Annotated in this window: 85 protein-coding genes, 1 tRNA gene, 2 pseudogenes and 1 CRISPR repeat array (1 of these 89 running past the window's edge); of the genes and pseudogenes, 53 read left to right on the forward strand and 35 right to left on the reverse strand. The window is 68.4% G+C overall.

Features of this window, described 5'->3' with window-relative positions:
• The 11 genes from OZ671_RS09295 to OZ671_RS09345 form a co-directional block, all read left to right on the forward strand.
• On the forward strand, window positions 1-810 hold an 810-nt coding region (locus OZ671_RS09295; protein WP_442957064.1), incomplete at its 5' end, for an MmgE/PrpD family protein.
• Window positions 807-1,559: an amino acid ABC transporter permease gene (locus OZ671_RS09300; RefSeq protein ID WP_268860498.1), complete on the forward strand. Its 753-nt coding sequence runs from the start codon at window positions 807-809 to the stop codon at window positions 1,557-1,559. The genes OZ671_RS09295 and OZ671_RS09300, both read left to right, overlap by 4 nt.
• Complete coding sequence (locus OZ671_RS09305) at window positions 1,556-2,377, forward strand: amino acid ABC transporter permease (protein WP_268860499.1); 822 nt, start codon at window positions 1,556-1,558, stop codon at window positions 2,375-2,377. Before OZ671_RS09300 ends, OZ671_RS09305 begins: the two co-directional genes overlap by 4 nt.
• A gap of 9 nt (window positions 2,378-2,386) precedes the next feature.
• Window positions 2,387-3,172, forward strand: coding sequence for an amino acid ABC transporter ATP-binding protein (locus OZ671_RS09310; protein ID WP_328286350.1), 786 nt, complete (start codon window positions 2,387-2,389; stop codon window positions 3,170-3,172).
• Between the two features lie 276 nt (window positions 3,173-3,448).
• Entirely contained in the window at window positions 3,449-5,815 is a 2,367-nt protein-coding gene (locus OZ671_RS09315; RefSeq protein WP_268860500.1) for an Orn/Lys/Arg decarboxylase N-terminal domain-containing protein, read from the forward strand.
• A gap of 24 nt (window positions 5,816-5,839) precedes the next feature.
• A complete protein-coding gene (locus OZ671_RS09320; protein WP_268860501.1) occupies window positions 5,840-6,418 on the forward strand; it encodes a GNAT family N-acetyltransferase in 579 nt (192 codons plus the stop codon).
• 138 nt (window positions 6,419-6,556) lie between these two features.
• On the forward strand, window positions 6,557-7,723 hold the full coding sequence (locus OZ671_RS09325; RefSeq protein WP_268860502.1) for an alpha-hydroxy acid oxidase: 1,167 nt from the start codon (window positions 6,557-6,559) through the stop codon (window positions 7,721-7,723).
• Between the two features lie 741 nt (window positions 7,724-8,464).
• Window positions 8,465-8,653, forward strand: coding sequence for a hypothetical protein (locus OZ671_RS09330; RefSeq protein WP_268860503.1), 189 nt, complete (start codon window positions 8,465-8,467; stop codon window positions 8,651-8,653).
• A gap of 144 nt (window positions 8,654-8,797) precedes the next feature.
• Window positions 8,798-9,892, forward strand: coding sequence for a methionine ABC transporter ATP-binding protein (locus OZ671_RS09335; RefSeq protein ID WP_268860504.1), 1,095 nt, complete (start codon window positions 8,798-8,800; stop codon window positions 9,890-9,892).
• On the forward strand, window positions 9,882-10,547 hold the full coding sequence (locus OZ671_RS09340) for a methionine ABC transporter permease (protein ID WP_268860505.1): 666 nt from the start codon (window positions 9,882-9,884) through the stop codon (window positions 10,545-10,547). The genes OZ671_RS09335 and OZ671_RS09340 overlap by 11 nt, the downstream gene beginning before the upstream one ends.
• 41 nt (window positions 10,548-10,588) lie before the next feature.
• Complete coding sequence (locus OZ671_RS09345; RefSeq protein WP_268860506.1) at window positions 10,589-11,404, forward strand: MetQ/NlpA family ABC transporter substrate-binding protein; 816 nt, start codon at window positions 10,589-10,591, stop codon at window positions 11,402-11,404.
• Between the two features lie 138 nt (window positions 11,405-11,542).
• Here the strand turns inward: OZ671_RS09345 and OZ671_RS09350 are convergent, their stop codons facing one another.
• The 3 genes from OZ671_RS09350 to OZ671_RS09360 all read right to left on the reverse strand — a co-directional run bounded on the left by OZ671_RS09350 (window position 11,543) and on the right by OZ671_RS09360 (window position 14,355).
• Window positions 11,543-12,046 (reverse strand): GNAT family N-acetyltransferase, encoded by a 504-nt coding sequence (locus OZ671_RS09350; RefSeq protein WP_268860507.1) that lies wholly within the window; start codon window positions 12,044-12,046, stop codon window positions 11,543-11,545.
• Window positions 12,047-12,098: 52 nt separating this feature from the next.
• Complete coding sequence (locus OZ671_RS09355) at window positions 12,099-13,073, reverse strand: diacylglycerol/lipid kinase family protein (RefSeq protein ID WP_268860508.1); 975 nt, start codon at window positions 13,071-13,073, stop codon at window positions 12,099-12,101.
• A gap of 103 nt (window positions 13,074-13,176) precedes the next feature.
• Window positions 13,177-14,355: an MFS transporter gene (locus OZ671_RS09360; protein WP_268860509.1), complete on the reverse strand. Its 1,179-nt coding sequence runs from the start codon at window positions 14,353-14,355 to the stop codon at window positions 13,177-13,179.
• Between the two features lie 47 nt (window positions 14,356-14,402).
• On the opposite strand from OZ671_RS09360, the gene OZ671_RS09365 reads away from it, so the two are divergent.
• Entirely contained in the window at window positions 14,403-15,191 is a 789-nt protein-coding gene (locus OZ671_RS09365) for a helix-turn-helix domain-containing protein (protein ID WP_268860510.1), read from the forward strand.
• A gap of 4 nt (window positions 15,192-15,195) precedes the next feature.
• Here OZ671_RS09365 and OZ671_RS09370 read toward each other — a convergent pair whose 3' ends face one another.
• Window positions 15,196-16,560 carry a globin-coupled sensor protein gene (locus OZ671_RS09370; RefSeq protein ID WP_268860511.1) on the reverse strand — a complete coding sequence of 455 codons (1,365 nt, stop codon included), beginning with the start codon at window positions 16,558-16,560 and terminating at the stop codon, window positions 15,196-15,198.
• A gap of 277 nt (window positions 16,561-16,837) precedes the next feature.
• On the reverse strand, window positions 16,838-17,506 hold the full coding sequence (locus OZ671_RS09375) for a GntR family transcriptional regulator (protein ID WP_268860512.1): 669 nt from the start codon (window positions 17,504-17,506) through the stop codon (window positions 16,838-16,840).
• A gap of 202 nt (window positions 17,507-17,708) precedes the next feature.
• Here OZ671_RS09375 and OZ671_RS09380 point away from each other — a divergent pair, with 202 nt between their 5' ends.
• From OZ671_RS09380 to OZ671_RS09405, 6 genes are all read left to right on the forward strand, one after another.
• Window positions 17,709-18,332 (forward strand): TRAP transporter small permease, encoded by a 624-nt coding sequence (locus OZ671_RS09380; RefSeq protein WP_268860513.1) that lies wholly within the window; start codon window positions 17,709-17,711, stop codon window positions 18,330-18,332.
• 1 nt (window position 18,333) lies between these two features.
• On the forward strand, window positions 18,334-19,599 hold the full coding sequence (locus tag OZ671_RS09385) for a TRAP transporter large permease (RefSeq protein ID WP_268860514.1): 1,266 nt from the start codon (window positions 18,334-18,336) through the stop codon (window positions 19,597-19,599).
• 62 nt (window positions 19,600-19,661) lie between these two features.
• The gene (locus tag OZ671_RS09390; RefSeq protein WP_268860515.1) at window positions 19,662-20,651 is read left to right on the forward strand and encodes a TRAP transporter substrate-binding protein; all 990 of its coding nucleotides are present in this window, start codon (window positions 19,662-19,664) and stop codon (window positions 20,649-20,651) included.
• Window positions 20,652-20,754: 103 nt separating this feature from the next.
• Window positions 20,755-21,684 carry a dihydrodipicolinate synthase family protein gene (locus tag OZ671_RS09395; protein WP_268860516.1) on the forward strand — a complete coding sequence of 310 codons (930 nt, stop codon included), beginning with the start codon at window positions 20,755-20,757 and terminating at the stop codon, window positions 21,682-21,684.
• Window positions 21,685-21,827: 143 nt separating this feature from the next.
• Entirely contained in the window at window positions 21,828-23,042 is a 1,215-nt protein-coding gene (locus OZ671_RS09400) for a GGDEF domain-containing protein (RefSeq protein ID WP_268860517.1), read from the forward strand.
• 33 nt (window positions 23,043-23,075) lie between these two features.
• Complete coding sequence (locus tag OZ671_RS09405) at window positions 23,076-24,083, forward strand: 4-hydroxyproline epimerase (protein ID WP_268860518.1); 1,008 nt, start codon at window positions 23,076-23,078, stop codon at window positions 24,081-24,083.
• Between the two features lie 133 nt (window positions 24,084-24,216).
• On the opposite strand, the gene OZ671_RS09410 is transcribed toward OZ671_RS09405, so the two are convergent.
• From OZ671_RS09410 to OZ671_RS09420, 3 genes are all read right to left on the reverse strand, one after another.
• Window positions 24,217-25,311: a helix-turn-helix transcriptional regulator gene (locus tag OZ671_RS09410; RefSeq protein WP_268860519.1), complete on the reverse strand. Its 1,095-nt coding sequence runs from the start codon at window positions 25,309-25,311 to the stop codon at window positions 24,217-24,219.
• Between the two features lie 97 nt (window positions 25,312-25,408).
• Window positions 25,409-29,365 (reverse strand): autotransporter domain-containing protein, encoded by a 3,957-nt coding sequence (locus tag OZ671_RS09415; protein WP_268860520.1) that lies wholly within the window; start codon window positions 29,363-29,365, stop codon window positions 25,409-25,411.
• A gap of 203 nt (window positions 29,366-29,568) precedes the next feature.
• Window positions 29,569-33,903: an autotransporter domain-containing protein gene (locus OZ671_RS09420; protein ID WP_268860521.1), complete on the reverse strand. Its 4,335-nt coding sequence runs from the start codon at window positions 33,901-33,903 to the stop codon at window positions 29,569-29,571.
• 429 nt (window positions 33,904-34,332) lie between these two features.
• On the opposite strand from OZ671_RS09420, the pseudogene OZ671_RS09425 reads away from it, so the two are divergent.
• Both OZ671_RS09425 and OZ671_RS09430 read left to right on the forward strand, forming a co-directional pair.
• Window positions 34,333-34,982: pseudogene (locus OZ671_RS09425) on the forward strand (LysE family translocator).
• A gap of 190 nt (window positions 34,983-35,172) precedes the next feature.
• Window positions 35,173-37,308 (forward strand): TonB-dependent receptor, encoded by a 2,136-nt coding sequence (locus OZ671_RS09430; protein WP_268860522.1) that lies wholly within the window; start codon window positions 35,173-35,175, stop codon window positions 37,306-37,308.
• Window positions 37,309-37,398: 90 nt separating this feature from the next.
• Here the strand turns inward: OZ671_RS09430 and OZ671_RS09435 are convergent, their stop codons facing one another.
• The 7 genes from OZ671_RS09435 to cyoA are packed head-to-tail and all read right to left on the reverse strand — an operon-like array spanning window position 37,399 to window position 44,337.
• On the reverse strand, window positions 37,399-37,932 hold the full coding sequence (locus OZ671_RS09435; protein ID WP_038307966.1) for a response regulator transcription factor: 534 nt from the start codon (window positions 37,930-37,932) through the stop codon (window positions 37,399-37,401).
• A complete protein-coding gene (locus tag OZ671_RS09440) occupies window positions 37,922-39,307 on the reverse strand; it encodes an ATP-binding protein (RefSeq protein WP_268860523.1) in 1,386 nt (461 codons plus the stop codon). The genes OZ671_RS09435 and OZ671_RS09440 overlap by 11 nt, the downstream gene beginning before the upstream one ends.
• On the reverse strand, window positions 39,283-40,089 hold the full coding sequence (locus tag OZ671_RS09445; RefSeq protein ID WP_442957066.1) for an SURF1 family protein: 807 nt from the start codon (window positions 40,087-40,089) through the stop codon (window positions 39,283-39,285). Before OZ671_RS09445 ends, OZ671_RS09440 begins: the two co-directional genes overlap by 25 nt.
• A gap of 14 nt (window positions 40,090-40,103) precedes the next feature.
• Window positions 40,104-40,478 carry a cytochrome o ubiquinol oxidase subunit IV gene (gene cyoD, locus OZ671_RS09450; protein ID WP_038307969.1) on the reverse strand — a complete coding sequence of 125 codons (375 nt, stop codon included), beginning with the start codon at window positions 40,476-40,478 and terminating at the stop codon, window positions 40,104-40,106.
• Window positions 40,475-41,113 (reverse strand): cytochrome o ubiquinol oxidase subunit III, encoded by a 639-nt coding sequence (cyoC, locus tag OZ671_RS09455; RefSeq protein ID WP_268860601.1) that lies wholly within the window; start codon window positions 41,111-41,113, stop codon window positions 40,475-40,477. The genes cyoD and cyoC overlap by 4 nt, the downstream gene beginning before the upstream one ends.
• Before the next feature lie 34 nt (window positions 41,114-41,147).
• Window positions 41,148-43,151: a cytochrome o ubiquinol oxidase subunit I gene (cyoB, locus tag OZ671_RS09460; RefSeq protein ID WP_268860524.1), complete on the reverse strand. Its 2,004-nt coding sequence runs from the start codon at window positions 43,149-43,151 to the stop codon at window positions 41,148-41,150.
• A gap of 22 nt (window positions 43,152-43,173) precedes the next feature.
• A complete protein-coding gene (gene cyoA / locus OZ671_RS09465; RefSeq protein WP_268860525.1) occupies window positions 43,174-44,337 on the reverse strand; it encodes a ubiquinol oxidase subunit II in 1,164 nt (387 codons plus the stop codon).
• Window positions 44,338-44,548: 211 nt separating this feature from the next.
• Between cyoA and OZ671_RS09470 the strand changes: the two genes are divergently transcribed.
• Window positions 44,549-45,841 carry an MFS transporter gene (locus tag OZ671_RS09470; RefSeq protein ID WP_268860602.1) on the forward strand — a complete coding sequence of 431 codons (1,293 nt, stop codon included), beginning with the start codon at window positions 44,549-44,551 and terminating at the stop codon, window positions 45,839-45,841.
• Window positions 45,842-45,986: 145 nt separating this feature from the next.
• On the forward strand, window positions 45,987-47,072 hold the full coding sequence (locus OZ671_RS09475) for a PLP-dependent cysteine synthase family protein (RefSeq protein ID WP_268860526.1): 1,086 nt from the start codon (window positions 45,987-45,989) through the stop codon (window positions 47,070-47,072).
• A 15-nt stretch (window positions 47,073-47,087) separates the two neighbouring features.
• On the opposite strand, the gene OZ671_RS09480 is transcribed toward OZ671_RS09475, so the two are convergent.
• From OZ671_RS09480 to OZ671_RS09500, 5 genes are all read right to left on the reverse strand, one after another.
• Window positions 47,088-47,789, reverse strand: a complete 702-nt coding sequence (locus OZ671_RS09480; RefSeq protein WP_268860527.1) for an ABC transporter ATP-binding protein — start codon at window positions 47,787-47,789, stop codon at window positions 47,088-47,090.
• Window positions 47,776-48,567, reverse strand: coding sequence for an ABC transporter ATP-binding protein (locus tag OZ671_RS09485; protein WP_268860603.1), 792 nt, complete (start codon window positions 48,565-48,567; stop codon window positions 47,776-47,778). The genes OZ671_RS09480 and OZ671_RS09485 overlap by 14 nt, the downstream gene beginning before the upstream one ends.
• Before the next feature lie 157 nt (window positions 48,568-48,724).
• Window positions 48,725-49,702 (reverse strand): branched-chain amino acid ABC transporter permease, encoded by a 978-nt coding sequence (locus OZ671_RS09490; protein WP_268860528.1) that lies wholly within the window; start codon window positions 49,700-49,702, stop codon window positions 48,725-48,727.
• Between the two features lie 3 nt (window positions 49,703-49,705).
• Window positions 49,706-50,578 carry a branched-chain amino acid ABC transporter permease gene (locus OZ671_RS09495; RefSeq protein WP_268860529.1) on the reverse strand — a complete coding sequence of 291 codons (873 nt, stop codon included), beginning with the start codon at window positions 50,576-50,578 and terminating at the stop codon, window positions 49,706-49,708.
• Window positions 50,579-50,828: 250 nt separating this feature from the next.
• Window positions 50,829-51,971, reverse strand: coding sequence for an ABC transporter substrate-binding protein (locus tag OZ671_RS09500; protein WP_268860530.1), 1,143 nt, complete (start codon window positions 51,969-51,971; stop codon window positions 50,829-50,831).
• Between the two features lie 264 nt (window positions 51,972-52,235).
• Here OZ671_RS09500 and paaG point away from each other — a divergent pair, with 264 nt between their 5' ends.
• From paaG to OZ671_RS09535, 7 genes are all read left to right on the forward strand, one after another.
• Window positions 52,236-53,033: a 2-(1,2-epoxy-1,2-dihydrophenyl)acetyl-CoA isomerase PaaG gene (gene paaG, locus OZ671_RS09505; RefSeq protein WP_268860531.1), complete on the forward strand. Its 798-nt coding sequence runs from the start codon at window positions 52,236-52,238 to the stop codon at window positions 53,031-53,033.
• Window positions 53,030-53,485, forward strand: a complete 456-nt coding sequence (gene paaI, locus OZ671_RS09510) for a hydroxyphenylacetyl-CoA thioesterase PaaI (RefSeq protein WP_268860532.1) — start codon at window positions 53,030-53,032, stop codon at window positions 53,483-53,485. The genes paaG and paaI overlap by 4 nt, the downstream gene beginning before the upstream one ends.
• Before the next feature lie 8 nt (window positions 53,486-53,493).
• A complete protein-coding gene (gene paaK / locus OZ671_RS09515) occupies window positions 53,494-54,804 on the forward strand; it encodes a phenylacetate--CoA ligase PaaK (RefSeq protein ID WP_268860533.1) in 1,311 nt (436 codons plus the stop codon).
• 12 nt (window positions 54,805-54,816) lie between these two features.
• Window positions 54,817-55,440, forward strand: coding sequence for a TetR/AcrR family transcriptional regulator (locus OZ671_RS09520; protein ID WP_268860534.1), 624 nt, complete (start codon window positions 54,817-54,819; stop codon window positions 55,438-55,440).
• A gap of 255 nt (window positions 55,441-55,695) precedes the next feature.
• Window positions 55,696-56,901 (forward strand): efflux RND transporter periplasmic adaptor subunit, encoded by a 1,206-nt coding sequence (locus OZ671_RS09525; RefSeq protein WP_268860535.1) that lies wholly within the window; start codon window positions 55,696-55,698, stop codon window positions 56,899-56,901.
• Window positions 56,902-56,912: 11 nt separating this feature from the next.
• The gene (locus tag OZ671_RS09530; RefSeq protein ID WP_268860536.1) at window positions 56,913-60,065 is read left to right on the forward strand and encodes an efflux RND transporter permease subunit; all 3,153 of its coding nucleotides are present in this window, start codon (window positions 56,913-56,915) and stop codon (window positions 60,063-60,065) included.
• 111 nt (window positions 60,066-60,176) lie between these two features.
• Entirely contained in the window at window positions 60,177-60,839 is a 663-nt protein-coding gene (locus OZ671_RS09535) for a response regulator (protein WP_268860537.1), read from the forward strand.
• Window positions 60,840-61,020: 181 nt separating this feature from the next.
• Here the strand turns inward: OZ671_RS09535 and OZ671_RS09540 are convergent, their stop codons facing one another.
• The 5 genes from OZ671_RS09540 to OZ671_RS09560 all read right to left on the reverse strand — a co-directional run bounded on the left by OZ671_RS09540 (window position 61,021) and on the right by OZ671_RS09560 (window position 68,828).
• On the reverse strand, window positions 61,021-61,974 hold the full coding sequence (locus tag OZ671_RS09540; protein ID WP_268860538.1) for an IS110 family transposase: 954 nt from the start codon (window positions 61,972-61,974) through the stop codon (window positions 61,021-61,023).
• A gap of 291 nt (window positions 61,975-62,265) precedes the next feature.
• Window positions 62,266-64,578 (reverse strand): hybrid sensor histidine kinase/response regulator, encoded by a 2,313-nt coding sequence (locus OZ671_RS09545; RefSeq protein ID WP_268860539.1) that lies wholly within the window; start codon window positions 64,576-64,578, stop codon window positions 62,266-62,268.
• Window positions 64,579-64,686: 108 nt separating this feature from the next.
• A complete protein-coding gene (locus OZ671_RS09550) occupies window positions 64,687-65,802 on the reverse strand; it encodes a DUF2855 family protein (RefSeq protein WP_268860540.1) in 1,116 nt (371 codons plus the stop codon).
• Window positions 65,803-65,848: 46 nt separating this feature from the next.
• On the reverse strand, window positions 65,849-67,498 hold the full coding sequence (locus OZ671_RS09555; RefSeq protein WP_268860541.1) for an acyl-CoA dehydrogenase family protein: 1,650 nt from the start codon (window positions 67,496-67,498) through the stop codon (window positions 65,849-65,851).
• A gap of 232 nt (window positions 67,499-67,730) precedes the next feature.
• Window positions 67,731-68,828, reverse strand: coding sequence for a TRAP transporter substrate-binding protein (locus tag OZ671_RS09560; protein WP_268860542.1), 1,098 nt, complete (start codon window positions 68,826-68,828; stop codon window positions 67,731-67,733).
• A 256-nt stretch (window positions 68,829-69,084) separates the two neighbouring features.
• Here OZ671_RS09560 and OZ671_RS09565 point away from each other — a divergent pair, with 256 nt between their 5' ends.
• From OZ671_RS09565 to hpxZ, 4 genes are all read left to right on the forward strand, one after another.
• Window positions 69,085-69,411, forward strand: coding sequence for a putative quinol monooxygenase (locus tag OZ671_RS09565; RefSeq protein WP_268860543.1), 327 nt, complete (start codon window positions 69,085-69,087; stop codon window positions 69,409-69,411).
• A gap of 141 nt (window positions 69,412-69,552) precedes the next feature.
• Window positions 69,553-72,165 (forward strand): sensor domain-containing diguanylate cyclase, encoded by a 2,613-nt coding sequence (locus OZ671_RS09570; RefSeq protein ID WP_268860544.1) that lies wholly within the window; start codon window positions 69,553-69,555, stop codon window positions 72,163-72,165.
• Between the two features lie 138 nt (window positions 72,166-72,303).
• Complete coding sequence (locus tag OZ671_RS09575; protein ID WP_268860545.1) at window positions 72,304-73,479, forward strand: amidase; 1,176 nt, start codon at window positions 72,304-72,306, stop codon at window positions 73,477-73,479.
• Complete coding sequence (gene hpxZ / locus OZ671_RS09580) at window positions 73,476-73,880, forward strand: oxalurate catabolism protein HpxZ (protein ID WP_268860546.1); 405 nt, start codon at window positions 73,476-73,478, stop codon at window positions 73,878-73,880. Before OZ671_RS09575 ends, hpxZ begins: the two co-directional genes overlap by 4 nt.
• 56 nt (window positions 73,881-73,936) lie before the next feature.
• On the opposite strand, the gene OZ671_RS09585 is transcribed toward hpxZ, so the two are convergent.
• The 3 genes from OZ671_RS09585 to OZ671_RS09595 all read right to left on the reverse strand — a co-directional run bounded on the left by OZ671_RS09585 (window position 73,937) and on the right by OZ671_RS09595 (window position 79,803).
• Window positions 73,937-74,728: an alpha/beta fold hydrolase gene (locus tag OZ671_RS09585; protein WP_268860547.1), complete on the reverse strand. Its 792-nt coding sequence runs from the start codon at window positions 74,726-74,728 to the stop codon at window positions 73,937-73,939.
• A 190-nt stretch (window positions 74,729-74,918) separates the two neighbouring features.
• Window positions 74,919-75,953: direct repeats of the CRISPR family, unit length 32 nt; unit sequence GTTTCGATCCACGCTCCCGCGAGGGGAGCGAC.
• Window positions 75,954-76,299: 346 nt separating this feature from the next.
• Window positions 76,300-78,999, reverse strand: a complete 2,700-nt coding sequence (locus OZ671_RS09590) for a bifunctional acetate--CoA ligase family protein/GNAT family N-acetyltransferase (protein WP_268860548.1) — start codon at window positions 78,997-78,999, stop codon at window positions 76,300-76,302.
• A 186-nt stretch (window positions 79,000-79,185) separates the two neighbouring features.
• Window positions 79,186-79,803: a chloramphenicol acetyltransferase gene (locus tag OZ671_RS09595; protein WP_268860549.1), complete on the reverse strand. Its 618-nt coding sequence runs from the start codon at window positions 79,801-79,803 to the stop codon at window positions 79,186-79,188.
• Between the two features lie 255 nt (window positions 79,804-80,058).
• On the opposite strand from OZ671_RS09595, the gene phnC reads away from it, so the two are divergent.
• From phnC to OZ671_RS09620, 5 genes are all read left to right on the forward strand, one after another.
• Window positions 80,059-80,856, forward strand: coding sequence for a phosphonate ABC transporter ATP-binding protein (gene phnC / locus OZ671_RS09600; RefSeq protein WP_268860550.1), 798 nt, complete (start codon window positions 80,059-80,061; stop codon window positions 80,854-80,856).
• Between the two features lie 30 nt (window positions 80,857-80,886).
• Window positions 80,887-81,807 carry a phosphonate ABC transporter substrate-binding protein gene (phnD, locus tag OZ671_RS09605; protein WP_268860551.1) on the forward strand — a complete coding sequence of 307 codons (921 nt, stop codon included), beginning with the start codon at window positions 80,887-80,889 and terminating at the stop codon, window positions 81,805-81,807.
• Between the two features lie 342 nt (window positions 81,808-82,149).
• Entirely contained in the window at window positions 82,150-83,046 is an 897-nt protein-coding gene (gene phnE / locus OZ671_RS09610; protein ID WP_268860552.1) for a phosphonate ABC transporter, permease protein PhnE, read from the forward strand.
• Entirely contained in the window at window positions 83,043-83,924 is an 882-nt protein-coding gene (gene phnE, locus OZ671_RS09615; RefSeq protein ID WP_268860553.1) for a phosphonate ABC transporter, permease protein PhnE, read from the forward strand. The genes phnE (OZ671_RS09610) and phnE (OZ671_RS09615) overlap by 4 nt, the downstream gene beginning before the upstream one ends.
• A gap of 114 nt (window positions 83,925-84,038) precedes the next feature.
• Window positions 84,039-91,772 (forward strand): MBG domain-containing protein, encoded by a 7,734-nt coding sequence (locus tag OZ671_RS09620; protein ID WP_268860554.1) that lies wholly within the window; start codon window positions 84,039-84,041, stop codon window positions 91,770-91,772.
• 45 nt (window positions 91,773-91,817) lie between these two features.
• Here OZ671_RS09620 and phnF read toward each other — a convergent pair whose 3' ends face one another.
• Window positions 91,818-92,537, reverse strand: a complete 720-nt coding sequence (gene phnF / locus OZ671_RS09625) for a phosphonate metabolism transcriptional regulator PhnF (protein ID WP_268860555.1) — start codon at window positions 92,535-92,537, stop codon at window positions 91,818-91,820.
• Between the two features lie 169 nt (window positions 92,538-92,706).
• On the opposite strand from phnF, the gene phnG reads away from it, so the two are divergent.
• The 9 genes from phnG (at window position 92,707) to OZ671_RS09670 (ending at window position 100,742) form a co-directional block, all read left to right on the forward strand.
• Complete coding sequence (gene phnG / locus OZ671_RS09630) at window positions 92,707-93,183, forward strand: phosphonate C-P lyase system protein PhnG (protein ID WP_268860556.1); 477 nt, start codon at window positions 92,707-92,709, stop codon at window positions 93,181-93,183.
• Window positions 93,183-93,770: a phosphonate C-P lyase system protein PhnH gene (gene phnH, locus OZ671_RS09635; RefSeq protein ID WP_268860557.1), complete on the forward strand. Its 588-nt coding sequence runs from the start codon at window positions 93,183-93,185 to the stop codon at window positions 93,768-93,770. The genes phnG and phnH overlap by 1 nt, the downstream gene beginning before the upstream one ends.
• Before the next feature lies 1 nt (window position 93,771).
• Window positions 93,772-94,902, forward strand: a complete 1,131-nt coding sequence (locus tag OZ671_RS09640; RefSeq protein WP_268860558.1) for a carbon-phosphorus lyase complex subunit PhnI — start codon at window positions 93,772-93,774, stop codon at window positions 94,900-94,902.
• The gene (locus tag OZ671_RS09645; RefSeq protein ID WP_268860559.1) at window positions 94,899-95,810 is read left to right on the forward strand and encodes an alpha-D-ribose 1-methylphosphonate 5-phosphate C-P-lyase PhnJ; all 912 of its coding nucleotides are present in this window, start codon (window positions 94,899-94,901) and stop codon (window positions 95,808-95,810) included. The genes OZ671_RS09640 and OZ671_RS09645 overlap by 4 nt, the downstream gene beginning before the upstream one ends.
• Entirely contained in the window at window positions 95,807-96,607 is an 801-nt protein-coding gene (phnK, locus tag OZ671_RS09650) for a phosphonate C-P lyase system protein PhnK (RefSeq protein ID WP_038308164.1), read from the forward strand. The genes OZ671_RS09645 and phnK overlap by 4 nt, the downstream gene beginning before the upstream one ends.
• Before the next feature lie 319 nt (window positions 96,608-96,926).
• Entirely contained in the window at window positions 96,927-97,658 is a 732-nt protein-coding gene (phnL, locus tag OZ671_RS09655; RefSeq protein WP_268860560.1) for a phosphonate C-P lyase system protein PhnL, read from the forward strand.
• Between the two features lie 195 nt (window positions 97,659-97,853).
• On the forward strand, window positions 97,854-99,011 hold the full coding sequence (locus tag OZ671_RS09660; protein ID WP_038308169.1) for an alpha-D-ribose 1-methylphosphonate 5-triphosphate diphosphatase: 1,158 nt from the start codon (window positions 97,854-97,856) through the stop codon (window positions 99,009-99,011).
• A 21-nt stretch (window positions 99,012-99,032) separates the two neighbouring features.
• Window positions 99,033-99,638 carry a phosphonate metabolism protein/1,5-bisphosphokinase (PRPP-forming) PhnN gene (phnN, locus tag OZ671_RS09665; protein WP_268860561.1) on the forward strand — a complete coding sequence of 202 codons (606 nt, stop codon included), beginning with the start codon at window positions 99,033-99,035 and terminating at the stop codon, window positions 99,636-99,638.
• Window positions 99,639-100,013: 375 nt separating this feature from the next.
• On the forward strand, window positions 100,014-100,742 hold the full coding sequence (locus tag OZ671_RS09670) for an FkbM family methyltransferase (protein ID WP_268860562.1): 729 nt from the start codon (window positions 100,014-100,016) through the stop codon (window positions 100,740-100,742).
• 66 nt (window positions 100,743-100,808) lie between these two features.
• Here OZ671_RS09670 and OZ671_RS09675 read toward each other — a convergent pair whose 3' ends face one another.
• The gene (locus OZ671_RS09675; RefSeq protein WP_268860563.1) at window positions 100,809-102,146 is read right to left on the reverse strand and encodes an esterase-like activity of phytase family protein; all 1,338 of its coding nucleotides are present in this window, start codon (window positions 102,144-102,146) and stop codon (window positions 100,809-100,811) included.
• Between the two features lie 332 nt (window positions 102,147-102,478).
• On the opposite strand from OZ671_RS09675, the gene OZ671_RS09680 reads away from it, so the two are divergent.
• Both OZ671_RS09680 and OZ671_RS09685 read left to right on the forward strand, forming a co-directional pair.
• Window positions 102,479-104,008: an ATP-binding protein gene (locus OZ671_RS09680; RefSeq protein ID WP_268860564.1), complete on the forward strand. Its 1,530-nt coding sequence runs from the start codon at window positions 102,479-102,481 to the stop codon at window positions 104,006-104,008.
• 188 nt (window positions 104,009-104,196) lie between these two features.
• A tRNA-Arg gene (locus tag OZ671_RS09685) sits at window positions 104,197-104,273 on the forward strand.
• Window positions 104,274-104,641: 368 nt separating this feature from the next.
• Here the strand turns inward: OZ671_RS09685 and OZ671_RS09690 are convergent.
• Entirely contained in the window at window positions 104,642-105,490 is an 849-nt protein-coding gene (locus OZ671_RS09690) for a WYL domain-containing protein (RefSeq protein ID WP_268860565.1), read from the reverse strand.
• Between the two features lie 182 nt (window positions 105,491-105,672).
• Here OZ671_RS09690 and OZ671_RS09695 point away from each other — a divergent pair, with 182 nt between their 5' ends.
• Both OZ671_RS09695 and OZ671_RS09700 read left to right on the forward strand, forming a co-directional pair.
• Window positions 105,673-108,798, forward strand: coding sequence for an Eco57I restriction-modification methylase domain-containing protein (locus tag OZ671_RS09695; RefSeq protein ID WP_268860566.1), 3,126 nt, complete (start codon window positions 105,673-105,675; stop codon window positions 108,796-108,798).
• The gene (locus tag OZ671_RS09700) at window positions 108,798-109,490 is read left to right on the forward strand and encodes a hypothetical protein (protein WP_268860567.1); all 693 of its coding nucleotides are present in this window, start codon (window positions 108,798-108,800) and stop codon (window positions 109,488-109,490) included. Before OZ671_RS09695 ends, OZ671_RS09700 begins: the two co-directional genes overlap by 1 nt.
• A gap of 258 nt (window positions 109,491-109,748) precedes the next feature.
• Here OZ671_RS09700 and OZ671_RS09705 read toward each other — a convergent pair whose 3' ends face one another.
• The 4 genes and pseudogenes from OZ671_RS09705 to OZ671_RS09720 form a co-directional block, all read right to left on the reverse strand.
• Window positions 109,749-110,207, reverse strand: coding sequence for a hypothetical protein (locus tag OZ671_RS09705; protein ID WP_268860568.1), 459 nt, complete (start codon window positions 110,205-110,207; stop codon window positions 109,749-109,751).
• 190 nt (window positions 110,208-110,397) lie between these two features.
• Window positions 110,398-111,696, reverse strand: coding sequence for a recombinase family protein (locus OZ671_RS09710; protein ID WP_268860569.1), 1,299 nt, complete (start codon window positions 111,694-111,696; stop codon window positions 110,398-110,400).
• A gap of 85 nt (window positions 111,697-111,781) precedes the next feature.
• Window positions 111,782-112,075, reverse strand: a pseudogene (locus OZ671_RS32055) (recombinase family protein); the annotation flags it as partial.
• Window positions 112,076-112,814: 739 nt separating this feature from the next.
• Window positions 112,815-113,465: a GntR family transcriptional regulator gene (locus OZ671_RS09720; RefSeq protein ID WP_268860571.1), complete on the reverse strand. Its 651-nt coding sequence runs from the start codon at window positions 113,463-113,465 to the stop codon at window positions 112,815-112,817.
• Window positions 113,466-113,611: 146 nt separating this feature from the next.
• On the opposite strand from OZ671_RS09720, the gene OZ671_RS09725 reads away from it, so the two are divergent.
• Window positions 113,612-114,274: a flavin reductase family protein gene (locus tag OZ671_RS09725; protein ID WP_038308222.1), complete on the forward strand. Its 663-nt coding sequence runs from the start codon at window positions 113,612-113,614 to the stop codon at window positions 114,272-114,274.
• Window positions 114,275-114,336: 62 nt separating this feature from the next.
• Window positions 114,337-115,343, forward strand: partial view of an MFS transporter gene (locus tag OZ671_RS09730; RefSeq protein ID WP_268860572.1) — the 5' portion only. The gene runs 313 nt beyond the window's last position; only the first 1,007 of its 1,320 coding nucleotides appear in the window; the start codon lies at window positions 114,337-114,339; its stop codon lies beyond the right edge, outside the window.

Consider the following 115,343-nt stretch of genomic DNA (forward strand, 5'->3'; position numbering starts at 1 on the left):
GGCGGCCAGCGTTCGGTGCTCGGCACCACGGCAAAACCGGCAGGCTGCGGCCTTGCCGCCCGCGCCGGCCTCGAAGCCGCCCTGCTCGCCCGGTCGGGGATCGACGCGCCGGCCGATGCGATCGAGGAGCCACGCGGCTTCGCCGCGCTCGCCAATGGCGGCCATTGCGATCCCGCCGGCCTCGACGGCCTCGGCAGCCGCTTCGCGCTGATCGCTCCGGGCTTCGCCTTCAAGGCCTATCCGGCCTGCTCCGCCGCGCAGGCCGCGGTCGAGGCGACGCTCATGCTGCGCGCCGCCCATGGCCTCCGGCCGGATGCCGTCGCGGCGGTCCGCTGCGAGGTCACGCCCTTGGTCGCCGCCTCGCTCACCTTCGACCGGCCGGAGACGCCGACCGAAGCCCAGTTCAGCCTGCCCTATGCGGTCGCCCGCGCGCTCGTCGACGGCCGCTTCGACATGGCCTCGCTGGCGCCGGACGCGCTTGCCGATGCGGCCGTACGGCGCCTGATGCCCGCCATCGGCATGGTCGCGAGCGACGCGCTCGCGCGGTGCCCGGCCGACCTCGTCCACCATCCCGAGGCCGCGGTCGTCACCATCGACACCCATGACGGCCGCCGCCTGACGCAGGCCGTGCCGGCGGCGACCGGCATGCCCGCCAACCCGATGCCCGACAAGATGCTCGACGCGAAGTTCCGCGCCAATGCCACGCCGGCCATCGGCCGGGCGGCGGCCGAAGCCCTGCTCGGGCGGCTGCGCGGCATCGACGGCCTCGCGCAGGCCGCCGGCCTGCTGACCGAGGGCGTGGCGGCATGATCGAGACCTGGCTCGCCGAGGCCGGACGGGCGCTGCAGCAGCGCTACGGCATCAATCTGTCGATCCTCTACGACGGCTATGACACGGGCCGCTTCGTCACCGGGCTCGTCACGACGGTCGAGCTCTCGCTGATCGCGATCGCCCTGTCGATGGCCATCGGACTTGCCGGCGCCTTTCTCGTCGGCTCGCGCCACGCCCCGCTGCGCGGCGCGGTGCGCGCCTATGTCCAGTTCTTCCGCAACACGCCGCCGCTGGTTCAGCTCTACTTCTTCTATTTCGCCGTCGGCAGCGTCCTGCCGTCCATATCGGACGGCCATGGCGGCCAGATGCCGCCGATTTCGAGCTTCGCCTGGGCGGTGATTTCGCTGTCGCTGTTCGCCGGCGCCTTCAATGTCGAGATCTTCCGCGCCGGCATCGAGGCCGTGCCGGAGACGACCGTCGAGGCGGCCGAGTCGCTCGGCTACGACCGGCTGCAGATCTATCGCCATGTGACGCTGCCGCTGGCGCTCAGGGTCTCGCTGCCGGCGCTCAGCAACAACCTCGTCAATCTCGTCAAGACCACCAGCCTCGCCTACGCCATTGGCGTGCCCGAACTGCTCTATGCGACCAGCCAGATCTTCTCCGAGGCGCTCAATGTGCGCGAGATGATGAACGTGCTGCTCGTCTCCTACTTCCTGCTGGTCGGGGTGCTCGTCTGGCTGATGGGCCGCTGGGAACGGGCGCTGCGCATTCCAGGCTATCACCCATGAAGCAAGCACCGCCCCCGACGCGCCTCGGCGAGCTCGGCCAGCCCTCGGCCTGGATGAGCGGCCGGCTGCTCCTGCTTCTCGCGCTCGCAAGCCTCGCCTTCGCGGCCTCCGCGCTCGCCCAGGCCGGGCCGCTGCGGCCGGGCGTGGTCGAGGTCATGCTGAAATGGGCACCGCTGATCCTGTCGGGTTTTGCCTTCAACCTGGTGGTGAGCATCGTCTCGATGGCCCTCGGCACGGCCGCCGGCGCGCTGCTCGGGTTGGCCCAGATCGCCCGCTCGCGCCTGATCCGCGGCCCGAGCTGGCTCGTCGTCCAGTTCTTCCGCAACGCGCCGTGGCTGGTGCTCCTGTTCTACGCGATCCTGCTCCTGCCCTATCAGGTCACGGTCTTCGGCCTCACCGTCCCGCTGCCGGCCTCGGTCAAGGCGATCATCGGCCTGGCCCTGCCGGTCATGGGCAATGTCGCCGAGATCGTGCGCGGCGGCGTGCGCTCGATCCCCTATGGCCAGTGGGAATCGGCCGAGTCGCTCGCCTTCAGCCGCTGGCAGACGCTCACCATGATCATCCTGCCGCAGGCGCTGAAACGCATGATTCCGCCCTGGATGAACCTCTATGCGGTGCTGACCATGGCGACGACGCTGATCTCCGTCGTCGGGGTCGAGGATGCGCTCGCCCGCACCCGCGCCGCGCTGATCGCCGAGGGACGCAGCGAGCTGCTCATGCCGATGTACGGCCTGCTGCTCATCCTGTTCTTCGCCTATTGCTATCCGATCGCGCGCTGGACGCGGGCGCTCGAACGGCGCTTCGCGGTCAAGACCTGAGGGGAAACGATGGCTGGAAACGCGGCCGGCGACAGCGGCGGGCGGGACATCGATCGGGCGGCCGGCGCGCCGATCGTCGTCATCGACAAGGTCACCAAGAGCTTCGGCGCCCTTCCCGTCCTGCGCGGCGTCAGCCTGGCGGTCCGACGCGGCGAAAGCGTCTGCATCATCGGCCCGTCCGGCTCGGGCAAGTCCACGCTGCTGCGCTGCATCAACGGCCTCGCCGGCATGTCCTCCGGCTCGATCCGCGTCGACGGCATCGAGGTCAACGATCCCGGGCTCGACAAGCGCCTGCTGCGCCGCAAGGTCGGCATCGTCTTCCAGCAGTACAATCTGTTTCCGCACAAGACGGTGCTCGAGAACATCGTGATGGCGCCGGTCCATGTCCTCGGCGAGGAGCGCCGCGCCGTCGAGGAGCGGGCCCGGTCCCTGCTCGCCCAGGTCCGCCTGACGGGCAAGGAAACAGCCTATCCCGGCGAGCTTTCCGGCGGCCAGCAGCAGCGCGTCGCCATTGCCCGCTCGCTCGCCATGAACCCGCTCGTCATGCTGTTCGACGAAGTCACCGCCGCGCTCGACCCGGAAACCAAGAAGGAGGTGCTCGCCACCATCCGCGCGCTCGCCGCCGACGGCATGACCTGCATCCTGGTGACCCATGAAATGGCCTTCGCCCGCGAGATGGCCGACCAGGTCTATTTCACCGATGGCGGCCTGATCGTCGAGCACGGCCCCCCGGCCGACCTGTTCGGCGCACCGCGCAACGAACGCACGCGCGCCTTCCTGAATCAGGTGCTCTAGCCGCGGCGCGCCGGCGCGGCCAGGACGGCGGTCGACCAACACGGCAGTGGAAAAACGCTGAAGCGGCGCTATTGTCGGGTGCGCCCGCCGGTGCTCCGCGCCGGCCATCCCGATCTGAGGGAGCGCCGCGACCGCCCGCAACCGGTCGAAACCGCTCGTCGGCACATTTTGCGCCCCGGCCGAGCCACCAGGGGCGCCGACCGTCACCTTAATGTCATCCTTTGCGCCGACAGCACGATGTCGGACGCGTTCCAGCCGGACAGGATCAGGGCAGACATGGACTATTTCAGGCGATTCACCTTCCTCTTCGCGACGCCCAATTTCGACGGCGACGATCTCGAGGGACAGCGCTTCAACCAGATCGTCGACGAGATCGAGCGGTCCGGCTTCGAGGTGGTCAAGGCGCGCAAGCTCGAGGACGCCGAAATCGCCGTGCAGACCGATGCCGCCATCGGCTGCATGGTGGTCGACTGGGGCAAGAAGGGACTGGAAGGCAAGACCGCCGCGCTGATCAACCTGATGCGCCGGCGCGGCCTCGATTTCCCGATCATCCTCCTGATCCGCCGCAAGCGGTTCGAGGACCTGCCGGTCGAGGTGCTCGACTTCATCGACGGCTACGTCTTCCTGTCGGAGGAAACGCCGGCCTTCATCGCCAAGAACCTGATCAGCCGGCTCAAGCAATATGCCGAGACGCTGAAGACGCCGTTCTTCGGCGCCCTCGTCGACTATGCCGAGGAGGGCAACCAGCTCTGGACCTGTCCGGGCCACAATGGCGGCGTGTTCTATTCGCGCAGTCCGATCGGCCGCGTGTTCATGGAGCATCTGGGCGAGGCGGTGTTCCGCGACGACCTCGACAATTCCGTGCTCGATCTCGGCGACCTCCTCACCCACGAGGGACCGGCGCTGGAGGCGCAGAAGGAAGCCGCCCGCATCTTCGGCGCGGAGAAGACCTATTTCGTGCTCAACGGCACCTCCACCTCCAACAAGGTGGCGCTGGCCGCGCTCGTCACCGACGGCGATCTCGTGCTGTTCGACCGCAACAACCACAAGGCCGCCCATCACGGCGCCCTGATGATCGGCGGCGGCATTCCGGTCTACCTGCCGACCGTGCGCAACGCCTGGGGCCTGATCGGCCCGATGGCCTGGGACGCCTTCGACGAGGAGGCGCTGCGCGAGCGCATCCGCCATCATCCGCTGGTCAAGGATCCCGAGGCCTGGAAGAAGCCGCGGCCGTTCCGCGTCGCCGTCGTCGAGCAGTGCACCTATGACGGCACGATCCACAGCGCCGAGATGATCCTGCAGCGCATCGGCCACCTCTGCGACTACATCCTGTTCGACGAGGCCTGGGCCGGCTTCATGAAGTTCCACCCGCTCTATGCGGGTCGCTTCGCCATGGGGCTCGCCGAGCTCGGGCCCGACGCCCCCGGCATCATCGCGACGCAGTCGACCCACAAGCAGCTCGCAAGCTTCTCGCAGGCCTCGCAGATCCACATCAAGGACCGGCATATCCGAGGCCAGAAGCGGCGCGTCGAGCATCGCCGCTTCAATGAAAGTTTCATGCAATACGCCTCGACCTCGCCGTTCTACCCGCTGTTCGCCTCGCTCGACGTCGGCGCGCAGATGATGAAGGGCCGTTCGGGCGAAGTGCTGTGGGACGATACGATCCGGCTCGGCATCGAGCTGCGCAAGAAGATCCGTGCCGTGCGCCGCGAATTCGAGGAGAAGGAAGCCCGGCCGGAACGGCGCTGGTTCTTCGAGGCCTTCGTCCCCGACCGCGTCGCCATTCCCGACGTCTCGCGCGACGGCGCGGTGCATGAGGTGACCTGGGAGAGCGTCGGCACCGATCAGCTCGCCTCCAACCCGGCCTATTGGCAGCTCGCCCCCGACGCCGCCTGGCACGGCTTTGCCGGCATGGAGCCGGGTTTCGCCATGACCGATCCGAACAAGCTGACGCTGCTCACCCCGGGCTTCGACCGCGCGACCGGCGCCTATGCCGAGCACGGCATTCCCGCTCCGGTCGTCGCGCAATATCTGCGCGAGAACCGCATCGTTCCGGAAAAGAACGACCTCAACTCGCTGCTCTTCCTGCTTACCCCGGGCGTCGAGGCCAGCAAGGCCGGCACGCTGGTCTCCGGCCTGGTCGCCTTCAAGAAGCTGCACGATGACAATGCCCTGCTCGAGGAAGCGATCCCGGAATTCTACCGCCGGCGGCCGACCCGCTATGCCGGTGTGCGCCTGCGCGACCTCTGCGCCGACATGCACGGCTTCTTCCGTGAGGCCAATGTCAGCGCCCTGCAGACCCGCCAGTTCCTCGCCGAGCACCTGCCCGAGATCGCCATGTCGCCGCACGATGCGGCGCGCGCCCTGGTGCGCAACGATGTCGACTATCTGCCGATCGACGCGATCGCCGGCCGCATCGCCACCACCCCTTTCGTCGTCTATCCGCCGGGCATTGCGACCATCGTGCCGGGCGAGCGGCTGACCCGGCGGGCCGAGCCGATGATCGACTATCTCCGGATGTTCGAGGCAAGCTTCAACCGCTTCCCCGGCTTCGAGGTGGAAATCCAGGGCGTCTATCGGGAATTTGATGCATCCGGCCGCGTCAGGCTGCATACCTATGTGGTTGCCGAACAGGCCGATTGAACGACAAGGAGATCACGGGAATCGATGCAGCCAGGATCCGTGCAGCCCGAGCCGACGCCACGCGGCGATGACGTGGTGATCCGGCCGTCGCGCGACAGCGACGTCGACGCCATGCTGGCCATCTATCGCCGGCATATCCGCCACGGCGTCGAGGACAGACTCGAGCCCGGCGACATGCCGGAGCCCGACGATCTCAAGGACCGGCGGAAGAACCTGAAGAGCCGCCGGTTCCCGCATCTCGTGGCGATCAGGAACGGCGAGGTGGTGGGTTATTGCTACGCGGTGCTGTTCCGCAAGCGGCCCGCCTACCGCTACACCGTCAAGCATTCCATCTACGTGCATCACGACCATCTCGGCCGCGGCATCGGCCGGCTGCTGATGCAGGGCCTGATCGATGCCTGTGCGGCGGCGGGCTTCCGCCAGCTGATCGGCTATATCGATGCCGACAATGCCGCTTCGCTGAAACTGCACGAGAGTTTCGGCTTCGCTCGCATCGGCCTGCTGCCGGCGGTCGCCTTCCGGCACGGCCGCTGGAGCGACACGGTGATGGTCCAGCGCTCGCTCGGCCTTGGCGCCACCGCTCCGCCGCCGCCGTCGCGCTGACCGCGGGACGGCCTGCCTCATGACGGAAGGCATAGGCGGGCCGCGCCCGCCGCGGTCGCCCGCGGCTGCGGGCTTGTGCTAGGGGTCGGAACAATGCCCTAGTGCAATATCCCCGAGTGCCGCGGAAAGAAGCCGTCGATGTCCCCGACCATCACCTGCATCGAAGATCTGCGCAAGCTGGCCCAGCGGCGCGTGCCGCGCATGTTCTACGACTATGCCGATTCCGGCGCCTGGACCGAGAGCACCTACCGGGCGAACGAGGCCGATTTCGGCAAGATCAAGCTGCGCCAGCGCGTCGCCGTCGACATGAGCAACCGCACGCTCGAAAGCACCATGGTCGGGCAGAAGGTGTCGATGCCGGTGGCGATCGCCCCCACCGGCCTCACCGGCATGCAGCATGCCGACGGCGAGATCCTTGCCGCGCGCGCCGCCGCCAAGGCGGGCATTCCCTTCACGCTCTCGACGATGAGCATCTGCTCGATCGAGGACGTTGCCGAGAACACCACGGCGCCGTTCTGGTTCCAGCTCTACGTGATGCGCGACCGCGACTTCATCAACGCGCTGATCGATCGCGCCAAGGCGGCCGGCTGTTCGGCCCTGGTGCTGACCCTCGACCTGCAGATCCTCGGCCAGCGCCACAAGGACATCAAGAACGGCCTTTCGACCCCGCCAAAGCCGACCATCGCCAATCTCATCAACCTGGCGACCAAGCCGCGCTGGTGCCTCAACATGCTCGGCACCAAGAGGCGCACCTTCCGGAACATCGCCGGCCACGCCAAGGGCGTCGACGACCTGAGCTCGCTGTCGGCCTGGACCAGCCAGCAGTTCGACCAGACGCTGAACTGGGACGACGTCAAGTGGATCAAGGACCGCTGGGGCGGCAAGCTGATCCTGAAGGGCATTCTCGATCCCGAAGATGCCGAGCTCGCGGCCCGCAGCGGTGCCGATGCCCTGATCGTCTCCAACCATGGCGGCCGCCAGCTCGACGGCGCGCTCTCCTCGATCGCCGCCCTGCCGGCCATCGTCGAGACCGTCGGCGACCGCATCGAGGTGCTGATGGACGGCGGCATCCGCTCCGGACAGGACGTGATCAAGGCCCTGGCGCTCGGCGCCAGGGGGGTGTTCATCGGCCGCGCCTTCCTCTATGGCCTCGGCGCCATGGGCGAGCAGGGCGTCACCGCCTGCCTGGACATCATCCGCAAGGAGCTCGACACCACCATGGCGCTGTGCGGCCTGCGCGACGTCAAGACCGTCGACCGCAACATCCTGGTGACGCCGGGCAAGAGCACCAATATGGCGTTCTGAGGCGCATGCGCGCTTGGTCATGTCGGGACCGGCATCGCGGTCGGTCGTGGTTCGAGGGTCGCTTCGCTCCCATCTCGCCATGAGGAACGGAAAGCCTGGCATCAGGCGCGGTCGCGACATGCCGCGCTCAGCGCTCCATGAGCAACCCGCTGCCATACTCCACCTCCCTCATGGCCAGGTGCCCGCGCCCTGGCGCGGGCCTCGAACCACGGTCGCTCCCAATGCAGCGCTTCCCGGTGCGGGAGCGCGGCTTGGGGGAGCACGACGCCACGGGTCCCCTTCACCCAAAGAGGACGATTTTATCGTTCGGCCGGTCGATTGCCTCGAAACGCATAAATTTGCTTTTTCGCGACGGCTTGTCGCGACAATAAGTTTCCAATTCTCCCATTCTTTTAAAAGAACAATCCGGTTGACATAACGACCGGAAGGCCTATTTTGGCCTCATCCGCCGGCGCCCCGCGTCGGCAGATCGCGGGATTTGATGGAGCAGCTTGCACCGCGTCACCAAGGGCTAAAGCGCCACGAAGCGCATTCGTGGGCTCCCGTGATGGAGAGTGTGCGATGAGCTTTGCGAGACTGCCCGATGCCTGGCCTTCGGGTGCTTCCTCCCAGACTGATCCCTGCCACCGGATGTCGTCGGTGATGGGTTCGTGTCGATGCTGTCAAGGCATCTGACCTGTTCGAACCCTCCCTATCCCCCCTCATCGAGAGGCGCCGGCGACGTCCGGTGGCAGATTTTTCATGTCCGACACCATCATCATCGAAATCGACGACGAGCCGATCGGCCTCGGCCAGCGCACCCGCGGCGGCGTGAGGTTCTTTGCCTCGGCGCGAGCGGTACGCTCGCTCGACCATCAGGTCTTCCGTTCGATCCACGGCATCGAGCGGGCCGCCCGCGCGCTGATGACCCAGGAGCGCAGAGCGGCCTGACCGTCTTGCCGCCATGGCGCGGCGTCGCTGCAGCGGCGGCGCGTCCCATCCGTTTTTGACGCCGACAGTTGAGATCATGACCCGCATTGCCCCCGTTCCACAGACGGCTGCCAAAGCCGGCAAGAGCCGGTGAAGGAGACCGCCATGAACGCCGTCACCGCCTTCAAGGATCCGGTCGCGCTCGCCGCCGCCGATCCCGCCATTCGTTTCGCCGCGGTCTCCAAGGTCTATTCGGCCCGCAACGGCGACCCGGCCGTCGCCGCGCTCGACAAGGTGAACCTTTCCGTCGCCAAGGGCTCGATCGCAGGCATTATCGGCCGTTCCGGCGCCGGCAAGTCGACCCTGCTCAGGGTCATCAACGGGCTGGAGCGACCCTCCGCCGGACAGGTCTTCGTCGACGACGTCGATGTCGGCGCGCTCGACGGCGCGGGCCTGCGGGCCTTGCGCCGCCGCATCGGCATGATCTTCCAGCACTTCAACCTTCTGTCCTCGCGCACCGTCTTCGACAATATCGCGCTGCCGCTGGAGCTCGCCGGAACGCCGAAGGCGACCATCCGGACGCGGGTCGACAATCTGATCGAGCTCGTCGGCCTTGCCGACAAGCGCGGCCGCTATCCCGCCGAGCTGTCGGGCGGCCAGAAGCAGCGCGTCGGCATTGCCCGGGCGCTCGCCACCGAGCCGAAAGTGCTGCTGTCGGACGAGGCGACCTCGGCGCTCGACCCGGAGACCACCCGCTCGATCCTCGCCCTGCTGAAGCGGGTCAACGAGATCACCGGCGTGACCATCGTGCTGATCACCCACGAAATGCAGGTGATCAAGGAGATCTGCGACCAGGTGGCGGTGATCGAGGCCGGCCGGATCATCGAGGAAGGACCGGTCTACCGGGTCTTCGCCGAGCCAGCGACGGCGACCACCCGCACCTTCGTCTCCTCGGTGACCGGCGGCGAGCTGCCGCGCGAGATCGCGGCGCGGCTCCGCCCCGAGGCGGGCGAGGCACGTCACGCCGTGCTGCGCATCGTCTTCACCGGCGAGAATGCCACCGCGCCGATCCTGTCGCGCCTGTCGCGCTCGCTCGACATCGACATCAACGTCCTCTCCGGCCAGGTCGACGAGATCGGCCGCCGGCCGTTCGGCAACATCACCGTCACCATCCCCGCCGCCGCCGAGACGGTCGGCGCGGTGACCGGCCTCATCGCAGCCCATGGCCTCAAGGCGGAGGTGCTCGGCTATGTCGCCTGAACTCGTCAAGCTGATCCTCGCGGCCACGGCCGAGACCCTCTACATGGTCGCCGCGGCCGGCCTCATCGGCACGCTCATCGGCCTGCCGCTCGGCATCTTCCTCGCCACCAGCGGCAAGGGCGAGCTCTACCAGGCGGTGCCGGTCAACCGCGTCCTCGGCATCGTGGTCAATGCCACGCGCTCGACGCCCTTCATCATCCTGGTCGTCGCGATCATTCCGTTCACCCGCCTCATCGCCGGCACCTCGATCGGCACGAGCGCGGCGATCGTGCCGCTCACGGTGGCGGCCGCCCCGTTCATCGCCCGGATCATCGAGGCGGCGATCCGCGAGGTCGACCAGGGCCTGATCGAGGCCTCCAAGGCGATGGGGGCTTCCTCCCTGCAGATCGTCCTCAAGGTGCTCCTGCCCGAGGCGCTGCCGGCCATCGTGCTCGGCCTCACCCTCACCGCCGTCAGCCTGATCGGCTACTCCGCCATGGTCGGCGCGGTCGGCGGCGGCGGGCTCGGCGATCTCGGCATCCGCTTCGGCTACCAGCGCTTCATGCCCGAGGTCATGGCCGCGGTGGTCGTCGTGCTGATCGTGCTGGTCCAGGCGGTCCAGACGATCGGCGAGGCCATCGCCCGCAAGGTCAACAAACGCATCCGCCGCGGCTGAGCGGCGTCCCCCCAAAGCGATTTCGAACCCGGAGACCTCCCATGTCCATCACCAAGCTTGACCGGCGCATCGTGCTCGGTGCCGGCGTGCTCGCCACCGCGAGCCTTGCCGCCCCCGGCCTCGTCCGTGCGCAGCAGCGCACCACCATCCGCATCGGCGGCACCGGCGGCCCGCATTCGCAGATCCTGGAAGCGGTGAAGCCGGTCGCCGCGACCCGTGGCATCGACCTCAAGATCACCGAGTTTTCCGACTACATCATACCGAACGCGGCTCTGGCGGCCGGCGAGCTCGATGCCAATTCCTACCAGCACAAGCCGTTCCTGGATCAGCAGAATGCCGACCGCAAATACAATCTCGTCAGTGTCGGCCTGACCGTGAATTTCCCGCTCGGCGTCTATTCGAAGCGCCACAAGACCTGGGACGAGGTGCCTGCCGGCTCGCAGATCGCGATCCCCAACGACCCGACCAATGGCGGCCGCAGCCTGCTGCTGCTGCAGGACAAGGGTGTGATCAAGCTGAAGGACGGCGTCGGCTACAGCCCGACCGTCATCGACATCGTCGACAATCCGCGTCGGCTGCGCTTCCTGGAGATCGAGGCGGCCCAGACGCCGCGGTCGCTCGACGACGTCGCCGCCGCCGCGGTCAACACCAACTTCGCCATCCCTGCCGGCCTCAACCCGACGCGCGACGCACTGCTGCGCGAGGATCCGAAGGGACCCTATGTCAACCTGATCGCGGTGCGCGCCGTCGACAAGGACAAGCCCTGGGTCAGGCCGCTTGTCGAGAGCTACCAGTCGGCCGAGGTCAAGGCCTTCATCGAGAAGACCTTCCAGGGCTCGGTCATCGCCTCCTGGTAAGGCCATGCGGACGCGGCCGGCGCGGTTCCGTCGAGGCGCGCCGGCCGGGCCCAAAGGCGAAATGCGCCCGCGTGATCGCACGCGCCGCGGAGTTCCGCGCCGATGTCGGCCTGCAGGGCGCATCGGCAAAACGCCGGCCTACCGGACGTGCCGGAACACCAGGTCGCCCGGGTCCTGCCGCGGCGCGTCCGGGTCGAGCACGGCGCCGAGCCGCTCGGCGACCGCGCAGGATCGTGCATTGGCCGGGTCGACATAGCTGACGAGGGTTGCGAGCCCGAGCGTGCCGAAGGCCCAGTCCTTCAGCGCCCGGGCAGCCTCCGTCATATAACCATGGCCTTCATGGCCGTCATAGAGCAGCCAACCGAGCTCCTTCTCCGGAAACAGCGGCCCGGCATTGATGCCGACCTGACCGATGCAGGTGTCGGTGGCCTTCAGGTCGACCATCAGCGCGCCGTGCCCGAACAGCGGCCAGAGCGCGACGTCATGGCAGAAGATGCCCCAGGTCGCGCGCCGGTCGAACGGCCCGCCCATTCCGCGCGAGCGGGGCGAGCCCATCAGCGCCGCATAGGCTTCGAAATCACCGATGACCGGAGCGCGCAGCCTCAGCCGCTCCGTCGTCAGGGTCGGAATGTCGCCGTTCATGGCATCCCCCGGATGTCCGCCGCCCGCGATCCGCGCCCGTCCCGCCGGCAGATCAGGCCGGATCCGGCACGACGCCGGCGGCGAGCGGCGGTGCGTCCGAGGACTCGGCCGGCGCGACGACGCGAAGCGCCCCCGCCTGTACCGCGAGCCGCAGGGGCGTCGCAAGCCGCCTGACCTCCCCGTCGTTGAGCACGATCAGGGAGCGCCTGCGCGCGTCGATCTGCAGTTCCCCGGCTTCGTGATAGCCGACATGGGGATGGGTGCGGGCGCGGCCGGCGAGGATCGCCGCGGCCATGCGGAACAGTGAGAAATAGCCCCGCTCGCGCGCCGCATAGACGGCCAGTGTGCCGCCATCCAGCCGCTCGCGCAGCGGCACGCGCGACACCGTCTCGGCGAGCGGATTGACCGACACGATCACCCCGCGCGTCTCCTCGACCCAGGCCTCGGCGCCATGATGGATCTTGAGCGTGGCCGGCCGCAGCGTCACCGCCTTGAGGCCGGTGACGAAGAACGATCCGAAGGTCGCCCACAGCCGCCCGCGCGCCTCCTCGCGGTAGCGCTGCAGCTTGGCCAGCGGCCCGACCACGGCGGTGCAGAGGAAGGCCCGGCCGTTGACCGTGCCGACATCGATGCGCCGGATCGTGCCGGCCGCGAGCTGGTCGACGGCTGCGACCGGGTCGAGCGACAGGCCGAGATCGCGGGCGAGCTGGTTGACGGTGCCGCCCGGCACGATGGCGAGCACGGTGCGACTGCCGAGAAAGGCCTCGGCGGCGCTCAGAATGGTGCCGTCGCCGCCGACCACGATCAGCAGGTCCGGCTCCTCCAGCCGGCAGGCGGTGAGCGCTTCGCCAAGCCGTCCGCGCCGCGCCAGGAACACGCGCGGATAGATGCCGTGCCGGGCCAGCGCCTCGGCCGCCGCGTCGACGGCTTCCGCCGTGCGGCGGCGCAGCCCCGAGCTCGCATTGGCGAGGACCGCCGCCTTCAGCCCCGGTCCGAGCCCGAAAATGCGGCTTTTGCCCTGATCCATCGTCTGCTGCACGTCCCGTCCCTATGGCCAAAGCCGGCGCCTCCACCAAGGGGCGGAGTTCAGCCTCAACGCCAGAACGGGCGATCACGGCTTCCGGTTCCGGTCATTCCGCAGGCAGTCCGGCCGGCTCCTCGCGGTCGCGCGGGAACAGCAGGGCGCCAATGGCGATCAGCACGCAGAGCGCGGCGAGCACCTGCAGGGTCAGCGCGAAACCGCCGATGCGGTGCAGCCAGGCGACCAGCCAGACGGCGCAGGCGCCAACCCCGAAGGTGATCGTGTAGCGCGCGGCGAAGGCCCGCGCGCGCCATTCGTCGCTGGTATATTTGCCGGTCATGGCATCGTTCAGCGTCACCTGGCTGTACATGATCGTGACGACGCCTGTGGCGGCGATCAGCATCGCCCAGTCATGGGCGACCGAGGCGATGAGCAGGAGCGGCGTCATGGCGAAGCCGATCGGCAGGAACAGCGTGCGCAGCGGATAGCGGTCGATCAGGTTGCCGACCGTATATTGCGAGATGGCGCCGCAGACATAGACGATGAAGCCGATCGCTCCGACCACCGCCGGCGCCGAGCCGAACAGGGTGATCCGTTCCTGGATCAGCTTCGGCAGCGCCACGGTCACGGCGTTGAAGGTGATGCCGAGCGAAAAGGCGACGCACATCAGGATGACGAAGACCCGCATCATCTCGTCGCGGCCGATCCGCGCCTGCCCGCCGGCCTTCGAGCCGAGCCGCTTCTCGTCGCGCACCTGGGACAGGAAGCCGATGCCGGCCGCGATGCTGACGGCGCCCGGAATGAAGAAGGCCGCGCGCCAGCCGAACCATTGCGTCAGCGCACCGGTGATGAGCGCGGAGAAGGCGACGCCGAGGTTGCCCCAGACGCCGTTGATGCCGATGTCCCGGCCGAGCTTTTCGGCATGCGAGACCAGCATGGCGGTGCCGACCGGATGATAGATCGCGCCGAAGGCGCCGATCGCAGTCAGGCCGATGGCGAGCTCGGTGGCGTTGCGCGCAAGGCCGGTCGCGGCCACGGCCAGGCCCCCGCCGATGAAGAAGATGGCCAGCATGTTGCGCCGGCTCCATCGGTCGCCGAGCCAGCCGGCCGGCAGCGACAATGCGCCGAAGGCGATGAAGCCGCCGAGCGACAGCGGCAGGAGATCGCCGAACGGCACGCCGAACTCGACCGCCATGGTCAGCACCGCCGTGGCGAAGATCAGCATCATCAGGTGATCGAGCGCATGCGCGACATTGATATAGGCGATGACGGTCTGCGGGCGGTTCATCGGCTGCGTCCATTGGCAGGGTCGGGCTCGCCAGCCTAGGATGGCTTATGAAGGATGTAACGCCAACTCCTGTCGATAAGACGCCAGACACGGCTTTCGAGGCCGGCATCGGCGTCCTGGCCCGCCGCTATGGCCAGGGCACGCATCTCGCCCTGCACCGGCACGAGACGGCGCAGCTCATTTTCGCCGCCAGCGGCACCATGCAGGTGACCACGCCGACCGGCCGCTGGCTGGTGCCCCCGGAGCGGGCGGTCTGGGTGCCGGCGCGCGTCGCCCACGCGATCGACATGCTGGGCGACGTCGAGATGCGCTCGACCTATGTCGCGACCGATGCCGCCGCGGCGGGCTGGGTGGCGGCCGCGCCGGCCGAGGACCGGGTGATCGCGACGTCGCCCTTGCTGCGCGCGCTGATCCTCGCCCAGTTCGAGGCGCCGCTCGCGCCGGGCCGGCGCCAGGCGATCACCTCGCTCCTGCTCGACGAGGTCGCGCGTGCCGAGCCGGCCCCGACCTTCATGCCGATGCCGCGGAGCCAGGCCATGATCCGGCTGGCCGAATGCGTGATCGCCGATCCCGCCGGCAAGGCCGATCTTGCCGCGCTCGCCGCCCGCGCCGGCACCTCGGTCCGGTCGGCCTCGCGGCTGTTTCCGGCGGAGACCGCGCTGACCTTCAAGGCCTGGCGCCAGCGCGCCCGGATCATGGCGGCGATCGGCCTCATCGGCCGCGGCGCCAGCGCCAAGGAGACCGCGCGCGAACTCGGATTTTCCTCGGCGGCCGCCTTCGGCGCGGCCTTCCGGAGCGTGACCGGCAAGAGCCCGGGAGGTTTCTTCAGCGGCTGATCGCTCAGCCGGCGCGCCTGAGCCCGCCCTCAGCGTCCGTGCTGGTCAGCGCCGCCAGGAACCGGCGCACGTCCTCGGCGAGCTGTGAGGACTGGTCGCCCAGCGCGCTGGAGGTGGCGAACACCTCCGCTGCGGCCTCCTTGGTCTGGTCGATGCCGGCATTCACCTGGCCGACATTGGTCGACAGGGTCTGGGTGGTGCGCGCGGCCATCTGGGCACTCGCCGCGATCTCGCGCGTCGCCGCGTCCTGCTCCTCGATCGCGCCGGCGATCGAGCTCGTCACCTGGTGGATCTCCGTCATGGTGCGCGCGACATCGCGGATGGTGCTGACGGCGCTTGCCGTCGAGGCCTGGATGCCGGCGATCTGCTGGGCGATCTCGTCGGTCGCCTTGGACGTCTGGGCGGCCAGCTGCTTGACCTCGCTCGCGACCACGGCGAAGCCGCGGCCGGCCTCGCCGGCCCGCGCCGCCTCGATCGTGGCGTTGAGCGCGAGCAGGTTGGTCTGCGAGGCGATCGCCTGGATGAGGCCGACCACGTCGCCGATCTTCTGGGCCGCGTCCGAAAGCCGCGCGACGTCGGCGGAGGAGGCTTCCGTCATGCCGGTCGCGGTGCTGACCACGGCGGTGGCATTGCCGACCTGGCGCGAGATCTCCTGGATCGAACGCGTCAGCTCCTCGGCCGCGGAGGCCACCGTCTGCACGTTCAGCGAGGTCTCTTCCGAGGCGGTCGCGGCGGACGCCGCCTCGCCCGCCGTCTCGACGGCTATGGTGCTCAGCGACTGCGAGGTCGCCTGCATGCGCCTGGCGCTGTCGTCGACGATGCGCAGCACGCCTTCGGTCGCCGCGCGGAACTGCGTCACCGCCTCCTCCATCTCGCGGTTGCGCTGCGCGCGCTCTTCCAACAGCACCTGCTGGTAGGTCGACAAGGCAAAGTCGAGATCGAACAGGACGGCCTTGTTGAGGGCCTCGATCAGCCGCCCGGCCCGGGCGGGCGCGAAGCGGTGCTTCCGCAGGATCAGCCGGCTGAGCTCGGACAGCATGAACTGGTAGCCGCCGATATACCAGCGCGGCTCCAGCCCGATCCGGTGGTGCGCCCGGCCGATGCGCTCGACGCTCGCGGCATAGTCGTCGTCGAACCTGCCGCTGAACAGGCGCGTCCAGTGCTTCACCTGCGCGCCTTCCAGCACGCCCTGGCGCTCGCCGATCAGCGCGGCCATGCGCGGCTCGGCCATGACATGCGCATAGAAGCGCTTCATCAGCCCTTCGAGCTCGGGCGCGATCTGCGTCCACAGCGCGCCGAGATCGGCAATGGCGGCGGCGTCGATCCTGGCGAAGGCCAACCGGGCGGCGAGATCCCTGTTGTCGGTCATGAAGAAAGTCCAATGCAGCAAACGGCGATGGCCGATAACTGCATCCGAATGCTTAACGGATCATTTATACGCTATAATAACTTGAAATTACTTCAAAGACGGCAAAAATTCAAGGCATTCGCTCGAAATCACGATATGCCGCCGCCAATATCGATCGGAAAAAGATGTATTCGCAGCACCTTGGCGACAGTCACCGCGAGCGGCCGTCGTTCCTTTGCTCGCTCCCGCTGGGCCGGGCCGCGCCCACTACTGCGGCGGCCGCTGCGGCGGACCGGCCTCAACGCAACCGTGGCGTGCGGCCGAGCACGCGCAGCAGATCCGCCTGAACCGACCGGATGTGGCTCTGCAGGAAGGCGCAGGCCGGACCGACCGCGCCAGCCCGGCAGAGCGCGATCAGTTCGCCGTGCTCCTTCTCGGCGATGCCCATGGCCTCCGTCCGGCTCAGCTGCAGCCTTGTATAGCGATCGCTGGTCTGCAGCAGCGCGGCGACGATCGCCTGGGTGCGCGGCTGCTGGGCCCGGGCATAGAGCGCCATGTGGAACTCGGCATTGAGCACGCCCCAATGGGCGACGTCATGCTCGGCGATGGCGCCGACGAACTGGCCCTGGATCGTGTCGAGCCGGGCGAAATCCTCCTCCGACAGGCGCGGCGCCGATCGCTCGAGCATGCGCGGCTCCAGGATGCAGCGCAGCTCGAACACATCGTTGATCTCGTCGAGCGACAGTTCCGAAACGATCGCGCCCTTGTGCGGCACGATCTTCACCAGCCCTTCCGCCTCGAGCTGGAACAGCGCCTCGCGCACCGGGATGCGGCTGACGCCGTAGGTCTCGGCCAGCGCGTCCTGGCGCAGCTGCGCGCCGGCGAGATGACTGCCGTCGAGAATGGCCTGGCGCAGCTGGTCGGCAATCGCCGCGGCAAGGGTCTTGTGCTTGAGAGGTGCGTTCATCGGACACCACCTTACATGATCCCGGCCGCCGTGCAGCTCGCGGAAAAGGCGAGAAAACAAGGGCTTGATGACCGACAGCCAGCCGGCTCGCGAGGCCGCCGGCCTCATCTGGAAAAATGCGGCGGCGGCCATTGACTCGTAGATTGTATAAAATCTACGATCCAGGAATTCCAGAGAAAATGCATCAGGGTCTCACGCAAGAATGATCGACCAAGCGATCACTGCCCCGGCCTCCAGCCTGCCCTGCCGCCTGATCATGGCGGCCTCGGCTCGCCTGCTCGCCGCCGAACGCCTCGCCATCATGGGACTCATGTTCCTTTTGACCGGGCTGATCCTGGTCAATGTCGCGACACGCTATACCGGCATGCCGATCTACTGGATCGACGAGTCCGCGGTTTATTCGGTCGTCTGGCTCACCTTCATCGGCGCCTCCGCCATGACGCGGCTGCGGCTCGATTTCGCGGTGACCATGCTGACCGAGCGCCTGTCGCCCGGCGCCATGAAGGCGGCGAAGGTGATCGCGACCGGCGCGGTCGTCGTCTTCGGCATCGCGCTCGCCGTCATGTGCTGGCTCTGGATGGACCCGGTCGGCATCGCCCGCGCCGGCTTCGATGCGCGCGACTTCGCGGCCGAGAGCTTCAACTTCCTCTACACGGAGCGGACCCAGACGCTGAACTGGCCGACCTGGGTGCTCTATCTGATCCTGCCGATCTTCGCAGCGTCGATGACGGTGCACGGCGCCGCCAATCTCCTCGAGGACCTCGAATGGGTGCCGAAGACCGAGCTTGCCGGCTTCAACCTCGCCGCCGTCGACGGGGTGAACTGACATGGTCACCAGTGCCGCCTTCCTCGTCATCATGCTCGTCGGCGTGCCGATCGGCCTGTGCCTGTGCATCGCCGGCATGGTCTACATCACCGCCTCGGGCAATCCGCTGCTGTTCCAGAGCTTTCCGCTGCAGCTCTTCGGCGGCGTCGACAGCTACGGCCTCATCGCCATTCCGCTGTTCATCCTGATCGGCGAGATCATGAACGGCGGCGGCATCACCCGGCGGATCGTCGACATGGCCATGGCCTTCGTCGGCCAGCTCCGCGGCGGGCTCGCCTATGTCAACGTGCTCGCCAACATGTTCGTCTCCTCCATCCTCGGCTCGGCGACCGCCCAGGTCGCGATCATGGCGCAGATCATGGTCCCGGAAATGGAGAAGAAGGGCTACGACAAGACCTTCGCGGCCGGCCTCACCGCCTACGGCGGCATGCTCGGGCCGATCATCCCGCCGTCCGTGATGTTCGTCGTCTACAGCGTGCTGGCCCAGGTCTCGGTCAGCGACATGCTGATCGCCGGCATCGTGCCCGGCGTCATCCTCACCGTGATGTTCTGCGTCGTCATCGCGCTGATGGGCTATGTCTACAACTATCCGCGCGCCGAGCCGATGACCCTGCGCGAGCGCTTCCGCATCATCCTCGGCGCCTGCCCGACCCTGCTCATCCCCATCGTCATCGTCGGCTCGATCCTCGGCGGCCTCGCCAATGCGACCGAGTCGGCGGCGGTCGGCACCATCGCGGCGGCCCTCGTCGGCCGCTACTGGACCAAGGAGTTCAGTTTCGCCCGGCTGCCGGAAATGATGCTGCGCGCCGGCATCTATTCCGCCGTCGTGCTGTTCCTGGTCGCCGCGGCGGCCGTATTCTCCTGGGTGCTGATCTTCGGCAAGGTGCCGCAGGAGGCCGCCGCCTGGATCCAGTCGGTCGCCCGCGATCCGGTCAGCTTCATGCTGCTGGTCAACGTCATCCTGCTCGTCATCGGCACCGTCATCGACGGCATACCCGGCCTGATCATGACCGTGCCGATCCTTCTGCCGATCGCGACCGAGGTCTATGCCATCGATCCCCGCCAGTTCGGCGTCGTGGTGGTGGTCAATCTGGTGCTCGGCCTGCTGTCGCCTCCGGTCGGTCTCTGCTTCTTCGTCGCCGCCGCCGTGACCGGCGCCAAGCCCGGCAAGATGTTCCTCGTCACCATGCCGTTCTTTGCGATCGCCTGCGTGCTGCTGGTGCTGCTCTCGCTCTATCCGTTCCTGTCGCTCGCCCTTTTGAAGTGAAGTCCCGCATTCCAAGACCCAAAGCCTGAACCACAAGAAACCAGGACCTCCGGAAGAGAACCATGACCCTGACCCGCCGCCATCTCGTCGCGGCCGCCGCCGGCAGCCTCCTGCCGCTCGGCGCGCCCAGCCTCGCCCTCGCCCAGGCCCGCGAATTCCGCCTCGGCATCCTCACGCCCAACGGCCATCCCTGGAACCGGGCGGCCCTGAAGGTCGGCGAGATCCTGAAGGCGGAAACCAACGGCCGCCTGTCGCTGACCGTGTTCCATTCCGGTCAGCTCGGCAACGAGGCGGCCATGCTGCAGCAGATGCAGTCGGGCGCCCTCGACATGGGCTGGATCATGGCCGCCGAGCTCGGCTCGCGCGTGCCGGCGATCGCCGCCATCACCGCGCCCTATGTCGTCGATTCGACGCCGAAGATCGCCAAGCTGGTGCGCCATCCCGTGGCGATGAAGCTGTTCGAGGTGCTGCCGCGCGAGACCGGCACGGTCGGCCTCGCCTGGGGCATTACCGGCATGCGCGCCATCTTCTCGGCACGCGACATCTCGACCCTCGCCGACATCCGCGGCATGAAGCTGCGCATCAACGCCACCCCGGTCTACCGCGACTTCTACCAGGCGCTCGGCGCCGCGCCGACGCCGATCCCGACGCCGGCCGTGTTCGACGCCATGACCAACGGCCAGGTCGACGGCCTGGAGGCCGATCTCGAATTTTCCTGGAACCAGCGTTTCGACAAGGTGTCGAAGGTCATCCTGCAGATGAACGCCGTGTTCATGCCGATGATCGCGCTCGTCTCGGGCCGCGTCTGGCAGACCGTGCCGGCGGCCGACCGCGAACTGATCACCAAGGCGGTCAGGAGCGCGCTCGACACCCAGATCGACGAGCTCGCCGCCAACGAGCCGAAGCTCGTCGAGCAGTTCCGCGCCGCGCCGATCACCATCCGCACCGCCAATGTCGCGGACGCCCAGGCGGTGATCCAGGAGTTCGACAAGATCTGGCTGCCCAAGGCCCCCGTCCTCGCCGAGCTGCGCCGGGCCGGCGCGAGCCTCTGATCCGCGACGGCGCCGCGGCGGCGACTGTCGCGGCGCCTCCTTTTTTCCACCCTGCGGCAGGACGGGACGACGAAGCCCGCCCTGCTCCCAACGGAGACACTCCATGCATCAGCGCATTTCCTGGGAAGGCGTCTTCCCGGCCGTCACCACCCAGTTCCGCGAGGATTTCTCGCTCGATATCGACGCCACCGCCCGCGTCATGGACGCGCTGATCCGCGACGGCGTCTCCGGCCTCATCGTCTGCGGCACGGTCGGCGAGAACTGCTCGCTGACGACCGCCGAAAAGATCCAGATCATGGAGGCGGGCAAGTCGGTCGCCGCCGGCCGGGTGCCGGTCATCTGCGGCATCGCCGAGTTCACCACCGCCTTTGCGGTCGAGACCGCGCGCGAAGCCGCGCGCATCGGCGTCGACGGCGTCATGGTCATGCCGGCCCTCGTCTATTCGGCCAAGCCTCACGAGACCGCCGCGCATTTCCGCGCCGTCTCCAAGGCGACCGACCTGCCGGTCATGGTCTACAACAACCCGCCCATCTACAAGAACGACGTCACCCCGGACATCCTGGCGACGCTGACCGACTGCGAGACCATCGTCTGCTTCAAGGAAAGCTCGGGCGACACGCGCCGCTTCATCGACCTGCGCAACAAGGTGGGCGATCGCTACGTGCTGTTCGCCGGCCTCGACGACGTGGTGGTCGAGAGCGTCGCCATGGGCGCGCAAGGCTGGGTGTCGGGCATGTCCAACGCCTTTCCGCGCGAGGGCGAGACGCTGTTCCGCCTGGCCAGGCAGGGCCGCTTCGCCGAGGCGATGCCGCTCTACGAATGGTTCATGCCGCTGCTGCACCTCGATGCCCGGCCCGACCTCGTCCAGTGCATCAAGCTGTGCGAGCACGTCATGGGCCGCGGCACCCACATCACCCGGCCGCCGCGTCTCGCGCTCCAGCCGCACGAAAAGGCCGAGGTCGAGGCGATGATGGCCGCGGCGCTCAAGACGCGCCCGGCACTGCCCGATGTCGGACTGAAGACCGCCGCCTGATGTCCCGATTGACGTTCCACGTCAATCGCGCGCCGCCGCCCGTTTGCCTCACGTTAAGGACGATGCGGCGGCGCTTCCCTCCGGTTAACGCCCTGTTGAGCGGCCCGCGTGCCTTTGGCTCGCGGGGAAAGAGGGGGCATGCGATGGAACGGACCGAGGGGACGTACAGCCTGCCGGTCTGGCGGGTCACCCGCTGGCTTGTCGAGCCCGGGCCCGACATCCCCGCCAATATCCGCCATGCCCTGATCACCGGTCTGTTCGGCTCGCTTCCGGTCTTCATCGGCGGCGTCATCAACACCATCCTGGTGGCGGCGGCGGTGACGCTGCGCCATCCGAGCGGGCCGTTCATCGCCTGGCTCGTCTTCGAGGTGGTGCTCTGCCTGTCGCGGCTCGCCGTGCTGGTCATGGGCAAGCGCGCCGCACGTGCCGGCCGGGGCACCCCGACCGACATTGCCATCGTCCTCGCCGTGCTCTGGGGCTTCAGCGTCGGCCTCGGCACCTTCCTCGGCCTGACCTCGGGCGACTTTGTCATCGCCACCCTCACCTGCCTCTCGGCCGCCGCCATGGTCGGCGGCATCTGCTTCCGCAATTTCGGCGCGCCGCGCATGGCCGGGTTGATGATCGCCCTCAGCCTCGGGCCGCTCTGCCTCGGCACGCTGTTTGCCGGCGAGCCGATGCTGCTGGTCGTCTTCCTGCAGATCCCCTTCTATCTCTACAGCATGACCGCTGCCTCGTTCCGGCTGAACCGCATGCTCGTCTCCACCATGATCGCCGAGCAGGAAAATGCCCACCGCGCCCGGCACGATGCGCTGACCGGCCTTGCCAACCGCGTCGGCTTCGCCGGCGCCCTCGACGACCGCCTCTCCGCTCCGGGCGGGACGGCGCGCTTCGCGCTCTTCTATCTCGACCTCGACGGCTTCAAGGCGGTCAACGACACGTTCGGCCATGCCGCCGGCGATCGCGTGCTGCAGCGCGTCGCCGAGAAGCTCCGCGGCCTCGTCGGGCCCGGCGACCTCGCCGCGCGGCTCGGCGGCGACGAATTCGTCGTGCTCGCGGCAACGGGCGATGCCGGCGCGGCGCAGCGTTTCGGCGAACGGCTGATCGCGGGCATAGCCGGCAGCTATGATATCGACGGCCGGACGGCGGCGATCGGCGTCAGCGTCGGCATTGCCTGCGCGCCCGAGCATGGAACCGATCTCCCGGCGCTGCTGGGCGCCGCCGACGGCGCGCTCTATGTTGCCAAATCCCTCGGCAAGAGCCGCTGCGCGCTCGCCGGCGGCGAAGCGGCCGTGCTGGCGCTGCGCACGATCCTGCCCGACCAGCCAGCCGCCTCCCCGCAGGCGCGCCCGGCCGCCTGACCGGCGGCGACCGACCGACGAAAGGGCCTGACGATGGCGCGAACGACCTTCTTCTGCATCGACGGCCACACCTGCGGCAATCCGGTGCGCGTGGTCGCCGGCGGCTCGATCCCGCAGCTCGCCGGCGCCACCATGTTCGAGCGGCGCCAGCATTTCCTCGCCGAATTCGACTGGATCCGCACCGGCCTGATGTTCGAGCCGCGCGGCCACGACATGATGTCCGGCTCCATTCTCTACCCGCCAACCCGCACCGATTGCGATATCGGCATCCTGTTCATCGAAACCTCGGGCTGCCTGCCCATGTGCGGCCACGGCACCATCGGCACGGTGACCACCATCATCGAGCACGGCCTCGTCACGCCGCGCGAACCGGGTCTCCTGAGGCTCGACACCCCGGCCGGACTCGTCGAGGCGCGCTACGTGCAGAACGGCCCCTTCGTCGACAGCGTGCGGCTGACCAACGTGCCCTCCTTCCTGCTCGGCCGTGGCTTCGAGGTCGACGTCGAGGGGTTCGGCCCGCTCAGCGTCGACGTCGCCTATGGCGGCAATTTCTATGCGATCGTCGAGCCGCAGGCGGGCTATGGCGATCTCGACGACCTGCAGCCCTCCGACATCCTGCGCCTCAGCCCGGCGCTGCGCCGGGCCTTCAACGCGCGCCATCGCATCGTCCACCCGGCCAATCCGGCGCTCGACACGCTGACCCACGTCCTCTGGACCGGCGCCGCGCGCCATGGCGGCAGCGCCCGCAACGCCGTCTTCTACGGCGACAAGGCCATCGACCGCTCGCCCTGCGGCACCGGCACCTCGGCGCGCATGGCGCAGCTCGCTGCGACCGGCCGGCTCGCCGAGGGCGAGGACTTCGTGCACGAATCCATCATCGGCTCGAAATTCACCGGCCGGATCGAAGGCCGCGCCAAGGTCGGCGACATCGACGCCATCATTCCCTCGATCGAAGGCTGGGCGCGGGTGACCGGCACCAGCACCATCACTGTCGACCGGCGCGATCCCTATTGGGCCGGCTTCCAGGTCGCCGATCGCTGAGCGCGAATGGTGCGAGGAGATGCAGCGGCGCCCGCCGATGATCGCCTCTGTTCGCCGCGTTCCGAACGAAGCCGGAAGATATGGGTATCGGCTCCGTCGCTGGGTTCTGCGGGGACGAGCCGCGCGCCTGGCCTCACACCTTCCGGCCCAGCGCATGGGCGCTGATCAGCAGCGCCACGAGCTGGCTCTGCTGGCTGACGCCGGTCTTGGCGAAGATGCTTTCGAGATAACGCCGCGCCGTGCCGTAGGTGATGCCGGCGCCCGCGGCCGCCGCCCGCAGCGTCCGGCCCTCGGTCAGCGCCGAGGCGAGCCGCACCTCGGCAGGCGACAGGTCGAAGAGGCCCGTCAGCACCGAGGCCGATGGCGCCGCCGCAGTGGGGCTCACCGTCGTCACTGCAACCAGCGTATCCGCGCCCTGGAAGATGTCATAGGCCGAGCGGCGCAGCGGCAGCACATGCAGGACGAGCGGCGGCTTGTCTTCGACGGCCGGCACGGGGATGGAGCGCACCAGCCTGTGGAAGCCGGCACGCGAAGCCCTCACCGCCTCCTGGAACAGCTTGTCGGCGCTGGGATGGGCCACCGCCATGCCGCCGAACGCGACCGGCAGCAGCCGGTCGGCCAGCCCTTCGAGCAACGGATTGCTCGCTCTGACCACCCCCGACGATCCGAGCACGGCGGCCGGCAGGCCGAGCGCGTCGAGGGTCGAGACCACCGTCTTCGCCTGTTCCAGCCGCAGCCGCGCCGACACCAGCGCGGCCCGCGACAGATGCGGATAGAAAGCGTTGAGGCGATCGACATCCTCGGGCCGGAACGGCCCGCTCGTGGTCGACCGGTCGATCGAAAACATGGCGGTTTCGCCACTCGGCAGAAAAATCAGCGAGACGGCGTCGTCACCCAGCCCCAGCCCGAGCTTCGTGCGCCTGAAGCCGTCGGCCGCGCGCAAGGGCTCGGGAAAGAACTCCGACCCGACGATGAACCCCGTCGGCCGGTTGACGTAGAGATATTCGAAGCAGCGCAGCGCCCCCGGATCGGGCTCCGCAGCCACGCTCTGGCCGATTTCCCGGATGATCTCGCTCTGCATCATGCCGAGCGGCTCGTTGCCGTTGAACAGAACCATGCACCCGCCGGCCGAGCGGGTCGCAGCGCCCAGCCCATCGAGGACGCCGATCCATTCGGGAGGGTTGAAGGCGGCCTCGTAGATATGTTCGGCGAGGCTGTCGTCCGACATCGCGGTCCTCCCTCAGCGCCCAGGTGACGAATGCTAGCGGGCCAACGAACCTGACGTCCAGGCGTCGATCGGCGACCGGGCGGCAACCGCGCCGCCGTCAGAACCGGACGGCCAGGCTGCCCTTGAAGCCGTGCTGCTGGGCGCTGCCGGCGATCTGGCCGGCATAGCTGACGCCGAGCGTCGCGGCCGGCGACAGGGCGAAGTCGAGCCCGGCCTCGATGACGGCGGCGTCGCGTGCGATCGGCACGCCGGCGACCGTGAAGCCCGCCCCGCCCGCGAAAGCGTTGGTGGCGAGCGGCAGCACCGCGCCGAAGGAATGACGCCAGCCGAGCGTGCCGCGCGCCGTGGTGCTGACGCTCCCCAGCATGAAGGACGTCGAGGCGCGCAGGCCGAGCGTCGTGAACGTCGTGGCGGTGGTCCGCCCTTCGCCGGTCAGTGCCGCCGCGCCGCCGGTTTCGCTGAAGGCATCGGTGGCAAGGCTGACATGGGCGAGACTGACGAAGGGCTCGAAGGCCGCGCCGAAGGCATCGATCCGGTAGCCGGCCTCGCCGAAAGCCTGGAAGGTGCGAGCACCGTAGCGCGCCCTCAGCAGGTCGCCGAAGCCGGCAAAGGACACCGTCCGCGTCGTCGCAAGCTCGTGCCAGGTGAAGGCGAGGCCCGAGCGCAGGCCGATCGGCCCCCATTGCGTGCCGGCAAAGGCGCCGAGATGGTAGTTGTCGCTCGTCCCGGACGAGGCCCGGTCGCGGACATTGAAGCTGGTGCGGCTGTAGCCGGCGAGGAGGCCGATGCGCCAGGTATCGAGCACCGGCCCGTCGAACCCTAAGAAGAAGCCCCCGGTGGAATGTTTTAAGCCGGCGGCATTGCCGTCGCCATTGGTCCTGCCCCAGGCGCCATAACCCTGGCCCCAGATGGCGAAGCGCTCGGTGGTCGGCGCGACCGTGACCAGCCGGCCGTTGATATCGGCCATGTTGACGGGTGCTGAGGCCGCAGCGACGGTCCCGAAGGCCGATCTGAGCCGGCCGATCGCGGCTTCGCGCAGGAAGCCGCTGTCCTCGATCAGCGCCGTCTTGGCCGAGGCATGGATCTCGCCGGAGAGCCGGTCGAAGGCGTCGCGCGCCGCGCTATCGGTCGGCAGTGCCATGATGGCGTCGTAGAGTGGTCCGCTCGGCGCGATCATGTCGAGCGCCCGGGCGGTCGCGACCTGATTGCGCGTCGCAGCCGCCTCGACGAAGGCGCGGCCGACCACGTCCAGATAGGCATTGTTGGCGTCATAGCTGTCGCGCAGCACACGGAAGGCGCTGCCGCCGGTCACCGATCCGAAGGTGCCGATGACGCCGCCATCGGCGGTGAGCACCGTGTAGCGGCTGCCGACCGACAGCAGCCCCGGCGCTTTTGCGGAAAGGGTCGACCCGGTGAGCGTGGCGGTTCCCGTGGTCACGAAACGATCGGACTGGCTGGTGCCGCTGACATCGATCGCCAGGACTGAGCCGGACTGCAGCACCGCATTGCCGCCGGTCTGCCTGAGGATGTCGCCGGTAACCCCATCGACCATGGTGATCAGCCCGCGATTGGTCAGGCTGCCGAGACCGTCGAGCACGGTGGTGACGGGCGCGCCGCCGCCCGAAGCGGCAATGAGCGTGCCGCCGACGCCGTTCACGAGCACGCCGCCGCCGAACTGGCTGGTGCCGCCGGCGCTGTTCCAGGCGCCGTTATTGGCCATGCTGTGCGCGCCGGCATCGAAGAGCACGGTGCCGACGAGCGTGCCGCCATTGGTCAACATCGCCGGCCCGCCGGAGACCTCGATGGCAAGGCTGGTCGAAAGCCCCGAGGCATTGCGTGTCAGGCCGTTGGCGTTGATCGTGATCGGCTGGCCGGCCGAGCTTGCCGCGATCGCGCTGGTGCCGCCCTCGATGAGGCCACTGGTGGTGATGCTGGTCGGCCCGGTACCCTGGTTGAAGGTGTTGATGCCGCTGATGCCGCCACTCGCCGCGGCGGCGTTCACCGTCAGCCGCCCGGCCGCGGCTCCGTTGGTGACGTTGATGCCGTAGAGCTGGTTGCCCGTCGCCGGGCCGGTCGCGGTCACGCTGGTATCACCCGTTCCGTCATTGACGGCGCCGATGCCCTCCTTGTCGCCGCTCGCGGCCGTGGCGTTCACCGTCAGCCCGTGCGCCGTCGGCTCGTTGCGCGCCACGATGCCGATGCTGAGCGTCCCGGTGACCTGCCCGGTGGCATTGATGAGCGTGTCGCCGGTCCCCTTGTTCACCACGTCGATGCCGAAGACCCGACCCGTCACCGCGGCCGCGTTCAGCGTCAGATTGCCGGCGGTCGCGCCGTTCTCGACGAAGATGCCCGTGCTGCCGATGCCGGTCACGAGGCCGGTAGCGGTGACGACGGTCGCGCCGGTTCCGTAGTTGCTGGCATAGATGCCGGTCACGCCGCCGCTGACCGGGGCTGTCGCCGTCACCTTCAGGTCCGTCGCCGACACAGGCGCCACGGAGGCGATGGTATTGTCGGGATTGGCGGTCGGCACGCCATTCATGGCGAGGATGCCGTAGTTCTGGCTGCCGACAACATCGCCCGTGGCGGCGACATCGGTCGCGCCTCGGCCCTGGTTGACGACAAAGAGCCCGATGACCCCGCCGGCGGCGGACGCCGCGCGCACGGTGATATTGCCGGCCGTCGTGGCATGCGCCGCGGCGATCGCGTAGCCGTCGCCGGTGACGTGGCCGGTCGTGGTGACAAAGGTATTGCCCGTGCCGTTATTGGCCGCGGTCAGGCCGCCGAGGACGCCGCTGACACCGGCGGCCTGAACGGTCAGATCGGTTGCGGCCCCGCTGTTGACGGCGAGAATACCGTAATTGCCGCTGCCGGTCACCTGTCCGCTCGCGGTCACCACGGTGGTACCGGTGCCGCCATTCAGGACCTGTAGGCCGTCCCGCCCACCGGTGACGGATGCCGCATTGACGGTGACGGCGCCGGCACCGGCGCCCGCGCTCACAAAAATGCCGGTTTCGGCGGTGCCGGTCACGAGGCCCGTCGCCGTGACAAGGGCCGCACCCGTTCCCTGGTTCGACGCATAGATGCCGGTGATGGCCCCTGTGACGGTCGCGGCATTGACGGTCAATCCGCTCGCCGCACCGGCCGCCACCGACGCCACCGTCCCGTCGGGATTGAAGGCGACGGTGCCGTTGGCGGCGAGAATCCCGTAGGTGCGTGCACCGACGACGTCGCCTGACGCCGTCACCAGAGTTGCGCCGGCCCCGCGGTTTTCCGCGGAAATGCCGGCAAGGCCGCCGCTGACACCGGTCGCGTTCACCGTCACCGAACTGCCGGTGGCCGTGTTGAAGATCCGGATGCCGTCGAGCAATGTGCCCGTCACCTGGCCGGTCGCCGCCGCGCTGACCGCTCCGGTGCCCTGCCCGTCGATATAGATGCCGTAGGTGCCGCCGGTCACGACGCCTGCCTTCACCGTGGTGCCGCCGCCGCCAAGAGCGAAGATGCCATAGGCGCCGCCCGTCACCTCCCCGGTCGCCGTCACATCGTTCGCGCCGCTGCCGGCATTGATCACCATCACGCCGCCGGCGCCGTTGGCGGCACTGATCGTCCCATTGGTCTGGATGACGACCGATCCCGCGGTCGGCCCGTCATCACCGGTGACCGTCACGACCAAACCGGCGCCACCCATCCCTGTGACGATGGAAGAACTGTTGCCGTCGATGTAGCTGAGCGCGCCGGCACCGCCGATCGTGAGCCCGTGGCCGCCGGAAACAGTCGTATCGACGCCGAAACCCGGAACCGTGGTGACGGCGGCATTGTTCGCAAGGATCGTCTGTGTCGTCGTATTGGCGCCGGAGCAGGAATAGGCCGAGCCGCCGGTCGATGCGCATTGTGCCGTCGCAGGCATCGTCGAGAGGCCAAGCGCCGTCAATGCGACAAAGGGCAAGCCGCAGGAGTGAAGCGCCGTCGTACCGCGCAGGAAGCCCGACAGCGACATCCGGACGGCCCGGATCGTCCCTGCCGCTTCCGCCGCTGCGGAATGGTTCGGGCTGTTCATGCCTGGCATCGTCATGGTGTGTCGTCTTCCCCTCGCAGGCCGAAGCGCGCCGGCCGATGTCGCGAACAAGGCCATGGCAAAGGGCGCTGCGCCGCTACTGGCATTTGCCAGGGATGTGGCCGCTCCGGCACGATCTGTGGCCCGACGGACACACCGGAAACTGCGGCTTTGACACCTGAGCAGCCACGCCCGGCGCGCCGCCGTCAGAACCGGACGGCCAGGCTGCCCTTGAAGCCGTGCTGCTGGGCGCTGCCGGCGATCTGGCCGGCATAGCCGACGCCGAGCGTAGCCGCCGGCGACAGGGCGAAGTCGAGCCCGGCCTCGATGACGGCGGCGTCGCGCGCGATCGGCACGCCGGCGACCGTGAAGCCCGCCCCGCCCGCGAAAGCGTTGGTGGCGAGCGGCAGCACAGCGCCGAAGGCATGACGCCAGCCGAGCGTGCCGCGCGCGGTCGCGCCGATGCCGCCGATCATGAAGCTCGCCGAGGCGCGCAGGCCCAGCGTCGTGAACGTCGTGGCGGTGGTCCGCCCCTCGCCCGTCAGCGCCGCCGCGCCGCCGGTTTCGCTGAAGGCATCGGTGGCAAGGCTGACATGGGCGAGATTGACAAAGGGCTCGAAGGCCGCGCCGAAGGCGTCGATCCGATAGCCGGCCTCGCTGAAGGCCTGGAAGGTGCGTGCGCCGTAGCGCGCCCTGAGCATGTCGCCGAAGCCGGCAAAGGCCACCGTCCGCGTCGTCGCAAGCTCGTGCCAGGTGAAGGCGAGGCCCGAGCGCAGGCCGATGGGTCCCCATTGCGTGCCGGCAAAGGCGCCGAGATGGTAGTTGTCGCTGGCGCCGGACGAGGCCCGGTCCCGGACATTGAAGCTGGTGCGGCTGTAGCCGGCGAGGAGGCCGATGCGCCAGGTGTCGAGCAGCGGCCCGTCGAAGCCTAAGAAGAAGCCCCCGGTGGAGTGACTAAGGCGCGCGGCATTGCCGTCGCCATTGGTCCTGCCCCAGGCGCCATAACCCTGGCCCCAGATGGCGAAGCGCTCGGTGGTCGGCGCGACCGCGACCAGCCGGCCGTTGATATCGGCCATGTTGACGGGTGCTGAGGCCGCAGCGACGGTCCCGAAGGCCGATCTGAGCCGGCCGATCGCGGCTTCGCGCAAGAAACCGCTGTCCTCGATCAGCGCCGCCTTGGCCGAGGCATGGATCTCGCCCGACACCAGGTCGAAGGCGGCCCGCGCCGCGACATCGCTGGTGAAGCCGGCAACGACCCCGACAAGCGGGCCAGGCCCGAGGCTGTCGAGCCCGCCGGCCGTGGCGATCTGATTGCGCGTCAGGCCGGCGCTGGCGAAGGTCCGGTACTTCTGAACCTCGAGATAGGCATTGTTGGCGTCATAGGTGTCGCGCATGGTCAGGAAGGCGGTATCGGCCGGCAGGCCGCTGACCGAGGCGAAGCGGCCGGTGAGGCCGCCATCGGCACTCACCACCGTATAGCGCGTGCCATAGGTAGCGATGCCGCCGGCGCCGTTCACGGCAAGCGTCGCGCCGGTGAGGGAGACGGCGCCCGCGCTGGCGAAGCGGTCGGCCCGGCCGGTCCGGTCGATGTCGACGGCGAGCAGCGACCCGGCTTCGAAGCGCGCGCCGCCGCCGGTCTGCCTGACGATGTCGCCGGCGACGCCATCGGCCATGACCAGCAGACCGCGATTGACGAAGCTTGCAAGGCCCTCGAACGTGGTGGTGACGGGCGCGCCGCTTCCCGACGCTGCGATGATCGCGACGCCTGCGGCATTGGTGAGCGCGCCGCCGCCGAACTGGCTGGTGCCGCCGGCCGTGTTCCAGGCGGCGTCGTTGGCCATGGTGTGGGCGCCCACACCGAACTTCACGGTGCCGATCAGGCCGCCGGCATTGGTATAGGTCACCAGTCCGCCCGAGGTCTCGATCGCAAGGCTCGCCGACAGGCCGGAGAGGTTGCGGACGAGGCCGTTGGTGGTGATCTCGATCGGCTGGCCCGCGGAACCTGCAAAGATGGCCCCCATGCCGCCTTCCACCAGCCCGCTCGTGGCGATGCGGGTCGGGCCGGTGCCGAAATTGCCGACCGAAACACCATAGCGAGCGCCCGAGACAGCCTCGGCCGTCACGGTCAGGCCAGTGGTCGCCGCTCCGTTGAGAACGAAGATGCCGCTCGCGCCGGTTCCGACGACCGGCCCCGTGGCGGTGACCTCGGTCGCGCCGGCCCCGCCACCGCTGGCATAGATGCCGTAATTGCCGCCGGTGACGGCCCTGGCATGGATGGTGAGAGCACCCGCGGTCGCCGCGTTGGTCGCCGCGATGCCGTCGCCACTCGTCCCGACCACCGGGCCGGATGCCGTCACCAGGGTCGAACCGGTGCCGCTGTTGCGAGCGAGAATGCCCGTGCCGCCGCCGCTGACGGCGGCCGCATCGATGCTGAGCTTGCCGGCGGCCGGGCCGTTGAGCGCGCTGATACCCTCGCCGCTGCCACCGTTCACCAGGCCGGTGGCGGTCACATAGGTCGCGCCGCTCCCGCCATTGGCGGCCAGGATGCCGGTGACGCCGCCGCTCACCGCAGCGGCCCTGACGCTCAGGTCGCCCGCGGGACCGGAACCGAGACCGTCGAAGGTGCCGTCGGGATTGGCCAGGAACTGGCCATTGGTCGCCGCGATACCATGGAGTTGCGCGCCGATCACCGAGCCGCTCGCGGTGACGAGGGTCGTGCCCGCACCGCGGTTCTCGACGAAGATGCCGTCGATCCCGCCCGTGACGGAGGCTGCATGGACGGTGAGACCACCCGCCGAACTGTTGTTGTAGACATCGAGACCGCGCCGCGCGGTGCCGACGACGTCGCCGGTCGCCGTCACACTGGTGTCGCCATGGCCGTTGTTGCGCGCGAGGATGCCGGTGAGGCCGCCGGTGACGGCCGCCGCCTCGATGGTCAGATGATTGGCACCAGGATTGTTGACGACATTGATGCCGGCATCATTGGCGCCGGCGACCAGGCCTGAGGCGACGACGAGGGTGTTGCCGGTGCCGCTGTTGAAGACGTCGATGCCCCTGAAACGGCCGCTGACGGCCGTAGCGCCGACGGCCAGATCGGTTGCTCCGGCGCCGTTCTGGACTTCGATGCCGGTCCCGCTCGTTCCCGTCACCGCGCCGGCGGCGGTCACCCGCGTGGCGCCGCTGCCCCGGTTCTCGGCGGTGATGCCGTTGATCGCGCCGTTGACCGCGGCCACCTCGGCGGTAAGGGACGTTGCGGTCGCGCCGTTGAGCGCGAACAGGCCGAAAGCGCCCCCCGTCCCGCTCACCGGCCCGGTGGCGGTAACCAGCGTGGCGCCCGTGCCCTGATTGTCGGCATAGATGCCGGCGAGCCCGCCCGTCGCCGATGCGGCCGTGACCGTCAGCGTCGTCGCGGCCGTATCGTTCTGGGCGAAAATGCCGTAGCCGGCAGTGCCCACCACCGACCCCGTCGCAGCCACGGAGGTCGCACCGCTGCCGCGGTTGGTCGCGAAGATCCCATCCGTTCCGCCAAGAACCGCGCCGGCATTGACCGTCAGGCTCGTCGCCCCCGCGCCGTTCAGCGCGAAGAGACCGGCCCCGTTCGTGCCGGTCACCTGTCCCGTCGCGGTCACCTCAGTCGCGCCGGTGCCGTTGTTGTAGGCGTAGATGCCGGTCATGCCGCCCGTGGCCGTTGCCGGGTTCGCCAGCGTGCCGACAGCGACGGTCAAGCCATTGGCCGTGCCCGGAGTGGCGGACTGAAGCGTGCCGTCGGTTCTCAAATTCGCCGTGCCGTTGACCGCGAGAATGCCGTAGTTCTGCGTGCCCTCGACATTGCCGGAAGCCGTCACCAGCGTCGCGCCGCTGCCCCGGTTCTCCGCGTAGATGCCGGATATACCGCCCGTCACCGCAGCGGCGTCGATGGTCAAGTCGCCCGCGCTGGCAGCATTGCTTGCGAAGATGCCGTAGCGGCCGGTCCCGGTCACCTGTCCCGACGCCATTACCAGTGTCGCGCCGGTGCCATTGTTGTAGGCCACGATGCCGGATGTGGCGCCGGTGACGGTCGCGGCGCGCACGGTGAGACCACTGGCGGCCGCGCCATTGATGACGGAAATGCCTTCGCCGGACAGGCCGGTAACCACTCCCCCCGCAGTCACGCTGGTGAGGCCGCCGCCGCTGTTCGAAACGGAGATGCCGTGGTAGCCGGTAATCGCTCCGCCGGTATCGACGGTCACGGACCCCAGCGTCGGACCGTTATTGCCTGTCGACCAGATGAGCAGCCCGGAGTCGCCGTAAGCGTTACCGCCGGTGATCGTGGCGGCGTTGGTATCGATGTAGCTGAGCTGGCCTGCACCGATGATCGCCAGCCCATTGCCGTTCGATGCGCCCAGGTCGACACCGAAGCCCGGCGTCGTCGTCACCGCCACGTCGGCAGCATTGATCGACTGCGTCGTCGTATTGGGGCCGGAGCAGACGTAGTTCGATCCGCCCGACGGTGCGCACTGTGCACGCGCCGGATCGGTCCCAAGCCCAAGCGCGGCGAGCACCAGCAGGGAAAGCCCGCAAGGCGACAGCGCGCTCGTCTCGCACAGCGTCAGGCGCGAACGCGCTCTCGGAGCCGACCGGCGCGGCCCATGATGCGAAAACCTTTTCCTGCTTCCCGGAATTTGCATGGCCGCGCGCGCGGCCCCCATGCAGCCGACATCCACACCCGATCTGGTCATAGCGTCCGAATTGTCCTCGCCGGCGGCACGAAACATGCCCTGCCGGAAGCAGCCAAGCCGAAAATCGCCTGAGCCGCTGCTGGCATTTGCCAGGGGGTAAGGCTGCGAAATCGGCGATCTGTGCCGGAATGCCTCACACCCATCAGGCGCTTCGTTGCGAACATTTGCGTCCAGCCGCGATTTTGGCTTCTCTCTCCCGCGTGGGATGGCCCATCGGCCGTTCGCGCAACACCTTATCTGGACCCATCCATCATGCCGGATCTCAGCCAGCTCGCCCTCTATGTCGCCGCGGCCTTCCTGCTTGCCGTCACGCCCGGGCCGGGCATCTTCTACGTCGCGGCGCGGACGCTTGCCGGCGGCCGCGCGGAAGGCATCGCCTCCAGCTTCGGCACGGGTCTCGGCGGCATGGTCCATGTCCTCGCCGGCAGCCTCGGCGTGTCCGCCATCGTGCTGGCGAGCGCGGAGCTGTTCACGGCGCTGAAGCTGATCGGCGCCGGCTATCTCGTCTGGCTCGGCCTGCGCACCCTCCTGGCCGCGCGCCGCGAGGCTGCCGTCGCCTGGCCGGAGGTCCGGCGGCGCCGCCGCTCGGCGCCCCGCGCGCCTTCCGCGAAGGCGTCCTGGTCGAGGCGCTCAACCCCAAGACCGCCGCCTTCTTCCTTGCCTTCATCCCGCAATTCGTCGACCCGTCGGCAGGGTCCGTCGCCCTGCAGTTCGTCGTCCTCGGCTTCGTGTCGGTCGTGCTCAACACCCTCGCGGACATCGTCGTCGCCTTCGCCGCCAGCGGCATCCGGGACAGTGCCGCCACACGGCCCAATCTGGTCCGCCGGCTGCGCGAAACATCGGGCGGCGCGATGATCGCGCTCGGCTTCGGCCTGGCCCTCGCCAGGCGCCCCGCCGGTTGACGGTCCCGGCGGCCGAGGCGCGGCGACCGGCCTCTGTGGCCGTCAAACGCCGGGCCTGACGTCCATCCGGCATCGCTCCGCCGCATGCCCGGTGCGAAACGCCGCGGCCATGCTTGACAGGCCCGCTTTCGTTGTATGTAACGTTATTACATAACTCGCACGAGACAGCGCCTGCCGGGAGAAGCCTCACATGCCCCTTTTGCCTGCTGCCGGGTCCTCCCCGCTCGGTCGCCTCGCCCTGTCCGTGCTCGCGCTGTCCGCCATCTCCGCACCGGCCGCCGCCCAGACCGCGTCGAGCCAGGTCGCCCTGCCGGAGATCCTGATCGAGGCGCCGCGCCGGCCGACGCCACCCGATGCGAGCGGCCTCACCGAGGGCCAGCTCACGGTCATCGACCGTGCCTTCGTGCCGGTCACCGTGCTCAACGAGCGCGACATCCAGCGCAATGGCGGGGCAACCCTCGGTGACCAGCTGTTCACGCTGCCGGGCATCACCGGCAGCGGCTTCGCGCCGGGCGCGGTCAGCCGGCCGATCATCCGCGGCCTCGACAATGCGCGCGTGCGCATCCAGGAAAACGGCATCGGCGCGCATGACGTCTCCGATCTCTCCGAGGATCACGCGGTGCCGATCGACCCGCTGGCGGCCGAGCGCATCGAGGTGATCCGCGGACCGGCGGCGCTGCGCTTCGGCTCGGCGGCGATCGGCGGCGTCGTCAACGTCACCAACGAGCGGATCCCGACCCGGCTCGGCCCGGAGGGCGTGTCGGGCATGATGCGCGGCGGCTTCGGCTCGGGCGACAACGGTTTCGACGGCGCCGCGCAGATCCGCGGCCGGTCGGGCAACTGGGCCTATTCGGCCGATGTCTACGGCCGCAATGCCGGCGACTATGCCGTGCCGGGCGGCCGCCAGGCCAACAGCTTCGCCAATACCCTCGGCGGCTCCTTCGGCGCCTCCTATTTCTTCGACAACGGCTATGTCGGCGCCGCCATCTCGCAGGTCCGCAGCCTCTACGGCCTGCCCGGCGTCGAACCGGCCGAGCACCGCACGCGCATCGACCTCATCCAGACACGCATCACCTCCAAGGGCGAATTCCGCTTCGACAGTCCGGTCATCGCGGCCCTGCGCTTCTGGGTCGGCGGCTCGCTCTACCGGCACAACGAGGACGGGCTGGACGACGGCCGCTTCCAGACCCACGCCACCTTCCGCCAGCGTGAGATCGAGGGCCGGGTCGAAACCCAGTTCCAGCCGCTCGCGACCCCGCTCGGACCTTTGAGCTCGGTGCTCGGCGTGCAGTTCGGCGCATCGACCCTCGGCACGGCGGGCGAAGCCGGCGGCCTGCTGGCGCCGACCAATACCCGCACCGCCGCCGCCTTCCTGTTCAACGAACTGGCGCTGACGTCCTCGACCCGCCTGCAGGCCGCGTTCCGGATCGAGAGCGTGCGTGTCGGCGGCACGGAGGCGCGCTTCCCCGGCGACTATGTCGGCGCGCCGGGCTGGCCGCTCGAACAGGCGCGGGTGCGCAACTTCGCGCCCATGAGCGTCAGCCTCGGCCTGCTGCAGGACCTGCCCTTCGGCTTCGTCGGCAGCCTGACCGGCCAATATGTCGAACGCGCGCCGCGCGCCCAGGAACTGTTCTCCAAGGGGCCGCACGAAGCCTCCGGCACCTTCGAGATCGGCGACCCGAACCTGCGCCGGGAGGCGGCCACCACCATCGAGGTCGGCCTTCGGCGGGCCCAGGGGCCGTTCCGCTTCGACGCCTCGGCCTATTACACGCGCTATTCCGGCTTCATCTACAAGCGCCTGACCGGCGCGCGCTGCGGCGAGGATTTCGCCTCCTGCGGCGCGGGCGAGGGCGAGTTCAACCAGGTGGTGTTCAGCCAGCAGGACGCGACCTTCTACGGCGCCGAGCTGCGCGGCCAGCTCGATATCGGCCCGCTCGGGTCCGGCACTTTCGGCGTCGAGGCACAGTACGACTTCGTCCGCGCCCGTTTCGCCGACAGCACCAACGTGCCGCGCATTCCCCCGCACCGGCTCGGCGGCGGCCTCTATTGGCGCAACGACAACTGGTTCGCGCGCGTCAGCCTGCTGCACGCCTTCGCGCAGAATGAGATCGCCTCGCACGAAACGCCGACCCCGGGCTACAACCTGCTGAACGCCGAGCTCAGCTACCGCATGGCGCTGAAGAACCAGGCGATCAAGGACGTCACCTTCGGGCTGGTCGGCACCAACCTGCTCGACGAGACGATCCGCAACGCCGTCTCCTTCCGCAAGGACGAGGTGGCCATGCCCGGCCGCTCGGTGCGGCTGTTCGCGACGGTGCGGTTCTGAGGCGCGGCTCCGGATCGGCGCATCGCGTCAAGGCCCGTGGTTCACGGTCCGCGCGGGGCGCGGAGCCCGGCCGCGAATGGTCCGGCGCCCCTACTTCACCTGCCGCTTCTCGAGCTTGCGGGCGAGCGTACGGCGATGCATGCCGAGCCGCCGGGCGGTTTCGGAAATGTTGAAGCCGGTTTCGGCCAGCGTCTCGTGGATGCGCTCCCATTCGAGCGTCTTGATCGAGGTCGGCCGTTCCGACAGCGCGACGCCGGCATCGCCGGTCGCCTTGCTGAAGGCCTCCTCGATGTCGTCGGTATTGGACGGCTTGGCGAGATAGTGGCAGGCGCCGAGCTTGATCGCCTCCACGGCGGTCGCGATGCTGGCATAGCCGGTCAGCACAACGATCAGCATGCCGGCGTCGTGCGCATGCAGCTTTTCCACGCAGGCAAGGCCCGAGGCGCCGGCAAGCTTCAGGTCGACCACCGCATAGCCCGGATCGTGTTCGCCGAGCAGGGCGGAGAGGTCGTCGAGGCCGGTCGCCAGCAGCACCTCGTAGCCGCGGCGTTCGAACGAACGTTTCAGCGTCCGGGCGAAGCCGGCATCATCCTCGACGATCACGAGCAGACGGTCAGCCGGCATCCTTGCGACCTCCCATGGTCAGCGTTGCGAGCGGCAGTTCGAGCGTCACCACGGCGCCGCCGTTCGGCCCGTTGCGTGCCGAGGCGACCCCGCCGAGCTTGCGCACGACATTGACCACCAGGAACAGGCCGAGCCCGCCGCCCGGGCGGCCCTTGGTGGAGTGATAGGGCTTGCCGAACCGGGCGAGCATCTCCGGCGCGAAGCCCGGCCCGGCATCGCTGACGCGCAGCACAAGGGTATCGCCATTGCGGCCGACGACAAAGCGCAGCCAGTCGGGCGAGGCCTCAAGCGCATTGTCGAGCACGCTGAACAGCACCTGCTTCAAGGCCGAATCCGAAACGACCGGCACGTCCTCGCCGAAGCCGTTCTGATAGCTGAGCGTGGTCACCGCGCGGGCACCGCGCCATTCGGCCACGAGCTCGTCCAGGAAACGGTTGACGGTCGTCACCCGCGGCGCCTCGCCGCGCGCATCGCCCGCCGACAGGAGAATGCCCGTGACGATCGATTTGCAGCGCTGGACGGCGGCCTCCATCTCGCCGATCTCCTGGGCGAGCTCCTCGTCCTGCATCAGGCGGGGCATGCGGCGCCAGTCACTGAGGATCACCGAAAGCGAGGACAGGGGCGTGCCGAGCTCGTGGGCGGCGCCCGAGGCGAGAAGGCCCATGCGCACGATATGGTCCTCCTCGACCGCATGCTGGCGGAGCGCCGCCAGACTCGCGTCGCGCTCGCGCAGGTTGCGGCTGACGCGCGTGACGAAGATGACCAGCAGGATCGCGTCGAGCACGAAACAGACGAACATGCCGGCAATGTGCAGGCCGACCGTGTCGGTGAAGGCATGTTGCGGCAGGGCGAGCGGCCGGTAGAACAGGGTGAGGCCGATGAAGCTCGCGCCAGTCGCCAGCACCAGCGCCCAGGTCGAGCGCGCATCGAGCAGCACGGCGCCGAGGATGACCTGCAGGAGATAGAGCCCGGTAAAGGGATTGCTGGCCCCGCCGCTCAGATAGAGCTGGGCGGTGAGCGCCAGCACGTCGAGCAGCAGAGTCATGAACAGCACGCTGTTGCCGACATCGGTCCGGCGCCTCAGCCAGGCGAGGCTCGCCAGGTTGTGCGCGACGAGGGCCGCCAGCACCAGCGCTATCGGCGCCAGCGGCAGCGCGATGCCGAGCGCCAGCGCGACGACCGCGATCGTCACCACCTGCCCGACTACCGCCATCCAGCGCAGCTGGATGAGCAGCAGCATGTTCTTGCGGTTGGCGGTGTGGTCGGCCGTATGGTCGACCGGCGCCGGGCCCGCGGCGCCAGCGGCCGGGCTCGCGGCGACGCCCGGCGGGGCGGCGCCGATCCATCGGTTCAGAATGTCGATCCCGTCGCGCATCGCGCCCCTTCGCCGCTGCCGGCCGGCCTTATCCTATGCGGGTCGGCGCGGCGCCGCCATTCGTCGCGCGCGACGAAGACGCCGGCCGCCAGAGCCATCAGCGCGAGGGTGAACCAGGTGAGCGCATAGATGAGATGATTGTTCGGGAAGGTGATCACGGTCAGGCCGCCGATCGGCCGATCGGCGCCGCCGGGCATCGGTTCGGCATCGATGAAATAGGGCGCGACCGTGCCGAGCCCGCGCGCCGCGGCGATGGCCGCGACATCGCGAGAGAACCAGCGCCCGGCGGCGGGATCGTTGCTGCGCAGGAAGGCGCCGTTCGGCTCGGTCATCCTGACGAGGCCGGTCACCGTGACCGGTCCCTCGGGCTGGCCCGAGGCGCGGCTCGCCGGCGCCCGCCGCTCGGCCGGCACGAAGCCGCGATTGACCAGCACGGTGAAGCCCTCCCCGGTCTCCAGGGGCGTCAGCACCCAGTAGCCGCGGCCATGGTCCGTCACCGCCTGCACCTGGCTCTCCTGCCCGTTGAGGAAACGGCCGGAAACGCGCACCCGCCGGTATTCGTCGGCGGCGGGCGAGACGCCCGCCCAGTCCGCGGGGCCGGGAGCGGCGACCGGAGCGGCATGGATGCGCTGGTCGACACGTTCGATCAGCTGAAGCTTCCAGGCGCGGCGCTCGATCTGCCAGACGCCGAGCCCGGCGAACAGGCCGGCCGCGAGCGCGCAGGCGAGCCCGATGCCGGCAAGGGCTGCGAGCGAACGCCGCTGGGGCTGGCCGGCTGACACGGTCACCTCCCGGCCTATCGCATCGTGCCCATGTCGTGGGTCGGCATCATGTTGGTGGTCAGGTGGAACATGACCCACAGCGAGCCGGCAAGCGTGATGCCGACGACGATCAGCGTGAAGATCAGGGCCATCATGGTCCAGCCGCCCTCGGCCCGGGTGTCCATGTGCAGGAAGAACACCATGTGCACGACGACCTGCACCGCCGCAAAGACGGTGATGGCGATGGCGGTCGCCTGGTTGCTGCCGAGCGCGCCGGTCATGACGAGCCAGAACGGAATGGCGGTGAGCACGACCGACAGGAGGAAGCCGGTCAGATAGCCCTTGAACGAGCCGTGGCCGGCGCCGTGGTCATGCTCGCCGCTCGCGTGGTGGTGCGCATCAGAGCTCATCTGAGCATCCCCATCAGGTAGACGAAGGTGAAGACGCCGATCCAGATGACGTCGAGAAAGTGCCAGAACATGCTGAGGCACATCAGCCGGCGGCGGTTGGCCTCGATCAGGCCGTGCTGGGCGACCTGGACCATCAGCGTCACCAGCCAGATGAGGCCGAAGGTGACGTGCAGGCCGTGGGTGCCGACCAGCGTGAAGAAGGCCGAGAGGAAGGCGCTGCGCTGGGGCGTCGCGCCTTCGTGGATCAGGTGGGCGAACTCGTAGAGCTCGATGCCGAGGAAGGCGAGGCCGAACAGGCCCGTCACCGCCAGCCAGAACTGGGTCTGGCCGACGCGCCCCTTGACCATGGTGAGCATGGCGAAGCCGTAGGTGATCGACGAGATGAGCAGCATGGCGGTGTTGAGCGCCACCAGCTTCAGGTCGAACAGGTCCTTCGGCGCCGGCCCCGCGGCATATTTGCCGCCCAGCACGCCATAGGTCGCGAACAGCACCGCGAAGATGAGGCAATCGCTCATCAGATACATCCAGAAGCCGAGCATGGTGCTGCCGCCCTCGGCGTGCTCGTGCTCGTCCTTCTGGAAGAAGACCGGGGTCTGCGGACCGCCCGGACCGGCGGCCGTGGCCGCCGGATGCATCGTCGTCGCTTCGATGGTGGTCGTGGTCATGGCGTCAGGCCCCTGCCGAGAGCAGCCGGGTCCGCTCGGCCTCCGCCCGTACGACCTCGTCGGCGGGGATGTGGAAGTCGCGGCGGTAGTTGAAGGTGTGGCCGATCGCGACCGCGACCAGGCTGACGAAGGACAGCGCCGCCAGCCACCAGATGTACCAGATCATGGCGAAGCCGAAGACGGTGCTGATACCCGCCAGGATGATGCCGGCGCCGGTGTTCTTCGGCATGTGGATGGCCTTGAAGCCTTCCAGCGGACGGACATAGCCGCGCCGCTTCATGTCCCACCAGGCGTCGTTGTCGTGCACGACCGGGGTGAAGGCGAAGTTGTAGTCGGGCGGCGGCGAGGACGTCGACCATTCCAGGGTCCGGCCGTTCCAGGGGTCGCCGGTGACGTCGCGCAGCGCCTCGCGCCGGCGGAAGCTGACATAGAGCTGGACCAGGAAGGCGAGGATGCCGAAGAGGATCAGCACCGCGCCGAAGGCCGCGACCACGAACCAGATCTGCAGGGCCGGATCGTCGAAATGGCGCAGCCGCCGCGTCACGCCCATCAGGCCGAGCACGTAGAGCGGCATGAAGGCGAAATAGAAGCCCGAGACCCAGCACCAGAACGACACCTTGCCCCAGAACGGATCGAGCTTGAAGCCGAAGGCCTTGGGGAACCAGTAGGCGATGCCGGCGAACAGGCCGAACAGCACGCCGCCGATGATCACGTTGTGGAAATGGGCGACCAGGAACAGGCTGTTGTGCAGCACGAAGTCGGCCGGCGGCACCGCCAGCAGCACGCCGGTCATGCCGCCGATGACGAAGGTGAGCATGAAGGCCACCGTCCACATCATCGGCACCTCGAAGCGGATGCGGCCGCGATACATCGTGAACAGCCAGTTGAAGATCTTCGCGCCCGTCGGGATCGAGATGATCATCGTCGTGATGCCGAAGAACGAGTTCACGCTGGCGCCCGAGCCCATCGTGAAGAAGTGATGCAGCCAGACGAGATAGGCGAGGATGGTGATGACGATGGTGGCGTAGACCATCGAGGTGTAGCCGAACAGGCGCTTGCCCGAGAAGGTCGAGGTCACCTCGGAGAAGATGCCGAAGGCCGGCAGGATCAGGATGTAGACCTCCGGATGGCCCCAGATCCAGATGAGGTTCACGTACATCATCGGATCGCCGCCGAAGTCGTTCGTGAAGAAGTTGGTGCCGAAATAGCGGTCGAGCGACAGCAGCGCGAGCACCGCGGTCAGCACCGGGAAGGATGCGACGATCAAGACGTTGGTGCAGAGCGAGGTCCAGGTGAACACCGGCAGGCGCATCATCGTCATGCCCGGCGCCCTGAGCTTGATGATGGTGGCGATGAGGTTGATGCCCGACAATGTCGTGCCGACGCCGGCGATCTGCAGCGACCAGATGTAGTAGTCGACCCCGACATCCGGGCTGTAGCCGATATTGGACAGCGGCGGATAGGCGAGCCAGCCGGTGCGGGCGAACTCGCCGACGAACAGCGACGCCATCACCAGCACGGCGCCGGCCGTGGTCATCCAGAAGCTGAAATTGTTGAGGAAGGGAAAGGACACGTCGCGCGCGCCGATCTGCAGCGGCACGACATAGTTCATCACGCCCGTGACCAGCGGCATGGCCACGAAGAAGATCATGATCACGCCGTGCGCGGTGAAGATCTGGTCGTAGTGATGGGCGTTGAGATAGCCCTCCGAACCGCCGAAGGCCATGGCCTGCTGCAGCCGCATCATGATGGCGTCGGCAAAGCCGCGCAGCAGCATGACGATGCCGAGCACCATGTACATGATGCCGATGCGCTTGTGGTCGACGGTGGTGAACCACTCGCGCCAGAGATAGCCCCACAGCTTGAAATAGGTCAGCACGCCGACCAGCGCGATGCCGCCGAGGGCGACCACCGCGAAGGTGCCGACGACGATCGGCTCGTGCAGCGGCAGGGACGAGAGCGTCAGGCGCCCGAAGATCAATTTGAGGAAGGAGGGATCGGCGAACATGGCGGCAGCGCCCTTTTGGAGATCAGGAATTGGGCGAACGCCTGATCTCCTCGAGCGAGGAGACCGTCGGCTGGCGGACCGGGGCGAAGGAGGGTCGCGGCAGGCCCGCCCCGCGCAGCGGCGAGGCATTGGCCGGACGTGACACCGGCGGCTCGAAGCTGAGCTGGGCGACGTCCTCCGGCGCGCAGAAGGCCGGCACGTAGGAGCGCTCCGCCCCGAACGCGCCGCGCCGGACATATTTGTCGTATTGCAGCGGCAGCACCGTGCGGGCAGCGGCAAGGCCGAGCCCGCCCTTGGCGTCGAGCGCCATCATCTCGCTCATGCACATCTTGCCGGGCTCGACGCACATGTTGAGGATGGCCCGGTAGAGCCCGGCCTCGACCGTGCCGTAGCGCCGGACCGGCTCGTTCTCGCTCGGCCGCTCGAGCTCCAGATAGCCCTGGCGGTTCAGCGCGCCGCCCGCCTTGACCTCGGCGACCCATCGGTCGAAATCGGCCGTGGTCATGCCGAGGAAAGCGAAGCGCATGCCGGAGAAGCCCGCGCCGCTATAGTTGGCCGAGAAGCCGCGATAGCTGCCGGGCGCGTTGATGACGGCGTGCAGCTTGGTTTCCATGCCCGGCATGGCATAGATCTGGCCGGCGAGCGCGGGGATGTAGAAGGAGTTCATCACCGAGGAGGAGGTGATGCGGAAATTGATCGGGCGATCGACGGGCGCCGCGAGCTCGTTGACGGTGGCGATGCCATATTCCGGATAGATGAACAGCCATTTCCAGTCGAGCGCGACGACGTTCACCTCGAGCGAGCGCGTCTCCGGCTTGACCGGCTGGCTCTGGGTGATGCGCCCGAGCGGGCGGAACGGATCGAGCAGATGCGTGCCCATCCAGGTGAGCGCGCCGAGGCAGATGATGATGAACAGCGGTGCGGCCCAGATCACCAGCTCGAGATGGGTCGAGTGGTCCCAGTCCGGCTCGTAGCGTGCCGTGGTGTTGGACTGGCGGTAGCGCCAGGCGAACAGGACGATCAGCGCCATGACGGGAATGATGATCAGCAGCATCAGCGCCGTCGAGATCAGCACCAGGTCGCGCTGCTGGGCGGCGATGTCGCCGGCCGGCTTCAGCACGACGAAGTTGCAGGCGCCGAGCATGGCGAACAGCGGCAGCAGGGCAAAGGCGCGAAAACGGCTCAAGACGGACCCCTGGGCGGAAGGCGGCACTGAGTTTCGCGTGTCGTTAGCTGCACTGCAGCATCGATGACATTGGACAATTTGCCCAATGCCCTTGACACCTGTTCCGGGCCTAGAGACGGCGCAGATCCCATTCGCCGGGCCCGGCCGCCCGGAATTTCGAGGAGCTGAAGGTCCCATGAGCGCTGATATCGCCGCATCGCCGTCACTCCCGATGCAGAGCGGGGCGACACCGTCGGGGGCCGCCCACGGCGCCAGGCCCGGCGAGATCGCGATTGGCGTGATCCTCGGGCGGACGTCGGAATTCTTCGACTTCTTCGTCTACGCCATCGCCTCCGTCGTGGTGTTCCCGAAGCTGGTCTTTCCCTATGTCGACGCGCTGACCAGCACGGTCTATTCCTTCGCGATCTTCGCGCTCGCCTTCGTGGCGAGACCGCTCGGTACCGCCATTTTCATGGCCGTCGACCGCGCCCACGGCAAGGGCGCGAAGCTGACCATCGCGCTGTTCCTGCTCGGCAGCGCGACCGTCGCCATCGCCTTCCTGCCCGGCTACGAACAGATCGGCCATGCCTCGGCCATGCTGCTCGCCCTGTTCCGCATCGGCCAGGGCATCGCGCTCGGCGGCACCTGGGACGGCCTCGCCTCGCTGCTGGCGCTCAACGCGCCGCAGGCCCGGCGCGGCTGGTATGCGATGATCCCGCAGCTCGGCGCGCCGCTCGGCCTCATCGTAGCGAGCGGCCTGTTCGCCTTCTTCGTCGGCAATCTCTCGGCCGAGGATTTCCTGAGCTGGGGCTGGCGCTACCCGTTCTTCGTCGCCTTCGCCATCAATGTGGTGGCGCTGTTTGCGCGCCTGCGCATCGTGGTGACGCCGGAATATGTCCACCTGTTCGACAGCGGCGAGCTGCAGCCGACCTCGATCCGCGCGACCGTCAAGGCCGAGGGCCGCAACGTGCTGATCGGCGCCTTCGCGCCGCTCGCGAGCTTCGCCCTGTTCCACATGGTCACGGTCTTCCCGCTGTCCTGGGTGTTCCTGTTCACCCAGCAGGGCCCGGCCCGCTTCCTGGTCATCGAGATGATCGCCGCGGCCATCGGCGTCGTCGCCATCGTCGCCTCGGGCCCGCTCGCCGATCGCGTCGGCCGGCGCAACCTGCTCGGCGCCTCGGCGGTCGCGATCGCGGCCTTCAGCGGCTTCGCGCCGCAGCTGCTCGACGGCGGCGATGTCGGCGAGCTCGTCTTCATGGTCGTCGGCTTCATCCTGCTCGGCCTCTCCTTCGGCCAGTCCTCGGGTGCCATCGCCTCCAGCTTCTCCAGGGCCTATCGCTATACGGGCTCGGCGCTGACCTCGGACCTCGCCTGGATGTTCGGCGCCGGCTTCGCGCCGCTGGTGGCGCTGCTGCTGTCGAGCCATTTCGGCCTGCTGATGTCCGGCGCCTATCTGCTCTCCGGCGCGCTCTGCACGCTGGCCGCCCTCGGCATCAACCGGCAGCTCGAACTCTACGACCGGTGAGCCGGAAGCGCTGACGCGCAAGGCAGCTCGAACTCTGCGACCGATGAACCGGACGCGCTGACGCGCAAGCCAGTTGGAACGCCACGACCGCGGCCATCGCGCCGGCGGCGCTTGCCAGGCGGCCGCGCTTCGCCGACAAGCTTTGATGGAGGTGCCGGCCCGCAGGCACCCTGCTTGGGGGAGAAGCGCCGTGTCCCGCGCCTGGCTCGATGCCGCCATTTCGAGGATCGAGGCGGATTTCGCCCGATCCGCCGATACCCATCTCGTCAGCCTGCCGATGGCAGGCGACGTCGACATCTTCTTCAAGGACGAGTCGACCCATCCGAGTGGCAGCCTGAAGCACCGGCTCGCCCGCTCGCTGTTCCTCTACGCGCTGTGCAACGGCTGGATCCGCGAGGGCACCACGGTCATCGAGGCCTCGTCCGGCTCCACCGCCATTTCCGAGGCCTACTTCGCCCGCCTGCTCGGCCTGCCCTTCGTCGCCGTGGTGCCGCGCACGACCTCGGCGGAAAAATGCGCGCAGATCGCCTTCTATGGCGGCCGGCTGCATCTCGTCGACGCCGCCGACGCGGTCTATGCCGCCTCGCATCGGCTGGCCGCGGAAACCGGCGGCCATTTCATGGACCAGTTCACCTTCGCGGAGCGGGCGACCGACTGGCGCGGCAACAACAATATCGCCGAATCCGTCTTCACCCAGATGGCCCACGAGCGGCACGGCATTCCCGCCTGGATCGTCGTCGGCGCCGGCACGGGCGGCACCTCGGCGACCTTCGGCCGCTTCGTGCGCTACCGCCGGCACCCGACCCGCATCGCCGTGGCCGACCCGGAAAATTCCGTGTTCACGGCCTATCATGCGAGCGGCGACCGCGGCCTCGCCGCGCCGGTCGGCAGCCGGATCGAGGGCATCGGTCGCCCGCGCGTCGAGCCGTCCTTCATCCGCGACGTGATCGACGAGATGCTGCCGGTCGAGGATATCGACTCCATCGCCGCCATGCGGGTTCTCTCGGGCCGTCTCGGCCGGCGCGTCGGCCCCTCCACCGGCACCAATTTCATCGGCGTGCTGCGCCTGCGCCGGCGCATGGCGGACGCGGGCGAGGCCGGCTCCATCGTCTCGCTCATCTGCGATTCCGGCGAGCGTTATGCCGAGCTGTTCGACGACGACTGCGTCGCGCGGCGCTTCGGCCCGGGTCTGGCCGAGCGCATCGCCGAGGTGGAGGCCGCGCTTGCCTGAACCGGTGCCGCCGCGTCAGAGGCCGAGATAGGCCTCGCGCACCCTGGGATCGTCCATCAGCGCCCGGCCGGCGCCGGAATGGGTGATCGTACCGGTCTCCAGCACATAGCCGCGATCGGCGATCGACAGGGCGAGATACGCGTTCTGCTCGACCAGCAGCACGGTGATGCCGCGGGCCTTGAGGCCGACGATCACCTCGAAGATCTGCTCGACCAGGATGGGCGCGAGGCCCATGGACGGTTCGTCGAGCAGGATCAGCGCCGGCCGCGCCATCAGCGCCCGGCCGATGGCGAGCATCTGCTGCTGGCCGCCGGACAGGCCTCCAGCGGCCAGCGCGCGCTTGTCGCGGAGCACCGGGAAGCTCTGGTAGACGCCGTCGAGATCGGCTGCGATATCGGCGTCGCGGCGCGACCAGGCGCCGAGCCGCAGATTGTCCTCGACCGACAGCGGCGCGAAGACCTGGCGTCCCTCCGGCACCTGGGCGATGCCGAGCCGGACGCGCTTGTGGGCGTCGACCCGGTCGATGGCCTCGCCCCGGAACCGGATCGAACCCGCGCTTACCGGCTGCACGCCGGAGATCGCCCGCATCAGCGTGGTCTTGCCGGCGCCGTTGCCGCCGACCAGCGTGACGATCTCCCCTTCCGCCACCTCCAGCGAGACGCCGTGCAGGGCCTCGATGCGGCCGTAACCGGACCTGACCGCGTCAACCGAGAGCATGCGCCGCCTCCCTTGCGCCGAGGCCGCCGAGATAGGCCTTGACCACCTCCGGATTGCTCCTGACCGCCTCGGGGCTGCCCTCGGCCAGCGCCTTGCCGTGGTCGAGCACCAGGATCCGGCTGGAGATCTTCATCACGAGCTTCATGTCGTGCTCGACGAGCACGACGCCCATGCCGCGCCGGGCGATCTCCTGGATCACCCGGTCGATGTCCTCGGTCTCGACCGGATTGCAGCCGGCCGCCGGCTCGTCGAGCAGGACCAGCTTCGGCCGCGTCGCGAGCGCGCGGGCGATTTCCAGCCGCTTCAGCGCGCCATAGGGCAGCGCCCCGGCGGACCGGTCGGCCTGGTCGGCAAGGCCGACGAGGTCGAGCAGTTCGAGCGCCCGCGCGCGGCTCTCGCGGTTCTGCCGGGTCACCGACGGCAGGGCGAAGAGATGGGCAAGAACGCTGCGCCGCTCACCCAGATGGCAGCCGACCATGACGTTTTCGACGGCGCTCATGCGGAAGAAGATCTGCAGGTTCTGGAAGGTGCGCGACAGGCCCCGGGCCGCCAGCAGATGCGGCTCGAAGCCGGTGACGTCGGCGCCTTCGATCAGCACCTGGCCGGCGCCGGGCAGGTAGACGCCCGAGATCATGTTGAACAGGGTGGTCTTGCCGGCGCCGTTCGGCCCGATAATGGCAAGGATCTCGCCGGCATGGGCCTTGAACGAGACCCCGTCCACGGCCTTCACGCCGCCGAAGGCTATGCCGAGGCCGTTCGCTTCGAGCAGCGCGCTCATGCCGGCACCGCCGAAGGCGGTGTCGAGGCCGCTCGCTTCGAGCGGCGTGCCCATGCCGGCACCGCCGAAGGCGGTGTCGAGGCCGCTCGCTTCGAGCGGCGTGCCCATGCCGGCACCGCCGAAGGCGGTGTCGAGGCCGCTCGGTGCAATGGATTGGTCATGCGGACCTCCTGAACAGCTTGTCCTTCAGGGTCGGCACGATGCCGGCGCGCAGGAAGATCATGAACAGCATGATGAAGGCGCCGATCATCAGGTGCTTGTAGTCGGACAGGAAGGTCAGCGTCTGCGGCAGCACGACGATGACGGCCGTGCCGATCACCGAACCGACGATCGAGCCCATGCCGCCGATGACCACCATGGTGACCAGCTCGACCGAGCGGAGGAAGCCGGCGGCGTCCGGCGTGATGTGGCCGTCGAACAGGGCGAGGTAGCTGCCGGCGATCGAGGCATAGACCGCCGAGATGACGAAGACGATCAGCTTGTAGCGCCCGACATCGACGCCCACCACCTTGGCCGCCACCTCCGAGTCGTGGATGGCGCGGAGCGCCCGGCCGGTCGGGCTGTCGACGAGGTTGAGCGCGAGCCATGCGGCAAGGATCATGGTGGCTCCGCCGATCCAGTACCAGGTGTCCGAGCCGCGCACCGGCCAGTCGAACAGCACGAGCCGCGGCACGCGCATGCCGTCGGGCCCGCCGGTCCAGGCCGCCTCGTTGGTGAAGACCATGGCGATCAGGATGCCGAAACCAAGCGTGGCGACCGCGAGATAATGGCCGCGCAGCCGCAGGATCGGCCGGCCCGCAAGGAAGGCGATCAGCGCCGAGACGGCGGCGCCGATCGCCATGGCGGCAAGGCCGTGAACGCCGAAATGCTGCGGCAGGATCGCCACCGCATAGGCACCGATGCCGACGAAGCCGGCATGGCCGAGGCTGACCTGGCCGGCATAGCCCATCAGGAGGTTGAGCCCGATGGCGGCGATCGCCAGGATCCAGACGATGGCGCCGACGCGGTAGTAGAAGGACGATGGGAAGACCAGCGGCGGCAGGGCCACGAGCAGCGCCAGGACGACGAGCGTCACCAGCTTGTCGTGGCGCGGCCGGAGCTTTTCGGCGGGGACCGGAGGACTGGCGGCGCTCATGGCTCAAACCCGTTCGACACGGCTGCGCCCGAACAGGCCGTTGGGCAGGACGAACAGCACGGCAAGAATGACGATGAAGGCGACCGCGTCCTTGTATTGCGAGGACAGGTAGCCGGCGCCGAAGGCTTCGAGGACGCCGACCAGGAGGCCGCCGACCACGGCGCCGAGCGGATTGCCCATGCCGCCGAGCATGGCCGCGGCGAAGCCCTTCAGCGCCATCAGCGTGCCGACATCGTAGCTGGTCAGCGTGACCGGCGTGACCAGCACGCCGGCGATCGCGCCGATCGCCGCCGACACGGCGAAGGAAAAGCCGATGACGAAGCCGGTGTCGATGCCCTGCAGCCTGGCGGCCAGCCGGTTGGCGGCGGTCGCCAGCACCGCCTTGCCGAACAGGCTGCGCTCGAAGAAGGCCCAGAGCGCCACCACGATGACGGCCGCCCCCGCCAGCACCACCAGGCTCTGCGGCAGCACCGAGGCGCCACCGACCCGGATCGGCTGGTCGCCGAACCAGTGCGGCAGCTGGTGGAAGCGCTTGTCGAAGACGATGGCCGCGGCGCCGCGCAGGAAGATCGAGGCGCCGATGGTGATGATGATCAGCGTCACCGGCGAGGCGCCGCGCGCCGGCTCGATGGCGAGCTTGTGCAGGCCGATGCCGACGAGGGTCGTGACGGCGATCGCCGCCAGCGCCGCGAGCGGCACCGGCACGCCGGCGAGATGCAGGAACACCGTGGTCATGCCGCCGAGCATGACGAATTCGCCCTGCGCGAAATTGACCACGTCGGAGGCATTGTAGATCAGCGTGAAGCCGAGCGCGACCAGCGCATAGACCGCGCCGACGGTGAGGCCGGAAAAGGCGAACTGCAGAAATTCGGCCATGGAGGGTCCGTATCGACGCTGATCACTTCGGGGTTGAGCTGCGCTGCATCGGGGGCAGCCGTGGTTCGAGGCCCGTGCACGGGCGCGGGCACCTCACCATGAGGGAGCGAGGCGAAACGCATGACGCGCATTCATGATGCCATGCGCATGACGCTTCACGAGCATCCCTGATGCCATCCCCATCCATCCTCATGGTGAGGTGCGAGCCGAAGGCGAGCCTCGAACCACGGCCACCCTCGATGCAGGGCGTTCAGCTGCCGCTGTCGGGCACCAGGACCCAGTCGCCGTTGCGGATCTCGAGCATGCGGAACGCCGTCAGGTCGAGCCCCATATGATCGGTCGGGCTCATGTTGACGACGCCGGCCGTGCCCATGAAGCCGCGGGTCTGCTCCAGTGCGTCACGGATCTTGCGCGGATCGGTGGAATTGGCCTTCTTGATCGCCTCGACCAGCAGCATCAGCCCGTCATAGGCATGGCCGCCGAAGGTGGAGACCGGCTGGCCGGTGCGCTGCTGGTAGGTGGTGCTGTAGCCGACCACCACCGGCTTCTGCGGGTCGCTGTCGGGCAGCTTGTCGGCGACCAGCAGGGCGGCGGCCGGCAGGCGCACGCCGTTGGCGGCCTCGCCGGCGAGCTCGATGAACTGCTTCGAGGCGACGCCGTGGCTCTGATAGAGCGGGAACGGCACGGCGAGCTGGCGGTAGTTGCGCGTCACGATGGCCGGTCCCTGGCCGAAACCGGCATTGACCACCGCCTGCACGCCCTGGCGGTTGCGGATATTGGCGAGCTGCGGCGTCATGTCGGAATCGCGCGGCCCGTAGCGCTCGACATGGGCGATGGTGATGTTGAAGCGCGGCGCGACCGCCACGCATTGGGCGTGCATGGACGCGCCGAAGCCGTCGGTTCCCGAGATCATGGCGATCGTGGTCAGGCTGCGCCGCTGCAGATCCTGGAAGATCTTCTCGCAGGCCATGCGGTCGGTATGCGGCGTCTTGAACACGAAGGAGCGCACGGGATCGATGATCTCGATGGCGCCGCCGAGCGAAATGAAGGGGATGCGGGCTTCCTCGAAGACCGGGATCATCGCCATGGTGGTGCCGGTGGTCGAGCCGCCGATCATCGCCACCACCTTGTCGTCCTCGACGAGGCGGGTGGCGAAGGTGCGCGCCTGGTTGGCATCGCCGCCGTCGTCATAGGTGATCAGCTGGACGCGCTGGCCGTTGATGCCGCCGGCGGCGTTCAGCCGCTCGACATAGAGCTCCAGCGTGCGCTTTTCGGGGTCGCCCAGGAAAGAGGCCGGGCCGGTCGCCGACAGCACCGCGCCGATCTTGATCTGGGCTTCGGCCGCACCGGCTCCGAGTGCCGCGAGCGCGACGCCGGCCAAGCCTGCAAACATGCGTCGGGTCCAACCCGCCATGACATATCCTCCCTCGTGTCGTTCCATCGGATGAGGTTGGCAGGTTCTTTTCGAACGACCTGCGTTGACACCTCGTCGCTTCTGGGCATTTAATTGTCCAACCGCCCGGTCAGTCAAGTGGCAAGTAGCAGCTTTCGCAGGTTTGCAGCGGCCGCGATCACCCCGGGGGCAACGAACAATCGACAGGCCCGGCTTTGACGCGACGGGGCGTGCGGCAGTGGAAACGCTCAGGGGAGTGACGCGATGGACGGCGCCACCGTGCTCGTCGACATCAGGCCGGGATATCGCGTGTTGACGCTGAATCGGCCGGACAAGCTCAATTCCTTCACCGGCGTGATGCACAGGGCGCTGAAGGCCGCCCTCGACGAGGCCGAGGCCGACAAGGCTTGCAAAGCGGTGCTGATCACCGGCGCCGGCCGCGGCTTCTGCGCCGGCCAGGACCTGGCCGACCCCGAAATCGCTCCGGAACCGGGCGATACGCCCGATCTCGGCGAGACGCTGGAGAAGAACTACAACCCGCTGATCCGCAAGCTCCGGTCCATGCCCCTGCCGGTGATCGCCGCTGTCAACGGCGTCGCGGCCGGCGCCGGCGTGAGCCTGGCGCTGGCGAGCGACATCGTGCTGGCGGCGCGCGCGGCGAGCTTCGGCCAGGCCTTCGTCAAGATCGGCCTCGTGCCTGATTCAGGCGCGACCTACCTCCTGCCGCGGCTCGTCGGCCCGGCCCGCGCCCGCGCCTGGGCGATGACCGGCGAGACCCTGAAGGCCGAGCAGGCCGAGGCCTGGGGCCTCGTCTATCGGGTCGTCGACGACGACAGGCTGATCGCCGAGGCCGAGGCGCTGTGCCAGCGCTTCGCGGCGGCTTCGCCCGCGAGCCTTGCCGCCATCAAGCGCGCCTTCGAGATCGCCGAGGACAACAGCCTCGACGCCCAGCTCGATCACGAGCGTGACGAGCAGCGCCGGCTCGGCCGCGGCCGTGACTATGCCGAAGGCGTCGCCGCCTTCATGGAAAAGCGCAAGCCGGTGTTCGGGGGACGCACATGAGCGCCGGGGAGACGATCGACCGGGCGGCCGTCGCCGAAGCCGCCGGCCGGGCCATGTGGGCCGACGATCAGGCCTCGCGCGGGCTCGGCATGGCGCTGATCGAGACCGGGCCGGGCACGGCGACGATGACCATGACGGTGACGCCGGCCATGACCAACGGCCACGGCATGTGCCATGGCGGCTATATCTTCACCCTCGCCGACAGCGCCTTCGCCTTCGCCTGCAACAGCCACAATACGCGTACCGTCGCCCAGCATTGCGCGGTGACCTTCATCGCCTCCGGCCAGCGCGGCGACGTGCTCACCGCCACGGCCCGCGAGATCTCGCGCACCGGCCGTTCCGGCATCTGCGACGTCACCGTCACCAATCAGGCCGGCACCGTCATTGCGGTGTTCCGCGGCCATTCCCGCAGCCTCGGCGGCGCCGTCGCCGCCGACCATCCCGCCCTGTGAGGCCCGTCATGCTGGACAAGTCCCGCTACCAGGCGCTCGTCGACCCGATCGAGCGCGCTTCCCGCGACGAGATCGCGGGCCTGCAGACTGAGCGGCTGAAATGGACGCTCAGGCACGCCTACGACAACGTGCCGGCCTATCGCGCCAAATTCGATGCCGCCGGCGTGCATCCCGACGACTTCCGCCGTCCCGAGGATCTCGCCAGGTTCCCGTTCACGACCAAGGCGGACCTGCGCGACAACTATCCCTTCGGCATGTTCGCCGTGCCCGAAGACAAGGTGGCACGCATCCACGCCTCCTCCGGCACGACCGGCAAGCCGACCGTGGTCGGCTATACGCTCAACGACATCGAGACCTGGTCGGGCCTCGTCGCGCGCTCGATCCGCGCCTCCGGCGGCCGGCCGGGCATGAAGATCCACGTCGCCTACGGCTACGGCCTGTTCACCGGCGGCCTTGGCGCGCATTACGGCGCGGAAAAGCTCGGCTGCACGGTGATCCCCATTTCCGGCGGCATGACCGAGCGCCAGGTGCAGCTCATCCGCGACTTCAAGCCCGACATCATCATGGTGACGCCGAGCTACATGCTGGCGATCCTCGACGAATTCCGCCGCATTGGCGCCGATCCACGCGACTGCTCGCTCGACATCGGCATTTTCGGCGCCGAGCCCTGGACCAATGCGATGCGCGCCGAGATCGAGGACGCCTTCGCCATGGACGCCGTCGACATCTACGGCCTGTCCGAGGTGATGGGGCCGGGCGTCGCCAACGAATGCGTCGAGACCAAGGACGGCCTGCACATCTGGGAGGATCATTTCTATCCGGAGGTGATCGATCCCGCGACCGGCGCGGTCCTGCCCGACGGCGAGAAGGGCGAGCTCGTCTTTACCTCCCTGACCAAGGAGGCTATGCCGATCATCCGCTATCGCACGCGCGACCTGACCCGCCTCCTGCCCGGCACGGCGCGCTCGATGCGGCGGATGGAAAAGATCACCGGCCGTTCCGACGACATGATGATCATCCGCGGCGTCAACGTGTTCCCGAGCCAGATCGAGGAGAAGATCCTGACCATTCCGGAACTGTCGGCCCACTATGTCGTGGTGCTGACCCGTGCCGACCGGCTGGACGAGATGACCGTCCAGGTCGAAGCGCGGGCCGACACGGTCGGCTCCGCGGAACGCGAACAGGCCGGCCGCCGCCTCTGCCAGGCCATCAAGGACACGATCGGTGTGTCCTCCACTGTCGCCGTCGTCGCCCCCGGCACGCTCGAGCGCTCGCTCGGCAAGGCCCAGCGCGTCCTCGACCAGCGGCCGAAAGCTTAAAAGAACAGCGCCATGGCCCGTCCCCGAGCCGCCGATTACGACGAGAAGCGCGCGCATATCCTGCACGCCTCCGCCGAGCTGTTTTCGGCCCACGGCTACGACCGCACATCGATCAACGACATTGCGGGCGCCTGCGGGGTCTCCAAGGCGCTCATCTATCACTACTATCCGAACAAGGAGCAGCTGCTGGTCGACATTATCGGCCGGCACCTGGCCCATCTCGTCGAGACGGTCGAACAGGCCGCCGAGGGCACGCAGCCGGGCGACCAGCGCCTGCGTGCCATCGTCGGGGCCCTGCTCGAGGCCTATCGCGACGCCGACACGCTGCACAAGATCCAGGTCAGCGAGCTGTCGCGCCTGCCGCAGGCGCACCAGGACGAATTGAAGGCCGTGGAGCGGGCCCTCGTCGGCAAGTTCTCCCAGGCGCTCGCCGAAGCGGTGCCGGAGCTCAGCCACAACAGCCGCCTCCTGAAGCCGGTGACGATGTCGCTCTTCGGCATGCTCAACTGGCACTATATGTGGTTCCGGCCCGACGGCCCGATGAGCCGCGAGGCCTATGCCGAGCTCGCGACCGGGCTCATCCTGGCGGGCGCCCGCGACGTTGCCGCGCGCAGCCGGCTGGCCGCGGCCGAATAGGGCTACTCCGCGCCATCAAGCCGCGTCCGGCCGTGCAAGCCGCGCCCTTCCCCTGTCCGCGGCCGATCGGTGGACAACCCCAGCCTGTGTCATCGACCGGCCAACACCCCGGCCTAGACCATCGGGCCGAATGTATCCCGGATCGGACAAGCCCTATGCTCCCGCATGGGAAGCTGGTCCGGGTTTGCGGGCCGGCTTGGGGGGACTGGCGCCCGCATCACGGGTGGCCTGGTTTTGATTTCGGGGATTGGGTGCATGCTCAGGGTCGTCATCGTTTTCGGATTGCTCGCCATTGCCGCCGGCATAGCGACCTGGCGTCCGGACCTGGCCGAACAGGCCTATGTCAAGGCGCAGGGCCTGATGAAGCGCGACACGCCGGCCGCCGAGGCCGCGACCCGGCGCAACGCCCCGCCGGCGGTGACGGTGACGCTCGCCCGCGCCGAGCGGCGGCCCATGCCGATCACCGTCGACGCCATCGGCACGGTACAGCCGATCGCCTCGATCCAGATCAAGCCGCGGCTCGACAGCCAGGTCGTCGCCGTCCACGTCGCCGAAGGCGCTCTCGTCAAGGAGGGCGACCTCCTGTTCAGCCTCGACGACCGCACCCTGAAGGCACAGATCGCCCAGGTCGAGGCCCAGATCGCGCGCGACAAGGCGCAGGTCGAGCAGGCGACCCGCGACCGCGACCGCGCGGCCGACCTCGCCAACCGCCGCGTCGGCTCGGAGGTCGCGCGCGACAATGCCATCACCGCGCTGAAGACAGCGCAGGCCCAGCTCGCCGCGGACGAAGCGAATCGCGACGCGCTCGTGACCCAGCTCAGCTACACCCGGATCACCGCGCCGGTCGCCGGCCGCATCGGCTCGATCGCCGCCAAGCCGGGCGCCTTCGTCCGCTCCGCCGATACCGCGCCGCTCGCCACCGTCAATCAGGTCGATCCGATCTACATTGCCTTCGCCGTGCCGCAGAACACCTTCTACGACATGCGCGCCGTGCTCAGCGGCGGCCCCGACGCGGTGAACCGCGTGACCGTCGAGGCGACCGCCGGCGGCAAGACCGCGCGCGGCGCCATCGCCTTCATCGAGAACACGATCGACCAGACCACCGGCACCGTGATCGCCAAGGCGCGCATGGAAAACGGTTCGGAGCAGCTCTGGCCGGGCGCCTTCGTGCCCGTGAAGGTCACGCTCGGCATGGAAGCCGATGCCGTGGTGATCCCGACCTCCGCCGTGCAGATCGGCCAGAACGGCCCCTACGTCTTCGCCGTCGTCGACGGCCGCGCGACGCTCGCCAACATCACCGTCGTCCGCTCGATGGGCGACATCGCGGTCGTTTCCAGCGGCCTGTCCGGCGGTGAGGAAGTGGTGACGTCGGGCCAGCTGCGCCTCGTCGCCGGCACGCCGGTCGTCGCCCGGCCGAGCGCCGCGGCGACCGAGACCGTCGTCCCTGGCCGGCAGAGCTGAGGGAGGCGCCGATGCTGTCCGAACTCTGCATCCGCCGCCCGGTCATGACCATCCTGCTGATGGTCTCCTTCGTCGCGGCCGGCCTCTTCGGCTACAAGCAGCTTCCCGTCGCGGCGCTGCCGCGCGTCGACTTCCCGACCATCCAGGTGACCGCGCAGCTGCCGGGCGCAAGTCCCGAGACCATGGCCTCGTCGGTGGCGCTGACGCTCGAGAAGCAGTTCTCGACCATTGCCGGCATCTCGTCGATGACCTCGACCTCCTCGCTCGGCAACACTTCGATCGTTCTGCAGTTCGACCTCAACCGCAATATCGACGGCGCCGCGCTCGACGTGCAGTCGCAGATCTCGGCGGTCATGCGCCGCCTGCCGGTCGACATGCCGACGCCGCCGAGCTTCAGGAAGGTCAACCCGGCCGACCAGCCGATCATCTTCCTGTCGATCGCCTCCGACGTCGCCAAGCTGTCCGACCTCGACCGCTTCTCCAATTCGGCGATCCTGCCGCGCATCTCGACCCTGCCGGGCGTCGCCCAGGTGATGGTCTGGGGCGGCCAGAAATATGCCGTGCGCATCCGCGCCGACCTCGACCAGCTGGCGGCGCGGGGGCTGAGCGTCGCCGATCTGCAGAACGCCATCGTCAACGCCAATTCCAACCGGCCGGTCGGCTCGATCAACGAAGGCAGCCGCTCCGCCATTCTCGACGCGACCGGCCCGGTCACCCGCGCCGACGACTACCGTCCGATCATCGTCGCCTGGCAGAGCGGCGCGCCGGTGCGCATTTCCGATGTCGCAACCCCGGTCGACAGCGTCGAGAACGATCGCGTCGCGGCCTGGCTCGACGGCAAGCGCTCGCTGATCATCGCGGTCCAGCGCCAGCCGGACGCCAATACGGTCGACGTGGTCGACCGGATCCGCGCACTGCTGCCGCAGATCCAGAGCGAGGCGCCCGCCACCTATCAGATCAAGGTGCTGAACGACCGCTCCGAAACCATCCGCGCCTCGATCGAGGACGTCGAGATCACCCTGATGATCGCCGGCTTCCTGGTGGTCATGGTGATCTGGCTGTTCCTGAAGAGCGCCCGCGCCACGGTCATCCCGGCCATCGCCCTGCCGATCTCGCTGATCGGCACCTTCGCCGGCATGTACATGCTCGGCCATTCCATCGACAACATCTCGCTGCTGGCGCTGACGCTGGCGGTCGGCTTCGTCGTCGACGATGCCATCGTCATGCTCGAAAACATCATGCGCCACATCGAGGAGGGCATGGAGCCGTTCCAGGCGGCGCTGGTCGGCTCGCGCGAGGTGGGCTTCACCATCGTCTCGATGACCATTTCGCTGGTCGCGGTGTTCATTCCCGTCCTGTTCATGGGCGGCGTCGTCGGCCGCATGTTCGCCGAGTTCGGCCTTGTCATCTCCATGGCGATCCTGATCTCGGGCGTCGTGTCGCTGACGCTGACCCCCATGCTCTGCTCGCGCATGCTCAAGCCGATCGACCACGATGCGCGCCCGGCCCTGCCGCTGCGCCTGTTCGAGCGCTTCTTCACCGGCCTCACGCGGAGCTATGCCTGGGCGGTCGGCAAGGTCGTCAACATGCCGATCATCATGGTCGGCGTGACGATCGCGACCTTCGTCGTCACCTTCATGCTGTTCCGCGACATTCCCAAGGGCTTCTTCCCGGTCGAGGACAATGGCCTGATCGTCGGGCGCACGCTCGGCCCCGACGATTCCTCCTTCGCCGCCATGGCGACACGCCAGCAGGAGCTCGCAGCCCTCCTGGCGCAGGACCCCGACGTCGTCTCGATCAATTCCTCGGTCGGCACCGGCGGCGCCAATACCACGCAGAACTCGGGCAGCCTGTTCATCACCCTGCGGGCCAAGCCGGAGCGCAAGGCGAGCGCCAATGACGTGATCCAGCGGCTGCGCCGGGTGTCCACGCAGGTGGCCGGCATCCAGGTCTTCTACCAGGCGATCCAGTCGATCACGGTCGGCGCCGTGCAGTCGCGCAGCCAGTACCAGTTCACGCTGCAGTCGCCGGATCTGGAGAGCCTGCGCCACTACGCCACGGTGCTCGAAGGCAAGATCCGCGGCCTGCCCGGCATTCTCGACGTCAATTCGGACCTGCAGATGAAGGCCCGCTCGGCGGTGATCGACGTCAACCGCGACGCGGCCGCGCGCCTCGGCCTGACCGCCGACCAGATCCGCTCGGCGCTCTACTCCTCGTTCGGCGTCCGCCAGGTCTCGACCATCTACGCGCCCGAGGACGCCTATCAGGTGATCCTGGAGGCCGACCCGAAATACAACGACACCGCCTCGATGCTGCGCCGGCTGACCGTGCGCACGCCGACAGGCACGGTGGTGCCGCTCGACGCGGTCGCGACGGTGCGCGAGCAGCCGACCGCGCTCACCGTCAGCCACCTCGCCCAGCTGCCGGCCGTCACCATCTCGTTCAACCTGCCGCCGGGCGTCGCCCTGTCGCAGGCGGTCGAGCGGATCGAGGCCGCGACCCGCGAGATCGACCTGCCGGCGACCATCTCCACCAGCTTCCAGGGCACCGCGCAGGTGTTCCAGCAGGCCGTCGCCAACCAGGGCCTGCTCCTGTTCGCCGCGGTGCTGGTCATCTACATCGTGCTCGGCATTCTCTACGAGAGCTTCATCCACCCGCTGACCATCCTGTCGGGCCTGCCTTCGGCCGGCATCGGCGCGCTCCTGACGCTGCAGATCTTCGGCTTCGACCTCTCGGTCATCGCCATGATCGGCGTCGTCATGCTGATCGGCATCGTCAAGAAGAACGCCATCATGATGGTCGACTTCGCCATCGAGCGGCGCCATCGCGGCGTTCCGGCGAAGGAGGCCATCGTCGAAGCCGCCGTGCTGCGCTTCCGGCCGATCATGATGACGACCCTCTGCGCCCTGCTCGGCGCCCTGCCGATCGCCATCGGCGCCGGCGCCGGCGCCGAGCTGCGCCAGCCGCTCGGCCTCGCCGTCGTCGGTGGCCTGATGATGTCGCAGCTGCTCACGCTGTTCATCACTCCGGTCATCTACATCCTGTTCGACGGGCTGAGCGATTGGTTCGGCCGGCGCGGCCGGGCCGGCGCCACGGCATCGGCCGGCCATGGACCTGCGGTGGAACAGCCGGTTTCGGCAGGCGGCGGCGGGGCCGGCGCCTGATGCGGCCGGGCGGCGCGCCGCCGCTCGGAAACGTATGGAAATAAAGGCTTGCCCGATCTCGCGGCGTCGTGCGTTGACACGGCGCCGCTGGCGGCCTTACCCCTGTCGGCCATGTCCGAGCGCCTTTCCCGCCGCATAGCGGTCATTGCCGACGACCACGGGCTCTACCGGATGGGCCTCGCCTTCACATTGAAGGACCGGCTCGGTTTCGACGATGTCGAGGAGGCCGCCTCGCTCGACGAGGCTCTGGAAAAGCTCGGCGAGACCGACGATGTCGCCCTTGCCCTGTTCGACCTGTCCATGCCCGGCATGGAGAGCGCCGCGAGCCTTGCCGCGGTGCGGGAATGTTATCCCGGACTGCCGATCGCCGTCGTCAGCGGCTCGGAAGACCGCAAGGACGTGCTCGACGCCCTGGCCGCCGGGGTCAACGGCTTCGTGCCGAAGCGGCTGGCCGAGGACGACCTCGTCGCGGCGCTGCAGGCGGTGATCGGCGGCACCATCTTCGTGCCCGCCTCGCTCGCCAGCGCCATGCCGCGTCCGGCGCAGCCCGCGCCGGCGGCCGAGCCCGCGGCCGACCTCAACCGCCTCACCCCGCGCCAGCGCGACGTGCTGGAGCTGCTGCTGCAGGGCCAGTCGAACAAGGAGATCGCCCGCGCGCTCGACCTCGGCCACGGCACCGTCAAGATCCACATGGCCGCGCTGTTCCGCCATCTCGGCGTGCGCAACCGCGCCGCCGCCGTGGCCGCGGCATCGTCCCTCCTGCATCAGGAGTGATGCGGCTCGATCGAGGCCTTGCGGCCTGGCTGGCCCTGGTTCGAGGGTCGTCGTCGGATCGCACTGCGCCGTCAGGCATGTGGGGCATGGCAGAGAGCGAGCTCGTGAAGCCAATCGCGCGAAGAGCCCGCTTGCACCGGTACTGATGCAGCACCCTTCCAGGCCTCATGGTGAGCAACCATTAGGATTGGGTTGCGGCTTTCCGCCATGGAGTGTCGCGCTGAAGAACGGAGTTGGCGAAGATGAGGAGCTTTCGGGCACAGGCCACGAGAGCCTTCTTATGGCTTTTGCCGGCCTGTTTGAGGCGAGCATAGAAGGCGATGAGGGCAGGGTTCCACTGGAAGGCCGCCGGTAGGGCTGCGGCATAGAGGGCGGTGCGGACGCGAGCCCGCCCGCCGTCGATATGGGCTTCGCCAGCCCACTTGCCGCTCTGGCGGACGAATGGCGCGAGGCCCGCCAGGGCCGCGGCCTCCTCCCGCGAGATCTGCCCCAGCTCCGGCATGCCGACGACCAGGGCCACCGCAGTGCGCAGGCCGATCCCGTCAATGGTGAGCAGCAATTCGAGCCGGCGGTCGAGATCGGGCTGCTGGCGCAGCGCCTTGACCAGCAGCGCCAGCTCGTATGCCGCCTCCTTCTGGTCAGCCTTGAGCCGGCTCTCCCATTGCCGGCGCAGCCGCGGCTCGCTCTGGTGTTCGAGAAAGGTCTTGGTCTGTTTGATCCGCCCCTCGAGCTGCTCGATATGGGTCAGATGCAGGGCGAAAGCGGCAAACCGGGGATCGGGAGCCGGCCGATCATCGGTGAACAGGGCGGTGAAATGGGCAATCAGCGCCGCATCCAACCGATCGGTTTTGGCCCGCCGCAGACGCATCCTGGCAAAGGCGCTGATCTGCAGCGGTTGGTGGCGGATCACGGTAAAGCCTGCCGCGCGCAAGGCCGCGATGACGCCGACCTCATAGCCGCCGGTGGCTTCGATCCCGACCCGGCCGACCCGCTGGGCCGTCAGGAGCTCACTCAGCTCGCGCCAGCCGGCCGGGGTATTGTCGACCTGCCAGTGCTCCGTGCGGCCGTGCACGGCCATATCCAGCGTGGCCTTCGCTGTGTCGATCCCGGCTACTTTCGTGTTAGTCTTTGCCATCTTCGTCGCCCCATCCTTGTGATGCGAACCTGGTGTTCTTTCAACCATCCGGGTCCGATGAAGAGGGCGACCGTGATCTTGCTCACCAACAGCCCGAAACGGCTCAGGTGCCAACGATCAAACGGCCGCCGCCGGATCCGAGGCGGCCACCTCGGATCCGGCATCCCCCTCAACGAGGGACGGCCTCAGTCTGGCAGATTTTTCCAATACAAGGTGCCGGCGCCCTGGCGCGGGCCTCGAACCACGACTGCCCGATATGCAGGCCCTCGGCTGGGCCGGCCCCGCAGAAAGTCACGCCGCGACGAGGCGGGCGACGGTCGCTCTCAGCGCCGGCACGGCGACCGGCTTGGTCAGCCAGGCGACGCCGCTCGCCTGCAGCCGGGCCAGCGTCGTCGGGTCGGTCGCGCCGGTCACGATCAGCGCCGGCAGCTTGCTCGCCCTGCCCTGCTGCCAGCGGCTGACCAGGTCGAGCCCGTCGACCCCGTGGTCGAGCTGCAGGTCGATGACCGCAAGATCGACCGGCGCAGCCGCCGCCAGCGCCCGCGTCGCCTCCGCCGCGCTGCTCGCGGCGGTGACGGTGGCCCCGTCGTCGCGCAGCGTGCGTGCCAGCGCGTCGACGATCATCGGCTCGTCGTCGAGCACCAGGATGTGGCGGCCGGCCAGCGACACGCCGGCCTCCGCCGCCGCCGGCTCGGCCGCCCGCGGCTCGCTCGCCGCGATCGGCAGCTCGACGCGGAACACGGTGCCGCCGCCTGGATGGCTCGCCACGCTGATGTGATGGCCGAGCAGGTTGCACAGGCGCCGGACGATGGACAGGCCGAGCCCGATCCCGTCGTTCTGGCCGTGGGCGGCCTCCTTCGCCCGCTCGAACTCGTCGAAGATCCGGTCCCGGTCCTCCTCGGGAACGCCGGAGCCGGTATCGTGGATCTCCAGCACCGCCACCTGGCCGCGCCGGCGCACGCCGACCAGGACACCGCCGGCGGCCGTGAACTTCAGGGCATTGCCGACCAGGTTGCGCAGCACCGTCTCGATCAGGATCGGGTCGCTGGTCACGGCGAGATGCGAGGGCACCAGCCGGAATTCCAGGCCATGTGCGGCGGCCTGGGCACGGAAGCCGGCGGCGACGCGCTCCAGGACGTCGCCGATCACGAAGACGCGCGGCTCGGCGACGACGATGCCGGCATCCAGCCTCGACACGTCGAGCAGGGCGTTGAACATGTCCTGCAGCGAGCTGAGCGTCGTCTCCATGTTGGCGACGAGGCGGCGCGGCTCGTCGCCGTTGACCCTGCGGGCGAGCGCGCTGGCGAACAGCGAGAGGGCATGCAGCGGCTGGCGCAGATCGTGGCTCGCCGCCGCCAGGAAGCGCGATTTCGCGGCGGTGGCGGCGACGGCGTCGTCGCGCGCAAGGCTCAGCGCGCGGTTCGCCGCCTCCAGTTCGGCGGTGCGCTCGGCAACCCGCACCTCCAGCGTATTGGCGAGATGGCGCAGCGCCTCCTCGTTGTCGGACAGGCGGTCGATCATGGCCTGCAGCGAAGCGGCAAGCGAAACCACCTCCTTCGAGGAGGATTGCGGCACCTCGATCACCACGCCGTCGAGTGCGTCGGCAAGGCCGACCCGGTCGGCGCGCGCGGCGATGGCCTGAAGCGGGCTGGCGATGCGGCCGGCCACCCACCAGCCCGCCATCATGACGAGCAGGCCGACGAAGCCGCCCGCCGCGATGATCTGCCGGCGCAGGGTGTCGACCGGCGCGAAGGCGATCTCGGCATTGGAGGTGACGACGATCTGCCAGCCGAGGCCGTCGACGCCGCGCCCGCCGGCGGCGCGGCTGGTGCCGATCAGCAGCGCCTTGCCGTCGGGCATGCTTTCGATCTCGAAACCGTCGGCCCGCTGGGCGATCGCCTGGGTGAGGCTCGGATCGAGCCGGTTGTGATCGCCGACGATCACCCGGCCGTCGCGGTCGAGCACCATCACCTCGATGTCGGACTGGCGCTCGCGCCAGCGGCCGATGAGCGAGCGCCGGAGATGGCCGAGCCAGTCCCAGTTGATCAGCATGCCGAGACGGCCGACCACCTGGCCGTCGGCATCGCGGACATTGGAGCCGAGCTCGATCACCCGCTCGCCCGTCGGCGTCAGCGATTGCGGCCGCTGGGTGCGTTCATCGGCATGGCGTGCCCGCTCGCGGGCCGAACGGAACCAGAGCCGGCCGCTGACATTGGCCCCCTCGTCGATGCCGCCGGCGGCGACCGTCACCCGGCCGCTCGTATCGGCGAACCCGACCCAGACCACCTCGTCGAAATTGGCCTTGAACCGGTCGAGCAGCGCGCGCCGGATCGCGTAGGAGCCGGCCGGGTCGGTGAAGACGGGAATGGTGGCGATGGTGCGGGCATTGCGCCAGCGCTCGTAGACGTCGCTTTCCAGCGCCTCGCGCATATAGGAGGCAAGATCCGCCAGCGAGCGTCCGATCGAGCGCTGCGCCTCGCGCGTCGCGGTCCAGACCACGACGGCGGTGACGCTGAGGATCAGCGCGGCGGTCAGCACGCCGAGCGTGCCGGTCAGGATGCCGCGCAGTCCCGGGCGCGCGAATGGCGTGGCTGAAATGCCCATGGATCGAGTGTCGCGCTTTGCGGCAGGGCCGTCAAAGCCCTGCAGGCGCGCCGCCGTTGCACCACGGGCAGCCGTCCCGTGCGGCGGACGCAGATCCCGCGCCCGGCATCAGGCCTTCAGGGACATGATGAGGCCGGCCGATGGCGAGATCCGCCCTTCGAGCATGTCGTGATAGGCGGCCTTGATCGCCTCGGGGCCATGATGGTCCTCCACCGTCAGCCAGTCGTCGACCGAGGCTGCAAGCTCCGCCCAGACGCCGGCGAACCGCTGGTCGAGACCGCCCGGGCCCCAGTCGGCCGCGCGCTTGGCGATCTGATCGGGCGCGAAGAAGAAGGTCGGCCGCGCGCCGGGCAGTTCCATGCGGCGGGCGAGGCCCTCCCAATGGGTACCGCCGACGCGGCACGAATATCTGATATTGTCGCCGAAATGCCGGTGCACGCGGGTCAGGAGATCGGCGCTGCCGGCCATGTCGACATAGACGGTCGGGACCGCGGCATCGAGGCTCTCGATCGCGTCATAGGTCACCACCCTGTCGAAATAGCCGACGCTCTCGACGAAGGCACCGTTGACCGGCGAGGTCAGGCCGAGAACCGGCACGTCCCGCGCGGCCAGGCGCCGGTGGCAGAAGGCGAGGCCGAGCGAGGTCTTGGACGAGGCGCTCGAGACCAGCACCTGGCGCGCGCCGAAAAAGCCGTTGTCCTCGAGGAAATCGGCGATCAGGAACGAGGTGACCACCAGCGGCTTCAGGATCATCTGGATGCTTTCACCCGAGCGCGTATAGGCCGGGTCGTGCGCGACGCGATCGTAGCTGTTGTAGACCGCCGGCAGCTTGGCGCGGTGCGGGCTGACGTCGACGAAGCGGCGCGGCGACAGGCGCCCCGGCTCGACCACGAGATGGGTCGACATCGGAAAATAGCCGTAGACCCGCTCGCCGGCGGCGAGGCCGTCGGCGCCCGAGGCCACCACGTCGGCGAAACCCCAGACCGGCACCCGGCCGAAGCCCTGGCCGGCGGGGAAGAAGTCCCAGTAGGACATCTGGTCGCCGAAGGCGGCATAGGTGATGTTGTTGGCGGTCAGCGCGAAATGGTCGATCGCCAGCACCGCCTTGCCCGCGGCGGTCACGGCGGCGACGTCGATCTCCTCGGTGACGACCCGCGACTGGCGGAGATCCGCCCGGCCGACCTCCAAGCTCGTGGCGTGCAGCACTGTCGCAGGCTCGGTCATGCTCGGGATCTTTCCTTCGAATGTAAGATTGCGGGCCGCCTTCCGCTCAGGCGGCCGGGACGGTCGCGACGCGCTTCAGGATGGCATCGATGTCGCTGCCTTGCGGCAGGATGCCGAAGGACCGGCCGCCGTCGCCGGCGATGCGGGTGGCGACGAAGGTGTCGGCCACCGCCCGCGGCGCGTGCCGGATGAGCAGGCTGGCCTGCAGGCTGAGCGCCATGCGCTCGGCGAATTGCCGCGCCTGTCCCTCCTGCGGCACATGGCGCAGGCCCGCGGCGAGGTCGTCGACATAGCGGTCGAGCCGGGAATCGACGCCGCGCGCCAGGCCGATCTCGTGCTGGAAGACGTCCCGTGCCGCCGGCTCCTTCATCAGCGTACGCAGGATGTCGAGGGCGATGACATTGCCCGAGCCTTCCCAGATCGCGTTCAGCGGCGCCTCGCGGTAGAGCCGCGGCAGCGGGCTTTCCTCGACATAGCCGGCACCGCCATGGCACTCCATGCATTCGTAGACGAAGTTCGGATTGCGCTTGGTCAGCCAGTACTTGCCGATGGCGACGGCAAGCCGCGCGAAGGCCTTTTCCTCCTCGCTGGTGCCCGAGAAGGCGCGCGCCACCCGCATGGTGAGCGCGGCCGCCGCCTCGTATTCGACCGCCAGGTCCGCGATCACCGCGCGCATTACCGGCTGGTCGATCAGCGTCTTCTGGAACGCCCGGCGGTGGCTGACATGATGATGGGCCTGCGCCAGAGCCATGCGCATGATGCCGAGCGTGCCGGCCATGGTGTCGAGCCGGGTGTGGTGCACCATGTCGATGATGACGGAGACGCCGCGGCCCTCTTCGCCGAGCAGGCGCGCATAGGTGTCGTGGTATTCGATCTCGCTCGAGGCGTTCGACTTGTTGCCGAGCTTGTCCTTCAGCCGCATGACGTGCAGCGTGTTGCGCGAGCCGTCGGGCAGGATGCGCGGCACCAGGAAACAGGACAGGCCCCGCTCGGTATTGGCGAGCGTCAGGAAGCCGTCCGACATCGGCGCCGAGCAGAACCACTTGTGGCCGACGAGACGATAGGCCTCGCCGTCGCGCCGGGCCTTGGTCGAATTGGCCCTGACGTCGCTGCCGCCCTGCTTCTCGGTCATCGCCATGCCGACGGTGACGCCGGCCTTGTCGGCGATCGGCCGCAGCGGACCATCGTAGCGTCCCTCGACGATCTTCGGCAGCCAGGGCCCGGAGACATCGGGCTGGTGGCGCAGCGCCGGCACGCTCGCATAGGTCATGCTGATCGGGCACATCACGCCCTGCTCGGCCTCGGTGAACAGCGCCAGCGCCGCGGCATGGGCGACATGGCTGCCCGCCCGGTCCTCGGCCCAGGCGATGGAGTGGATGCGATGGCGCATCGCGATCTCCATCAGCCGGTGATAGGCCGGGTGGAAGCGCACCTCGTCGATGCGCCGGCCGTAGCGGTCGAAGACGGTCAGCTCCGGCGGATAGCGGTTCGCCTCCTCGCCGAGCGCCAGCACCTCCTCGGAGCCCATTTCGGCGCCGAGCGCGGTGAGCGGGGCCTCCACCCATTCGCCGCCCTCGCGCCGGGCCGCCTCGCGCAGCACGGGATCGGACAGGAACAGGTTGCGGCCGGCGAATTCGGGCGGCTGGTTGGTCACCTCATGGGTGATCAGATGGGTCGCGGGGGCGTGGCGCGGCATGGCCTGGTTCTCCGCAGGGCTGCTTTTTCGAGGCAAAGCTTGCCATGGAAAAACAGCGCCGACCATAGGTTGCGGATCGGCCGAAGGATGCAGAGGTCTGCGCCGGCTTTCATCGGGCCCAATGCACCGAAGCTGGCGGTGGTTCGCGCCTCGAACCACGGCGAACCGTCATGCCATTCGATCGTTGACCATGCCGGAGGGGCCGCGCGCCGGGGCGCGCGGCCGGATGACGTCAACGGCCCTGCATCTGCGCCTGGGCCGAAACGAAGGCGTCGAACGGCAGTTCGGCGACGCGGAACCAGACCTGCTCCTTGCGCCAGTAGGGCAGCCAGGAATCGTAGAACTTCTTGAAGTTCGGGTTGGACGCGGCCAGCTCGCCATAGAGCGCCATGGCCTCCTTGAAGGCGGCCTGCATGACGTCCTGCGGGAAGCCCTTCAGCTCGGCGCCGGCGGCGACCAGGCGATAGAGCGCGTCGGGGTTCTGGTTGTCGTATTTGGCGACGCTCAGGGTCAGCGTTTCCGCGCAGGCCGCCTCCAGCACCGCCCGGTAATGCGCCGGCAGGCCGTTCCACTTCTCCATGTTGACGAAGAAGGAGACGTTGGCGCAGCCCTCCCACCAGCCGGGATAGTAGTAATATTTGGCGACCTTCTGGAAGCCGAGCTTCTCGTCGTCATGCGGACCGGAGAACTCCGCCGCGTCGATCGTGCCACGCTCGAGCGCCGCGTAGATGTCGCCGCCGCCGATCTGCTGCGGCACGACGCCGAGCCGGGCCATGATGGTGCCGCCGATGCCGGCAATGCGCATCTTCAGGCCCTTGAGGTCGGCGACCGACTTGATCTCCTTGCGGAACCAGCCGCCCATCTGCGCGCCGGTATTGCCCGAAGGGATGACATGGACGTTGTAGCCCTTCATGAAATCGCGCACGAGCTCGAGGCCGCCGCCCTGATAGAGCCAGGCGTTCTGCTGGCGCGTATTGAGGCCGAAAGGCAGCGAGGTGTCGAAGGCGAAGGCCGGATCCTTGCCGATATAGAAGCTCGACAGGGTGTGGCTGCACTCCACCGTGCCGTTCTGCACCGCGTCGAGCGCCTGCAGCGCCGGCACGATCTCGCCGGCCGCGAAGGTCTGGATCTGGAACTGGTTGTCGGTCGCCTCGGCGACGCGCTTGGCCAGATGGGTCGAAAGGCCGTAGAGCGTGTCGAGGTTTTTCGGGTAGCTCGACGTCAGGCGCCAGGAGATCTTCGGGTTCGACTGGGCGACCGCCGGTGCGGCGACGGCGGCGACGGCGCCGGTCGCGATACCCGAGGTCTTGATGAAATTGCGGCGGTCCATGGTGTTCCTCGTAGCGAAGCCGCCTCGTTCTGGCCGCGCCCGCTTGGGGTCGCCGCCACCGGCGGAGGCCGGAACCTAGCCGGTTTCGCGCGCGCGGGCCATGGGGCGCGGGATCGGGCCTGTCATGTGGTCCATGAGGCCTAATGACGGCTCGGGCCGCCGGTCCCGCCGGTCCATCCGCCGCGGCACCGCGGCGCGTCCATGACCTTCGGGGTCATGGACCGTCACAAGGCGCCCCTCACCGGAGCCCGCCGCCATGGCCGTCACCTATACGATCGTCCTCGCCCTGAAGCCCGGCCGCGCCGAGACCTTCCTCGCCCTGCTGGCGCCGGTGCTCGACGCCATGCGCGCGGAGGCGAGCTTCATCAATGCCGTGCTGCACCGCGACCCGACCGATCCGGACCGCTTCATGCTCTACGAGACCTGGGCCGATGCGGCCGAGCTCGCCGAGGTTGAGATGCGCCGCGCCTACCGCGCGACCTATTGGCAGGCCTTGCCCGACCTGCTGCGCGAAGAGCGTGGCATCGCCGCCTGGCAACCGCTGCGCGCCGATTTCGGACGGGCGCCGGTTGCAAAGCGGTAACCGTCGCGCCGCATGGCACCCCGCGGTTGAGGGCCTGTCTTCCAGCGCCGAAACGCATTATCAATGCGCCCCTGAGATGGATGCCGCGTTGCAATAGGCCGCCCTCCGGTGCGGCGGGCCGCGGAATGTGAAGGCACTGCCATGGGGCTAAGGGATCTGCTGGCGCCGCGCGCGCGGCGGATGACGCTGGTTGCGGGTGCCATCCTGGCGGCCGGCCTCGGCGCGAGCCTCGTCGCCCATGCCGTGGCGGAGCGCTGGATCGCCGCCGACATGCAGCGGCGCTTCGCCGCCGACGCCGCCGACACCACGGCGGCGATCGGCGAGCGGCTGCGCACCCATGCCGAGGTGCTGGTCAGCATGCAGGGGCTCTATGCCTCCATCGGCCGCATCGACCGCGCCCAGTTCCGCCGCTATGTCGACGTGCTCGACCTTGCCCGCCGCTATCCCGGCTTCCAGGCGCTGCAGTCGCTGCGCTATGTCAAGCCTGCCGAGCTCGACGCCTTCGTCGCGGAGGTGCGCGGCGATACCAGCGTCGACCCGCGCGGCCAGCCCGACTTCGCCGTCCAGCCTCCCGGCCCCCGCTCCTCCTACAATGTCGTCGAATTCGTCGAGCCGCTGCGCGGCAACGAGAATTCCTTCGGCTTCGATGCCGGCGCCAATCCGGCCCAGCTCGATTCGCTGCGCCGCGCGGCCGAGACCGGCCGCATCGTCGCCACCCCGCCGGTCCGGCTGGTGCAGGATGCGTCCGGCGGCCAGGGCTTCATCCTGCGCGCGCCGATCTATCGGGTCGGCGAGCCCGCCCAGACCGCCCTGCAGCGCACCGCCGCGCTGCGCGGCTTCGTCGCCACCGTCTACCGCATGAACGACCTGATGCGCGGCGTCATCGACCAGCGCACCCTGCAGCAGACCCATATCCGGGTGGTCGACCGCGGCTATGCCAAGGCCAATGCCGAAGGCGTCATGACCGGCGAGCCGGAGGACGAGACCGGCGTCGCCACGCTGATGTACGACAGCCTGGAGGCCAACCTGCGCCTCGTCACGCCGGTTGCCACCGCGCCGCTCGGCATTGCCGCCGAACGCTCGCTGGTCGTCGGCGAACGGGTCTGGCACGTCCAGTTCGCCGCCCGCCCGGGTTCGATCTACGAGCTCGACCACGCCGTGCCCAATCTGGTGCTCGGCAGCGGCGCGGTCATCAGCCTGCTGATCGCGCTGCTCTCGGCCATCATCATGCGCTCGCGCCGGCTCTCCGGCAGCCTCAGCGCGCTCGACGCCGAACAGCGGGCCCTGGTCGACAATCCGCTGGCCGGCATCCTGTTCACCAAGGGCCGCCGCATCCTGCGCGGCAACCGCCGGATCGCCGCCCTCACCGGACGCCAGACCGACGACCTGCCGGGCACCGAGATCGACGCCCTGGTGGCCGACAAGGCCGATGCCGACGCCTTCGGCGCGGCGCTGAACCGCATCCGCGACAGCGCCATGGCGACCGAGGTGGAGCTGCATATCCGCCACAGGGACGGCTCGACCCTGCTGGTCGACGCCTATGGCAAGCCGCTCGGCCCCAGCGGCCGCAACGGTCCGGGCGAGATCCTCTGGGTGCTGCAGGACAAGACCGATGCGCTGATGGTGGAGGCGGAGCGGCGCGACCACGCGCTGAAGCTGCAGGAGGCCAATGCCCGCCTGACCGCTTCGCTCACGGCGTCGGAGGCGCGCACCCGCGAGATCGCCCTGCTCACCGAGCTCAGCGGCCTCCTGCAATCCTGCCAGGGCCTCGACGAGATCTTCTCGGCCGTGAAGAGCTATGCCGGCCATCTGTTCCCCGACGAAGCCGGCGCGCTCTACCTCTTCAGCGAGACACGCGACGCGGTGCAGCGCGGCGCGCAGTGGGGCGCTCTGAAGGCCGACATCGCCGCCTTCCCGCCCGACGCCTGCTGGGCGCTCCGGCGCGGCCGGGCCTTCCCGATCTCGGAGGCGAGCCAGGGCCTCACCTGCAGCCATGCGAGCGCCTGCTGCGCCGTGCCGGGCGCCGGCTTCGTCTGCCAGCCGCTGATCGCCCAGACCAACCTGCTCGGCCTCCTCTATCGCGAGACCACCGCGGACGCGGCCAACGATGCCTCGGCCAACCAGCTCGCCACCATGCTGGCCGAGCAGGTCTCGCTCGCCATCGCCAATCTGGAGCTGCGCGAGCAGCTGCGTGCCCAGGCGATCCGCGATCCGCTCACCGGCCTCTACAACCGCCGCTTCCTGGAGGAAGCCCTGGCGCGCGAGATCGCCCGCAGCGTCCGCACTGGCCGGCCGCTGTCGCTCGCCCTGCTCGACATCGACCATTTCAAGCAGATCAACGACCGCCACAGCCACGAGGCGGGCGACGTGGTGCTGCGCGACATCGGCCGCACGCTGCTCGAAGCCATGCGCAAGGGCGACATCGTCGGCCGCTACGGCGGCGAGGAATTCCTGCTCATCCTGCCCGGCATCGGCCTCAACGTCGCCGAGCAGCGGGTGGGCGAAGTGCTCGAGGCCGTGCGCCGCCTGCGCGTCACCTGGTCCGGCGGCGACCTCGACGGCATCACCTGTTCCATCGGGCTCGCCGTCATGCCGCTGCATGTCGACGAGGGCGAGGACCTCCTGCCGGCCGCCGACATCGCGCTCTACCGGGCGAAGGCTCTCGGCCGCAACCGTCTGGTGGTCAGCAGCCGCACCGGTCCGGGCGGCACCGAGACCGGCCAGGACAAGGACGCGCTGAAGGCGGCGGGCTGAGACCGGCGGCATCGCCGCCCGGCATGTGTCCGGCGCACGGCTTTGCCGCAGGTCCGAACCGTTCCGCGGACGAGAAAAGCTGTTACCGTCCCCTCTGGCCGGGACACCGGCGGGCAAGTGCGGCGAGGGAGAAGCAGCGTGAGCGACGATCCTGTCGGGGCCTTCGTCCCGGGCCCGCGCGCCCGCCGGCCCGGCCGGCCGGGCGGCCCGCTGTCGGGCCTCACCTTCGCGGCCAAGGACCTGTTCGACGTCGAAGGCGTTCCGACCGGCGGCGGCAACCACGACTGGGCCGCCGGGCGGCCGGTGCCGGAGCGGCACGCCTGGGCCGTGCAGGCCCTGCTCGATGCCGGCGCCGATCTGGTCGGCAAGACCATCACCGACGAGGTCTCGCTCGGCATTCTCGGCGAGAACGCCTTCGACGGCACGCCGGTGAACACGGCCGCGCCCGACCGGGTGCCGGGCGGCTCCTCGTCCGGCTCGGCCGCGGCGGTCGCCGCCGGGCTCTGCGACATCGCGCTCGGCACCGATACCGGCGGCTCGATGCGCGTGCCCGCCAGCTTCTGCGGCCTCTACGGCATCCGGCCGACCCACGGCCGGATCGACGTGACCGGCATGCTGGCGCAGGCGCCGAGCTCGGACACCTGCGGCTGGTTCGCGCGCGATGCGAGGACCTTCGCACGCGCCGGCGCCGTGCTGCTCGGCGAGCCGCCCGGCGCCCTGCCGACCAGCCTGATCGTCGCGGTCGACGCCTTCGGTTTCGCCGATCCGGCGGTCGCCGAGGCGCTGAAGCCCATGGTCGCGCGGCTCGGCCGCATCGTCGGCGCGGTGCGCGAGGAGATCATGGCGCCCCAGGGCCTCTCGGTCTGGGCACGGGCGCAGCGCATGCTGCAGCCGGTCGAGGCCTGGCAGACCTTCCAGCCCTGGATCGAGCGCGACAATCCGCGCCTCGCCTTCAGCGTCGCCGCCGGGCTGATCGCCGGCGCGCAGGTGTCGCCGGCCGAACGCAACTGGGCGGCGCTGATGCGCGAGGAGGCCCGCGCCCGGCTGCGCTACCTGCTGCCGGCGGGCACCATTCTCTGCCTGCCCACGACGCCCTTCCCGGCCCCCCTGCGCGGCCTGCCGCTGCCGGCCCAGCAGCCGCTGCGCGACCGTATCACCTGCCTGTGCGCCCAGGGCGGCCTCACCGGCTCGCCGCAGGTCAGCCTGCCGGGCGCCAAGGTCGACGGCGCCCCGGTCGGCCTGTCGATCATCGGCGGCCGCGGCACCGACTCGAGCCTCATCGCCGTCGCCGAAGCCATGGAAGCCGCAGCATGACCGACCTGACCCCGAACCTGCCCGAGGTGGTGGCCGAGATCCGCTCCCTGTTCGAGCGCTACGAGCAGGCCCTGATCGACAAGGATGTCGAGGTGCTCGACGCGACCTTCTGGAACAGCCCGCACACCATCCGCTACGCGCTGCACGAGAACGGCTACGGCTTCGACGCGATCCACGCCCATCGCGTCGCCCGCCCGCCCGGCCCCGGCATCAAGGAAAAGCGCCTGCGCCTGGAAATCCTCACCCTCGGCCGCGATTTCGCGACCGTGAACCTCGAGTTCAAGATGCGCGGCCGCGACGTTGTCGGCCGCCAGAGCCAGACCTTCGTGCGCTTTCCCGATCTCGGCTGGAAGGTGGTCTCGGCCCATGTCTCGACCATGGAGGGCGAGAAGCCCTGGTGAGGTGAAGGGCAGCTCGGTCCGCGCCCGTTCGCCGGCACCGCCGGGCGGGCTGCGCCTCAGCCCTCCCTCAGGAAGCCGTCGATCACCCCGGCAAGCTCCCGCTCGCATTCGCGATGCGGCACATGGCCGATGCCCGCGAAAATATGGGCCCGCCCGCGCCCCGCGGCGATGCGGCGGGGATGTTCGAGCGAACCATATTCGTCCGTGTCGCCATGCACCGCCAACACCGGGCAGCGCAGGCGGGCGAGCGCTTCGTCCAGCGTCCACGGCGCGAAGTCCGGATTGAGCCAGGTGCGGATCCAGGCATCCACCACCCAGCGCGCCTTGTCGCCGTGGTAGCGGGCGACGCGCGCGAGATTGGCGGGATCCTCGAAATCGCGCTCGGCGACACGCAGCCCGTCGAGCGTGCGGTCCTCGACGAAGGCCTGGGCCGCGATCGTCACCAGCTTCTCGCAGCGTTCCGGCCAGCGCGCCGCCGTCTCCGCCGCCATGCCGCCGCCGACGCTGTGGCCGCAGGCGACGAACCGCCCGATGCCGGCCGCGGCGCAGAGCCGCGGCACCACCTCTTCGGCCTCGGCGCGGATGAAGCCCCGGCCAAGCCGACCGGGATGGGCATCGGACCGGCCGAAACCGAGGCGGTCATAGGCCAGCACGCGCCGCCCGGTCACCGCCGCGAGCGTCGCCGGAAAGCTGCGCCAGAGCTCCACGCAGCCGAGCGAATCGTGAAACAGGATGATCGGCGCGCCCGCCGCCGCTTCCGGCGCCCAGCCGCGGAAGAACAGGCGGCCCGCGCCGAGCTGCAGCCAGCCGTCGGTTTCGGTGATGGCGGGTGGACGGGTGTCGGACATCGGACTTCTGCGCATTCTACGGTCGGTATCCGAACATGACGCGACGCCACACGAAATGCGTCAATCCGCCGTTCGACCGGCCTGCATGGACGGGTTTCGTCGCGTTCGCTCGGTCCGGTGCTACGGCGGGCCATTGGATCAGGCCACGCCAACATTGAAACGCGTTGCTCGCGGGTCCCTTGATCGCGCGGTTTCGATCCACGCTCCCGCGAGGGGAGCGACAATGGAGGGACTATGGACTGGGATCAGTTCGAGACGTTTCGATCCACGCTCCCGCGAGGGGAGCGACGCCTGCCGGCGGCCGATTGGATCGCGCAGATCGAGTTTCGATCCACGCTCCCGCGAGGGCAGCGACTCGCCGGCGGCATGAACCTCGCACAGATCGCGAAGTTTCGATCCACGCTCCCGCGAGGGGAGCGACGGGCCTCGGCCGCAGGTGAGCCCGCCAGCGCCATGGTTTCGATCCACGCTCCCGCGAGGGGAGCGACCGCGTGAAGCTTGTGCCGTTCGACATCCAGATTCCTGTTTCGATCCACGCTCCCGCGAGGGGAGCGACTCAAGCGGCAGTGGTTGCCCGTCTGCGTCAGCTAGTTTCGATCCACGCTCCCGCGAGGGGAGCGACAGGTTTCCGATGTCGGGCGCGATGCGCAGGCCGCGTTTCGATCCACGCTCCCGCGAGGGGAGCGACGAGGCGCGGTCCGAAATGATCGGTGATCGGCTTCAGTTTCGATCCACGCTCCCGCGAGGGGAGCGACTATGAGCAGCACAAGCTCAAGTACGTGAAGCCCGAGTTTCGATCCACGCTCCCGCGAGGGGAGCGACGATGACGGGCAACGACCCGTGTTGGGCGGCGGGCTGTTTCGATCCACGCTCCCGCGAGGGGAGCGACGCTGGCGTCGAAATGTAGTAGAGGCCGCCGTCGGTGTTTCGATCCACGCTCCCGCGAGGGGAGCGACCGCCGCTCGCGCCCGGACCTCAGCCCAAACAACGTCGTTTCGATCCACGCTCCCGCGAGGGGAGCGACTCGCGGATGCCGCGGGCAAGCTGCAGCTCGCCCTTGTTTCGATCCACGCTCCCGCGAGGGGAGCGACGTCGCGCTCTTGGCATATTCGACATCGAGCGAGAGGTTTCGATCCACGCTCCCGCGAGGGGAGCGACGCTGGCCGGTCCGCAACGTGGCATTGGTCCAACCCGTTTCGATCCACGCTCCCGCGAGGGGAGCGACCGCCCCTTGATAAACGCCTTTTCGATCTCATGAAATCGGGCTGGGAGCGCGAACCTCCAGCCACGCCGGTCCGGACCGATGGCAGCAGCCTGTCAGCCGGCCCTCTTCGTCCATGTTTTCAATGGCTTGAGCCAAGCGCGAACCTGCCGGGAATGTCCGGCCTGCTTGGGGTTCGCGCCTGAGACGGTCTGGCGATGGGCGGGCGGATGCGCCGACCGCACCGTCCTCCGCTACGAAGGAACGGGAAGAGATCGAGGTCATGCTTCGGCGCCGCCCCCTTGGCCGAGACCCCGCGCTCCAGCTTCGGCACCATCCCGGGCTCGGCGCACAACGGCGCCCCCGCTCCTCACTCCAGCTCCAGCACCACCCGGTGCAGCGCGGTGTCGTCCGGGTCGATGCCGACCTGGAAGCCGAGGTCGCGGGCGAGCGCGATCATCCTGTGGTTCTCGTTGAGCACCTGGCCGTAGATGCGCTTGATGTGCTGCTCGCGGCCATAGTCGATGATCAGCCGCATCATGGTCTGCCCGAGGCCGCGGCCCTGCATGTCGGAGCGGATGAACACCGCATATTCGGCGCTTTCGTTGTCCGGGTCGGCGTGCAGGCGCACCGTGCCGATGAGCTCGCCGGTCGTCTCCTCCAGCGCGACCAGCACCATGGAGCGGGCATAGTCGATCTGGGCGAGCTTGGCGATGAAGGCGTGGCTGAACTGCTTGATCGGCGCGAAGAAGCGCTGGCGCAGGTCGTCCGGGTCGACCCGCTCCAGGAAGTCGCGGAAGATCGCCTCGTCCTCCGGCCGCACCGGCCGGATGCGGAAGCGGTAGCCGCTGTCGGTCGTCACCGTCCGCTCCCATTCCTTCGGATAGGGGCGGATGGCGAAACGGGGATGGCCGCCGGCGCCGAGCCGGGCCGCCTTCGGCGCGCCGACAGCAATGCGCGCGTCGAGCGCCAGCACGCCGCCGGCATCGGCGAGCAGCGGATTGATGTCGATCTCGGCGATGTCGGGCAGGTCGGCGGCAAGCTGCGACAGGCGCACCAGCACCTCGGCCACCTCGGCGATATCGACAGGCGGCACGTCGCGATAGCCGGCCATCTGCTTCGATATGCGCGTGCGCGCGATCATGTCGCGGGCGATGCGCATGTCGAGCGGCGGCAGCGCCAGGGCCCGGTCGCGGATCAGTTCCACCGCCTTGCCGCCACGGCCGAACAGCATCACCGAACCGAAGGTCGCATCGTCGGCAATGCCCACGATCAGCTCGATGGCGCCCGGCCGGTGGATCATCGGCTGCACGGTGACGCCCTCGATCCGGCATTTCGGCATGTCCCGGGGGATGCGGGTCAGCATGTCTTCTGCCGCCGCCTCCACCGCCGCGCGGCTCGACAGGCTGAGGCGCACGCCGCCGACGTCGGATTTGTGCACGATGTCGGGAGAGACGACCTTCACCGCGCAGGCATGGCCGTCGGCGAGGAACGCGGCGGCATGCTCCCCCGCCTCGGCGGCGGTATGGGCGAGGCGCACCGGGCTGGTGCCGATGCCATAGGCGGTGAGGATGCGGTCGACGAGCAGCGGGTCAAGCCAGCGCCGGCCGGCGGCGATCGTCTCGGCGATCGCCGTGCGCAGCTTCTGCAGGTCGGCCGGCGGCACGATGGCGGCGCTTTCCGGCGTCTCGAGCAGCGCCTCCTGGCCGCGATTGTGGCTCACCACATGCATGAAGCCGCGGACCGCCTCCGATTCGGTCGGATAGCTCGGCAGGCCGGCTTCGGCGAAGGCGGCGCTCGCCGCCTCGTGGTCGCCGAGCCAGACCGAAAAGACCGGCTTCACCCGTTCGCCCTTGGCGCGACGCCCGGTCACCACGCCGGCCACGGCCCTGGCCGCGTCGCGGCTGGCGAGCAGCGCGGTCGGGCAGTTCATGACGAGGACCGCGTCGATGCCGGGATCGTCGAGCGCCGCCTCCATGGCCTCGGCATATCGCGCCGCGTCGGCATCGCCCAGAATGTCGATCGGATTGCCGTGCGGCGCCTCGGCCGGCAGCAGCGCCTCGAGGCGCGCGCGGGTGAGCATGTCGAGCTCGGCGAGGCGGCCGCCGCGCTCGATCAGGCTGTCGACGGCGAGCGCGCCGAGACCGCCGCCATTGGTGACGATGCCGAGCCTGTCGCCGTAGAAGGCCGGAAAGCGCGACAGCGTCTCGGCCGCCGCGATCAGCTCGTCGAGATCGGCGACGCGCACCAGCCCGGCGCGGGCGAAAGCGGCGCTGTAGACGTCGTCCGCTCCGGCAAGGGCGCTGGTATGGGTGCGCATCGCGCCCGACGTTGCCCGGTGCCGGCCGGACTTCAGGACGATGACCGGCTTGGCGCGCGCCGCCGCGCGGGCCGAGGCCATGAACTTGCGCACGTCGCGCACCGTCTCGATGTAGAGGAGGATCGCCCGGGTGCGGAAGTTCGATGCGAAGAAGTCGAGGCAGTCGCCGACATCGACGTCGATCTGATCGCCCAGCGTCACCACGCCGGAAAAGCCGATATTGCGCGCCTCGGCCCATTCGAGCAGGGCGGCCGCGATGGCGCCCGACTGCGAGACCAGCGCCAGCGAGCCGCGCCGCGTCGCATGCGGCGCGAGGCTGGCGTCAAAACCGACATGCGGGGCGATGATGCCGAAGGAATCCGGGCCGATGAGGCGCAGGCCATGCCGCCTCGCCGTCTCGGCCATGGCGTGCACGGCTTCGGCGCGTCCCTCGCGCGGCAGGGGCGAGACGATCACCGCGCCCTGCACGCCGCCGATCGCCGCCGCCTCCTGGACGAGGCCCGGCAAGGTCCGGGCGGGCGCAGCCAGAACGACGAGATCCGGCGGCTTGGGCAGCGCCGCGAGGGAGGCATAGGCGGGAAGCCCGCCCACCTCGGCATGGCGCGGATTGACGGGGTAGAGGTCGCCGGAAAAGCCGGCCCGGCGCATGCTGGCCAGCACCGCCTGGCCGAGCGATTGCGGCCGGTCCGAAGCGCCGACGATGGCGACGACGGACGGGGCGAAATTGCGATCGAGCCGGTAGAGCGACATGGGACCTCCCGGAAGAACCGCGCGGCGCAGCGGCGCCAGATCAGCGCCGCGATGGTTGACCGTCACATGAGCGCGCGCAAGGGGGCGCGATGACGCCTGTTCACCGATGATGAACGGCGCGGCGACGGGCCGCGGTCCATGGTTCTCCCGTCTGGTGCCCGCATGCGCGATGCCGGGCGCCAGACATCACGCCGTCTCGTATTTCTCCAGGAACGCCTCGACGCCGAGCGCGCGGAAATCCGGCAGCGCCAGGCGCAGGCGCTCGTGGCTCCAGTCCCACCAGGCGAGCGCCTGCAGCCGCTCGGCGACGGCTTCCGAAAAACGCCAGCGGATCGGCTTTGCCGGATTGCCGCCGACGATCGTATAGGGCGCGACGTCCTTGGTGACGATGGCGCCCGCCGCGACCACCGCGCCGGTGCCGACGGTCCGGCCGGCCAGCACCACGGCGCCATGGCCGATCCAGACGTCGTGGCCGATCGTCACCGCATGGGCGCGGCGCCAGTCGAAGAAGCCGGCCTCGTCAGGCTCGCCGTCGAAATAGCGCGAGGCGCGATAGAGGAAATGGCTCTGGCTCGCCCGCTCGGTCGGATGGTTGCCGGGATTGATCCGCACGTGGCGGGCGATCGAGCAGAACTTGCCGATCCCGGACATGTCGATCTGGCCGTCCTGCACGATATAGGAATAGTCGCCCATGACGCTTTCGGAGATGACCGTGCGCGCGCCGACCTCGGTATAGGCGCCGAGGCGGCTGTTGGTGACGATCGCGTCGGCATGGATCGACGGCGTGGTGCCGAGCTTGGTCATGGCGGTCTGCTCCCTGAAGGTCATGCGAGCCCGGGACCCGCGGCGGGAATCCGGACCGGACCTCGCCGTCATCCCCGCAGATGACACGACGATGACGCATCGATGACAATCCCGAAGTATTCGGAATGGAAATCGGCCTGTCATACGCGTGATGGTCGCGTCACAAAACTGTAATTCGCCTGGCCTAGAGCGTTGAGCATCAGACCAGCCGGCTCCCCGCCGCGGCGCTTTTTGCTGTCTGCCAAGGTTTTGCTCATGCTCGTCATCGACAAGGTTACCCGACGATTTGGCGCGAAGGCCGCCGTTTCGGACGTCTCTCTGGAGATCGCCGACGGCGCCTTCATCGGCGTGATCGGCCGGTCCGGTGCCGGCAAGTCGACCCTTCTGCGCATGATCAACCGCCTCGCCGACCCGACCGAGGGTCGCATCCTCGCCGACGGGCGCGACGTCACCGCCCTTGCCGGCGCCGACCTCAGGGCTTGGCGCCAGTCCTGCGCCATGATCTTCCAGCAGTTCAACCTGGTCGGCCGGCTCGACGTCCTGACCAATGTGCTGATGGGCCGGCTCAACCATGTCAGCCAGGCGCGCGCGCTGCTCAAGCTGTGGACGGCCGAGGACAAGGCGATCGCCCTCTCGGCGCTCGAGCAGTTCGACATCGGCTCGCTCGCCAGCCAGCGCGCCGAAAGCCTTTCCGGCGGCCAGCAGCAGCGCGTGGCGATCGCCCGCGCCCTGGTCCAGGAGCCGAAATACATCCTCGCCGACGAACCGATCGCCTCGCTCGACCCGCGCAACACCCGCATCGTCATGGACGCGCTGCAGCGGATCAACCGTCACTACGGCATCACGGTTCTGTGCAATCTGCACTCGCTCGACCTCGCCAAGACCTATTGCGACCGCCTCGTCGGCATGGCGCAGGGCCGTGTCGTGTTCGACGGCGCGCCCGCCGAGCTGACCCCGGCGGCCGCGCGCGAGCTCTACGGCATCGAGGCCGACGAGGTCCTCGACAGCCACACCCCGGTGCCGGCTGCGGCCGGCGCCCTCGTCACCGCGTGACCGCCTCCCCGTCTGGAGATCATTGAGACCATGTTCGACCGTCGCACCGTGCTGGCCGGCCTTGCCGGCCTTGGCCTCAGCCCCCTCGGCGCCCGCGCCCAGGGCCAGGGCTGGCAGAGCCGCTATCCCGAGCTGGTCCTCGCCGTGATCCCGGCCGAGAACGCCTCGGGCGTCACCGAGCGCTATGCGCCCTTCGTCGACTATCTCGCGCGCACGCTCGGCACCAAGGTGACGCTGCGCATCGCCAACGACTATGCGGCGGTCATCGAGGGCCAGCGCGCCGGCCAGATCCACCTCGCCTATTACGGCCCGGCCTCCTATGTGCGCGCCCGCACCGTCACCAACGGCGTCGTCGAGCCCTTCGTCACGACCATCAATTCCGACGGCTCGATCGGCTACTATTCGGTGCTCTATGTGCGCGCCGACAATCCGGCGACGCGGCTCGAGGACCTGCGCGGCAAGAACCTCTGCCTCGTCGATCCCAACTCGACCTCGGGCAACAACGTGCCGCGCTTTGCCATGAACAAGCTCGGCATCGCCAATCCCGACCAGTTCTTCTCCCGCGTCGTCTATGCCGGCAGCCACGAGAACGCCGTCTCGGCCGTCCAGCAGGGCACCTGCGACGCCGCCTTCAACTGGTGGAACTCGGAGACCGATTCCAACCTGACGCGCATGGCCAACAAGAACATGGTGCGCGCCGACGACTTCAAGATCATCTTCAAGTCGGACCTGATTGCCGGTTCGCCCTACGCCTATATCAACACGCTGCCGGAAGAGGCGCGCGCCGCCATCCTGAAGGCCTTCATGGACGCGCCGACCGCCGACAAGGCGGCTTTCGACCGCCTGTCCGACGGCAAGGACCGCGGTTTCCACGCCGTCACCCACCGCGACTACGAGACCATCGTCGAGCTGCAGCGCTTCGTCGACCAGATGCGCCGCGCGCGCAGCTGAGCCCTCCCCCCGGGCGACCTCCAGCGGGGTGGATCCTCCAAGATCCACCCCGTTTCTTTAGGCCGGGAATTGGCCTGGATGACGTGCATGGCAAAACGGGCCGCGTGGTTCGAGGCCCGCCTGCGGCTCGCACCTCACCATGACGATCGGGGCGGATTGCAGCAGCGACGGCGCTGACGGCGCACCAGAGCTCGCGACTGCATGAACAGCCCTCATGCCATTCCCACCCCTCCTCATGGTGAGGTGCGAGCGGAGCGAACCTCGAACCACGACCGCCCGTGACGCAGGGCACGATGCCGAGCAAGACATCGGAAAGCCCCGAAAAGCCCGGACAGGAGACCCATGGCGAGCGCCATTCCCCGCCTTCCCGACCCGCAGCTCGCGCCGCTCGAGAACGCCTACCGCGATGCGATGGGCGCCAAGCGCCGCCAGCTCGTTCTCGGGCTCGTCCTGGTCGCCGCGGCAACCCTCGCCGCCGGCCATGTCGCCGATGTCGATCTTTCCAAGCTGGTGGGCAACATCTGGCGCTTCACCGACTATATCGGCCGCATCTTCGTGCTCGACAACGGACCGGCCGCCGGCCGCTTCGTGCTGTCCGACCCGGCCGAGTGGATGTGGGGCCTCGGCAAGTGGCTGAAGCTGCTCGGCGAGACCTTGCTGATCGCCTATGTCGGCACGGTGCTGGGCGCGATCGGCGGCTTTGCCCTGTGCTTCTTCTCCGCCGGCAATCTCAGCCCGACCCATGCGGTGCGCATCCTCGCCAAGCGCTACCTGGAATTCTGCCGCACCGTTCCCGAAATCGTCTTCGCCCTGATCTTCGTCGTCTCCTTCGGCCTCGGCCCGGTGCCGGGCGTGCTGGCCATCGCCATCCACACGACCGGGGCGCTCGGCAAGCTCTTCGCCGAAGTCGTCGAGAACATCGACATGAAGCCGGTCGACGGGCTGAAGGCGACCGGCGCGACCTGGGTCGAGACCGTGCGTTTCGCCGTCGTGCCGCAGGTCCTCTCCAATTTCACGAGCTATGCGCTGCTGCGCTTCGAGGTGAACGTGCGCGGCGCCTCCGTCATGGGCTTCGTCGGCGCCGGCGGCATCGGCCAGGACCTGATCGAGGCGATCCGCAAGTTCTACTATCCCGACGTCTCCGCCATCCTCGTCCTGATCATCGTCACCGTCATGGTCATCGACCTTCTGACCGAGCGTGTGCGCCACGCGTTGATCGGCCTGGAGAACCGGCCATGACCGCACGCGCCGCCAGTCCCCATCCCGTCGTCGCCGAAGCGCTCGCCCGCAGGGACGAGATCGCCGCCCGCCACCGGGACGTGTTCCATCCGCCGGTGCGCCGGCGTCTCGTCGCGGCAGGCACGATCCTCGCGCTCGCCGCGCTTCTCGTCTTCGGACTCGTCGCGCTCGAATTCTCGGCCGCCAAGATCCTGTTCGGCTTCGGGCGGCTGGCCGAATTCCTCTGGCGCATGCTGCCGCCCTCGACCGGCACCTGGTCGAAGTTTTTCGTCTACCTGCACGCCCTGGCGGAGACCGTGGCCATCGCCTTTCTCGGCGTGATGGTGGCGGCGATCCTCGCCCTGCCCTTCGGCTTCCTCGCCGCGAAGAACGTCATCCCCAACGCCGTCGTGCATTTCCTGTCGCGCCGCTTCCTCGACACGATCCGCGGCGTCGACGAGCTGATCTGGGCGCTCATCTGGGTCAGCGTCGTCGGCCTCGGGCCGTTCGCCGGCGTGCTCGCGCTCGTCACCGCCAATTTCGGCGTTTTCGGCAAGCTGTTCTCGGAAGCGATCGAGGCCGCCGACCGCAAGGCCGTGGAGGGTGTCGCCTCGGTCGGCGGCAGCCGGCTCGACGGCATCCGCTTCGGCCTCCTGCCGCAGATCCTGCCGGTCATCGGCAGCCAGGTGCTCTATTATTTCGAGAGCAATACCCGCTCGGCCACCATTATCGGCATTGTCGGCGCCGGCGGCATCGGCCTGCACCTTGCCGAACAGATCCGCGTGTTCGAATACCAGCACGTCTCGGCGCTGATCCTGATGATCCTCGCCGCAGTCATCGCCATCGACTTCGTCTCCACCCGCCTGCGCTTCGCGCTGATCGGCTCCGGGCAGCGCTGAGGCCGCGCCCGGACCGACCCCCGACTTCGTGCGCCCCGTGAGAAGACCGCTGCCCCGGTTCATGGCAATCGGCAGATGGGTGCACGGATGCACGAGCGGCCAGGGCGAGCGGGCATGGGCATGCAAAGGGTGAAGATGGCGGGCGGCGCGGCGCCGGCGGCGCGGATCATGGCGCTCATTTCGAGACCGGTCGGCCGGCATGGCGCGACGCGGCAGCGGTTGAACCTGTCGGTCTCGGCCGCGGCGCTGCTCGCCGGCCTCATGCCGTGCGGCGCCCCAGCCCAGACCCTGCCCAGCGGCGGCACGGTCGCGGCCGGCACCGCGAGCATCGGCGCGCCGCAGGCCGGCGCGCTGACCGTCAACCAGTCGTCCCAGCGCGCCGTGATCAATTGGAACGCCTTCTCCGTCGGCGCGGGCGGACGCGTCACGTTCCAGCAGCCCGGCGCCGACGCCGCAACCCTCAATCGGGTGACCGGCAGCACCGCCTCGACCATTGCCGGCCAGATCCAGGCCAACGGCCAAGTCTATCTCGTCAATCCGAACGGCATCCTGATCACCCCGAGCGGCACGGTCGACACCGCCGGCTTCACCGCCTCGACGCTCGCCACGAGCGACCAGGACTTCATGGCCGGCCGCCGGCGCTTCACCGGCACAGGCGCGTCGGCCGACGTCACCAACCAGGGAACCATCCGCGTGCGCGGCGGCGGCGATGCCGTGCTGATCGGCGGACGGGTGACCAACGAGGGAACCATCGCAGCGCCCGGCGGCCGGGTCGGGCTTGCCGCGGGCGAGGCCGTCTCGGTCGACGTCGAAGGCGACGGCTTCCTGACCGTCTCGGTTCCGACCGGCAATCCGGACCGCGCCCAGGCGCTCATCCGCCAGACCGGCCGAATCCGGGCCCAGGGCGGCCGCGTGGAGGCGCGGGCGGCGACGAGCGCCGATGTCGCCCGCGCGGCGATCCAGCTCGGTGGCACGATCGAGGCCGGCGGCGTCGCCCAGACCGCCTCGGGCCTGCGCTTCGGAACCGCCCCGGACACCGGTGCGCCGCGTGTCGGCGCCGCCCGGCCACAGCCCGCCGCACAGGCCGGCAGACGCAGCACCCAGCCGCCACGCCCGAAACCGCCGGGCGCCGCCGGCACCGTCGTCGTCGACGGCGGCGCCGGCGGAACCGTCTCCGCCACCGGCCGCATCGACGCGTCGAGCCCGGCGCTGTCGGGCGGCGCGATCACCATCACCGGCCGGATCATCGACCTCGCCGGAGCGCGGATCGACGCGTCGGGAGGCACCAGCGGCGGCCAGATCCGCATCGGCGGCGACTACCAGGGCGGCGGATCGCTGCCACATGCCGAGACGGTCGCGATCGACGGTGCGAGCACCATCCGGGCCGATGCCCTCGGCTCCGGTGACGGCGGGCGGATCATCGTCTGGTCGGATCGCGACACGCGTTTCGCCGGCACCCTGTCCGCTCGGGGCGGCCCGCAGGGCGGCGACGGCGGCTTTGCCGAAGTGTCCAGCAAGGGTACCCTCGCCTTCACCGGAATGGCGGACATGCGCGCCGCCCTCGGGCGGTTCGGCACGCTGCTGCTCGATCCCTACAACATCGTCATCTCCAATGCGCCGGATGCCGGCCACGCGACCGGCAGCACCGGCGGCACCACCACCTTCACGCCGACCGGCACCAGCGTGATCAATGTCGCGACGCTCCAGGCGGCGCTGAATTCGGCCAACGTCACCATCACCACCGGCGGCTTCGGCAGCCCGGGAACCGAGGCCGGCGACATCACGGTGGCGAGCGCCATCACCTGGTCGAGCGGAAGCAGCCTGACGCTCAGCGCCTACCGCAACATCGCGGTCAATGCCGCCATCACCAATACCGGCGGCGCCACCATCGACCTGCGCGCCGACAACAGCGGCATGGGCAGCGGCACCGTGTCGTTCGGCGCGGGCATCCAGGTGTCGACCACGGGCGCAGTGAACGTCTACTACAATCCCGCGAGCAATCCGCCCACGGCGACGCCCTCGGTCAACGCCACGAGCTATACGACGGGCACCGACTACAGCGGCAACATCACCGGCGGCGGGACGCTCACCGCCTTCATGCTGGTCAACACTGTCTACGACCTGCAGAACGTCAACAACCGGCTGACGGGCAACTATGCGCTGGGGCGCGACATCGACGCCAGCGTGACGTCGGGCTGGAACAGCGGCGCCGGCTTCAAGCCGATCGGCAATCAGACGCTGAACACCTCGAACTACAACGTCTCCGGCACAGCCTTCAGCGGCATCTTCGACGGCTTGAACCAGGCGATTTCCAACCTGACGATCAACCGCCCGACAGGCAATCTCATCGGGCTGTTCACCGGCAATGCCGGGATCATCCGGAACCTTGGCGTCACCAGCGGCACGATCATCGGCGGCATCTATGTCGGCGGCCTGGTCGGCCAGAACAACGGCACCATCCTCAATTCATTCTCGGGCGCAGCGGTCGAGGCCGCGCGGACCGGCGGCGGCCTCGTCGGCAACAACGATCCCGGCGCCGTCATCCGCTCTTCCTACGCCACCGGCAATGTGACCGGCAGCTCGCGCGGCAACGGCGACAAGATCGGCGGCCTCGTCGGCTACAATGGCGGCAACATTACCGGCTCCTATGCGAGCGGCAATGTCTGGGCCTATGGCGGCCTGGCGGGCGGACTGGTCGGCCAGAACAACGGGTCGATCACCCAGGCCTACGCGACGGGGTCGGTCTACGGCTATACCGGGGTCGGCGGTCTTGTCGGCGGCAATTCCGGCCCGATCACGCAGGCCTATGCGACCGGCGCGGTCTCCGCGAGCTACATGCCGCAGACCGGCGGGCTGATCGGCTATGACGTGTCGAGCGGCTCGAACGTCACCAATTCCTACTGGGACACCCAAACCACCGGCATGAGCAACGGCAACGGCGCTCAGGCGGGAACGTTCCAGGCCACCGGCTTGACCACGGCCCAGTTCGCCAATGTCGCCAACATGCCCGGTCTGACCTTCGGCACCACACCCGGCGCCCCCGGTTTCGTCATGATCTCCGCCGACGGCTCGCTGAACAACACGAACGGCGGGCGCGGCGCGGCGCGGCCGTTCCTGCTGACCGAATTTTCGACCAGCATCGGCAATGCCCATCAGCTGCAGCTGATGGCGCTGGATCCATCCGCCTCCTACAGGCTGATGCGCAACATCGACATGTCGGCCGAGCTTTCGCGTCACTGGTTCACGTCGGACGTGCTCGGCGACGGCTACGGTTTCATGCCCGTCGCGGCCAACGGAGCGCAATTCACCGGGCAGTTCGACGGTGGCGGCCATACCATCGCGAACCTGGTCATCTCCCGGCCCTCCCTCGGCAATACCGGCCTGTTCGGCCTGGTCGCGGGAACGATCGGCAATGTCGGCCTCGTCAACGCGGCGGTGACCGGCGCGGCGGACGTGGGCGCGCTCGCCGGGACCGCCCTCGTCGGCTCCAGCATCATCAACGCCTATTCGTCCGGCACCGTCTCCGGAGCCAGCTCGGTGGGCGGCCTCGTCGGGGTCAACCGCGGGACGATCTCGCGGACCTATTCGTCGGCCGCCGTCACTGGCATCGGCGCCGATATCGGCGGCCTCGTGGGCGACAATTCCGGCGCCATCAGCCAATCCTATGCGACCGGCGCGGTCGGCGGCGCAAGCGCCGCTGGCGGGCTTGCCGGCAGGAACAGTGCCGGCGGCACGATCGCCGATGCCTATGCGACGGGCGCCGTCAGCGGCGGCGGTGGCCTGGTCGGCGACAACAGCGGCAGCATCACGCGAACCTACGCGACCGGCGCCGTGACCGGCGCGGGGACGGGCGGCCTCGCCGCAACGAATTCCGGCACGATCACCAATTCGTATTGGGACACGACGACATCAGGCAAGGGCACCAGCCAGGGCGTCGCCAGCAATTCCGGCACCTTCAACGCCAGCGGACTGACCACGGCACAGCTGCAGGATCTGTCGAGCTACCAGGCGACCTTCGGCGGCTGGGACTTCCAGGGCGTCTGGGCGCCGCCCAACCAGGTCGGCCAGAACAACGGCGCGAGTGCCGCGCACTATCCCGAGCTCTATGCCTTCCTCACCGTGCTGACCATTGCGCCGAACAGCGTCGGCCGCTTCTACGGCGATGCCAATCCGACGCTGACGGCAACCTATTACGGCAGCCTGAAGCCGGGCGACAGCTTCGCGACGCTGGCAAGCCTCGTCACCTCGGCCGCGCAGTTCTCCAATGTCGGCGACTACAGCATCACCGCGTCGGGAGCGTCGGTGACGAGCCCTTCGGGCAATGCCTATCGGCTGATCTATATTCCGGGCACGCTGACGGTGAATGCGCGCCCGCTGACCATCTCGGCCGACGCGAAGACCCGGATCTATGGCGACACCACCGACCCGGCCCTGACCTATCGGATCACCAGCGGCGCGCTGCTGAACGGCGACCAGCTCACCGGCGAGCTCACCACATCGGCCAACGCGACCAGGAATGTCGGCGTCTACGCCATCAATCTCGGCACGCTCGGCCATTCCAACTATGCCATCACCTATGTCACGGCCAACGAAACCATCACGGCCCGGCCGATCACGGTGACGGCCGACGCGGCGTCGCGCCACTATGGCGACGCCAACCCGACCTTCACCTATACGGTCGGCGGTCTCGGCCTCGTCAACGGCAACCAGCTCTCCGGCGCGCTGGCCACCGCCGCGACCGCGGCCTCGGGCGTCGGCAGCTATGCCATCACGCTCGGAACTCTCGCCAACCCCAATTACGACATCACCAGCTTCACGACGGCGAGCCTCGGCGTCACGGCCCGCCCGATCACGGTGGCCGCCGCGGCGCAGACGCGGCCCTACGGTGACGCCAACCCGACCCTGACCTATACGGTCGGCGGCCTCGGCCTCGCCAATGGCGACACGCTCGGCGGATCGCTGGCGACAGCGGCGACGGCAGCGTCGGGCGTCGGCAACTACGCCATCACCGCCGGCACGCTCGGCGATCCCAACTATCAGATCACGAGTTTCACCGGCGCCAGCCTCGGCGTCACCGCGCGGCCGATCACCATCGTCGCCGACGCCAGGAGCCGCGTCTATGGCGACGCCAATCCAGCGCTGACCTACAGCATCGGCGGCATGGGCCTCGCCAACGGCGACAGCCTGACCGGCGGCCTCGCGACGGCGGCGACGAGCACCAGCAATGTCGGCAGCTACGCCATCACGCAGGGCGATCTCGCGGCCTCGTCCAACTATGCCGTCACCTATGTCGGCGCCGGCCTCGCCGTCACCCAGCGCGCCATCACCGTCACCGCCGATGCCAGGAACCGCATCTACGGCGACGCCAACCCCGCACTCACCTGGCAGGTGACGAGCGGCTCCCTGGCCGGCGGCGACAGCCTGACCGGAGGCCTCGCGACGACGGCGACCGGCGCCAGCAATGTCGGCAGCTATCCGATCACGCAGGGCGACCTCGCGGTCTCGTCCAACTACGCCCTGACCTATGTCGGCGCCAGCCTCACCGTCACCCAGCGCGCCATCGCCGTCACCGCCGATGCCAAGAGCCGCGCCTATGGGGACGCCAACCCGACACTCACCTGGCAGGTGACGATCGGCTCGCTGGCCGCCGGCGACAGCCTGACCGGCAATCTCGCGACGGCGGCGACCGGCACCAGCGCCGTCGGCAGCTACGCCATCACGCAGGGCGACCTCGCAGCGTCCCCGAACTACATCCTGACCTATGTCGCGGGCCATCTCGCCGTCACCCCGCGCGCCCTCACCATCACCGCCGACGCCAAGAGCCGCACCTACGGTGACGCCAATCCCGCGCTGACCTACAGCATCGGCGGCATGGGCCTCGTCAACGGCGACGGCCTCACCGGCGGCCTCGCGACAGCGGCGACCAGCGCGAGCAATGTCGGTGCCCATGCCATCACGCAGGGCGACCTCGCCGCTTCGTCCAACTACGCCGTCACCTATGTCGGCGCCAGCCTCGCCGTCACCCAGCGGGCCATCACCATCACGGCCGACGCCAAGAGCCGTACCTACGGCGACGCCAATCCCGCATTGACCTACAGCATCGGCGGCATGGGCCTCGCCGCCGGCGACAGCCTCTCCGGCGGCCTCGCGACGGCCGCGACGAGCACCAGCAATGTCGGCAGCTACGCCATCACGCAGGGCGACCTTGCCGCATCGTCCAACTACGCCGTCAGCTATGTCGGCGCCAGCCTCACGATCGCCCAGCGGGCCATCACCGTCACCGCCGATGCCGCGAGCCGCGCCTATGGCGAGGCCAATCCGACGCTGACCTGGCAGGTGACGAGCGGCTCGCTCGCCGCGGGCGACAGCCTGACCGGCGGCCTCGCGACGACCGCGACGAGCACCAGCAATGTCGGCAGCTATCCCATCACGCAAGGCGACCTCGCCGCCTCGTCCAACTATGCCCTGACCTATGCCGGCGCCAGCCTCGTCGTCACCGCGCGGCCGATCACCATCACCGCCGATGCCAGGAGCCGCGTCTATGGCGAGGCCAATCCGGCGCTGACCTACAGCATCGGCGGCATGGGCCTCGCCAACGGCGACAGCCTGACCGGCGGCCTCGCGACGGCGGCCACCGGCACCAGCAATGCCGGCAGCTACGCCATCACGCAAGGCGACCTCGCCGCCTCGTCCAACTACGCCCTGACCTATGCCGGCGCCAGCCTCGCCGTCACCCAGCGCGCCATCACCGTCACCGCCGATGCCAGGAGCCGCATCTATGGCGACGCCAATCCCGCGCTGACCTACAGCATCGGCGGCATGGGCCTCGCCAACGGCGACAGCCTGACCGGCGGCCTCGCGACGACCGCGACGAGCACCAGCAATGTCGGCAGCTACGCCATCACGCAGGGCGACCTGGCGGCCTCCGCGAACTACGCCCTGACCTATGCCGGCGCCAGCCTCGCCGTCACCCAGCGCGCCATCACCGTCACCGCCAATGCCGGAAGCCGCATCTATGGCGAGCCCGATCCGGCGCTCACCTGGCAGGTGACCGGCGGTTCGCTGGTTAACGGCGACAGCCTGGCCGGCAGCCTCGCGACGGCGGCCACCGGCACCAGCCATGTCGGTACCTATGCGATCACGCAAGGCACGCTCGGCACCGGCAACTATGCCGTCACCTTCGTCGGAGCCGATCTCGCGGTCACCGCCCGCACGATCACCGTCACCGCCGACGCCAAGAGCCGGATCTATGGCGAAGCCAATCCGGCGCTGACCTATGGCGTCGGCGGCATGGGCCTCGTCAATGGCGACACCCTGTCGGGCGCCCTGGCGACCGCGGCCACCGGCCTCTCCGGCGCCGGCACCTATGCCATCGCGCTCGGTTCGCTCGCCAATGCCAACTACACCATCACGGGTTTTGCCGGCGCGAGCCTGACGGTCACGCCCCGCCCCGTGACCATCACGGCGCTCGACCTTGCCAAGAGCTTCGGTCAGCCCGACCCGGCGCTCGCCTACAGCATCGGCGGCATGGGCCTCGTCAATGGCGACCAGGTTGCCGGCGCCCTCGCGCGCGAGGCCGGCGAGACGGTCGGCAGCTACGCCATCCTGCAGGGCTCGCTGGCCCTTTCGCCCAACTATCTCCTGACCTTCCAGCCGGGCCGGCTGTCCGTCAGCCCGGTGCCCGCTCCGGTGTCGATCAGCCAGCTTGCGACCCTCACCGCGCCGGCACCGGACCTCACCGGCTCCGGCGGCACGACCGCACTCGACGGACTCACCGAAAGCGCCGCCGCAGGCGGCACCGGCCCGTCCTGCCGCCAGCAGCCGTCGGGCGGCATGACCTGCCCGTGACGCACAAGCATGCCGGCCGGCGCGCGGCGCGGCCGGCAAGAGCCGTCAATTGGCGATCGTGATGCGCACGCGGTCGGCCGAGAAATGCGACCGCGACCACTGGACCGGCACGCCGTCGCGGTCGACATTGACGCTTTCCATCACCAGGATCGGCCGACCGACCGCCACTTCGAGCCGCGCGGCATCGACCGCATCGGCAACGCCGCCGCCCACCCGCGTCAGCGAGCGGCGATAGTCGGCGACGTCGCAGGCGGCGAGCGCCGCCGAGATCGAGCCGGTTGCCGCATAGACCTCCGGCACCCTGGCGAAGCGCGGCATCGGAAAGGCCGCGATCGCCCAGGAGATCGGCACGCCGTCGGCGAAATGGGCGCTGTCGATGACGACCACGGGTGCCTCCGCGGCGAGCCCGAGCGCCTCGGCCATTTCAGGCGTGGCGCCGGCGATGCGATGGTCGATGAGGCGGCCGGCCGGTTCGCGTGCCTGGCCGAGAACGATCTCGGAGAAACGCGTGCGCGCGCCGATCGGATAGGCCAGCGGCTTGGCCTCCACATAGGTGCCCGAGCCCTGCGTGACCCGCACCAGCCCCTTGTCGACCAGCGACTTCAGCGCCTGCCGCACCGTGTGCCGGTTCACGCCGAATCGCTCCGACAGCGCCGCCTCGGTCGGCAGGCGCTCGCCCGACGCCAGGGCGCCGCTGGCGATCTCGGCCTCGATCGCCTCCGCGATCTGCCGCCAGACCGTTACTCCGCCGCCGCGTGCCAGCATGGTCCTCGATCCGTCATCCGCCTGTCACCGCTCAAAGCCGAAATGCGGCGCTTCCAGACGTTTCCGTCCTTCCGGCCCCGCGATCGGTCCGTCGATACCATGCCGTTCCGGCTTGATCATCAGGCCCGGCCGTCATAAAAGTATAATCATCTAGATGAATATACAAATCATGACCGACACACAGACCCCCATCGATTCCCCTGCCGCCGAAACGGCCGCCCGCAAGGCCGCCATGGCGATCGCCGCCCGCGCCACCGCGGCCGAGCTCGCGCCGGTCGAGACCGCCGTCTCGCCCATGCCCGAGATCCGCACGCTGCGGCAGCCCGAGATCGGCCTCGTCATGGTGCGCGGCCGGGTCGGCGGCGACGGCGCGCCGTTCAATCTCGGCGAAGCCACCGTCACCCGCGCGGCGGTCGCGCTCGCCGGCGGCGAGATCGGTTTCGGCCACGTGCTCGGCCGCGACCTCGACAAGGCGCGCCTTGCCGCGCTCGCCGACGCGCTCTGGCAGGTGCCGGCCCATCGCGCGGCGGTGGAAGCCGTGCTCGCCCCCGTCCGCGACCGGCTCGCCGCCGAGCGCAAGCTCAGCGCCGAACGGACCGCGGCCACCCGCGTCGACTTCTTCACCATGGTGCGCGGAGACAATTGATGGCCATCGCCAGCGCCTATTCCGATCCCGTCCACGAGGCGCAGCGCGCCTTCCGCGCCACGATGAACGCGCTCGCCCGGCCCGGCACGATCCAGCCGGTCGCCGGCCTCGCCGAAGCGCCCCGCCCGCTCAGCCCGGTGGCCGCGGCGGTGGTGCTGGCGCTCGTCGACTTCGAGACCAGCCTCTATCTCGATCCGGCCGCCGCGACCGAGGAGACGAGGGCCTACCTGACCTTTCACAGCGGCGCGCGGCTGACCGACGATCCGTCCAAGGCGAATTTCGCTGTGATCGCCGATCCCCTGGCGCTCGGCGACCTCGCAGGCTTCGCGCTCGGCACCGACGCCTATCCCGACCGGTCCACCACGCTCGTCCTGCAGGTGCCGGCGCTTGGCACCGGCCGGACATTCCGCCTCGAAGGTCCCGGCATCAAGGGCGAGGCGACGCTTGCCGCGGCAGGCCTTCCCGAGAACATCGCCGCCGCGCTTGCCGCCAACCATGCGCTGTTCCCGCGCGGCGTCGACCTCGTGCTCGCCGGCCCTTCCGGCATTGCCGGCCTGCCGCGCACCACCCGCATCAGCGAGGCCTGACATGTATGTCGCAGTCAAAGGCGGCGAACGCGCCATCGAGAACGCCCACGCGCTGCTCGCCCATATCAGGCGCGGCGATCCGGCGGTTCCCGAGATCACCGCCGCCCAGGTCGGCGAGCAGCTCACCCTCGCCGTCGACCGGGTGATGACCGAGGGCTCGCTCTATGACCGTCCGCTCGCCGCGCTCGCCGTCAAGCAGGCCCGCGGCGACCTCGTGGAGGCCGCCTTCCTGGTGCGCGCCTTCCGCACCACGCTGCCGCGCTTCGGCGCCAGCGAGCCCGTCGACACCGCCGCCATGGCGGTGCGCCGCCGTGTCTCGGCCACCTACAAGGACATTCCCGGCGGCCAGGTGCTGGGCCCGACCTTCGACTATACCCATCGGCTGATCGACTTCCTGATCGAGGCCGGGGCGCCGGTGCCCGAGCCGAAGCGCGCGCCGGCCGACGAGACGCCGATGCCGCGGGTCACCGACCTCATTGCCGAGGACGACCTGATCGAGCGCAATCCGCTGCCCGAGCCGGACGCCCCGGTCGGCGACCTCACGCGCGAACCGCTCGACTTTCCCGCCGGCCGCGACCTGCGCCTGCAGAACCTCGCCCGCGGCGACGAGGGCTTCCTCTTGGCGCTCGGCTATTCCACCCAGCGCGGCTTCGGCCGCACCCATCCCTTCGCCGGCGAGATCCGGCTCGGCGAGGTCGAGCTCGAATTCTTCGCCGAGGAGGTCGGCTTTGCCGTGCCGCTCGGCGAGCTCACGTTGACCGAATGCCAGATGGTGACCCAGTTCAAGGGATCGGGCAGCGAAGCGCCGCGCTTCACCCGCGGCTATGGCCTCGCCTTCGGCCATTGCGAGCGCAAGACCATGGCCATGGCCCTGGTCGACCGGTCGCTGCGCGCCCGCGAGCTCGGCGAGGAGGTCACCGCGCCGGCCCAGGACGAGGAATTCATGCTGATGCATTCCGACAACGTCCAGGCCACCGGCTTCGTCGAGCACCTCAAGCTGCCGCACTATGTCGACTTCCAGGCCGAGCTCACCCTCCTGCGCAAGCTGCGCGCCGAACATTTCGCGCGCGCCGAAGCCGCCGACAAGGCCGGAGCCGAGGCGCCGGCGCCCCTGAAGGATGCCGCGGAATGACCGCCACCATGACCGCCCAGAGCACAGCGCAGTACAATTTCGCCTATCTCGACGAACAGACCAAGCGGATGATCCGCCGGGCCATCCTGAAGGCGATCGCCATTCCCGGCTACCAGGTGCCCTTCGCCTCGCGCGAGATGCCCATGCCCTATGGCTGGGGCACCGGCGGCGTGCAGGTGAGCGCGGCGATCCTCGGCGCCGGCGACGTGCTCAAGGTGATCGACCAGGGCGCCGACGACACCACCAATGCGGTGTCGATCCGCAAGTTCTTCGAGAAGACCTCCGGCATCCGCACCACCACCGCGACGGCGGAGGCGACGATCATCCAGACGCGCCACCGCATTCCCGAGAAGACGCTGACCGAGGACCAGGTGCTGGTCTATCAGGTGCCGATCCCCGAGCCGCTGCGCTTCCTCGAGCCGCGCGAGACGGAGACCCGCGTCATGCACGCCCTCGCCGACTACGGGCTGATGCATGTGAAGCTCTACGAGGACATCGCCACCCACGGCCATATCGCCACCACCTATGCCTATCCGGTGAAGGTGGAGGGGCGCTACGTCATGGATCCCTCGCCGACGCCGAAATTCGACAATCCGAAGATGGACGACTGCGCCGCGCTGCAGCTGTTCGGCGCCGGCCGCGAGAAGCGCATCTATGCCGTGCCGCCCCATTCCAGGGTGGTCTCGCTCGATTTCGAGGACCATCCGTTCGAGCCGACCCGCTTCGACCGGCCCTGCGACCTCTGCGGCGCACGCCACACCTATCTCGACGAGGTGATCACCGACGACCGCGGCGGCCGCATGTTCGTCTGTTCCGACACCGACCATTGCGAGGAGCGCCGGGCCGAAGGCCATCGCGGCGACCTGCTCGGCGAGGCTCCGGCCGCCATCGCGGGAGTTGAGGCATGACCAGCCAGACCACGGCCGCCGCGGCCGAACGGCCCCTGATGATCGCCGAGGGCGTGTCGAAGTTCTACGGCGCCCGCATCGGCTGCCGCGACGTCTCCTTCGCCCTGCATGCCGGCGAGGTGCTGGCGGTGGTCGGTGAATCCGGTTCCGGCAAGTCGACCCTGCTGCGGCTTCTCTCGGGGCAGATGGCGCCCTCGGCGGGACAGGTGCTCTATGCCATGCGCGACGGCGTCACCCGCGACATCGTCTCGCTGTCGGAGGCCGAGCGGCGCTTCCTATTCCGCACCGACTGGGGCTTCGTCCACCAGGACGCCGCCCAGGGCCTGCGCATGGGCGTCTCGGCCGGCGCCAATGTCGGCGAGCGCCTGATGGCGGTCGGCTGGCGCCACTACGGCCATATCCGCACCGAGGCGGAGACCTGGCTCGAACGGGTCGAGATCGACCGGGCGCGCATCGACGACCGGCCGACCGCCTATTCGGGCGGCATGCGCCAGCGCCTGCAGATCGCCCGCAACCTCGTCACCAGCCCGCGCCTCGTCTTCATGGACGAGCCGACCGGCGGCCTCGACGTGTCGGTGCAGGCGCGCCTCTTGGACCTCGTCCGCGGCCTCGTCGCCGATCTCGGCCTCGCCGCCATCGTGGTCACCCACGACCTGGCGGTGGCCCGCCTCCTGTCCCACCGCATCCTGGTCATGAAGGACGGCCGCGCCATCGAGACCGGTCTGACCGACCAGGTGCTCGACGACCCGCGCGAGCCCTATACCCAGCTGCTCGTCTCCTCGATCCTGCAGCCATGAGGAACATCACTCTCAAGCCCGCCCCACTGCATCAGGCATGGCCGTGGTTCGAGGCTCGCCTGCGGCTCGCACCTCGCCATGAGGAGCGGGGGCGTGCTGCATCGGCGGCGGTGCGGGCCAGCCCTCGCCCGCACCATGAGGCCGGAAGCGGCACAGCATCGGCCGCGGTGCAATGGGGTGCCCAGTCCTCCGGGTTGCGTGAGCACGCGCGATGCCATTCACCACCCATCCTCATGGTGAGGTGCGGGCGCAGCGAGCCTCGAACCGCGGCGCCCCTCGCTGCAGGGCATGCAAACGAAGATCAAGAAGGACACGTGATATGATCCCGGCCCTGAGCCTGACCGACGTCGGCAAGAGCTTCACCATGCATCTGCAGGGCGGCCTGACCATCCCGGTCGTCTCGGGCGTGTCGCTGGACGTTCATGCCGGCGAGTGCATCGTGCTGGGCGGCCCGTCCGGCGCCGGCAAGTCGTCGATCCTGAAGATGATCTACGGCAACTACCGGATCGATTCGGGCGCCGTCCGGGTGCGCGACGGCGCCGGCGCGCCGGCCGGCGAGATCGTCGATATCGCCGCCGCGGCGCCGCGCCGGATCCTCAAGCTGCGCCGCGACACGATCGGCTACGTCTCGCAGTTCCTGCGCGTCATCCCGCGCGTGCCGGCGCTCGCCGTCGTCGCCGAGGCGGCGGTGGCCTTCGGCCTGCCGCGCGAGACGGCGGAAACGCGGGCCCGCGCGCTGCTGACCCGCCTGCACGTCCCCGAACGGCTCTGGTCGCTGCCGCCGGCGACCTTTTCCGGCGGCGAGCAGCAGCGCGTCAACATTGCCCGCGGTTTCATAGCCGACCATCCGATCCTGCTGCTTGACGAACCGACCGCTTCGCTGGATGCCAGGAACCGCGCGGCGGTGGTCGAGCTGATCGAGGCCAAGAAGGCCGCCGGCACGGCGATCGTCGGCATCTTCCACGACGACGACGTGCGCGAGCGGGTCGCGACCCGCGTCGTCGACGTCACCGCCTTCGCCGCGGGCGCGCCGGCCCAGGCGGTCGCCTGAGCCGGCGGGAAACAGGGAGCCGATGCCGGAGCCGACACGACAGGAGCCGCCCCGACCCGCCTGTCGCGTGCCTTTCGTCCGCCTGGTCCAACATCGGCCACGAGGGCGAGCCAAAGACACGCGGCGCGCCGCCTGAATGCCTGCCGCAAGAACAGTCCGACACGAACTGCCAAGACCGATCATGAGTGACCGACCATGAGAGCCACCACCGACAAGGGCGCAGTCTCGCTCTTCGCCCGCCGCATCGTCCTCGCCGACCGCGAGGTCGCCGGCACCATCGTCGTCGAGAACGGCGACATCGTCGCCGTCGAGGAGGACCGTCAGCGGCCGGAGGCGATCGACTGCGGCGACGACCTGATCATTCCCGGTCTCGTCGAGCTGCACACCGACCATCTCGAACCGCATTACGCGCCGCGCCCCAAGGTCTACTGGAACCCGCTGTCGGCGGTCTTCGCCTATGACGCGCAGATCGCCGCCTCCGGCATCACCACCGTGTTCGACAGCCTGCGCGTCGGCCGCGACGACGACCGGCCGGGCGTGTCCGATGCGCTGCTCGAACTGTCGGAAGGGCTCGAGGAGGCCAAGCGCAGCGGCCTCCTGCGCGCCGATCACCACACCCACCTGCGCTGCGAGATCCCCTCGCGCGGCGTGGTCGAGGAGGCGAGCGACTACCTCGCCCGCTTCGACGTCCGGCTGATGTCGCTGATGGACCATACGCCGGGCCAGCGGCAGTTCCGCGACGAGGAGAAGCAGCGCGTCTACTACCGCGGCAAGAGCGGCCTCGCCGAGGACGAGCTGACGGCCCTGTTCGAGGCGCGCAAGGCGCGCTCGGCGATCATCGCCGAGCCGAACAAGCGCGGCCTGGTGGCGCTCGCCCATGATCGCGGCATCGCGCTGGCGAGCCACGACGACACGCTGGAGGAGCATGTCACCGAATCGCTCGCCGACAGGGTCTCGATCGCCGAGTTCCCGACCACGGTGGAAGCGGCACGCGCCTCGCATGCGGCCGGCATCGCCGTCCTGATGGGCGCGCCCAATGTCGTGCGCGGCGGCTCGCATTCCGGCAATGTCTCGGCGCTGGAGCTGGCCGAGGCGGGCGTGCTCGACATTCTCTCGTCCGACTATGTGCCGATCAGCCTGATCCAGGGCGCCTTCGGCCTGGCCGGCGTGCCGGCGGTGGGCGGCCTTCCCGGCGCCATCCGCACCGTGTCGAAGGCCCCGGCCGAGGCGACCGGCATGACCGACCGCGGCGAGATCGCCGTCGGCAAGCGCGGCGACCTGGTGCGCGTCGTGCTGGTCGGCAGCCAGCCGGTGGTGCGCCAGGTCTGGCGCACCGGCCTCCGGATCTCCTGACCGAACGAGGATCCGCCGCCCATGTCCGTGCCCGGCACGCTCGATCATGCCAATGGCGTCGCTTCCGCCCCGGCCGAACCGATCGGCCCGGGCCGGCTCGTGCTGGTGGTCGGACCGAGCGGCGCCGGCAAGGACACGCTGATCGAGGCGGCGCGGCAGCGGCTCGCCGGCGACGAGCGCGTGCTGTTCCCGAGCCGTGTGGTGACCCGGCCTCCCTCGGCGGCGGAAGCCAATGCCGAGGTGGACGTGGCGACCTTCGCGACCCTCGCCCGCATCGGCGGCTTCGCCCTGTCCTGGTCCGCGCATGGCCACGACTACGGCATTCCGATCGCCATCGACCATCTGCTGCGCGAAGGCCGGACCGTCGTGTGCAATGTCTCGCGCTCGATCCTGGACGCGGCCCGCCGGCGCTACCAGAGCGTGATCGTGGTCGAGATCACCGCGCCGCCCGCCGTGCTCGCGGCCCGCGTCGCGGCGCGCGGCCGGTCGAGCGACGGCGACCCGTCCGCGCGCGTCGCCCGCCGCGTCGAGACCGGCGCGCCGGCCGACGTCACCATCCTCAACGACGGCCCGGTGGAAGCGGCCGTCGAGCACTTCCTCGCGGTCCTGGTCGCGCCGGTCGCGTGAGATTCCGCGCGCGATTGCGCGGCATTGCGGGTGGCCGTGGTTCGAAGCCCGCGCCAGGGCGCGGGCTCCTCACCCACGAGGGTCGGCAAAGCATGACATCAAGCGCGGTCATGAAGCGCTTCGCACAGGGCTTCATGAGCAAGCCTGCTGCCATTCACCTCCCCAGCTCATGGTGAGGTGGGAGCGAAGCGACCCTCGAACCACGGCCGCGCCTGGTGCCATGTAGCCTTAAGCGGTTACGCGCCTCGAACCACGGCGCCCTTCCCGCCAACCACCTGCGCAAGCCCCTCCCCCTGGAAAAGCCGCGCCGGCGCGATAGCTTCTGGCTGCAGCGGGGCGTCAGCCCCGCGCCGGCACGCCAGGAGGAACCGCCCCGTGAACCGCTATGTCGCCCGCATTCCCATGATGGTGCATTGCCCCGAGCCCATGGAATTTGCCATCAAGGATGTGCTGGAAGGCGAATACGAGGCCGATTACGACGGTATCGGCCTCGATATTCTCGATATCGGCGCCAATGTCGGCTCCTTCGCGCTCTGGGCCGCGGCCCGCTGGCCGGGCAGCCATGTGCGCTCCTTCGAGCCGCATCCGGGCACCTTCGACTACCTGAAGCGCAACACCGCGGGCCGGCGCGACATCACCATCGTCAATGCGGCGCTGTTCCCCGGCCCCGCGCGGCGGGCGACCTTCGTCAGCCGCTATGCCGGCGACGGCGAATCCGGGCTCGCGGCCTATTCCGGCGACACCTTCGTCGCCGGCCACATGGCCGAGACCTACGAGGTCGACGTCGTCGATCCGGCGAGCCTGCCCTCGGCCGACGTCGTCAAGATCGACATCGAGGGTGGCGAGGGCGACGTGCTCGCCCATCTCGACCTGTCGAAGACCTCGCTGGTCCTGCTCGAATTCCAGAACCGCCGGAACCGCGAGCAGATCCGCGCGACCCTGTCCGGCGATTTCCAGATCCTGCACGACGAGGAATGTTCCTGGGATCCGCTGCTCGGCTATGCCGGCTATCGCGCCGACCTGAAGGGCGATGCCTATGGCCGCATCTTCGCGGTGCGCCGCAACGTGACGCGGATGACGCGGCGGCCGTCCATCGACCGGTGACGGCCCGACCGGAAAGACAAGGGCCCGGTCTGCACCGGGCCCTCGGCTGTCTGCGACCGGCGCCGCTCAGCGGGCGCGCAGGAATTCCGGCACGCGCAGCAGCACCATCTCGTTGTCGTCGGCCTGGTTCGGATCGCGGCTCGAGGAGAACGGCAGGTTGTTGTCGTTGCCGACGATGATGTGGTCGGCATCGACCACGTCGACATTCTCGATGGTGAAGAACGGGAACTGGAAGTGGCCGCCCGACAGCGGCTTGCGGGCGCGGCTGTCCGGATCCTGGATGCGCAGGAGGTCGATGAAGCCGATCTTGCGCACCGGGCCGCCGGCATTGGCGTCGGTCATCTCGATCTTCCAGACGCGCTTGATGCGCGGCAGGGCGTGGAAGCAGGTCTCGGCGCGCTGGCCCTGCGGGCAGGCCCGCTCCGGCACGCCCTCATTGTCGTCGCGCACGATGATCAGGCCGGTCGTGCCGTCGATCATGTTGAAGTCGCCGATCGAGAGGTTGTTCTCCTCCAGCACGAACTTCCAGTGGCGTCCGGTCCAGCGGCCGGCCTGCACGTCGAATTCCAGGATGCGCAGGTACTGCTTGCCGTCGAGCATTTCGAGGCCGTTGCTCTGGGGATCCCACAGCGCGCCTTCGAGCAGCGGATAGAGGAAGCGGCCGTCGGGCGAGGCCGCCATGCCCTCGAAACCCTTGGACCGGCGCACCCGGAAGTCGACCGGGCCGCCCGGCACGGCCGGCGTCGTCACCGCGGGATGGTCGGGCGAGCGCACCACCTGGCCGTCGACCTGGGTCTCGAACACCGCTTCCACCTTGCCGGTCATGTCGACGCGGATGAGGTAGGGGCCGAGCTCGTCGCCGATCCAGATCTTGCCGCCGATGATCTGGAAGCTCTCGGTGTCGAAGTCGGCGCCGGTCAGGTAGCGCCGCTCGGTGCCCTCGTTGGCGATGCGGAACGGCACCTTTTTGTCGGGATCGGACAGGAAGACGGTCTCCAGGCGCTCGAACGAGCCCTTCTCCCAGTCGATCCGGTAGCGGTTGAGATAGAGCATCGAATCCGGCGAATTGGCCTTGGAGCCGAAACCGTTGTCGGTCAGCACCCAGAACGTGCCGTCGGCCATGCGCCGGATGCCGGAATGCCCCTGGGCCGGCTGGCCGCGGAACGGCAGCGACAGGCCCGTCGGGCGGCCGGCGGAGCGGCCCATGATGGTGCCGACGGCATCGACGCGCGCCGGGCCGGTGAACTTGCCGGAGACCTGCAGGTCGGCCGGCGCGTCGGCCGGCGGCTGGATGAAGGTCGCCGCCGGCAGCAGGGCATGGCCGGCGAGACGGGCCGGGAACTCCTGCTGGGCGAGGACCGGCGTGGCCGCGAGGAGGGCGGCGGCGAAAATCAGGGCGCGCATCAAGGGCTCCGGACATATCGAGGAACGGGCGCTCCTTGGCGGATCAGCCTGACAGCGGCGTAACGGATCGATGACGGCGGGATGACGGGCCACAGATGGCCTGGCATTGCGACGCTCGGCCGCAGAGGACGGCCGCGGCGGGCGGTGCCGCGGGCGGCCGTCGTTCCGGGCTGCCATCGTTCTGCCCCATCAAGGCTTATCAGAGCTGGGCAAGCCGGCTACGCGTACCTATCTGTTGGTTCGGACCGGCCTGCCCATATGAGCGCTTTGGCGGTCTTCTGTGTCCGAGTGCTGCCGTTTATGATCGCATCCCGCCTATCGGATCCCGCCTCATGCCGCGCGAGACGTTACCGGACCAGACCCAGGATGCGGAGGCCAAGGCCCTCGCCGCCCGGCGGCGCGCCGATCTCGAACTGGCCGCGCCGGCGCCCTCGCGCGGGGTCGGCCTGTCGGGCAAGCTGCTGATGCTCACCGCCATCTTCGTGATGGTGGCGGAAATCCTCATCTTCCTGCCTTCGGTCGCGACCTACCGGATCAGCTGGCTCGACGACCGGCTGGCCTCGGCGCGCACCGCCGCCCTGGTGCTGGAGGCGGCGCCCACCGGCATGGTGCCGGAGGCGCTGATGCGCGAGCTCCTGAACAGCGCCGGCGCCCAGGCCGTGGCGCTGAAGACCGGCACGACGCGCCGCCTGCTCGCCGTCTCCGAGCAGCCGCCGGAGGTCGACGTGACCGTCGACATGCGCGAGCGCACGCTGATGGGCTCGATCGGCGATGCCTTCGACACGCTGTTCGCGCGCGACGGCCGCATCCTGCGCGTCATGGGCACGGCGCCGCGGGCCGGCGACTTCGTCGAGATCGTGCTGGACGAGACGCCGCTCAGGCGCGCCATGCTGCGCTTCTCGAAGACCATCATCCTCCTGTCGCTGCTGATCTCCTGCATCACCGGCGCGCTGGTCTATCTGACGCTGCACCTGATGTTCGTGCGGCCGATGGCGCGGCTGACCAGCACCATGATCGCCTTCCGCGAGAATCCGGAGGATCTGAGCCGGGTGATCGTGCCGAGCGGCCGCAAGGACGAGGTCGGCGTCGCCGAATACGAGCTGCAGACCATGCAGCAGTCGCTGCACGACACGCTGGCGCAGCGCTCACGCCTCGCCGCCCTCGGCCTCGCGGTCTCCAAGATCAACCACGACCTGCGCAACCTGCTCGCCTCCGCCCAGCTGTTCTCCGACCGGCTCGCCGACGTGCCGGATCCGACCGTGCAGCGATTCGCGCCGAAGATGATCCAGGCGCTCGACCGGGCCATCGCCTTCTGCCAGTCGACCCTGTCCTATGGCCGCGCCCACGAGGCCCCGCCCCAGCGCGCCGCCGTGCGCCTCGCAGCGCTCGCCGACGAGGTGCGCGACACGATGGGTCTCGGCTTCGAGGCGCGCATCGCCTTCATCAACGGCGTGCCCGAGGAGCTCGTCGTCGACGCCGATCCCGACCACCTGTTCCGGGTGCTGCTCAATATCGGCCGCAACGCCCAGCAGGCGCTGGAGGCGCGCGCGCCCAACGATCCCGTCCGCGACCAGGTGCGGGTCGGCGCCCGGCGCGAGGGCACGGTGGTGGTGATCGAGGTCTCCGACACCGGCCCCGGCATTCCCGACCGCGCCCGCGCCCATCTGTTCGAGGCCTTCCAGGGCTCGACCCGGCCCGGCGGCACCGGCCTCGGCCTTGCCATCGCCTCCGAGCTGGTGCGCGCCCATGGCGGCACCATCGCGCTCGCCGACGGCACGCTGGGCGCCACCTTCCAGATCACGATTCCCGACCGGCCGATCGATCTCGCCGCCATCCGCAAGTCGCAGCGCCGCCGCGCCTGACGGCGCGGACGGCGCGTTTGCCGGGGCCCGACGCGGCAAACCCGCGGCCCGCCTGGCCTTGCGCCGGCCCTTGGATGCAGCCGGCAAAAATCATCCACAGCGCCGGGCCGACGCTCTTGCAATCCGCCGAGAAACAGCTTATTCGACCGCCTCCGTTCGAGACGTTCTTCACATCCCGAACGTGGCGCGCGCCCGTAGCTCAGCTGGATAGAGCACCAGACTACGAATCTGGGGGTCAGAGGTTCGAATCCTTTCGGGCGCGCCAAATACTACCGATTGCCCTCCACAGTACGCTATCGCCGCCTAATCTACGCCTGTGCAAAGAGCGGGACCGGGCCCGTGTATGAAAAGCGTAGAAACGGCGGCGTTTTGGCGGTGAAAAAATTCGAACCGCTTACGGTCGATCGGGCGATTTTGGCTCCTAGCTGACTCGTGGAGTGTCTACTTTCTAGCAATCTAGCTCGCGCGGCGACACGACGGGCAGAGTTGGCCCACAGCAGAAGTTCAGAGGGTCCGCTTCCAGGCATTCCGACGAACTTGCGTTGAGGATTCGTGGTCGGTTGCAGACCAGTAATTTTGAGTGAATCACTCCACAAAGCTGTCATCGGCTAGGCATAGAGATTTTCGGGTTGTTCAACCGGCCGCGCTAGGGCGATCAAACTCCCGAATGTCGTCATAATTGCGCAGCCGGATTGGGGCCGCTTGGCTCGCATGGTCTGTTGGACGTAATCGCAAATGATCGAGCACATAGGGGATCATCGCCTTACGCGGCTGGATCCGCACCGCGAAGCTCCCATCAGGCTCGCGGCGCATGCCGAACTCACGCGCTGTTACATCCACCTGCCCGGATGACATACCGTCGATCAGGCTGATCTCCAGCGTCGCGCGATCATGCCATTTATCATCGCGGGGCAAATCTTCACCGAGTTCGCGAGTGGCTCCAGCGCTGAGAACGCGCGCCAAAGCCAAGTCGCGATATGCCTGATGTCGCCCATCCCACCCCCGGACGAGCCATCGTTGCCCGGTAAAAATCAGAGCGTGTGGGGCGAATAGTCGTTTATTGGCCTCGGGGGTCGCCATCGATTGATAGTTAATCTCCAGTGCGGCGCCGACGGTGATCCCGCGACAGATTGACACAAGCAGCGCCTGATCAATCGCTACTGGAAGCGCTTGGGCCACATCGACCGATGGTGTGAAGCCGAGCAGCCGGCAGCGGTCTTGGTTCGGCAAGGTCACTGAAGCAGCAATGGTGCTCAGGATGTCCGCCGGGTCTTCAGTCTCGAACAGCGGCTTGAAGGAAGCGGTCGGTCGGAAGCACTTCTCCGCCACGTCATAGCTCAGATTGCGCGGAGCCATTTCCCGATAGCGGTGAAAGTCCGATGTGACGTGGCTGATGCTGACGTCGAACGTCGCCGCAACCGCACGCCTTCCGACCTGTCCCGTCCACAACGCTGCCCGCTCGATAAATCGCAATCTGCGCATTTGGTCCGCTGACGGCTCCGCACCGGCCGCCTTTCGGGGGCGCCCGCGCTTGCCGGGCGTCCGGTCGAGCTCTGAGATGGATACACCTGACATCTAATCTAAAATGACTATCTGAGTAAAAAAGTCCATCCTTTTTAAAATTATCACTAGCCGGACGAACGCACATCCGTCAGAGTAGGAAAATGAGCGAACGCACCGATCTGGCTGGCCCGTGGGTCGACGATCTCGGCTATGGCCGGGTGGAGGGCGCGTTTGTCGTCGACGGTAGCGACTCGATCGATGTCCATCCCTTTGCGCCGGAGCTGCGTGCGATCTTCAGCTCGGAGCGCGGCCCTGCCGGCGCTGCGGTATTCTGCATAGATCGGGTTCCGACAGTTTGCCTTCTCGACCAGCGCCGACTGAGCGCGTCTGCGGGCGAGCGGCACGAGGAAATGCGAGCGTTTTGCGAACGGCTCTGGAACCAGAACCTCGCGCGCGTTGTGCTCGTCGCCGATGCGGAATGGATCGAGGCCTGGTCGGTCGACAATCCCGATGCACTGCCGCAACGCTATTCGATCGCCGAGCGGGAGGAAGTCCGGCGCGCATGGTCGGTGAGCGGACTCTTAGGCGGTGAGGCGCTGCGCGACCGCGACAGCTGGTTCGATCCGCACAAGCGCGTTGATAAGGTGCTGCTCGACAACATCCTGGTACTGGTCGAAAAGCTCATCGGATGCGGTCTAGTTGGGCCAGCGGCACGGCGCTTGGTCGCTCGGCTGATCTTCATCACTTATCTTGAAGACCGTCAGATCGTCGGCGAAACCTATCGTGCATTGCGCGAGGTGCGTCCCCTTTACGACCTAATCAGTGAGCGTGATCGCACAGGCTTGCGCAAGCTGATCCGGAAGCTGCGCACCGACTTCAACGGCGACTTCCTGACGAGCGCAGACAGTGAGACTGGATGGGAGAATCTGTCGGATGAGGCCTTCAGCTGGATTTTGCAGTTCTTGGCCCGTACGACGTTGCGCACGGGCCAGGCTAGCTTCTGGCGCTATGACTTCAGCCAGATTCCGATCGAGTTGATTGCTAGCATCTACGAGACTTTTCTTGCCTCCAAGGACACAGGCACGGAGGAAGTCGGGGCCGACAAGGCGAAGCGCAAGCAGGGAGCTTATTATACTCCTCGGCTGCTCGCCGACTGGGTCGTCGAGTTGGCCATCGCGGACCGCGACATCCTCAAGGAGAAAATTTTCGATGGAGCGTGCGGCTCGGGAATGTTGCTGACCGCGGCTTTCCGACGGCTCATCCGAGCGCTCGAGATCCGCAACGCCCGAGAAGGTCACCCAGCTGAAGTGGGCTTCACAGCACGGCGAAAGCTACTTCTCGACCATATCTTCGGCGGTGACATTGATGACGATGCCTGCCAATTGACGGCGTTCAGCCTCTATCTGGCACTGCTCTCCGACCTCAATCCCCGCGACCTGGCCGAACTACGCAAGGGCGGCCACAAGCTGCCGACGCTGGCTGACAATATCCGGCGCGGAGATCAGGGCGACTTTTTTGGCGAGGCGAGCGAAGCGGCAAACCGCGCACGCTACGGGATCTTCCTGTCCAATCCGCCATGGCGCGAACTCCGCACAAGCGAGCCCGCCGCCAAGTCGGTGAACGCATGGCAGCTCCGCCAGGATGCGCCGACCCCGCATGTACCCAAGCGGCAGATTGCGGCTGCTTTTGCGCTCGGCGCTGCCGACACGTTGAAGCCTGGAGGGCGCGTCGCATTAATCCTTCCGGTCACGCCGTTCGTGTCAGGGGACTCGACCCAGCGCGACTTTCGTGCGCACCTACTGGGACGCTATCGGATCGAGAAAATCGTTAATTTTTCGGACATGCGTCGTCTGATCTTCGCCGACGCAGTGCATCCGTTCGTGGTGCTGATCGCCTCTGCCCGCGCCCGTGACGAGCGGTTTGGGAGCGTCGAGCAGGAGAGCTTTGAATATTGGACGCCGAAAACTGACATCTCACTCGCCTTCGGACGGCTCGCGGTTCACGGTGGAGACCGCGCAGATATGCCAGTCGCGGCACTTCTTAGTGACGATGCGCAGCTTGCCGTTCGCTATTGGGGCTCTGATGCCGATATCGCGTTGTTGCAGCGGCTGAGACGACGGGGCAGCATCCGCGATCTGACTGCGGGCGGATGGCAGGACGCCAAGGGCTTTCATGCGAAGGACGAGGACGTCCGTAGGCCGCGAGAATCCTGGTACCAAGAAGTACCAGACTGGATGGCGCGCGAGAGATTTCTGCCCGCAACCGCGCTGCCCAAAGATCTCCCCTTTGTGCCGCAGAAGAGCTTGCGCCACTTTCCGCTCGACAAGATCGCACGTGCTCCAGATGAGCGGCTGTTCAGAGGGCCGCGAGTGCTGTGGACCGATGGGGCCCATCCAGAAGACGGAGTCAAAGCAGTCTATGCCGAAGCGCCGTTTTCGTTTCAGCATTCGCTTGCGGTCCTGTCCGCTCCGGATACTGAAGAGGCGCGACTCACTGCGCGATTCCTGACTGTCTATCTACGCTCTCCCATGGGCTTGTGGTTGCTGCTGCTCCTAAGCAGCAGCGTCGCATCCGAACGGCCGAAGCTTCATGTACGCGAAGCGCTGGACTGGCCGTTCTGGCCGATCGATCGGCATCCCGCACCCGATGAAGCCAAATCTATCATGGCCATAGTAGACCAACTGCTCGCTACGGTAGAAACCGAGGAAGAGCTTCTTCAGCCGCACCGTTGGAGCGCGATCCAATACAGGGCCAACGAGTTGGTCTATGCCTACTTCCGGCTGACAGCCGACGAGATCGCAATGATCGAAGAGCTGTCCACGCTCGCTGGTGCTGCGCTGCAGCCGACCAGCCTACGTCATCAATCGCTAATGAAGCCTTTGCGGCAAGCTCCGTCGATGCAGCTGATGCATGGCTATGCTGAGGCACTATGCAAGACACTTTGCGAATGGCGCAATGCCACCGGCGGTAGAGGTGAGATCCGGGTCGCCACTTGGACTGGCCGCAGCGTTCCCATGGGTGCGACTGTTTTAACACTCGGCGACAGTGCCGTCGCCGATCGGTTCGGGGATGACAGCATAATCGAGATACTCGCAAGCGCGCTCAAGCGAGTGGTCGAGCGTCCGGCTGAGAATTTGCTGACGATTCCGGATATGGCCATCGTGGACGGCAGTCGCATTTTCCTAGTCAAACCACTGGTGTCGCGCTTCTGGATGCGCCGCTGTGCTGTCGAGGACGCCAACCGCTTGGCGTTGCAGTTGCAGAGCCTGTCGCGGGCGCGCGCGTGATGGAAGTCGAGAGGCTGGGGGCCAATTCCGATTGGACATACTTGGTCCAACGCCCACCTGCGTCGGAAATACTAAGTTATCTCGTCGCGAAATGGCAGGAATATGAAGCCTTGTATTCCGGCATTGGCGAGCCCTTTGCAAACCGTGACGAGCCGACGCTCACCGAAGGTTTCGCCGCTTATCTTGATGCGCAATACCACGATGGCAGGCAGCCCTTTCATGGCGAGTTCTTCGCCGAGCTCAAGCGCTATGATCTCCGACCTGATGGTAAGCGAGTGATTATTGGTCGCTCGGATATCGAGTGGCGATTGTCGGGGTCGCCGAATTTCATCGTCGAGTGCAAAGTGATCGGTAACGGGCGGCCAGCAAAAGCCTATGTGACTGATGGGATGGTCCGATTTGTAGACGGCAGATATGGACCAAGGTCTGCCGAGGGCGCGATGTGGGCTTTCTTACGCCCTGGCTCCACGGAAACCACGACGCACGTCGAAGCGATTATCGACAGTCATCTGGAGCCCCTAAAGTGCCAGGTGGAAAACGGGATGCACCGGATCGCACCGTCCACCCTCGCGCCGATGATTGCCAGCTTCGATTCTCTGCATCTGCGCGCTCCGTCCATCCCCCCAATCCGATTAGCGCACATCTTCGTGTCGATCGCGCCGCATCCCATTTCGTCACCCGAGACGATCTGACCCTCCCCAAATCTCCGGCCACCCGAGCCCGAACTGCCAGTTGAAACCGGCTCGCGCACCGTTCCAGCTGGCGTGGGATCTAGGTGCTTTTGCGTTGCGGATCGCGGCTTCAGATCTACGGTTAACGGCCTGATCCTCGGCGCGCTGTGCGCCGACTCGGAGGTCGAGCTCCGTGTAGCGATCCCCCGACCGGCCGAGGGGCCCAGTATGCCAATCAACATCGCGGACGGCGTCGAGGCAAGGCCGATCAGCCACATTCTACCTGCATGAAATATCCGGGGGCGCGCGCCGTTCGCGAGCCGGCGCCGGCCCGTGCTCAGGCCCGCGGAACGTCGCGAAATCGAAAGAGCCCTGTGGATGCTCGGCCGCCCAAGCGAGCACTTCGGGAGTCGGCACGATCAGGTCCGTCTGCCCCTTTGGATGGAAGCAGTTGCGGCCGTGCTTCATGTAGAACGCCGAGCCGCCGCCATGCCGGCAGTCGACATAGACTCGTCCCGCTCGCGCGTTCTTGCCTGTGATCTTGCCGACGAAGTAGGTAGTCATCCCGCCATATCCCTGCCGGACGACGGCGACATCCCCCTCAGCCGCGGCGCGGTAATAAGCCGAGATGTCGTCTTCGGTCTGATCGACACACGGTAGGAGCGGTCGAGGATTCGCCATGCGATACTCCCGCAGCATCTCGATCGCCTCGCGCTCGTTCTTCGGCATCTTGATCACGACTGAGGCTCCGGGGACTCTGGCAGGCTGTTGAACAAGGCTTGGAACTCCTCAGGTGACAGCGACGGGACGTAAGGGAATGTCCGATCAGGGACAAGCTCCCAATGCCTGGTTGTGGCGCTAAGCTGCCAGATTGTAGAAGCCGGTAGTAACGGCGACCCGCAAGGCCCTGCCAGGTCCATTTCAGCACCTACATCGACATATAGAAAGCATAGCCATCACGGCTACCCCAGTCCCAGTTCAATCCACCTGCGCCCGCCGTCATGATCGCTCTGTTGCCGGTTGCGAAGGCGAGCGCCTTCAACAGCTCGCCGCGCGAACCTTTCACATGGGCCTCGAGCTTGCTCGCCAAATCGACCCGCTGGAGCAGCGTCCGCACGATCTGACGGGGCAGCGAGCCAAGTTTGTGCAGCTTGGCACGAACATCGCCCGCCATGCGCATGACATCCTTTATCGCCGGCACAGAGCTTGTACGGATCACCATTGCCTCGACCCGATCCGCTTCGATCTCGGCCCGCTCACGAAGAGTGGAAAATTCGGCGATGCGCTTTCGGAACATTCGATCGGTGCTGGCAAGCATGCCATCTTCGACGGCTTCATAGAGGATCCGAAGCCTGCGCTCAGCTTCGTTTGCTCGCTCTCGCAGCTCAGCGACATGTTGGCGTCGACGGTCTTCCCATGTTTTCCGATGTGCCAGAAGCGGCCCCAGCAACGCCTCGATCCGTTCAGGAGCGAGAAGCGTCGACCCGAGGAAGTCGATCACGGCTTCGTCCAGCCTATCCATCCGAACCGCAAGTCCCTTGCAACCGGTCCGTCCCTGCCGCGCTCGGGTTGAGCAAGTATAGTAGCCATACGTGAGCCCAGAGCTGCCGGTTCCGGTGCGGCTGATCATGGCGCCGCCGCACGACGTGCAGAAACAGATGCCGGTGAGCAACGTCGGCCCGCCCACAGCTTGCGGATGCATCATTTTGGGGTCGCGCGATCGAAGCAGATTCTGGACCTCGTTAAAGTCGTGCTCCGCGATCAATGGCGGCACGGCCATGATGGCGTGCCCAGCGGCTGCCTTCCGCTGTTTGGTGCGAGCGTGCTCACGGTTGAACCGATGTTCACCGATGTAGGTTGTGCGGGTCAGGATCGCGTGGACTTGCCCGAGTCCCCAACGCCCGCCATCGCGCGTGCGGATGTCGCGCTCGTTGAGGAAACAGGTGATGGCTTTGACGCCCATCGGGCCGCTGCCATCGGCGCCTTCAAGTGCAAGTCGAAAGATCAGCCGGACCGTCCCGGCGTGCAGCGGATCGATCTCCAACGCCTTCTTGACCTTCGAGCCTCGCTTGTCGACCGCCACCGTGCAGTAACCGATGGGCGGCCGGGCTCCGTTCCAATAGCCTTGTCGGGCGTTCTCGCACATGGCGCGGAGCGTATGCTTCGCGTTCTCCTTCGATTGATATTCGTCGAACAGGGTCACGATCTGGCGCATCATCGTGGCCATCGGATTGTCGCCCATGTCCTGGGTGATGGATGACCTGCACACCGTTCTTCGCAAGCTTGCGCACATAACGCTCGAACTGGAACTGGTCGCGGAAGAAGCGGGAGAAGCTGTGGACCAGGATGGTGCTGAACGTTGGCGGCCTGGCCAGAGCCGCATCGATCATCTCCTGAAAGGCCGGTCGCCGATCATCCGTCGCGCTGCTGCCTGGCTCGATATAGTCCTCCACGATCGCCCAGTTGCGCGCTGCGCAATAGCGTTGGATCTGGCGGCGCTGATCGGGGATCGACAGGTCGCTCTCGGCCTGTCGGCCGGTTGAGACGCGCAGATAGGAGACGACGCGGGTCACCGCAGGAGATGTGGAAGATAGTTCCGAACGCACGGCGGTATCGGTCGTCAACTGGATATCCCTTTCGGATGATGATGGAAGGCAGATGTAGGTCTCGATACCGATGCGGCGCGAGATGCGGGCACTTACTACCGCTTTCCGAAAGCAGATCGCCAGCGAACAGGCCAGACGGATTCTTGATGTTGCTCCAGTGAGTTATAGTCAAATTCGTGAAGCCATTTTAGAGGGCTATAGCGTAGACGTATTTATCATTTCCGTCTGGGGCGGTGCGCCATTTTTTCGTAAAAATCGGAACGGATCGGTCCCAGATCGTACCTGGGACAGGAGTGACATGTGGATCGGACGGGTTGCCGAGCCGCCGCAAGATCTTCCTTTGACGTCGCCCCGCCGACCGGCGGGAATGGTCGAGATCTTGACCTTCCCAGGGTGCAGGCAGAACGCGACCGCGGCGATCACCACGCACCAATCGCGCAGGGAATAGCGCCCGGGTCCGCTCGCCCCCATCAGCCCCTGCCCTCGCCGGCCCAGCCAGGTGGTGCCCACGACGGGGCCGCGACGATGCATATGGCCTAAGGAAGCCCCCGCGATCCGCCGGAGACGGCTGCGCGTTTTGCGCCGGGCCGTATCTCCAGCGCATGATCGCTGCCCAGGCGCCGGACGGTACCGGAGACATGGGTGACACCTGTGGGCCGGACGGGCTGCCGAGCGGCTTCAGCGCGGCCCGAGCCGGCCCGATCCCGGCCGCTCCGCCGGGCGCCTCTCCCCCTCCCCGCTAGCGCGGCGCACGCCCCTTGGCCATGCGCGCGACGACCGAGAGCGCGAAGTCGACGAGGTAGCTGTTGAGCGCGAGCGACGCGGCGGTGGCCGCGGCGGCGTCGCGGGCGAGGATCGCGTTGAGGATGTCCTGGTGCAGCCGCTTGCCATGGGCGATCTCGGCCTGCTCGTCGCGGACATGCATGATCCAGAAGCGGCGCGACAGGGTCTGCAGCGGCACCATCAGCGCTTCCAGATAGGGATTGTGCGCCGCCTGGATGATCAGGGCGTGGGTCTCGCGCACCGTTTCGGAATAGCCGCGAAGGTCGAAGCCGCCGGCGAGCCGCGCCTTCAGCGCCGCGATGGCCGCGACGTCCGTCTCGGTCGCCCGCTGGCAGGCGAGGTCGACGGCAAGGACCTCGACGGCCCGGCGAACCTCGAGGCCGCTCAACTGGTCCTCGACGGAGATCGCCGGGATCTCGATGCCCTTGTTCGGGTGGATGCGCAGCATGTGGCTGAGCGCGAGGCGCTGGATCGCCTCCCGCACCGGGGTGCGGCCAAGGCCGGTCGCCTCCATCAGGCCGCGCTCCGAGACCATCGAGCCGGGCCGAAGCTCGCCCTGCTCGATCAGGCGCTGCAGGGCGACGACCGCCTGTTCCGATTGATTCATTGCGTTGTCCAGCGCGGCGCTGCCCCTCGGCGGGGACGATTCCCCGCCTGATCCGATAGCCGATTTGACGGGCTTTCCAAACCGCCGTCCATCCGATATATCGGTTGGATATTATCGAAAACCACAAAAGTCCGGACCGCGACGCCATGAAATATTCGCCCTGCACGGAGCCGAGCCCGCTGCCCTTCTCGCCCTTCAAGAGCTGCACGGTGCCGCGGCCGATCGGCTGGCTGTCCAGCGTCAGCGCGGCCGGCGTCGAGAACATCGCGCCCTACAGCCAGTGGCAGAACCTGACCTTCGATCCGCCGATGGTGATGTTCTCGGCCAACCACTATCCGGACGGGCGCCGCAAGGACACGGTGCTCAATGCCGAGGAGACCGGCTGGTTCGTCTGGAACATGGCGACCTACGACCTGCGCGAGGCCGTCAATCTGAGCGCCATGGCACTGCCGCCGGAGGAGAACGAATTCGACCGCCTGAACGTCACGCGGGACTATGCGGACAATGCCCGCATCCCCATGGTGAAGGAAAGCCCGGTCAAGTTCGAGTGCCGCTACCTGAGCACGCATCGCCTGAAAGGCCATTCGCCGGTCGGCTCCATCGACATCGTCTTCGCGCGGGTCGAGACGATCCATATCGACGACCGGTTCATCACGCCCGAAGGCAAGATCGACATTCCCGCGATCAAGCCGATCGCCCGGCTCGGCTATTTCGACTACACGGTCGTCACCGACGTCTTCGAAATGCGCGTGCCGGGGGCCGATGCCGATGCCCGGTTCGGCCTCGAAGGGCGGGCTGCCGGCGGCTGACGCCCGCGCCCGCATTCCCCACCGAACGACGCCGACAGCCATAACAAAGAGGGGCTCCAGCCATGTCCGACATCGCCGCACCGGGCGCGCTCGCCGCGCCGCGCTCGCGCCGCGTCAAGGACCTGATCGCGGTCAATTTCGGCAATACGCTCGAATGGTTCGACTGGACGATCTACACGATCTTCGCGCCCTATTTCGCGCTCCAGTTCTTCCCTTCGGCGGACCGGTCGGCGGCGCTGCTGGCGGCGCTCGCCGTCTTCGCCGCGGGCTTCCTGACGCGGCCGCTCGGCGGCTTCCTGTTCGGGCTCTATGCCGACCGGGTCGGACGCAAGAAGAGCCTGACTCTGGCAATGCTGGTCACCGCCGGCGGCAGCCTCGTCATCGCCTTCGCCCCGACCTTCGCAACCGCCGGGCTCGCCGCCTCCGTCATCCTCCTGGTCGCCCGCCTCGCCCAGGGCATCGCCCATGGCGGCGAGATGGGGACATCGGTCACCTATCTGGTCGAGCGGGCGCCGCGCCACCGGCGCGCGCTCTATGGCAGCACGTCCTGGATGAGTGTCGTTCTCGGCACCATGATCGCCACGGTCACCGGCCTCGTGCTCAATGCAACGCTCGGGCGCCCGGCTCTGGAGAGCTGGGGCTGGCGCATTCCCTTCGCGCTCGGCGGGCTGCTCGGCCTCTACGGGCTCTATCTGCGCCGCAAGCTGACCGAGACCGACAGTTTCGCCAAGGCCCAGGCGGAGGGTGCGAAGACCGCGACCGGCCTCGGCCCGCTTTTGCGCAACTGGCGCGGCATCGCCGTCGTCTTCGGGCTTTCGGCCGGCGGCTCGATCATGTTCTACACGTGGCTGATCTACAGCCCGACCTTCGCCCAGGTCAGCCGCGGGCTCGACGCGACATCGGCGCTGACCGCCAGCCTCATCGCGCAGGTCGTGTTCTTCGTCGCCATTCCGATCGTCGGCTGGCTCGCCGACCGGTTCGGCCGGCGGATCTTCATCATCCTGTTCGGCCTCGGCTTCATCGCGGCCACCCTGCCGCTCGACGGGATGATCACCAGCAGCTTCTCGGG

Origin of the sequence: Phreatobacter sp. AB_2022a (genome assembly GCF_026847585.1) — a bacterium.
Lineage (GTDB): Bacteria > Pseudomonadota > Alphaproteobacteria > Rhizobiales > Phreatobacteraceae > Phreatobacter.

Coding starts and splice junctions, on each gene's coding strand:
- OZ671_RS09620 (WP_268860554.1), top strand. CDS start 84,039: ATGGGCATGCAAAGGGTGAAGATGGCGGGCGGCGCGGCGCCGGCGGCG.
- hpxZ (WP_268860546.1), top strand. CDS start 73,476: ATGACCGACCTGACCCCGAACCTGCCCGAGGTGGTGGCCGAGATCCGC.
- OZ671_RS09480 (WP_268860527.1), bottom strand. CDS start 47,789: ATGCTCTCGGTTGACGCGGTCAGGTCCGGTTACGGCCGCATCGAGGCC.
- OZ671_RS09720 (WP_268860571.1), bottom strand. CDS start 113,465: ATGAATCAATCGGAACAGGCGGTCGTCGCCCTGCAGCGCCTGATCGAG.
- cyoC (WP_268860601.1), bottom strand. CDS start 41,113: ATGCATCCGGCGGCCACGGCCGCCGGTCCGGGCGGTCCGCAGACCCCG.
- OZ671_RS09660 (WP_038308169.1), top strand. CDS start 97,854: ATGAGAGCCACCACCGACAAGGGCGCAGTCTCGCTCTTCGCCCGCCGC.
- OZ671_RS09375 (WP_268860512.1), bottom strand. CDS start 17,506: ATGAACGCACCTCTCAAGCACAAGACCCTTGCCGCGGCGATTGCCGAC.
- OZ671_RS09385 (WP_268860514.1), top strand. CDS start 18,334: ATGGTCACCAGTGCCGCCTTCCTCGTCATCATGCTCGTCGGCGTGCCG.
- OZ671_RS09550 (WP_268860540.1), bottom strand. CDS start 65,802: ATGACCGAGCCTGCGACAGTGCTGCACGCCACGAGCTTGGAGGTCGGC.
- OZ671_RS09360 (WP_268860509.1), bottom strand. CDS start 14,355: ATGAACCGCCCGCAGACCGTCATCGCCTATATCAATGTCGCGCATGCG.
- OZ671_RS09475 (WP_268860526.1), top strand. CDS start 45,987: ATGGAGGTGCCGGCCCGCAGGCACCCTGCTTGGGGGAGAAGCGCCGTG.
- OZ671_RS09415 (WP_268860520.1), bottom strand. CDS start 29,365: ATGAACAGCCCGAACCATTCCGCAGCGGCGGAAGCGGCAGGGACGATC.
- phnG (WP_268860556.1), top strand. CDS start 92,707: ATGACCGACACACAGACCCCCATCGATTCCCCTGCCGCCGAAACGGCC.
- OZ671_RS09495 (WP_268860529.1), bottom strand. CDS start 50,578: ATGGCCGAATTTCTGCAGTTCGCCTTTTCCGGCCTCACCGTCGGCGCG.
- OZ671_RS09305 (WP_268860499.1), top strand. CDS start 1,556: ATGAAGCAAGCACCGCCCCCGACGCGCCTCGGCGAGCTCGGCCAGCCC.
- phnH (WP_268860557.1), top strand. CDS start 93,183: ATGGCCATCGCCAGCGCCTATTCCGATCCCGTCCACGAGGCGCAGCGC.
- OZ671_RS09315 (WP_268860500.1), top strand. CDS start 3,449: ATGGACTATTTCAGGCGATTCACCTTCCTCTTCGCGACGCCCAATTTC.
- OZ671_RS09585 (WP_268860547.1), bottom strand. CDS start 74,728: ATGTCCGACACCCGTCCACCCGCCATCACCGAAACCGACGGCTGGCTG.
- OZ671_RS09430 (WP_268860522.1), top strand. CDS start 35,173: ATGCCCCTTTTGCCTGCTGCCGGGTCCTCCCCGCTCGGTCGCCTCGCC.
- OZ671_RS09400 (WP_268860517.1), top strand. CDS start 21,828: ATGGAACGGACCGAGGGGACGTACAGCCTGCCGGTCTGGCGGGTCACC.
- OZ671_RS09470 (WP_268860602.1), top strand. CDS start 44,549: ATGCAGAGCGGGGCGACACCGTCGGGGGCCGCCCACGGCGCCAGGCCC.
- OZ671_RS09310 (WP_328286350.1), top strand. CDS start 2,387: ATGGCTGGAAACGCGGCCGGCGACAGCGGCGGGCGGGACATCGATCGG.
- OZ671_RS09440 (WP_268860523.1), bottom strand. CDS start 39,307: ATGCGCGACGGGATCGACATTCTGAACCGATGGATCGGCGCCGCCCCG.
- OZ671_RS09640 (WP_268860558.1), top strand. CDS start 93,772: ATGTATGTCGCAGTCAAAGGCGGCGAACGCGCCATCGAGAACGCCCAC.
- OZ671_RS09490 (WP_268860528.1), bottom strand. CDS start 49,702: ATGAGCGCCGCCAGTCCTCCGGTCCCCGCCGAAAAGCTCCGGCCGCGC.
- OZ671_RS09390 (WP_268860515.1), top strand. CDS start 19,662: ATGACCCTGACCCGCCGCCATCTCGTCGCGGCCGCCGCCGGCAGCCTC.
- phnK (WP_038308164.1), top strand. CDS start 95,807: ATGACCAGCCAGACCACGGCCGCCGCGGCCGAACGGCCCCTGATGATC.
- phnE (WP_268860553.1), top strand. CDS start 83,043: ATGACCGCACGCGCCGCCAGTCCCCATCCCGTCGTCGCCGAAGCGCTC.
- OZ671_RS09370 (WP_268860511.1), bottom strand. CDS start 16,560: ATGACCGACAACAGGGATCTCGCCGCCCGGTTGGCCTTCGCCAGGATC.
- OZ671_RS09530 (WP_268860536.1), top strand. CDS start 56,913: ATGCTGTCCGAACTCTGCATCCGCCGCCCGGTCATGACCATCCTGCTG.
- cyoD (WP_038307969.1), bottom strand. CDS start 40,478: ATGAGCTCTGATGCGCACCACCACGCGAGCGGCGAGCATGACCACGGC.
- OZ671_RS09500 (WP_268860530.1), bottom strand. CDS start 51,971: ATGTTTGCAGGCTTGGCCGGCGTCGCGCTCGCGGCACTCGGAGCCGGT.
- OZ671_RS09590 (WP_268860548.1), bottom strand. CDS start 78,999: ATGTCGCTCTACCGGCTCGATCGCAATTTCGCCCCGTCCGTCGTCGCC.
- OZ671_RS09570 (WP_268860544.1), top strand. CDS start 69,553: ATGGGGCTAAGGGATCTGCTGGCGCCGCGCGCGCGGCGGATGACGCTG.
- OZ671_RS09320 (WP_268860501.1), top strand. CDS start 5,840: ATGCAGCCAGGATCCGTGCAGCCCGAGCCGACGCCACGCGGCGATGAC.
- OZ671_RS09405 (WP_268860518.1), top strand. CDS start 23,076: ATGGCGCGAACGACCTTCTTCTGCATCGACGGCCACACCTGCGGCAAT.
- OZ671_RS09645 (WP_268860559.1), top strand. CDS start 94,899: ATGACCGCCACCATGACCGCCCAGAGCACAGCGCAGTACAATTTCGCC.
- phnN (WP_268860561.1), top strand. CDS start 99,033: ATGTCCGTGCCCGGCACGCTCGATCATGCCAATGGCGTCGCTTCCGCC.
- OZ671_RS09595 (WP_268860549.1), bottom strand. CDS start 79,803: ATGACCAAGCTCGGCACCACGCCGTCGATCCATGCCGACGCGATCGTC.
- OZ671_RS09350 (WP_268860507.1), bottom strand. CDS start 12,046: ATGAACGGCGACATTCCGACCCTGACGACGGAGCGGCTGAGGCTGCGC.
- phnE (WP_268860552.1), top strand. CDS start 82,150: ATGGCGAGCGCCATTCCCCGCCTTCCCGACCCGCAGCTCGCGCCGCTC.
- OZ671_RS09675 (WP_268860563.1), bottom strand. CDS start 102,146: ATGCGCGCCCTGATTTTCGCCGCCGCCCTCCTCGCGGCCACGCCGGTC.
- paaK (WP_268860533.1), top strand. CDS start 53,494: ATGCTGGACAAGTCCCGCTACCAGGCGCTCGTCGACCCGATCGAGCGC.
- cyoB (WP_268860524.1), bottom strand. CDS start 43,151: ATGTTCGCCGATCCCTCCTTCCTCAAATTGATCTTCGGGCGCCTGACG.
- phnL (WP_268860560.1), top strand. CDS start 96,927: ATGATCCCGGCCCTGAGCCTGACCGACGTCGGCAAGAGCTTCACCATG.
- OZ671_RS09525 (WP_268860535.1), top strand. CDS start 55,696: ATGCTCAGGGTCGTCATCGTTTTCGGATTGCTCGCCATTGCCGCCGGC.
- OZ671_RS09545 (WP_268860539.1), bottom strand. CDS start 64,578: ATGGGCATTTCAGCCACGCCATTCGCGCGCCCGGGACTGCGCGGCATC.
- OZ671_RS09555 (WP_268860541.1), bottom strand. CDS start 67,498: ATGCCGCGCCACGCCCCCGCGACCCATCTGATCACCCATGAGGTGACC.
- OZ671_RS09485 (WP_268860603.1), bottom strand. CDS start 48,567: ATGAGCGCGCTGCTCGAAGCGAACGGCCTCGGCATAGCCTTCGGCGGC.
- paaI (WP_268860532.1), top strand. CDS start 53,030: ATGAGCGCCGGGGAGACGATCGACCGGGCGGCCGTCGCCGAAGCCGCC.
- OZ671_RS09520 (WP_268860534.1), top strand. CDS start 54,817: ATGGCCCGTCCCCGAGCCGCCGATTACGACGAGAAGCGCGCGCATATC.
- OZ671_RS09695 (WP_268860566.1), top strand. CDS start 105,673: ATGAGCGAACGCACCGATCTGGCTGGCCCGTGGGTCGACGATCTCGGC.
- OZ671_RS09330 (WP_268860503.1), top strand. CDS start 8,465: ATGTCCGACACCATCATCATCGAAATCGACGACGAGCCGATCGGCCTC.
- OZ671_RS09710 (WP_268860569.1), bottom strand. CDS start 111,696: ATGGCCACGATGATGCGCCAGATCGTGACCCTGTTCGACGAATATCAA.
- phnD (WP_268860551.1), top strand. CDS start 80,887: ATGTTCGACCGTCGCACCGTGCTGGCCGGCCTTGCCGGCCTTGGCCTC.
- OZ671_RS09410 (WP_268860519.1), bottom strand. CDS start 25,311: ATGTCGGACGACAGCCTCGCCGAACATATCTACGAGGCCGCCTTCAAC.
- OZ671_RS09345 (WP_268860506.1), top strand. CDS start 10,589: ATGTCCATCACCAAGCTTGACCGGCGCATCGTGCTCGGTGCCGGCGTG.
- OZ671_RS09725 (WP_038308222.1), top strand. CDS start 113,612: ATGAAATATTCGCCCTGCACGGAGCCGAGCCCGCTGCCCTTCTCGCCC.
- OZ671_RS09560 (WP_268860542.1), bottom strand. CDS start 68,828: ATGGACCGCCGCAATTTCATCAAGACCTCGGGTATCGCGACCGGCGCC.
- OZ671_RS09380 (WP_268860513.1), top strand. CDS start 17,709: ATGATCGACCAAGCGATCACTGCCCCGGCCTCCAGCCTGCCCTGCCGC.
- phnF (WP_268860555.1), bottom strand. CDS start 92,537: ATGCTGGCACGCGGCGGCGGAGTAACGGTCTGGCGGCAGATCGCGGAG.
- OZ671_RS09365 (WP_268860510.1), top strand. CDS start 14,403: ATGAAGGATGTAACGCCAACTCCTGTCGATAAGACGCCAGACACGGCT.
- paaG (WP_268860531.1), top strand. CDS start 52,236: ATGGACGGCGCCACCGTGCTCGTCGACATCAGGCCGGGATATCGCGTG.
- OZ671_RS09540 (WP_268860538.1), bottom strand. CDS start 61,974: ATGGCAAAGACTAACACGAAAGTAGCCGGGATCGACACAGCGAAGGCC.
- OZ671_RS09680 (WP_268860564.1), top strand. CDS start 102,479: ATGCCGCGCGAGACGTTACCGGACCAGACCCAGGATGCGGAGGCCAAG.
- OZ671_RS09335 (WP_268860504.1), top strand. CDS start 8,798: ATGAACGCCGTCACCGCCTTCAAGGATCCGGTCGCGCTCGCCGCCGCC.
- OZ671_RS09435 (WP_038307966.1), bottom strand. CDS start 37,932: ATGCCGGCTGACCGTCTGCTCGTGATCGTCGAGGATGATGCCGGCTTC.
- OZ671_RS09690 (WP_268860565.1), bottom strand. CDS start 105,490: ATGCGCAGATTGCGATTTATCGAGCGGGCAGCGTTGTGGACGGGACAG.
- OZ671_RS09300 (WP_268860498.1), top strand. CDS start 807: ATGATCGAGACCTGGCTCGCCGAGGCCGGACGGGCGCTGCAGCAGCGC.
- OZ671_RS09535 (WP_268860537.1), top strand. CDS start 60,177: ATGTCCGAGCGCCTTTCCCGCCGCATAGCGGTCATTGCCGACGACCAC.
- OZ671_RS09340 (WP_268860505.1), top strand. CDS start 9,882: ATGTCGCCTGAACTCGTCAAGCTGATCCTCGCGGCCACGGCCGAGACC.
- OZ671_RS09565 (WP_268860543.1), top strand. CDS start 69,085: ATGGCCGTCACCTATACGATCGTCCTCGCCCTGAAGCCCGGCCGCGCC.
- OZ671_RS09325 (WP_268860502.1), top strand. CDS start 6,557: ATGTCCCCGACCATCACCTGCATCGAAGATCTGCGCAAGCTGGCCCAG.
- OZ671_RS09395 (WP_268860516.1), top strand. CDS start 20,755: ATGCATCAGCGCATTTCCTGGGAAGGCGTCTTCCCGGCCGTCACCACC.
- OZ671_RS09355 (WP_268860508.1), bottom strand. CDS start 13,073: ATGGATCAGGGCAAAAGCCGCATTTTCGGGCTCGGACCGGGGCTGAAG.
- OZ671_RS09700 (WP_268860567.1), top strand. CDS start 108,798: ATGGAAGTCGAGAGGCTGGGGGCCAATTCCGATTGGACATACTTGGTC.
- phnC (WP_268860550.1), top strand. CDS start 80,059: ATGCTCGTCATCGACAAGGTTACCCGACGATTTGGCGCGAAGGCCGCC.